Source organism: Gammaproteobacteria bacterium, assembly GCA_029862005.1.
Taxonomy (GTDB): domain Bacteria; phylum Pseudomonadota; class Gammaproteobacteria.
The window spans coordinates 1-115,343 of the sequence record JAOTYD010000004.1 but is presented as its reverse complement, the minus strand read 5'-3'; the positions used below and the strand labels follow the sequence as shown (position 1 = coordinate 115,343).

General features: G+C 53.6%; 113 protein-coding genes, 1 other RNA gene and 1 riboswitch (1 of these 115 running past the window's edge). Of the genes, 53 read left to right on the top strand and 61 right to left on the bottom strand.

The window, feature by feature from the left end:
- The 7 genes from OES20_04510 to gshB all read right to left on the bottom strand — a co-directional run.
- Positions 1 to 718 carry the 5' portion of an aspartate carbamoyltransferase catalytic subunit gene (locus OES20_04510; protein ID MDH3633949.1) on the bottom strand. It extends 260 nt beyond the left edge of the window, so 718 of the gene's 978 nt are visible here — the first part of the coding sequence; the start codon lies at positions 716 to 718; its stop codon lies beyond the left edge, outside the window.
- Positions 708 to 1,217 (bottom strand): bifunctional pyr operon transcriptional regulator/uracil phosphoribosyltransferase PyrR, encoded by a 510-nt coding sequence (gene pyrR / locus OES20_04505; protein ID MDH3633948.1) that lies wholly within the window; start codon positions 1,215 to 1,217, stop codon positions 708 to 710. The genes OES20_04510 and pyrR overlap by 11 nt, the downstream gene beginning before the upstream one ends.
- A 77-nt stretch (positions 1,218 to 1,294) precedes the next feature.
- Positions 1,295 to 1,708 carry a Holliday junction resolvase RuvX gene (gene ruvX, locus OES20_04500; protein ID MDH3633947.1) on the bottom strand — a complete coding sequence of 138 codons (414 nt, stop codon included), beginning with the start codon at positions 1,706 to 1,708 and terminating at the stop codon, positions 1,295 to 1,297.
- The gene (locus OES20_04495) at positions 1,701 to 2,267 is read right to left on the bottom strand and encodes a YqgE/AlgH family protein (GenBank protein ID MDH3633946.1); all 567 of its coding nucleotides are present in this window, start codon (positions 2,265 to 2,267) and stop codon (positions 1,701 to 1,703) included. Before OES20_04495 ends, ruvX begins: the two co-directional genes overlap by 8 nt.
- Positions 2,268 to 2,276: 9 nt before the next feature.
- Entirely contained in the window at positions 2,277 to 3,167 is an 891-nt protein-coding gene (locus OES20_04490) for a TonB family protein (protein MDH3633945.1), read from the bottom strand.
- Between the two features lie 55 nt (positions 3,168 to 3,222).
- Positions 3,223 to 4,233: an FAD:protein FMN transferase gene (locus OES20_04485; protein MDH3633944.1), complete on the bottom strand. Its 1,011-nt coding sequence runs from the start codon at positions 4,231 to 4,233 to the stop codon at positions 3,223 to 3,225.
- On the bottom strand, positions 4,206 to 5,162 hold the full coding sequence (gshB, locus tag OES20_04480; protein ID MDH3633943.1) for a glutathione synthase: 957 nt from the start codon (positions 5,160 to 5,162) through the stop codon (positions 4,206 to 4,208). The genes OES20_04485 and gshB overlap by 28 nt, the downstream gene beginning before the upstream one ends.
- 370 nt (positions 5,163 to 5,532) lie before the next feature.
- Between gshB and OES20_04475 the strand changes: the two genes are divergently transcribed.
- Genes OES20_04475 through OES20_04450 form a run of 6 tightly spaced genes read left to right on the top strand, consistent with a single transcriptional unit; the run spans position 5,533 to position 15,852 of the window.
- Positions 5,533 to 5,883: a response regulator gene (locus OES20_04475; protein MDH3633942.1), complete on the top strand. Its 351-nt coding sequence runs from the start codon at positions 5,533 to 5,535 to the stop codon at positions 5,881 to 5,883.
- A 36-nt stretch (positions 5,884 to 5,919) separates the two neighbouring features.
- The gene (locus OES20_04470; GenBank protein MDH3633941.1) at positions 5,920 to 6,303 is read left to right on the top strand and encodes a response regulator; all 384 of its coding nucleotides are present in this window, start codon (positions 5,920 to 5,922) and stop codon (positions 6,301 to 6,303) included.
- A 10-nt stretch (positions 6,304 to 6,313) separates the two neighbouring features.
- Complete coding sequence (locus OES20_04465) at positions 6,314 to 6,847, top strand: chemotaxis protein CheW (GenBank protein ID MDH3633940.1); 534 nt, start codon at positions 6,314 to 6,316, stop codon at positions 6,845 to 6,847.
- A 33-nt stretch (positions 6,848 to 6,880) separates the two neighbouring features.
- Positions 6,881 to 9,028, top strand: a complete 2,148-nt coding sequence (locus OES20_04460) for a methyl-accepting chemotaxis protein (GenBank protein ID MDH3633939.1) — start codon at positions 6,881 to 6,883, stop codon at positions 9,026 to 9,028.
- A gap of 8 nt (positions 9,029 to 9,036) precedes the next feature.
- Positions 9,037 to 15,354, top strand: a complete 6,318-nt coding sequence (locus tag OES20_04455; protein ID MDH3633938.1) for an Hpt domain-containing protein — start codon at positions 9,037 to 9,039, stop codon at positions 15,352 to 15,354.
- A gap of 12 nt (positions 15,355 to 15,366) precedes the next feature.
- Complete coding sequence (locus OES20_04450; GenBank protein ID MDH3633937.1) at positions 15,367 to 15,852, top strand: chemotaxis protein CheW; 486 nt, start codon at positions 15,367 to 15,369, stop codon at positions 15,850 to 15,852.
- Between the two features lie 224 nt (positions 15,853 to 16,076).
- Here OES20_04450 and OES20_04445 read toward each other — a convergent pair whose 3' ends face one another.
- From OES20_04445 to metK, 3 genes are all read right to left on the bottom strand, one after another.
- Positions 16,077 to 16,808 (bottom strand): 16S rRNA (uracil(1498)-N(3))-methyltransferase, encoded by a 732-nt coding sequence (locus OES20_04445; GenBank protein MDH3633936.1) that lies wholly within the window; start codon positions 16,806 to 16,808, stop codon positions 16,077 to 16,079.
- Positions 16,809 to 16,822: 14 nt separating this feature from the next.
- The gene (ahcY, locus tag OES20_04440) at positions 16,823 to 18,241 is read right to left on the bottom strand and encodes an adenosylhomocysteinase (GenBank protein ID MDH3633935.1); all 1,419 of its coding nucleotides are present in this window, start codon (positions 18,239 to 18,241) and stop codon (positions 16,823 to 16,825) included.
- Between the two features lie 16 nt (positions 18,242 to 18,257).
- Positions 18,258 to 18,330: riboswitch (S-adenosyl-L-homocysteine riboswitch) on the bottom strand.
- 81 nt (positions 18,331 to 18,411) lie between these two features.
- On the bottom strand, positions 18,412 to 19,578 hold the full coding sequence (metK, locus tag OES20_04435) for a methionine adenosyltransferase (protein ID MDH3633934.1): 1,167 nt from the start codon (positions 19,576 to 19,578) through the stop codon (positions 18,412 to 18,414).
- Between the two features lie 280 nt (positions 19,579 to 19,858).
- On the opposite strand from metK, the gene tkt reads away from it, so the two are divergent.
- Genes tkt through pyk form a run of 4 tightly spaced genes read left to right on the top strand, consistent with a single transcriptional unit; the run spans position 19,859 to position 25,572 of the window.
- On the top strand, positions 19,859 to 21,859 hold the full coding sequence (gene tkt / locus OES20_04430; protein MDH3633933.1) for a transketolase: 2,001 nt from the start codon (positions 19,859 to 19,861) through the stop codon (positions 21,857 to 21,859).
- A 30-nt stretch (positions 21,860 to 21,889) separates the two neighbouring features.
- Positions 21,890 to 22,885: a type I glyceraldehyde-3-phosphate dehydrogenase gene (gap, locus tag OES20_04425; protein ID MDH3633932.1), complete on the top strand. Its 996-nt coding sequence runs from the start codon at positions 21,890 to 21,892 to the stop codon at positions 22,883 to 22,885.
- Between the two features lie 52 nt (positions 22,886 to 22,937).
- Positions 22,938 to 24,137: a phosphoglycerate kinase gene (locus tag OES20_04420; GenBank protein MDH3633931.1), complete on the top strand. Its 1,200-nt coding sequence runs from the start codon at positions 22,938 to 22,940 to the stop codon at positions 24,135 to 24,137.
- Positions 24,118 to 25,572: a pyruvate kinase gene (gene pyk / locus OES20_04415; protein MDH3633930.1), complete on the top strand. Its 1,455-nt coding sequence runs from the start codon at positions 24,118 to 24,120 to the stop codon at positions 25,570 to 25,572. Before OES20_04420 ends, pyk begins: the two co-directional genes overlap by 20 nt.
- Here pyk and rarD read toward each other — a convergent pair.
- The 3 genes from rarD to bioD are packed head-to-tail and all read right to left on the bottom strand — an operon-like array spanning position 25,569 to position 27,673.
- Complete coding sequence (rarD, locus tag OES20_04410) at positions 25,569 to 26,453, bottom strand: EamA family transporter RarD (GenBank protein ID MDH3633929.1); 885 nt, start codon at positions 26,451 to 26,453, stop codon at positions 25,569 to 25,571. The genes pyk and rarD overlap by 4 nt on opposite strands.
- A 7-nt stretch (positions 26,454 to 26,460) precedes the next feature.
- Positions 26,461 to 27,012 (bottom strand): hypothetical protein, encoded by a 552-nt coding sequence (locus OES20_04405; GenBank protein MDH3633928.1) that lies wholly within the window; start codon positions 27,010 to 27,012, stop codon positions 26,461 to 26,463.
- A 4-nt stretch (positions 27,013 to 27,016) separates the two neighbouring features.
- Complete coding sequence (gene bioD, locus OES20_04400) at positions 27,017 to 27,673, bottom strand: dethiobiotin synthase (GenBank protein MDH3633927.1); 657 nt, start codon at positions 27,671 to 27,673, stop codon at positions 27,017 to 27,019.
- Positions 27,674 to 27,774: 101 nt separating this feature from the next.
- Here bioD and rapA point away from each other — a divergent pair, with 101 nt between their 5' ends.
- On the top strand, positions 27,775 to 30,444 hold the full coding sequence (gene rapA, locus OES20_04395) for an RNA polymerase-associated protein RapA (protein MDH3633926.1): 2,670 nt from the start codon (positions 27,775 to 27,777) through the stop codon (positions 30,442 to 30,444).
- A gap of 254 nt (positions 30,445 to 30,698) precedes the next feature.
- The gene (locus OES20_04390; protein MDH3633925.1) at positions 30,699 to 31,913 is read left to right on the top strand and encodes a hypothetical protein; all 1,215 of its coding nucleotides are present in this window, start codon (positions 30,699 to 30,701) and stop codon (positions 31,911 to 31,913) included.
- A gap of 239 nt (positions 31,914 to 32,152) precedes the next feature.
- Here the strand turns inward: OES20_04390 and OES20_04385 are convergent, their stop codons facing one another.
- The 6 genes from OES20_04385 to OES20_04360 all read right to left on the bottom strand — a co-directional run bounded on the left by OES20_04385 (position 32,153) and on the right by OES20_04360 (position 38,525).
- Positions 32,153 to 32,404, bottom strand: a complete 252-nt coding sequence (locus tag OES20_04385; GenBank protein ID MDH3633924.1) for a hypothetical protein — start codon at positions 32,402 to 32,404, stop codon at positions 32,153 to 32,155.
- A complete protein-coding gene (locus tag OES20_04380; protein MDH3633923.1) occupies positions 32,391 to 34,106 on the bottom strand; it encodes a Na/Pi cotransporter family protein in 1,716 nt (571 codons plus the stop codon). The genes OES20_04385 and OES20_04380 overlap by 14 nt, the downstream gene beginning before the upstream one ends.
- Positions 34,107 to 34,732: 626 nt before the next feature.
- Positions 34,733 to 35,593 (bottom strand): phytanoyl-CoA dioxygenase family protein, encoded by an 861-nt coding sequence (locus OES20_04375; protein ID MDH3633922.1) that lies wholly within the window; start codon positions 35,591 to 35,593, stop codon positions 34,733 to 34,735.
- Positions 35,594 to 35,943: 350 nt separating this feature from the next.
- On the bottom strand, positions 35,944 to 36,816 hold the full coding sequence (locus OES20_04370) for a hypothetical protein (GenBank protein ID MDH3633921.1): 873 nt from the start codon (positions 36,814 to 36,816) through the stop codon (positions 35,944 to 35,946).
- Between the two features lie 11 nt (positions 36,817 to 36,827).
- Positions 36,828 to 37,058: a DUF350 domain-containing protein gene (locus OES20_04365; protein ID MDH3633920.1), complete on the bottom strand. Its 231-nt coding sequence runs from the start codon at positions 37,056 to 37,058 to the stop codon at positions 36,828 to 36,830.
- A gap of 294 nt (positions 37,059 to 37,352) precedes the next feature.
- Positions 37,353 to 38,525, bottom strand: coding sequence for a winged helix DNA-binding domain-containing protein (locus OES20_04360; GenBank protein ID MDH3633919.1), 1,173 nt, complete (start codon positions 38,523 to 38,525; stop codon positions 37,353 to 37,355).
- A 77-nt stretch (positions 38,526 to 38,602) separates the two neighbouring features.
- Here OES20_04360 and OES20_04355 point away from each other — a divergent pair, with 77 nt between their 5' ends.
- Entirely contained in the window at positions 38,603 to 39,805 is a 1,203-nt protein-coding gene (locus OES20_04355) for an MFS transporter (protein MDH3633918.1), read from the top strand.
- An 84-nt stretch (positions 39,806 to 39,889) separates the two neighbouring features.
- Positions 39,890 to 40,141, top strand: coding sequence for a hypothetical protein (locus OES20_04350; protein ID MDH3633917.1), 252 nt, complete (start codon positions 39,890 to 39,892; stop codon positions 40,139 to 40,141).
- 352 nt (positions 40,142 to 40,493) lie between these two features.
- On the opposite strand, the gene OES20_04345 is transcribed toward OES20_04350, so the two are convergent.
- Positions 40,494 to 41,330, bottom strand: a complete 837-nt coding sequence (locus OES20_04345; protein MDH3633916.1) for an NYN domain-containing protein — start codon at positions 41,328 to 41,330, stop codon at positions 40,494 to 40,496.
- Positions 41,331 to 41,616: 286 nt separating this feature from the next.
- Here OES20_04345 and OES20_04340 point away from each other — a divergent pair, with 286 nt between their 5' ends.
- Positions 41,617 to 42,795, top strand: a complete 1,179-nt coding sequence (locus tag OES20_04340) for a fatty acid desaturase (GenBank protein MDH3633915.1) — start codon at positions 41,617 to 41,619, stop codon at positions 42,793 to 42,795.
- Between the two features lie 26 nt (positions 42,796 to 42,821).
- On the opposite strand, the gene OES20_04335 is transcribed toward OES20_04340, so the two are convergent.
- From OES20_04335 to OES20_04325, 3 genes are all read right to left on the bottom strand, one after another.
- Positions 42,822 to 43,817, bottom strand: coding sequence for a zinc-dependent alcohol dehydrogenase family protein (locus OES20_04335; GenBank protein ID MDH3633914.1), 996 nt, complete (start codon positions 43,815 to 43,817; stop codon positions 42,822 to 42,824).
- A complete protein-coding gene (locus OES20_04330; GenBank protein MDH3633913.1) occupies positions 43,814 to 44,425 on the bottom strand; it encodes a DUF502 domain-containing protein in 612 nt (203 codons plus the stop codon). Before OES20_04330 ends, OES20_04335 begins: the two co-directional genes overlap by 4 nt.
- Before the next feature lie 173 nt (positions 44,426 to 44,598).
- Positions 44,599 to 45,483 carry a phosphoribosylaminoimidazolesuccinocarboxamide synthase gene (locus OES20_04325; GenBank protein ID MDH3633912.1) on the bottom strand — a complete coding sequence of 295 codons (885 nt, stop codon included), beginning with the start codon at positions 45,481 to 45,483 and terminating at the stop codon, positions 44,599 to 44,601.
- 130 nt (positions 45,484 to 45,613) lie between these two features.
- On the opposite strand from OES20_04325, the gene purE reads away from it, so the two are divergent.
- Both purE and OES20_04315 read left to right on the top strand, forming a co-directional pair.
- The gene (gene purE / locus OES20_04320; protein ID MDH3633911.1) at positions 45,614 to 46,108 is read left to right on the top strand and encodes a 5-(carboxyamino)imidazole ribonucleotide mutase; all 495 of its coding nucleotides are present in this window, start codon (positions 45,614 to 45,616) and stop codon (positions 46,106 to 46,108) included.
- Positions 46,109 to 47,236 carry a 5-(carboxyamino)imidazole ribonucleotide synthase gene (locus OES20_04315; protein MDH3633910.1) on the top strand — a complete coding sequence of 376 codons (1,128 nt, stop codon included), beginning with the start codon at positions 46,109 to 46,111 and terminating at the stop codon, positions 47,234 to 47,236.
- Between the two features lie 77 nt (positions 47,237 to 47,313).
- Here the strand turns inward: OES20_04315 and OES20_04310 are convergent, their stop codons facing one another.
- Complete coding sequence (locus tag OES20_04310; GenBank protein MDH3633909.1) at positions 47,314 to 47,895, bottom strand: class I SAM-dependent methyltransferase; 582 nt, start codon at positions 47,893 to 47,895, stop codon at positions 47,314 to 47,316.
- A gap of 118 nt (positions 47,896 to 48,013) precedes the next feature.
- On the opposite strand from OES20_04310, the gene OES20_04305 reads away from it, so the two are divergent.
- Entirely contained in the window at positions 48,014 to 48,319 is a 306-nt protein-coding gene (locus OES20_04305) for a cytochrome c (protein MDH3633908.1), read from the top strand.
- Between the two features lie 46 nt (positions 48,320 to 48,365).
- Here the strand turns inward: OES20_04305 and OES20_04300 are convergent, their stop codons facing one another.
- The 4 genes from OES20_04300 to OES20_04285 all read right to left on the bottom strand — a co-directional run bounded on the left by OES20_04300 (position 48,366) and on the right by OES20_04285 (position 53,379).
- Entirely contained in the window at positions 48,366 to 49,298 is a 933-nt protein-coding gene (locus tag OES20_04300; protein ID MDH3633907.1) for a DMT family transporter, read from the bottom strand.
- Positions 49,299 to 49,426: 128 nt separating this feature from the next.
- Entirely contained in the window at positions 49,427 to 49,996 is a 570-nt protein-coding gene (locus OES20_04295; protein MDH3633906.1) for a gamma-glutamylcyclotransferase, read from the bottom strand.
- Positions 49,997 to 50,035: 39 nt separating this feature from the next.
- Positions 50,036 to 52,471: an SAM-dependent methyltransferase gene (locus OES20_04290; protein MDH3633905.1), complete on the bottom strand. Its 2,436-nt coding sequence runs from the start codon at positions 52,469 to 52,471 to the stop codon at positions 50,036 to 50,038.
- A 272-nt stretch (positions 52,472 to 52,743) separates the two neighbouring features.
- Complete coding sequence (locus tag OES20_04285) at positions 52,744 to 53,379, bottom strand: protein-L-isoaspartate(D-aspartate) O-methyltransferase (GenBank protein ID MDH3633904.1); 636 nt, start codon at positions 53,377 to 53,379, stop codon at positions 52,744 to 52,746.
- A 178-nt stretch (positions 53,380 to 53,557) separates the two neighbouring features.
- On the opposite strand from OES20_04285, the gene OES20_04280 reads away from it, so the two are divergent.
- Entirely contained in the window at positions 53,558 to 54,307 is a 750-nt protein-coding gene (locus OES20_04280) for a Mut7-C ubiquitin/RNAse domain-containing protein (protein ID MDH3633903.1), read from the top strand.
- On the opposite strand, the gene OES20_04275 is transcribed toward OES20_04280, so the two are convergent.
- On the bottom strand, positions 54,279 to 54,476 hold the full coding sequence (locus OES20_04275) for a hypothetical protein (GenBank protein MDH3633902.1): 198 nt from the start codon (positions 54,474 to 54,476) through the stop codon (positions 54,279 to 54,281). The genes OES20_04280 and OES20_04275 overlap by 29 nt on opposite strands.
- A 150-nt stretch (positions 54,477 to 54,626) precedes the next feature.
- Here OES20_04275 and rpe point away from each other — a divergent pair, with 150 nt between their 5' ends.
- From rpe to trpC, 5 genes are all read left to right on the top strand, one after another.
- Positions 54,627 to 55,322, top strand: a complete 696-nt coding sequence (rpe, locus tag OES20_04270) for a ribulose-phosphate 3-epimerase (protein MDH3633901.1) — start codon at positions 54,627 to 54,629, stop codon at positions 55,320 to 55,322.
- A gap of 186 nt (positions 55,323 to 55,508) precedes the next feature.
- A complete protein-coding gene (trpE, locus tag OES20_04265; GenBank protein ID MDH3633900.1) occupies positions 55,509 to 57,023 on the top strand; it encodes an anthranilate synthase component I in 1,515 nt (504 codons plus the stop codon).
- Complete coding sequence (locus OES20_04260) at positions 57,020 to 57,610, top strand: aminodeoxychorismate/anthranilate synthase component II (protein MDH3633899.1); 591 nt, start codon at positions 57,020 to 57,022, stop codon at positions 57,608 to 57,610. The genes trpE and OES20_04260 overlap by 4 nt, the downstream gene beginning before the upstream one ends.
- Before the next feature lie 12 nt (positions 57,611 to 57,622).
- Positions 57,623 to 58,636 carry an anthranilate phosphoribosyltransferase gene (gene trpD / locus OES20_04255; GenBank protein MDH3633898.1) on the top strand — a complete coding sequence of 338 codons (1,014 nt, stop codon included), beginning with the start codon at positions 57,623 to 57,625 and terminating at the stop codon, positions 58,634 to 58,636.
- On the top strand, positions 58,636 to 59,436 hold the full coding sequence (gene trpC / locus OES20_04250) for an indole-3-glycerol phosphate synthase TrpC (protein ID MDH3633897.1): 801 nt from the start codon (positions 58,636 to 58,638) through the stop codon (positions 59,434 to 59,436). Before trpD ends, trpC begins: the two co-directional genes overlap by 1 nt.
- Before the next feature lie 73 nt (positions 59,437 to 59,509).
- On the opposite strand, the gene crp is transcribed toward trpC, so the two are convergent.
- Positions 59,510 to 60,157 carry a cAMP-activated global transcriptional regulator CRP gene (crp, locus tag OES20_04245; protein ID MDH3633896.1) on the bottom strand — a complete coding sequence of 216 codons (648 nt, stop codon included), beginning with the start codon at positions 60,155 to 60,157 and terminating at the stop codon, positions 59,510 to 59,512.
- Between the two features lie 76 nt (positions 60,158 to 60,233).
- Here crp and OES20_04240 point away from each other — a divergent pair, with 76 nt between their 5' ends.
- Positions 60,234 to 60,653, top strand: a complete 420-nt coding sequence (locus OES20_04240) for an OsmC family protein (GenBank protein MDH3633895.1) — start codon at positions 60,234 to 60,236, stop codon at positions 60,651 to 60,653.
- Positions 60,654 to 60,902: 249 nt separating this feature from the next.
- Here the strand turns inward: OES20_04240 and coq7 are convergent, their stop codons facing one another.
- A complete protein-coding gene (gene coq7 / locus OES20_04235) occupies positions 60,903 to 61,541 on the bottom strand; it encodes a 2-polyprenyl-3-methyl-6-methoxy-1,4-benzoquinone monooxygenase (protein MDH3633894.1) in 639 nt (212 codons plus the stop codon).
- Positions 61,542 to 61,737: 196 nt separating this feature from the next.
- On the opposite strand from coq7, the gene rplM reads away from it, so the two are divergent.
- Entirely contained in the window at positions 61,738 to 62,166 is a 429-nt protein-coding gene (gene rplM / locus OES20_04230; GenBank protein ID MDH3633893.1) for a 50S ribosomal protein L13, read from the top strand.
- An 11-nt stretch (positions 62,167 to 62,177) separates the two neighbouring features.
- Positions 62,178 to 62,570: a 30S ribosomal protein S9 gene (gene rpsI, locus OES20_04225; protein MDH3633892.1), complete on the top strand. Its 393-nt coding sequence runs from the start codon at positions 62,178 to 62,180 to the stop codon at positions 62,568 to 62,570.
- Between the two features lie 42 nt (positions 62,571 to 62,612).
- Here rpsI and rpiA read toward each other — a convergent pair whose 3' ends face one another.
- On the bottom strand, positions 62,613 to 63,275 hold the full coding sequence (gene rpiA, locus OES20_04220) for a ribose-5-phosphate isomerase RpiA (protein MDH3633891.1): 663 nt from the start codon (positions 63,273 to 63,275) through the stop codon (positions 62,613 to 62,615).
- A gap of 109 nt (positions 63,276 to 63,384) precedes the next feature.
- Here rpiA and ilvA point away from each other — a divergent pair, with 109 nt between their 5' ends.
- The gene (gene ilvA / locus OES20_04215; GenBank protein ID MDH3633890.1) at positions 63,385 to 64,908 is read left to right on the top strand and encodes a threonine ammonia-lyase, biosynthetic; all 1,524 of its coding nucleotides are present in this window, start codon (positions 63,385 to 63,387) and stop codon (positions 64,906 to 64,908) included.
- A gap of 74 nt (positions 64,909 to 64,982) precedes the next feature.
- Here the strand turns inward: ilvA and ssrS are convergent.
- The 3 genes from ssrS to OES20_04200 form a co-directional block, all read right to left on the bottom strand.
- Positions 64,983 to 65,164: non-coding RNA, 6S RNA (gene ssrS / locus OES20_04210), on the bottom strand.
- Between the two features lie 57 nt (positions 65,165 to 65,221).
- Positions 65,222 to 65,533 (bottom strand): cell division protein ZapA, encoded by a 312-nt coding sequence (locus OES20_04205; protein MDH3633889.1) that lies wholly within the window; start codon positions 65,531 to 65,533, stop codon positions 65,222 to 65,224.
- The gene (locus tag OES20_04200) at positions 65,530 to 65,760 is read right to left on the bottom strand and encodes a TIGR02449 family protein (protein MDH3633888.1); all 231 of its coding nucleotides are present in this window, start codon (positions 65,758 to 65,760) and stop codon (positions 65,530 to 65,532) included. The genes OES20_04205 and OES20_04200 overlap by 4 nt, the downstream gene beginning before the upstream one ends.
- A 107-nt stretch (positions 65,761 to 65,867) precedes the next feature.
- Here OES20_04200 and OES20_04195 point away from each other — a divergent pair, with 107 nt between their 5' ends.
- The 7 genes from OES20_04195 (at position 65,868) to OES20_04165 (ending at position 72,196) form a co-directional block, all read left to right on the top strand.
- On the top strand, positions 65,868 to 66,410 hold the full coding sequence (locus tag OES20_04195) for a YecA family protein (GenBank protein MDH3633887.1): 543 nt from the start codon (positions 65,868 to 65,870) through the stop codon (positions 66,408 to 66,410).
- A gap of 62 nt (positions 66,411 to 66,472) precedes the next feature.
- On the top strand, positions 66,473 to 67,777 hold the full coding sequence (gene pepP, locus OES20_04190) for a Xaa-Pro aminopeptidase (protein ID MDH3633886.1): 1,305 nt from the start codon (positions 66,473 to 66,475) through the stop codon (positions 67,775 to 67,777).
- Positions 67,778 to 68,983: an FAD-dependent oxidoreductase gene (locus tag OES20_04185; protein MDH3633885.1), complete on the top strand. Its 1,206-nt coding sequence runs from the start codon at positions 67,778 to 67,780 to the stop codon at positions 68,981 to 68,983.
- Entirely contained in the window at positions 68,980 to 70,164 is a 1,185-nt protein-coding gene (locus tag OES20_04180) for an FAD-dependent oxidoreductase (protein MDH3633884.1), read from the top strand. Before OES20_04185 ends, OES20_04180 begins: the two co-directional genes overlap by 4 nt.
- Positions 70,165 to 70,265: 101 nt before the next feature.
- On the top strand, positions 70,266 to 71,360 hold the full coding sequence (gene gcvT / locus OES20_04175) for a glycine cleavage system aminomethyltransferase GcvT (GenBank protein ID MDH3633883.1): 1,095 nt from the start codon (positions 70,266 to 70,268) through the stop codon (positions 71,358 to 71,360).
- 6 nt (positions 71,361 to 71,366) lie between these two features.
- Positions 71,367 to 71,756, top strand: a complete 390-nt coding sequence (gene gcvH, locus OES20_04170; protein MDH3633882.1) for a glycine cleavage system protein GcvH — start codon at positions 71,367 to 71,369, stop codon at positions 71,754 to 71,756.
- A 77-nt stretch (positions 71,757 to 71,833) separates the two neighbouring features.
- Positions 71,834 to 72,196 carry a diacylglycerol kinase gene (locus OES20_04165; GenBank protein ID MDH3633881.1) on the top strand — a complete coding sequence of 121 codons (363 nt, stop codon included), beginning with the start codon at positions 71,834 to 71,836 and terminating at the stop codon, positions 72,194 to 72,196.
- On the opposite strand, the gene OES20_04160 is transcribed toward OES20_04165, so the two are convergent.
- The gene (locus OES20_04160; GenBank protein MDH3633880.1) at positions 72,185 to 74,227 is read right to left on the bottom strand and encodes a thioredoxin domain-containing protein; all 2,043 of its coding nucleotides are present in this window, start codon (positions 74,225 to 74,227) and stop codon (positions 72,185 to 72,187) included. The two genes, OES20_04165 and OES20_04160, sit on opposite strands and share 12 nt — an antisense overlap.
- 82 nt (positions 74,228 to 74,309) lie before the next feature.
- Between OES20_04160 and lgt (OES20_04155) the strand changes: the two genes are divergently transcribed.
- From lgt (OES20_04155) to OES20_04130, 6 genes are all read left to right on the top strand, one after another.
- Positions 74,310 to 75,152 (top strand): prolipoprotein diacylglyceryl transferase, encoded by an 843-nt coding sequence (gene lgt, locus OES20_04155; GenBank protein ID MDH3633879.1) that lies wholly within the window; start codon positions 74,310 to 74,312, stop codon positions 75,150 to 75,152.
- On the top strand, positions 75,136 to 75,930 hold the full coding sequence (locus OES20_04150) for a thymidylate synthase (GenBank protein MDH3633878.1): 795 nt from the start codon (positions 75,136 to 75,138) through the stop codon (positions 75,928 to 75,930). The genes lgt (OES20_04155) and OES20_04150 overlap by 17 nt, the downstream gene beginning before the upstream one ends.
- 35 nt (positions 75,931 to 75,965) lie before the next feature.
- Positions 75,966 to 76,349, top strand: coding sequence for a Co2+/Mg2+ efflux protein ApaG (gene apaG / locus OES20_04145; GenBank protein ID MDH3633877.1), 384 nt, complete (start codon positions 75,966 to 75,968; stop codon positions 76,347 to 76,349).
- Positions 76,350 to 76,356: 7 nt separating this feature from the next.
- On the top strand, positions 76,357 to 77,205 hold the full coding sequence (locus tag OES20_04140) for a symmetrical bis(5'-nucleosyl)-tetraphosphatase (GenBank protein MDH3633876.1): 849 nt from the start codon (positions 76,357 to 76,359) through the stop codon (positions 77,203 to 77,205).
- A 274-nt stretch (positions 77,206 to 77,479) separates the two neighbouring features.
- Positions 77,480 to 78,106, top strand: coding sequence for a GAF domain-containing protein (locus OES20_04135; protein MDH3633875.1), 627 nt, complete (start codon positions 77,480 to 77,482; stop codon positions 78,104 to 78,106).
- A complete protein-coding gene (locus tag OES20_04130) occupies positions 78,103 to 79,113 on the top strand; it encodes a FecR domain-containing protein (GenBank protein ID MDH3633874.1) in 1,011 nt (336 codons plus the stop codon). Before OES20_04135 ends, OES20_04130 begins: the two co-directional genes overlap by 4 nt.
- Before the next feature lie 79 nt (positions 79,114 to 79,192).
- On the opposite strand, the gene OES20_04125 is transcribed toward OES20_04130, so the two are convergent.
- The 7 genes from OES20_04125 to OES20_04095 form a co-directional block, all read right to left on the bottom strand.
- Complete coding sequence (locus OES20_04125) at positions 79,193 to 79,510, bottom strand: FHA domain-containing protein (protein ID MDH3633873.1); 318 nt, start codon at positions 79,508 to 79,510, stop codon at positions 79,193 to 79,195.
- A 49-nt stretch (positions 79,511 to 79,559) separates the two neighbouring features.
- Positions 79,560 to 80,051, bottom strand: a complete 492-nt coding sequence (gene folA / locus OES20_04120) for a type 3 dihydrofolate reductase (GenBank protein MDH3633872.1) — start codon at positions 80,049 to 80,051, stop codon at positions 79,560 to 79,562.
- On the bottom strand, positions 80,048 to 80,821 hold the full coding sequence (gene rsmA / locus OES20_04115; protein MDH3633871.1) for a 16S rRNA (adenine(1518)-N(6)/adenine(1519)-N(6))-dimethyltransferase RsmA: 774 nt from the start codon (positions 80,819 to 80,821) through the stop codon (positions 80,048 to 80,050). The genes folA and rsmA overlap by 4 nt, the downstream gene beginning before the upstream one ends.
- Complete coding sequence (gene pdxA / locus OES20_04110; GenBank protein ID MDH3633870.1) at positions 80,805 to 81,797, bottom strand: 4-hydroxythreonine-4-phosphate dehydrogenase PdxA; 993 nt, start codon at positions 81,795 to 81,797, stop codon at positions 80,805 to 80,807. Before pdxA ends, rsmA begins: the two co-directional genes overlap by 17 nt.
- Positions 81,790 to 83,079, bottom strand: coding sequence for a peptidylprolyl isomerase (locus OES20_04105; protein MDH3633869.1), 1,290 nt, complete (start codon positions 83,077 to 83,079; stop codon positions 81,790 to 81,792). Before OES20_04105 ends, pdxA begins: the two co-directional genes overlap by 8 nt.
- Positions 83,080 to 83,095: 16 nt before the next feature.
- Positions 83,096 to 85,279: an LPS-assembly protein LptD gene (locus tag OES20_04100; GenBank protein MDH3633868.1), complete on the bottom strand. Its 2,184-nt coding sequence runs from the start codon at positions 85,277 to 85,279 to the stop codon at positions 83,096 to 83,098.
- A 129-nt stretch (positions 85,280 to 85,408) separates the two neighbouring features.
- Entirely contained in the window at positions 85,409 to 86,377 is a 969-nt protein-coding gene (locus OES20_04095) for a DUF3179 domain-containing protein (GenBank protein MDH3633867.1), read from the bottom strand.
- Between the two features lie 162 nt (positions 86,378 to 86,539).
- On the opposite strand from OES20_04095, the gene OES20_04090 reads away from it, so the two are divergent.
- On the top strand, positions 86,540 to 87,655 hold the full coding sequence (locus OES20_04090) for an S-(hydroxymethyl)glutathione dehydrogenase/class III alcohol dehydrogenase (GenBank protein ID MDH3633866.1): 1,116 nt from the start codon (positions 86,540 to 86,542) through the stop codon (positions 87,653 to 87,655).
- A gap of 12 nt (positions 87,656 to 87,667) precedes the next feature.
- Positions 87,668 to 88,504 (top strand): S-formylglutathione hydrolase, encoded by an 837-nt coding sequence (fghA, locus tag OES20_04085; GenBank protein MDH3633865.1) that lies wholly within the window; start codon positions 87,668 to 87,670, stop codon positions 88,502 to 88,504.
- Between the two features lie 133 nt (positions 88,505 to 88,637).
- Here fghA and OES20_04080 read toward each other — a convergent pair whose 3' ends face one another.
- The gene (locus OES20_04080; GenBank protein MDH3633864.1) at positions 88,638 to 89,525 is read right to left on the bottom strand and encodes a DMT family transporter; all 888 of its coding nucleotides are present in this window, start codon (positions 89,523 to 89,525) and stop codon (positions 88,638 to 88,640) included.
- Between the two features lie 225 nt (positions 89,526 to 89,750).
- Between OES20_04080 and nthA the strand changes: the two genes are divergently transcribed.
- Genes nthA through OES20_04065 form a run of 3 tightly spaced genes read left to right on the top strand, consistent with a single transcriptional unit; the run spans position 89,751 to position 91,434 of the window.
- Positions 89,751 to 90,401 carry a nitrile hydratase subunit alpha gene (gene nthA / locus OES20_04075; protein ID MDH3633863.1) on the top strand — a complete coding sequence of 217 codons (651 nt, stop codon included), beginning with the start codon at positions 89,751 to 89,753 and terminating at the stop codon, positions 90,399 to 90,401.
- A complete protein-coding gene (gene nthB, locus OES20_04070) occupies positions 90,401 to 91,066 on the top strand; it encodes a nitrile hydratase subunit beta (GenBank protein ID MDH3633862.1) in 666 nt (221 codons plus the stop codon). Before nthA ends, nthB begins: the two co-directional genes overlap by 1 nt.
- Positions 91,067 to 91,068: 2 nt before the next feature.
- A complete protein-coding gene (locus tag OES20_04065; protein MDH3633861.1) occupies positions 91,069 to 91,434 on the top strand; it encodes a nitrile hydratase accessory protein in 366 nt (121 codons plus the stop codon).
- Here the strand turns inward: OES20_04065 and OES20_04060 are convergent.
- Entirely contained in the window at positions 91,431 to 92,075 is a 645-nt protein-coding gene (locus OES20_04060) for a HupE/UreJ family protein (GenBank protein ID MDH3633860.1), read from the bottom strand. The two genes, OES20_04065 and OES20_04060, sit on opposite strands and share 4 nt — an antisense overlap.
- Before the next feature lie 42 nt (positions 92,076 to 92,117).
- On the bottom strand, positions 92,118 to 93,749 hold the full coding sequence (locus OES20_04055; protein ID MDH3633859.1) for a hypothetical protein: 1,632 nt from the start codon (positions 93,747 to 93,749) through the stop codon (positions 92,118 to 92,120).
- Between the two features lie 119 nt (positions 93,750 to 93,868).
- Between OES20_04055 and lgt (OES20_04050) the strand changes: the two genes are divergently transcribed.
- Positions 93,869 to 94,852, top strand: coding sequence for a prolipoprotein diacylglyceryl transferase (lgt, locus tag OES20_04050; protein MDH3633858.1), 984 nt, complete (start codon positions 93,869 to 93,871; stop codon positions 94,850 to 94,852).
- A 53-nt stretch (positions 94,853 to 94,905) separates the two neighbouring features.
- Here the strand turns inward: lgt (OES20_04050) and OES20_04045 are convergent, their stop codons facing one another.
- Complete coding sequence (locus OES20_04045) at positions 94,906 to 95,424, bottom strand: hypothetical protein (GenBank protein ID MDH3633857.1); 519 nt, start codon at positions 95,422 to 95,424, stop codon at positions 94,906 to 94,908.
- Positions 95,425 to 95,506: 82 nt separating this feature from the next.
- On the opposite strand from OES20_04045, the gene OES20_04040 reads away from it, so the two are divergent.
- Positions 95,507 to 96,481: a YafY family transcriptional regulator gene (locus OES20_04040; GenBank protein ID MDH3633856.1), complete on the top strand. Its 975-nt coding sequence runs from the start codon at positions 95,507 to 95,509 to the stop codon at positions 96,479 to 96,481.
- A 5-nt stretch (positions 96,482 to 96,486) separates the two neighbouring features.
- Here OES20_04040 and panC read toward each other — a convergent pair whose 3' ends face one another.
- The 5 genes from panC to pcnB are packed head-to-tail and all read right to left on the bottom strand — an operon-like array spanning position 96,487 to position 100,600.
- Entirely contained in the window at positions 96,487 to 97,338 is an 852-nt protein-coding gene (panC, locus tag OES20_04035; protein MDH3633855.1) for a pantoate--beta-alanine ligase, read from the bottom strand.
- A 9-nt stretch (positions 97,339 to 97,347) separates the two neighbouring features.
- Positions 97,348 to 98,166 (bottom strand): 3-methyl-2-oxobutanoate hydroxymethyltransferase, encoded by an 819-nt coding sequence (gene panB, locus OES20_04030; GenBank protein MDH3633854.1) that lies wholly within the window; start codon positions 98,164 to 98,166, stop codon positions 97,348 to 97,350.
- A gap of 14 nt (positions 98,167 to 98,180) precedes the next feature.
- Positions 98,181 to 98,828 carry a deoxynucleoside kinase gene (locus tag OES20_04025; GenBank protein ID MDH3633853.1) on the bottom strand — a complete coding sequence of 216 codons (648 nt, stop codon included), beginning with the start codon at positions 98,826 to 98,828 and terminating at the stop codon, positions 98,181 to 98,183.
- Positions 98,821 to 99,324, bottom strand: coding sequence for a 2-amino-4-hydroxy-6-hydroxymethyldihydropteridine diphosphokinase (folK, locus tag OES20_04020; GenBank protein ID MDH3633852.1), 504 nt, complete (start codon positions 99,322 to 99,324; stop codon positions 98,821 to 98,823). The genes OES20_04025 and folK overlap by 8 nt, the downstream gene beginning before the upstream one ends.
- The gene (gene pcnB, locus OES20_04015; protein MDH3633851.1) at positions 99,314 to 100,600 is read right to left on the bottom strand and encodes a polynucleotide adenylyltransferase PcnB; all 1,287 of its coding nucleotides are present in this window, start codon (positions 100,598 to 100,600) and stop codon (positions 99,314 to 99,316) included. Before pcnB ends, folK begins: the two co-directional genes overlap by 11 nt.
- A gap of 68 nt (positions 100,601 to 100,668) precedes the next feature.
- On the opposite strand from pcnB, the gene OES20_04010 reads away from it, so the two are divergent.
- The gene (locus tag OES20_04010) at positions 100,669 to 101,142 is read left to right on the top strand and encodes a YbaK/EbsC family protein (protein ID MDH3633850.1); all 474 of its coding nucleotides are present in this window, start codon (positions 100,669 to 100,671) and stop codon (positions 101,140 to 101,142) included.
- A 2-nt stretch (positions 101,143 to 101,144) separates the two neighbouring features.
- Here OES20_04010 and OES20_04005 read toward each other — a convergent pair whose 3' ends face one another.
- Complete coding sequence (locus OES20_04005) at positions 101,145 to 103,004, bottom strand: ATP-binding cassette domain-containing protein (GenBank protein ID MDH3633849.1); 1,860 nt, start codon at positions 103,002 to 103,004, stop codon at positions 101,145 to 101,147.
- 72 nt (positions 103,005 to 103,076) lie between these two features.
- Between OES20_04005 and OES20_04000 the strand changes: the two genes are divergently transcribed.
- Complete coding sequence (locus tag OES20_04000) at positions 103,077 to 103,724, top strand: SOS response-associated peptidase (protein MDH3633848.1); 648 nt, start codon at positions 103,077 to 103,079, stop codon at positions 103,722 to 103,724.
- A 195-nt stretch (positions 103,725 to 103,919) separates the two neighbouring features.
- Here the strand turns inward: OES20_04000 and OES20_03995 are convergent, their stop codons facing one another.
- Positions 103,920 to 104,216, bottom strand: a complete 297-nt coding sequence (locus tag OES20_03995; protein ID MDH3633847.1) for a virulence factor — start codon at positions 104,214 to 104,216, stop codon at positions 103,920 to 103,922.
- Between the two features lie 126 nt (positions 104,217 to 104,342).
- On the opposite strand from OES20_03995, the gene OES20_03990 reads away from it, so the two are divergent.
- On the top strand, positions 104,343 to 105,353 hold the full coding sequence (locus tag OES20_03990) for an NAD(P)-dependent oxidoreductase (protein ID MDH3633846.1): 1,011 nt from the start codon (positions 104,343 to 104,345) through the stop codon (positions 105,351 to 105,353).
- A 375-nt stretch (positions 105,354 to 105,728) separates the two neighbouring features.
- Here the strand turns inward: OES20_03990 and OES20_03985 are convergent, their stop codons facing one another.
- On the bottom strand, positions 105,729 to 107,396 hold the full coding sequence (locus tag OES20_03985; GenBank protein MDH3633845.1) for a tetratricopeptide repeat protein: 1,668 nt from the start codon (positions 107,394 to 107,396) through the stop codon (positions 105,729 to 105,731).
- Positions 107,397 to 107,629: 233 nt separating this feature from the next.
- Here OES20_03985 and OES20_03980 point away from each other — a divergent pair, with 233 nt between their 5' ends.
- Complete coding sequence (locus OES20_03980; GenBank protein ID MDH3633844.1) at positions 107,630 to 108,697, top strand: alcohol dehydrogenase family protein; 1,068 nt, start codon at positions 107,630 to 107,632, stop codon at positions 108,695 to 108,697.
- A 369-nt stretch (positions 108,698 to 109,066) separates the two neighbouring features.
- On the opposite strand, the gene OES20_03975 is transcribed toward OES20_03980, so the two are convergent.
- Together OES20_03975 and OES20_03970 are read right to left on the bottom strand one after the other, a co-directional pair.
- Entirely contained in the window at positions 109,067 to 109,915 is an 849-nt protein-coding gene (locus OES20_03975) for an AEC family transporter (protein MDH3633843.1), read from the bottom strand.
- 6 nt (positions 109,916 to 109,921) lie between these two features.
- Positions 109,922 to 110,152, bottom strand: a complete 231-nt coding sequence (locus tag OES20_03970) for a hypothetical protein (GenBank protein ID MDH3633842.1) — start codon at positions 110,150 to 110,152, stop codon at positions 109,922 to 109,924.
- A 569-nt stretch (positions 110,153 to 110,721) separates the two neighbouring features.
- On the opposite strand from OES20_03970, the gene OES20_03965 reads away from it, so the two are divergent.
- Positions 110,722 to 111,621: a hypothetical protein gene (locus OES20_03965; protein MDH3633841.1), complete on the top strand. Its 900-nt coding sequence runs from the start codon at positions 110,722 to 110,724 to the stop codon at positions 111,619 to 111,621.
- On the opposite strand, the gene OES20_03960 is transcribed toward OES20_03965, so the two are convergent.
- The 4 genes from OES20_03960 to OES20_03945 form a co-directional block, all read right to left on the bottom strand.
- On the bottom strand, positions 111,618 to 112,469 hold the full coding sequence (locus OES20_03960) for an ABC transporter permease (protein MDH3633840.1): 852 nt from the start codon (positions 112,467 to 112,469) through the stop codon (positions 111,618 to 111,620). The genes OES20_03965 and OES20_03960 overlap by 4 nt on opposite strands.
- A 3-nt stretch (positions 112,470 to 112,472) precedes the next feature.
- Positions 112,473 to 113,744: an ABC transporter permease gene (locus OES20_03955; GenBank protein MDH3633839.1), complete on the bottom strand. Its 1,272-nt coding sequence runs from the start codon at positions 113,742 to 113,744 to the stop codon at positions 112,473 to 112,475.
- A 99-nt stretch (positions 113,745 to 113,843) separates the two neighbouring features.
- Positions 113,844 to 114,857, bottom strand: coding sequence for an ABC transporter substrate-binding protein (locus OES20_03950; GenBank protein ID MDH3633838.1), 1,014 nt, complete (start codon positions 114,855 to 114,857; stop codon positions 113,844 to 113,846).
- Positions 114,858 to 115,010: 153 nt separating this feature from the next.
- Positions 115,011 to 115,343: TOBE domain-containing protein (locus OES20_03945; protein MDH3633837.1), on the bottom strand; the 333-nt coding region annotated here is incomplete at its 5' end.

Genomic DNA, 115,343 nt, shown 5'->3' with positions numbered 1-115,343 from the left:
GTTCCTTCTGCAGGCGCAGCATGATGATGACATCGACCCCGTCGAGACCCTGTTCAAGATCCTCGTAAACCGAAACTCCGAGGGACTCGGTATCCATCGGCAGGAGAGTACGGGGAGCAATGACGCGTACTTCGGCGGTATTGAGCAGGTTTAGCGCGTGTATCTGCGAGCGTGCCACGCGTGAATGCAAAATGTCGCCGACGATCGCGATACGCAAGTTGCTGAAATCCTGCTTGTGGTGACGAATCGTATACATGTCGAGCATCGCCTGGGTTGGATGCTCATGCTGCCCGTCACCCGCATTGAGAACCGATACGCCTGGACGCACATGTTGCGCAATAAAATGGGCGCTGCCGCTGTCCTGGTGACGAATAACAAACATGTCGATCTGCATGGCCTCCAGGTTTTGCAGTGTATCGAGCAGTGACTCACCCTTGACCGTTGCCGAGGTGTCGAGGTTGAGGCTCAGAATGTCCGCCGACAGGCGTTGGGCAGCGAGTTCGAAGGTCGATCGCGTACGTGTGCTCGCCTCGAAAAACAGGTTGGCGACTGTTTTTCCGCGCAGTATTGGAACTTTCTTGATGTTGCGGTCGGTAACCGAGGTAAATGAATCGGCGGTATCCAGTATCTCGTTCAGTATGGTCTGGTTCAAACCCTCGATGCTGAGAAAATGTTGGAGCTTGCCATTGTCGTCGAACTGGATATTGTTACTTGGCATGGTTCTCCAGGGTTTTTATGACCAGCCTGAGGGGTTCCGGTCCCTCGAGCTTAATATGACTGCCGGAATCGAGCTTGATGGTATCGCCTACCACGTCCGCCTGTATGGGTATTTCACGTTCGCCACGATCGATCAGGATCGCGAGTACGATTCGCCTGGGGCGTCCATAGTCGAACAATTCGTTCATGGCAGCACGCACGGTGCGACCCGATTGCAGAACATCGTCAACGAGGATGATCGTCCTGTCGTCGATGTTGGTGGGCAGGCTCGACGGCCGTACGGTTGGATGCAGTCCGGTGCGGGTAAAATCATCGCGGTAGAAGGAAATATTAAGTCGGCCGAACTCGGCTTCCGGGGCAATGCGTCTCTGCAGGTGCTCGGCGATCCAGGCTCCGCCTGTTTCGATGCCGACAATGACGGGTTGGGACTGGGAAGTGAAATAGGGAGTGAGTGCCTGGGCCAGCTTTTCGATCAGCGATTCAACTGAAGGTAGGGACACGCGAGCTCCGCTTGACTAATTGCGGTGGCTTTATAGCATAAATCCATTGTGAAAACAGTAATATCCGGGTGACAATCTCAGTCCTCGGAATAGTTTTGCAGCCAGGACTCGGTAATCAACGCCGCGGCCAGGCTGTCGATTTCCGGTTTGGTCTTGTTGCTCTGATTCTCGATTGCTATCTGGTAAGCCTCGCGGGTCGTCAGTCTTTCGTCAACCATCGCGGTATCAATTCCGAAACGACCCTCAAGCTGACGACCGAAACGTTTTGCGCTGGCAGTCATCTCCTGATCCTGTCCAACCATGCTGAGCGGCAGTCCGACGACCAGTTTTTGAGGTTGCCAGTCTTCCAGGAGTCGTTTGATGCTTTTCCAGTCGTTGTTTTTTACCGCTTTGAGCGGTCGGGCCTGCCGGGTCAGGGTCTGTCCTATGGCGACACCGATCCAGTCAGTGCCAAAATCAAATCCCATGACCGTCTTTAACTGATCAGGCATTCCCGCTCACGGGCGAGAGCATATTGATATCGAAGCCCAGTGTGTCGAAAGCGACCTGCCATTTATCTTCTGGCTTTTCGTGGAACAGGAGGTCAGGATTGCAGGTGGATGTCAGCCATGAATTTTGTTGCAGCTCCGATTCGAGCTGACCCGAGGCCCAGCCCGAAAATCCAAGAATTACCAGGTAATCCTGCGGGCCCTTTCCATTGGCGATTGCCTGGAGTATGTCTAATGAGCTGGTTAGATTGATACCGGACGAGACTTCGATGCTGTTCTGCCATCGACCCTCGCTGGAATGCAGCACGAAACCCTGCTCGAGCTGCACCGGGCCACCGATAAAAACAGGCTGGTTTTTAATGACGTCATCCTCGCAACTGATATCCAGTTGCTGGAAGATATCGTCCAGAACCTGTGAGGTTTCATGGTTGACCACCAGCCCCATGCTGCCATTTTCATTGTGCTCGCACATGTAAATGAGACTGGAGGCAAAAATCGGGTCCTTGATCGCGGGTGTAGCGATCAGGCATTTATCCACAAGACTGGCAGGTTGCTGTGACATGTCCAGGCTCTAGCTTACTCCGCTTTTGGTTCTAAATCGATTGCTTTTGAAGTCCCAGGTCCGAATGATAACGATCTGGTCCGCGCGTTCCCGCAGTGCGTCGGAAAACGGGGCGAAGGGTTGTGCCATGCGCAGGATTTGCCTGGCGGCTTCATCCAGCAAGGTGGTGCCGGACGAATTCGTGATTTGCATGTCGAGAACTTCGCCTGCTGCATTGATTCGGACACTCATTCGTAAACGACCATCAAGGTTTTTGAGTCTGGCTTCGTGCGGATAGTTCAAATTTCCGGTGTGTTCGATCTTTTTTACCCAGGAATTCAGGTAGCTCGCTTCAGCCGCCTTACGCGTACTTGCGGTCAGCGTTACGATCTTGGGTCGTTTGGCGTAATCGATCGCCATCTGCCTGATTTCGGCCTGCAGGCGGGCTATCCTGGTTTGACGCTGTTCGGTTTCACTGGTTTCCTGGTTGTCTGTATCCTGGGCGTGTTGTTGTTTTTGACGGTTTGCGCGGTTATCGGATTCTAACTGGGTCAGGTAATAAAGCTTGCTGATTGCCAGCTGTTGCTTGCGCAGTTCGGCACGATCCTGGTCAGACAGGCCTTTCTGATCCACCGGCGTCGGGGACGAAACTGGCGCTCCGGGACGAGCCTTGTCCTCGGCACTGCCGCCGCCTGCCTGGTCTTCCTGGGCCAGGAAATCGGGATTTTCAACCATCTCGATGGTTTTGGAATTTGCCAGGATGACATCAAGGCTGGGTAAGGGTTCCACGTTGCTGCGATCCGAATGCTTGAAACCCACGCCGAGCACCACGATGGCATGCAGCGTGAGGGCTAGAAAGAGAGTGAAGCCGAGGCGATCACTAGCAGAGATCCGGGGTCGGATTGCTTGAGCTTGTGCCATATTGGAAGTCTATTGTGCCAAGATTAGGTCGCTATCACCAGTAAATCGTTCTGTACTAGTTGATAATAGTGGCTGGCCACGAAACCGCAATTTTGATTTTGTTGGCAAGAGACCGGCTTAGCATGATTTCTCTTGCTTCGCTGATCACGATGAAGTCTTCGATACGTAGTGATGACGCCAGTTCCCGGGAGCCGTCGATCATTAATGCAGTTGCGGCGACATCGGCACGAACCGGGTCGTCGCTGAGAACCGTTGCCGAACTTCGTCCACTAGAAGGTTCGCCACTGCGCGGGTCGATGATGTGATGCGCACGAAATTCACCTTGCCGGTAGCGTCGTTCGTAATTCCCCGAGGTAAACAGGTTTTTCCTGCCCTCGATTTCCAGGCTTGCAACAACGCCTGGAGCGAACGGATTCTGAATGCCGACTCGCCAGGGACGACCAAACCGGTTCCCCGCGAGCGCCATATCACCGCCGGCGTTTACGATATAGTTGTCAATTCCATTTTCGTCGAGGTAGGCACGGATTAATCCCAGCGCATAGCCCTTGGCGATTCCGCCCAGGTCGATGCGCAGGTGCGGATTATTGCTGATGGCTGAATTGCCGACGAATGTTAAATCGTCCATACCAGGGATATCGCGCTTGATCTCGGCAACCTTGCCCAGGTCGGCTGCGCTGCCGTGAAATCCATATGCGGCTATGAGCTTGCCGAGTGCGGGATTAAACAGGCCACCGGTAGCATCGTAATAGTACCGGCTCAATTCTATTAACGGGGCCAGGCTCGCGGGCACATCGGCCCTCGAATTCTGCTCCAGCGCTGTATTGAAGCGCGTAAGCTCACTCTCTTCCCAGGCGTGCCATTGCTGGTGCTGTTGGTGGAGTCGTCGCTCGATCTCGCTGAGCAAATGCTCGGCATGGTTCAGATCGTCGGTGATCATCGTGATTTTGATGATGGTACCGAACTCGAGTAAATGCTGTTCAACCAGATGCTGTCGGGGTTCGCAGCCGCTAAGGTTGAAGACGAGTAAAAACAGGCAGCTTAGACTGAAAAGCGTTGCTCGATGCACTCTAAGAGTTCTGCGCTGATGTTAATATCGAAATCGCGGTCCAGCTCGCGGATGCAGGTTGGGCTGGTAACGTTGATTTCGGTAATATAATCACCGATGACATCGATCCCTACAAACAGCAGGCCGCGCCTGCGCAACTCGTCACCGATCTGTTCACATAGCCATTGATCACGCTCGGTCAGGGGCTGTCCGCGGGTGCTGGCTCCGGCCGCGATATTTCCGCGATGCTCACCTGCAGCCGGCAGGCGTGCCAGCGCGTAGGGTATGGCTACGCCATCGACCAGCAAAATGCGCTTGTCACCGTCCCGGATTTCGGGAATATAAAGCTGCACCATGGTTTGCGATCGACCATGCTTTGACACGGCCTCGATGATTGCGTTGGTATTTGGATCACCGGCCTGCACCCGGAATATTGACTGGCCACCCATGCCATCCAGCGGTTTGATAATAATATCCCGGTGTTGCTCGATAAAGCCCTTGAGAATCTCCGGATTACGACTGACCAGGGTATCAACGCAGCATTGGGGAAAGACACGGGTAAACAGTTTTTCGTTACAGTCGCGCAGGCTAGCAGGCTTGTTCACTACCAGCACACCGTTTTCCTCCGCCTGTTCGAGGATATAGGTTCCATAAATATACTCCAGATCGAAGGGGGGATCCTTGCGCATCAAGATAACGTCGAGCTCATCCAGTCGGCAGCGACCGGCCTCGCCGTAATCAAACCAGTGCTGGTTGTCATCGTAAAGCGTGAGTGTCTGGTAGAGCCCCCGGGCAATACCGTTGTCCATGAATATATCGCCGAGTTCAAAGTAGAATATCTGCCAGCCGCGCGCCTGTGCCTCAAGCAATATAGCGAAGCTTGAGTCCTTCCAGGGTTTGATGGATTCAATCGGGTCCATCACGATTCCAAGCTTGTGAACTTTAGGCATGGGAGAGAATGTTTATGTTTGACGATTCGGATGCGGCCTGGGGAATTCTACTGAACTAATCCGCCCGGGCACATTAATATATCGCGTTTTCGCAAGGCGGATCCGTGCTAATGCCGCTTGTTAAAACCTCATTATTGAACTATTTTTGAGGGTAATGGAATTTTAAAAAATAGCCAGTGAATATCTGCCCAAAATCGTAGAAATTACATCATATAGTCTAATTAAATCACTGGTTTAACATATAAATATCCATATAATCTAGTCCTGATAATGTGGGGAAACTCCACTTATAATCCCTGGGGGTTACGTGAACACCGAGTCTCAGACAGCAGATGGAGCACAGGAATCGGTCAACCTTAATGTAAAAGTGATGGTGATCGACGATAGCAAAACCATCCGACGCAGTGCTGAAACCCTGTTGAAAAAAGTGGGCTGCGAGGTCGTTACCGCGATCGATGGCTTCGAGGCATTGGCCAAGATAACCGAGCACAGGCCAGACATTATATTCGTTGACATTATGATGCCGCGACTGGATGGCTACCAGACCTGCGCGCTGATAAAAAATAATCAAACCTTTAAGGCAACCCCGGTCATCATGCTGTCCAGCAAGGACAGTATTTTTGATCGTGCACGCGGGCGCATAGTCGGCTCAGAAAAATACTTAACCAAACCCTTTTCCAAGGAAGATCTGATCAATGCGATAACGACGCATGTCGGCTAAACGGAAACGGTCAACGGAGCTTGAGGTAAGTTTAGAATGACGCATGTTTTAATAATTGATGATTCCCCGACGGAGGTTCACGTTTTCAAAAGCATGCTTCTGAATAATGATATTGAAGTGTCGGTTGCCAAAAATGGGGAAGAGGGTATCGAGAAAGCAATTGAGATCAAGCCCGATTGCATATTAATGGACGTGGTCATGCCGGGTAAGAATGGTTTTCAAGCAACCCGTGATCTAAGCCGTAATCCTGCAACTTCGACAATTCCGGTGATCATCATAACCACCAAGGACCAGGAAACCGACAAGATATGGGGCATGCGCCAGGGTGCGAAGGATTACATCGTCAAGCCGGCGGAGGAACGGGACTTGATCGAACGTATTAACAAGGTTCTGGGTTTCGATCGCAGCTACGAAGACTGACCGAAACCCGATGCCCATTTCATCACCATTCGAATTACTGAAAGAACTTGATTCGCGTTGTCGCAAAAACTCCGCTGGTTTGCCCGTGGCCAAGACGGTTGTCGACGACTGGATAGGCATCGGGTTCCTGATACGAGATACCCCCCTGCTGGCAAAGATGGATGACGTCAGTGAAATCTTGCCCCCGCCGGAAACGATCCGCGTACCCGGGGTAACACACTGGGTCAAGGGCCTGGCAAACGTTCGTGGTAACCTGATGCCGGTACTCGATATGAACGAGTTTCTTTATGGTGAATCCACCAAGATTCGCAAGGAAAGCAGGATCCTGGTGATCAATAAGTCGGGCGTGGTTGCGGGATTGCTGGTGGACGAAGTTTTTGGACTGCGACGATTCAAACCGGAGGAACACAAGCAGGAAGTCATGCAGGACGCTGGTACGATTGGCGCCTACCTGTCGGGAATATTTGTGGATCAGGTACGTCGCTGGAACGTGTTCAGTGTCAAGAAACTAACCCGGGCTGAACATTTTCTGCGCGTTGTTTAGCACGTTTATTGAGGTTTCGAGGAAGCATTAGCAGTGTTCAATAAAATTAAACATTTTTTCCCCGGCGGTAAATCGGGTCCTGTCTCGACTGTTGTGCGTCAGGGGAGCACTTTCAATAAAAAAGCGGTTGCCGTAGGTGCCTTGCTGATTATCTCGGTGCTGGCGATGGTCGCAATGTTCAGTATTGAAAGCAGCCAGGCGCGCAAGAATAAACTCTACACCACTATCGCCTCGGAGCAACAGGTTATATCCCAGCAAATTGCGGTTAATGCACTGGAAGCAGCCGCGGGTCAGCAGCAGGCATTCGATCGGTTGGGAGAGAACCAGAATCGCTACCTCAATACGCTTGATAAATTCAACAATGGAGATTTAACGCAGGCATTGCCGCCATTACCCGAGGAGTTTTCGGTTGAATTCTCGAATTTGAAGTCGCTCTGGAATGATTATGACAAGCACATCGCTACCGTGGTAGCAGCCAAATCGTCGATTGCGACGGTAAGTGATTATGTCACGCAAATCAATGAATCCCTACCGGAGCTTATGTCGCTGTCCGACCGGGTCGTGGATGAACTGGTCAAGTCAGGTGCGCCGCGCAGGAATATTGCAGTCGCCGCACGCCAGGTTATCTTGGTGCGTAGCATCGAACACAGTCTCAACCAGATACTCAACGACGGGGAAGTGGTAATGGCGGCAGCGGATCGCTTCTCTGCGGACGCAACCCAGATAGAAGCCCAGTTGCTGGCGATGCTTGAAGGCGATGCCTCGCAGGGCATCAACAAGTTCACCGGGCCAACCGTGATCGGTAACCTGTTGCAGTTTGCCGATCTTTACTCGGTGGTCAGAAAGAATGTGCGCGAGATACTCGAAAATTCAGCACAGATTTTCAAGGTACACGAAGCGGCGTTGAAAATCGATGAATTGAGTCCGTTGCTGCTAGCCGCCTCGGGCGAGCTAAACCAGGTTCTCGAACGCAGCGGCGAAGCCGGGAGAATCTATATTCTGTTCGGCTATGTCCTGGGCTTAATTGCAGTTCTATTATTATTGTTACTGATCGTGATTATCGCGCGTGGATCGCAGGCCAGCCTGACGGAATCCCGGGAGCAGAATGAAAAAAACCAGCGCGCAATTCTGCGACTACTTGATGAAATGACTAACCTTGCCGATGGTGACCTGTCGACGCATACAACGGTAACCGAAGACATTACCGGCGCCATCGCAGACTCGGTAAATTACTCCATAGATGCGCTGCGCGACCTGGTCGGTACCATCAACAATACCGCAAACCAGGTACGGACCGCGGTGCGTAATACCCAGAATATGACGGGTGAACTTGCCGAGGCGAGTGAAGCCCAGGCACAACAGATAACCACGGCCAGTAACGCGATTACCGAAATTTCAAGGTCGATGTCGCAGGTGTCTGAGCGTGCATCTGATTCGGCCGAGGTGGCGCGCAAGTCTGTCAGTATTGCGCACAAGGGCAGCGAGACGGTGCGGCAAACTATCGACGGTATGGAGACCATTCGTGAGCAGATACAGGAAACCTCCAAGCGTATCAAGCGACTGGGTGAGTCGTCACAGGAAATCGGTGACATCGTAAACCTGATCACCGAGATATCCGATCAGACGAACATTCTTGCTCTAAATGCCGCGATCCAGGCGTCGATGGCGGGTGAGGCGGGTCGCGGATTTGCGGTTGTGGCGGACGAAGTGCAGAGACTTGCGGAACGCACCGGCGATGCCACCAAGCAAATCGAGGCCCTGGTGAAAACGATACAGGCGGATACCAACGAGGCCACGGTTTCCATGGAACAAAGTACGGCTAACGTTGTAAAAGGCGCCAGCCTGACCGAGAACGCGGGCGGCGCGCTGGACCGGATAGAGCAAGTATCGATGAACCTGGCACAGCGAATCCTGGAGATATCCGATTCAACGCGTGACCAGGCCCAGGAGAGCGTGAAAATTGCCGAAACCATGGACGTGATACAGGAAATAACCGCCAAGACCTCGGAAGGCGCAAATAAGGCTTCAGGCTCGATTGGCGAACTCTCGGCCATGGTCAAGGAAATGCAGACTTCGGTTGCCGGCTTCAAGCTCCCCGGCGTCGACTCGCTCGAAAGTACCATTGTGCACGATTCCGATGATTTAGCCGCATTGGGATTACAGCCTGAGCCCGACGAATAGGCGATTCGATGGATTCGGCGGAAAATTCGATTAAACACAGTGCGCTTGGATGGGTTAAAAAATCCATCGATGACAACCTGTCTGACATCAAGACTGATCTAAAGCTTTATATCGAAGAAGATGACAGTACCTTGATGTCGCGCATCAAGGAAAGGTTAGACGTTATCCAGGGCGTACTGGTGATGATCGAGCAATATGGCGCCGCAATGCTGACCGAGGAAATGGTTTCGCTGGCAGATTTCATTATCGACAACAAGCAGCAAAAGGGCGAACAGGCCCTCGAGATAATGCTGCGGGCGGTTCTGCAGCTACCCGATTACCTCGAACATATTCAGTCAGGACATCGCGACATACCAATCGCAATATTGCCGATTTTAAACGATATACGCGCGGTCAGAGACCAGGATTTATTTTCCGAGAAACTGCTGTTTTTACCCGATCTTTCCATGCATCAGGAAGAGGCCGAAGTTGAATCAATCGATGACGACAGCAACCAGGCATCCAAACTGCTGGTGAAGAAGTTACGTCCGGCCTATCAACTGGCGCTGTTGAATATCATCAAGGACCAGTCGGTCGAGGAGGGCCTGAAGCGTCTGGAAAAGATTTGTGAAACCCTGGAAGAGCGTTCTTTTTCGGAGCAGATTGCCCGTATCTGGTGGATAGTGGGAGCGCTCATCGAATCTGTTTCGCGCCAGCAGCTTGAGCTCGGAGTATCGATAAAGAATTTGCTGGGTAAGGTCGATGCCCTGTTCAGGGTAATCCTGATCATCGGTGAGCGCGGTTTACTGCAGCGCCAGCCGATCGAGCTGATCAAGAATTTTTTATTTTATGTTGCTCAGCCTGAGTGCGATGGACCAAAGGCGAAAGCGATAAAGACTGCCTATCGGCTTGAGCAGTTTCTACCATCTGAATCTGTGCGCAGCGAGGTTTTGAGTAACATCGCGGGCCCCAACCAGGCGCTGTTGAAAACAGTTGCAGAGGCGGTCAAAGCCGATATCGAGGTAGTAAAGTCGACACTCGAAGTGTATGTCAACGGGGACTTGTCGAAAGTTGAGGCGCTAAAAGATCTACCCCAGGAAATGCATGTCATTTCCGACACGCTGGCGATGGTTGGACTGGGTTCGCAACGAAAACTGATCGAAGCACAAATTGATGTCGTCAAGGATATCCTGGCCGGAAACCAGGTCGCCGATGAAGAACGGCTGCTGTCGATGGCCGCAGAACTTCTGCAGGTTGAGCAGGCCCTCGAGCAAATGCAAAAACGCCAGCCGGTTGGTGCGGAGCAACCCAGGTCAGAAGCCGATGCTTCGAGAGACTACGAGCTTGATAGCGTATTAACGGCGGTTGTCACCGCGACACTTGACGACATCCAGAAAACCAAGAATGCGATTCTAGATTTTATCAAGGATCCCAGCCGTAGCGAAAACATTGATCTGTGTGTAGCCCTGATGGAAGAGTCTCACGGAGCACTGGCGTTATTGAACCAGCAGCGTGCGGTAGCGGTAATTGATGGATTGCTGACTTATCTCAAGGGTTACGACATTGTCGAATTCATGGAGGCCAGTCGGCTCGATGCCCTGTCGCAGGTCGTGGTTAGCCTCGAGTACTATCTCGAAGCACTGGGTGAACACCGTAGTGATGCTGCCAATATTCTCGACTTTGCCGATGTGCAACTGCAGGAATTGTTATCCGGGGTTCATATCCGGGCCGAGGGTGAAACAAGCCAGGAACTACTGGTCGTTATAGACGAAGCCACGGACGAGGAGGTTATCGAGGAAATGCCCGTGCCGGTTGCCGATGCTGACGAGACGATCGCAAGTGTTCAAGCTGCGGTTGAATCGGAAACTCCGGTCACGCCGGGTGAGACGATTGAGCCAGGCCCTGATTCAGTTGATACCGGTGATTCTGAGACTGCTGCAGAACCGATCGATGTCGGTGCTGTCCTTGATCAGGCGACAGGCGATTCGACCGTGTTGACGGAGACAGGGATTGAGGCAACCGTGGTGCCGCCCGATGACCGTTTTGAAGTCCAGCCTGTAATTGACGAACTGGATGTGCTTAAGCCGGGTAGTGACCCGGAAATTCTCGAGATTTACCTGGAGGAAGCTGAGGAAGAAGCGCAGAATATCGCGCGCCTGCAACGGGACTGGTTGCTGCATCCGGAAGATGAGAATGCGGTAAAAAACATTCGTCGCGCTTTCCATACGATAAAAGGCAGCGGGCGCCTGGTCGGTGCAATGAAGCTGGGAGAGTTTGCCTGGGATTATGAACAACTGTTGAATCGGATTATCGACAAAACGATTCCTCCCGGCAAACGGTCGATCGAGGCAGTCGGCAAGGCAGCCGGGGCATTGAAGGAAATGGTGCGTGAGCTCAAGACCTCGGAATCGCCCACGGCTGATATCGGCTATTTGAGAGGCCTGGCACGGGCGTTGGCGGAGTTCAAGGCTGAACAGGTGCTGATCGATCACACCCAGACCGACACTGCGATCGAATCGCCCTATGACCGGATCACTGATGGTGATGAAACCGAGTTGCCGGGAATAGATCTGGGTGCAACCACGCAGGTCATTCCACCGGACAGATTGAATGACATGATTCTCGAGCAAATTGAACCCGATACCATGCGAGTAGATCCGACGAATTTCGAGGTCGACGATGAGGAAGTTCGAGACGAGGGCGAAGAGTTTCTGGACTTTGATGAAGATTCTGGTCTCGATGATACGCAGCTGGTGCATAAAAGGACAATCCTGGATGAGATTAACGCTACCAAGGCTGCTGGCGGATCTGAATCATCGGATTCCAGCGAGGATTACCTGCAGGCAACGGATTACGGCAGTCAGATCGACGACCAGACCGGTAGCGAAGCGGACGAGATAAAGGCGCTGGAGCTTGACGACGTCGAGCCCGTTTCCAGGGAAGCCATTAGGATCGAGGCAATCGGCGAAGATTTCCTGGGCAATGATTTTGATGATGAATTAGACGGCCAGGTTGTAGGGGAGAATCGGGTTCCAGGGGAAGCTGCCGCGACGGACGAGGGTATCGATGCGGCAGCTGCCGAATACCACGAAGACGAAAATGATCAGGTAGACAGCGAATCTTTCGCCGTCGAAACAGCGGACGAGGTTCCGGATATACCTGAAGAATCGGTCGATGCGTCGGCCGGGATGGAAGTGATAGACCTGGAGTCGTCCACAGCTGAAGAGCATGCCGGGCATGTACCGGAGACCGAGGAAACGGCCGAGGATGCGTCCGTGGACGGGGCATTGGAGCCAGCGGAATCGAAAGCCGGGGAAGTGGTCGAGGACAGCGCAGGGTCGAAAGAAGAAGTGGCCCAGGGCATCGCGGAGCCAGAAGAAGAACCAGAGCAGCCAGCTTTAGCAGAAATCGAAAACCCGGAAACCCTGGAAGCCGAACAGGAGACCCCCCACGACCCTTTCGTCGAAACGAAAGAGAGCCGAATGCCTGGAGAAGGGGCAGGGACGATCGAGCCCGAAAACCAAGAGGAGCCAGAACCAACCGACCTGTCGTTGGACCCGGAACTTCTGATCATTTACCAACAAGAGGTAGAACAGCACCTCGACACAGTAAGTTTCGCCCTTGATCATGCCGAACAGATCCACGAACTAGTTCCCGGTGAAGAAATATATCGAGCGCTGCACACGATTAACGGTGCCTCGCGTACCGCCGATATACGTACGATCGGCGAACTCGCGGGCTTGATGGAAAAACCCCTGAAATCAGCCATCTCGCAGAAAATGGCGCTCGATGATGAAATTGTGGCCCTCTACCGTGAAGGTCAGCTTGCGCTCTCCCGCATGACCCAGGAATTGGTTACCAGCCGGCAGCTGCCGGATATTTCCGCAGATCTCGCGATAAGCTTCAAGGCACTGGCGGAGGATTTTGAAGAACATACGGTTGAAATACCTGAAGACGAAGCAGAACCAGCCCGTGACTTCATCGATACCTTGACGATGTTGGGCGACGATGTGCACAGGGAACAGGATCACGAGTTACTGAGCATTTTCGTCGACGAAGCGAATGAATTGCTGGAAATGAGTGACAATACCTTGCACCAGTGGTCGCAACAGAAAGCAGATGAGCAGGGAACCCAGGACTACAACGCGGTGATGGAACTGCAGCGTTACCTGCATACACTCAAGGGCGGCGCGCGCATGGCCGAGCTGAAGGAAATCAGTGACCTTTCGCACGAGATGGAATCAATGTTCATCGCGGTTATCGATGGACGGGTCGAGAAGAACGATAATTTGATCGAGCTGTTGAAAGACTGTTTCGATCTGCTGCATCAACAGGTTATCGAAGCCCAGGAAGGACGGGAGACCAGTAAATCCGAACGCCTGGTTGAATTTCTCAGGGAATTGCGTCGTGGTGATGCCGATAACGGATTTGACGAAACGGATGCAGAAGACAACTTCGATATGGACAGTGAGGATATCGATATCGTCAGCGAAAATTTACCCGGAGAACCACTTTCAACGTTGGAACGCCCTTCCCAGGATGTCATCAAGGTTCGCTCGGACCTCCTTGACAACCTGGTAAGCTCAGCGGGTGAGGTCAGTATTTACCGCGCGCGCATGGAACAGCAGATCGCGGGTCTGGGTTCACACCTCGGCGAGCTGGGACAAACCATCACCCGTCTCAAGGGGCAATTGCGTAGTCTCGAGGCCGAAACCGATGCGCAGATTCATTTCAGCCATCGTACCGAGTCTGTGAAAAGGGGTGAATTTGACCCGCTAGAGATGGATCGCTACACGATGATCCAGGAGTTGTCGCGTTCCCTGAGTGAGTCGGTCAATGACCTGTCCAGTCTGCAGGCCATGCTGGGTGAGCAGGTCAGGGATTCCGAGACACTGTTATTACAGCAATCCCGGGTAAACACGGACCTGCAGGATGGCTTGATAAAAAGCCGCATGGTCAAGTTTTCGGGACTGTTGTCAAGGCTGCGGCGATTAGTCAGACAAAGTAGCCAGGAACTGGGCAAGAAGGCCGATCTTCTCATTACGGGTGAACAAAACGAGGTCGACAACAAGGTGCTTGATCGCATGGTTGCACCACTCGAGCATATTATTCGCAATGCCCTGTCGCACGGTATCGAAACCCCGGTAGAACGGGTAAAAAAGGGAAAGCCGGAAACCGGGAAGATTGCCATCGACATTACGCGTGATGGCTCTGATATCGTCATCCGTGTGAGTGATGATGGTGCCGGCGTGGATATCGAAAAGGTGCGCAGTCGAGCAGTTCAGCTGGGATTGCTCGACAGGAAGCACCAGACGTCTGACGCGGATCTGGTTCAGTACATCCTCGAACCGGGTTTCAGTACCGCCGAACACGTGACCCAGCTATCGGGGCGGGGTGTGGGGATGGATGTCGTCGATATTGAAATCAAGCAACTGGGTGGAACCCTGCAGATTGAAACCAATCCACAAGGAACGACGTTTATCGCGCGTCTGCCTTTCACGCTCTCGATTAACCAGGCTATCCTGGTGCGCACCGGTGAGGAGATCTATGCGATTCCGCTGATGAATATCGAAGGAATCACCCGCCTGGAAGCACGCCAGGTGCTGGGCTATTACCGCGAGGAGAAACCCGAACTCGAATATGCGGGACAACAGTTCGCGTTGCACAGCCTGTCAGAACTGGTGGAAGGGGGTGTCCCGTTCAAACCCGCCAGTGAAGCTGAAAAACTACCGATTATTTTTAGTCGCGCAGGAGATGTTCGGGCTGCTTTACACGTCGATGAAATTCTCGGTAACCGTGAAATCGTGGTTAAATCGCTGGGCAAACAACTGAGCCAGGTCAAGGGTCTTGCGGGAGCGAGTATTCTTGCCGACGGCAGCATTGTTCTGATTCTTGATATCAACGGGTTGATAAGACACAGCGTGTCGAACGCTGTCAAAATTGTGTATCAACAGCAAGACGAAAGCGGAACGCAAAAGCGCAACGTGGTCATGGTCGTCGATGATTCGATTACGATGCGCCGGGTTGCCAGTAAACTGCTTGAACGTCACAACTACGAAGTTGTTACCGCCAAGGACGGTGTGGACGCGCTTGCTCAACTACAGGACTTGCGTCCGGATGTGATGTTGCTGGACATAGAAATGCCGCGCATGGATGGATTTGAACTGGCGACGCATATGCAAAACGAGGAAAGCTTTTCCAGGATCCCGATTATCATGATTACCTCGCGTACCGGGGAAAAACATCGCGACCGCGCTTTTGAAATCGGGGTGAATAACTACATGGGCAAGCCATACCAGGAAGAAGAATTGATAGAGAATATTCAAACTGCACTGGGCGCGGGTTAAAGGTTCAGGCCCATGGACGAAAAGAAAAAATCGGTGCGCTGCATGCTGCTGCCCCTGACATCGCTTAATCTGGTAGTTCCGAACTCGGCGGTTGCCGAAATCATTGGCTATTCGACACCGCGCCAGCTTTCCGATACCAGCGACTGGTTTGCCGGGGTCGTGCTATGGCGCGGGGTATACATCCCGGTGGTTACGGTCGAACAAATGTGTGACGTGAGTGCAGCGCAAACAGGACCGCGCGCGAGGATTGCGATTATCTACAATCCGCAGAGAGATCCGGACCTTCCTTATCTTGGAATTCAAATGCAGGATATTCCGCGCGCCTACCTGGCCGAAGCCGATAGTATGGAAGCGGGCAGTGACGAGGGAATGAGCGAATATTTGCTCGCCCGGGTCGATGACGAGCAACTTGGCCGGGTAATCCCGAATCTCGATAAAATCATTGGCGATCTCAAGCTTGAATTCAACCCGGGCCGGCTCGAAGAGCTGGCGACTTAGAACCAGCCCATCAGTATCTGATAGGGTCGATTGACGGGACGTGACTCAAGTTACCCTGAACTATCGGTATCGTTCCTTTTACAGATACCGCCCAGCGGAAACCTCATCCACAAAAGTGTAGCGCGGCAGGGATGCCGCGCTCTAAGCGATTCCATGGATGGACCACCCGGCGCTTGCGCCGTTTGGGAGCGTCTTTTGTGGATGAGGTTTTCCCCTGGGTAAGGTCAGGACAGGTCGCCGAAATTTGACTGGATGATAGCAAGTGCTGCCGTGGCCGCGGTTTCGGTGCGTAACACCCGTGGGCCCAGCCTGGCCGGTACAAAACCGGCAGCCCTGGCGATCTCAATTTCCGCAGGATAAAGCCCACCTTCCGGGCCGAGCAGCATCGATATCGATGAACCTGGAGGTTGCGCTATCGAAGCGAGTGGGTCGCCGTCGAAATCGAGCAGTAATTTCGTGGCTCCGTTCGAGGCTGCGACAGCCTGCTCCAGGTCAACGTAAAATTCGAGCGTTGGAACGACCGCCCGTCCGCTTTGTTCGCAGGCACTGATAGCAACGCGATGCCAGTGCCCAAGCTTTTTTTGGAGATGCACCGGTTTCATCGGAGACTGGGTGCGTTGCGCATTAAACATCGAGATCCTGTTAACCCCGAGCTCGGTGGTTTTCTGGATCATCCAGTCGATGTGATCGCCGCGCGCCAGCCCCTGTATTATTTCGCAATCCAGGTTGGACTCGGTGGTTAAAGGTATTGCCGCGTTGATAATGGCCCTGTGCTGTTTGCCCTCGATTACAAGTGCTGCCTCGTAGTCAACTGCATCCTGCCCGTTAAATAAAAGCAATGCTGCGCCTGATTTCAGGCGCAGCACGTGCTCGAGGTAATGAATTTGAGGCCTGTCGAGGGTTATTTCCTCACCGACGACAAGCTCGGTTTCGATGTAGACGCGGGAAATCCGCATGTACGGGGTGCTGGCTAGTACCGGTAAGTCTCGGGCTTGTAGGGACCTTCGACCTTGACACCGATGTAGTCGGCCTGCTCCTGACTTAGCGTGGTCAACTTCGCGCCGATCTTGTCAAGGTGCAGGCGCGCGACCTCTTCATCCAGGTGCTTCGGCAAGACATAGACTTCGTTCTGGTACTTGCCCGGATTACAGAAGATCTCGATCTGGGCCAGCACCTGGTTGGTGAACGAATTCGACATCACGAAACTCGGATGTCCGGTAGCACAACCCAGGTTGACCAGCCGGCCCTCGGCCAGCAGGATGATGCGTCTGCCGTCGGGGAAGATGATGTGGTCGACCTGCGGCTTGATGTTTTCCCAATCGTAGCTCTTCATTTCGGCAACCTGGATCTCGTTGTCGAAGTGGCCGATATTGCAAACGATCGACTGATCCTTCATCTGCTCCATGTGATCCTTGCGAATGACATTGAAGTTACCCGTTGCGGTGACGAAGATGTCGGCTTCCTTGCAGGCGTCGTCCATGGTAACCACGCGGAAACCTTCCATTGCTGCCTGCAACGCGCAGATCGGATCGATCTCGGTGACCAGTACGGTAGCGCCGAGGCCCTTGAGTGACTGCGCACAACCCTTGCCGACGTCGCCGTAACCCAGAACCACCGCAATCTTGCCGGCGATCATGACATCGGTGGCGCGCTTGATGCCGTCGACCAGCGATTCACGGCAACCGTAGAGGTTGTCGAACTTGGACTTGGTGACCGAATCGTTGACGTTGAAGGCCGGAAACGGCAATTCACCGCGCGCCTGCATCTGGTAAAGACGATGCACGCCGGTGGTGGTTTCCTCGGTAACGCCCCGGATGTTTTGCAGGATGTTCGAGTACCAGTTGGGCGATTCGGCGAGTTTGGCGCGAATCGCCGCGAACGCGATTTCCTCTTCCTCGGTACCAGGATTGTCCAGCACCGAGATGTCTTGCTCGGCCTTGCTGCCGAGGTTGATCAGCATGGTCGCATCGCCACCGTCATCGAGAATCATGTTGGGGGTACCACCGTCATGCCATTCCATGATCTTGTGGGTGTACTGCCAGTAATCCTCGAGCGACTCACCTTTGATGGCGAATACCGGTACACCCGATTCTGCGATGGCCGCCGCCGCATGATCCTGGGTGGAAAAAATATTACAGGAAGCCCAGCGCACTTCGGCACCGAGGGCGACCAGGGTTTCGATCAAAACCGCTGTCTGAATGGTCATATGCAGGGAACCCGCGATACGGGCGCCTTTCAGTGGTTGGTCCTTGCCGTATTTTCCACGCAGCGAAACCAGGCCGGGCATTTCAGTCTCGGCAATAGCGATTTCCTTGCGACCCCAGGCCGCAAGGGCAAGGTCTGCAACTGCGAAATTTTGTTTGATAACGTCTTTGGCGTTAGCACTCATAAATAATCTCCAGATCTATTTATGAGCGCCGTTGGTGTTGACCTGTGGGCGAGCCTGGCAGACGGGCTGTCGCAGCGCTCCTCGCACACAGTCCCCTTTAAGGGGGCGTAATATTGTATCGATATACGTCACACTGTCAATTTTGGATTGGTCTTGATTACTGCTATCGGCTACAGACCCGCGTCGGCTTTCAACGCATCGGCCTTGTCGGTGCGCTCCCAGCTCAGGTCGAGATCTTCGCGACCGAAATGGCCATAGGCCGCGGTTGGCTTGTATATCGGCTTCAGCAGGTCCAGCATCTCGATTAATCCCTTGGGGCGCAGATCGAAATGATCCCGAATCAGCGCGATGATGCGCTCGTCGGCGATAACGCCGGTGCCGAAGGTATCGACGCTGATCGAGGTCGGTTCGGCAACCCCGATCGCATACGAAACCTGTACTTCGCAGCGCTCGGCGATGCCCGCGGCGACGATGTTTTTCGCCACGTATCGCGCCGCGTATGCTGCCGAGCGGTCGACCTTGGAGGGGTCCTTGCCGGAAAAGGCACCGCCACCATGACGCGCCATGCCGCCATAGGTATCGACGATAATCTTGCGCCCGGTCAGACCGGCGTCACCCACGGGTCCGCCGACGACGAAGCGTCCGGTCGGGTTGACGTGGATGTTTTCGTTCTTGCACTGCGCGATCCATGCCTCCGGAAGTATCGGCTTAAGAATGGTATCGATCACGCCCTCGCGCAGGGTTGCCAGGTCGACCGACTCGTTGTGCTGGGTCGACAATACCACGGCCTCGAGACCAACCGGCTTGTGATGCTCGTAACGCAGCGTAACCTGACTCTTGGCGTCGGGCTGCAGCCAGTCCAGTTCGCCCGATTTGAAAACTTCGTGCTGGCGACGCACCAGGCGATGGGCGTAGGTGATGGGTGCCGGCATCAGCACGTCGGTTTCGCTGCAGGCGTAGCCGAACATCAGGCCCTGATCGCCGGCGCCCTGTTCCTTTTCATTGCCCTCGTCGACGCCCATCGCGATATCGCTGGACTGCTTGCCGAGGCCGGTGAGAACGGCACAGGTCTTGCCGTCGAAACCGCATTCCGGGTTGTCGTAACCGATTTCACAAACGGTATCGCGTACCAGCGCTTCCATGTCGACCTCGGCATGGGTGGTGATTTCACCTGCCAGCAGCACCATGCCGGTCTTGACCAGCGTTTCGCAGGCTACCCTGGAGCGTGGATCTTTTTCCAGCAGCGCGTCAAGGACCGCGTCAGAAATCTGATCAGCCATCTTGTCCGGATGTCCGCCGGATACGGATTCGGATGTGAAAATATATGAACCCGACATTCTAATCTCCCAACCCAGGTAACAAAGAGGGGCATTATAGGGAACGCGATGAAAATTAACAGCTTCGCGTAAGTATCGTTATTTATGGTGAATACCGATATAAATTTTATGAGTTGCCGTCAATTTCCATTTAGGGGAGAATATCGCGCCTTGTCGGCGGTGTAGGCGTCGCGGCGAACATGTGTTTTTGACTCGAGGTTTTAGTCAATTATGCATAGGCAAGGAAAAGCCAATAATAATCAAAAAGTTAAATGCACTAAACCGATTTTGAGGGCAACCGATGTCATCACGTAAACTGCTTGCGAATGCAATCCGCGCCTTGAGCATGGATGCTGTGCAGAGGGCCAATTCGGGGCATCCGGGGGCTCCGATGGGGATGGCTGATATCGCCGAAGTCCTCTACAGCGACTTCATGCGGCATAATCCGGCAAACCCCGACTGGAGTAATCGCGACCGCTTCGTGATGTCAAACGGACATGGTTCGATGCTGGCTTACTCGGTGCTTCACCTGAGCGGCTACGATGTCACCATCGAAGACCTCAAGAATTTTCGCCAGCTGCACTCGAAAACGCCCGGACACCCAGAGCACGGCTACGCACCGGGGATTGAGACCACGACCGGACCCCTCGGACAGGGCATCAGCAATGCCGTTGGCATGGCGATAGCGGAGCGTGTGCTTGCGGCCACGTTTAACCGCGACGATTTTAATATCGTTAATCATTTCACCTATGTTTTCCTCGGCGACGGTTGCATGATGGAGGGTATTTCTCATGAAGCCTGTTCACTCGCGGGTACCCTGGGCCTTGGCAAACTGATTGCGTTCTGGGATGACAACGGTATCTCGATCGATGGCAAGGTGGAAGGCTGGTTCCTCGATGATACCCCGAAACGCTTTGAAGCCTATGGTTGGCACGTGGTCGAAGTTGACGGGCACGACCCGGACGAGATCAAGATCGCGATAGAAGCAGCACGGGCAATCACCGCCAAACCGTCTTTAATCTGCTGCAAGACGATTATCGGCTTCGGTGCGCCGAACAAGGCGGGCGGACATGCCGTGCATGGCGCGCCGCTCGGCGAAGACGAGGTTGCACTCGCGCGGGTCGAACTCAGCTGGGAGCACCCACCGTTCGAGGTCCCCGAAGAGGTTTACCAGGGCTGGGACCATCGCAATGCCGGACAGGCCCATGAAGATGCCTGGCAGCAGAAATTTGATGCCTACCGGGAAGAATATCCAGAACTGGCCGCTGAATTCGAACGTCGCGTCAAGCGCGAGTTACCGCCAAACTGGGATGAGGCCACAGCATCATTCATTGCCGAGCTCGATGAAGCGGCGGAGGACAAGGCCACTCGCCAGGCTTCGCTGGCAACGCTTGAAAGTTATTCCGTTTTGCTGCCCGAACTTTTTGGAGGCTCGGCAGACCTGGGTGGTTCCAACGGTACCGAGTGGTCCGGGTACCGGCCAATGCGCGCGGAATTACCGGACGCTAATTACATTAACTACGGTGTACGCGAATTCGGCATGTCGGCAATGGTGAATGGTATTGCGCTGCATGGCGGCCTGATCCCGTTTGGAGCGACATTCCTGGTGTTTTCCGATTATGCACGCAATGCGGTTCGCATGGCCGCCCTGATGAAAATACCGAGTATTTTCGTGTATACCCACGATTCGATCGGTCTCGGCGAAGATGGCCCGACGCACCAGGCAGTGGAGCATATTCCGTCCTTGCGCATGATCCCCAACATGCATCTGTGGCGCCCCTGCGATACGGTCGAAACGGCGGTTAGCTGGAAAGCAGCGATTGAGCGCAGCAATGGACCCAGTTGCCTGGTGTTTTCACGCCAGGGTTTGAAGCACCAGGCGCGCAGCCCGGAACAGATTGAAGCCATTGTACGCGGCGGCTACATTCTGCGTGATTGTGAGGGTACTCCGGACGCGATCATTATCGCCACCGGTTCCGAAGTTGAGCTGGCGGTTGCCGCATACGAGTCTGATGCGCTGGTGGACGAAAATATACGCGTGGTCTCGATGCCCTGTACCGCGGTATTTGACCGGCAACCGCAAGATTACCGTGATTCGGTCCTGCCGCCTGATGTCAGTGCTCGCGTTGTGGTCGAAGCGGCGGTCACCACGGGCTGGTATCGATATATTGGTATGGACGGGGTTGTTATTGGCATCGACACCTTTGGTGAATCGGCGCCGGCCAAGGAATTATTTGCCTACTTCGGTTTTACCGTCGATAAAGTGGTGGAAGCGGTCAGCAACCTGCTGGGCACAGATTAGATTTTTTAAACTACTAAAGGAGATATTCAAATGACAATTCGCCTCGGCATCAATGGTTTTGGTCGAATCGGACGCATGGTTTTTCGCGCAGCTCAGGATTTCGACGATGTGGAAGTCGTCGCTATCAACGACCTGCTCGAACCAGAGTACCTGGCCTACATGCTTAAATTTGATTCGGTACACGGCAGGTTCAAGGGTGATGTCGCGGTCGAAGGTAACACGCTGGTCGTAAACGGTAAAAATATTCGCCTGACGGCAGAGCGTGATCCCGCGGATTTGAAATGGGGCGAAGTCGAGGTAGATATAGTGATCGAGGCGACCGGCTTGTTTCTAACCAAGGAAACCGCCCAGAAACATATCGACGCGGGTGCCCGCAAGGTCATCATGTCGGCGCCGTCGAAAGATGACACCCCGATGTTCGTTTTCGGGGTCAACGATGATAGATATGCCGGTGAAGCAATCATATCGAACGCATCCTGCACCACTAACTGCCTGGCCCCGATTGCCAAAGTTATGAATGATAACTTCGGACTTAAGCGCGGCTTGATGACAACCGTGCACGCGGCGACGGCAACCCAGAAAACCGTCGACGGTCCTTCGATGAAGGACTGGCGCGGGGGGCGCGGTATTCTTGAGAATATTATTCCGTCCTCGACCGGGGCCGCCAAGGCCGTCGGCAAGGTGCTGCCGGAACTCAACGGCAAGCTGACCGGCATGGCATTTCGCGTACCCACCTCCGATGTTTCGGTGGTTGATTTGACGGTTGAACTCGAAAACGGCGCCAGTTACGAAGATATTTGTGCGGCGATGAAGCGTGCGTCCGAAGGCCCGATGAAGGGTGTGCTTGCCTATACCGAGGAAAAGGTAGTGTCGACTGATTTCCAGGGCGAAGCCTGTACGTCGACATTCGATGCGGAAGCCGGTATTCAAATGGATGATACTTTCGTCAAGCTGATTTCCTGGTATGACAATGAGTGGGGTTATTCCTGCAAGGTTGTTGAAATGGCACGTGTCATCGCAGAGTAGAACCGGTTTCCTGATACGCTGAATCCGTCTATACAATTCTGAAGGTGTGCTAATGCCAGTACTGGAAATGACCGGCCTGGATCTGGCCGGTAAACGCGTATTGATTCGACAGGACCTGAATGTTCCGGTCAAGGATGGTGTCGTGACGAGCGACCAGCGGATCAAGGCGTCGCTCCCGGCAATTCAACGCTGCGTCGAGGCGGGTGCGCGTCTGATGATCATGTCCCACCTCGGCCGTCCCGAAGAAGGCAATCCGGAGCCGCAGTTCTCACTGCAACCAGTCGCGAATTACCTCGGCCAGGCACTTGGCAAGGATGTGCGCCTGGTGAGTGACTATCTCGAACGGGCGCCCGAGATGGCCGATGGCGACGTCGTGCTGCTCGAAAACGTGCGTTTCAATCGAGGAGAGAAAGTGAACGACGAAAGTCTTTCACAACGATATGCCGGGTTGTGCGATATTTTTGTTATGGATGCTTTCGGGACAGCGCATCGCGCACAGGCCTCGACCCACGGTGTCGGTCGCTTTGCACCCGTGGCCTGTGCCGGACCTCTACTTTCAGCCGAGCTCGACGCGTTGGCCAGGGCTTTGCATGAGCCGGCGCGGCCGATGGTTGCGATCGTCGGTGGCTCGAAGGTCTCGACTAAACTGACCGTGCTGGATTCGCTTGCGGAAATTGTGGATCAGCTGATCCCCGGTGGCGGAATCGCCAATACCTTTATCGCGGCCGCGGGTTACAATGTCGGCAAATCCCTGTTCGAACCGGTTCTGGTTGCTGAAGCGAAACGCCTGATAGAGCAGGCGCAGGCACGGGGCGGCGAAATTCCGGTCCCCACTGATGTCGTTTGTGGCAAGGAGTTTTCGGAATCGGCAGCTGCGACGGTTAAACCGGTTTCCGCGCTTGAAGACGATGACATGATCTTCGACATTGGCCCGGAGACGTCCGCTCGTTTCGCCGAAATCATGCAACAGGCAGCAACCATTGTCTGGAATGGCCCGGTCGGGGTTTTCGAGTTCGACCAGTTCGGAGAAGGCACCCGGGTGTTGTCACATGCGATTGCGGATTCACCCGCTTTTTCGATCGCGGGCGGCGGCGATACCCTGGCAGCTGTCGACAAGTACGGAATCTCGGATCGGATTTCGTATATTTCTACCGGTGGTGGCGCTTTCCTCGAGTTCCTGGAAGGTAAACAATTGCCGGCTGTGGCCATGCTGGAGCAGAGGTACCAGGAATATGAGAATAGCGCAACGTAGAACCAAGATCGTCGCGACCATGGGTCCGGCGACGGAATCGGAAGAAGCCATCGACAGCCTGATCAAAGCCGGGGTTGACGTTGTACGGCTCAATTTTTCGCATGGTACCGCGGACGAACACAGGGCCCGTGCCGAGAAAATCCGGCGCATCGGCCTCGAGAACGACCGCCATCTCGCCATTCTTGCCGATCTACAGGGACCCAAGATTCGTCTCCGGAAATTCAAACAGGGTTCCGTCGATCTCGCCATCGGCGACAGCTTTTGCCTCGATACCGAGTGCGCGGATGGGGAGGGTGACAGTAACGAGGTTGGGGTAACCTACGGCAAGCTGCCGCAGGATGTCGAAAAGGACGATATCCTGATGCTCGATGACGGTCGTATCGTGTTGAAAGTTGACGCGGTCGAAGGATCGCGAATCAGCTGCACGGTGCAGGTCGGTGGCGAACTTTCCGATAACAAGGGTATCAATCTCAAGGGCGGTGGCCTGACCGCCGAGGTGTTAACCGACAAGGACAAGGCTGACATCAAGACTGCGGCACTGATCGATGCCGATTATGTCGCAGTCTCCTTCCCGAGGAACGCAGCCGACATGAAGCAGGCGCGCATGTTGCTCGAAGCCGAGGGTAGTACGGCGGGCCTCGTGGCAAAGATCGAGCGTGCCGAGGCACTCGAAAACCTGGAAGAGATTATTAGTGTCTCGGAAGCACTAATGATTGCGCGCGGCGATTTGGGAGTCGAAATCGGTGACGCCAATTTACCCGCGGTGCAAAAGGAGATTATTCGCAAGGCGCGTTCTCAGAACTGCGTGACCATTACCGCAACCCAGATGATGGAGTCGATGCGCGAAAACCCAATCCCGACGCGCGCCGAAGTCTTCGATGTCGCCAACGCGGTACTCGACGGAACCGACGCGGTGATGCTGTCGGCGGAAACCGCGACCGGTGCCTACCCGAGCGAGACCGTGCTTGCGATGTCCGATATTTGTCTTAATGCAGAGCGGCAAAGCAGCGCGATCAAATCCCGGCATCGCCTCGACGACATCTTCGAAAAAGTCGACGAAGCTATCGCGATGGCTGCCATGTATACCGCCAATCATCTTGAAGTGCGTGCCATTGCAACCCTGACTGAATCCGGGTCGACATCATTGTGGATGTCTCGTATCAGCTCGGCGATACCGATTTATGCACTGTCGCGCCATGAATCGACCAATCGCAAGGTCAACCTTTATCGTGGCGTGTTCCCGGTCTATTTCCCGACCATACATACCAATCACGCCGAGGCTAACCAGGAAGCGGTCGAATTGATGAGAAGGCGCGGCGCGGTCGAAGAGGGTGATCTCGTGATTATCACCAAGGGCGACCTGATGGGAACCGGGGGTGGTACCAACGCGATGAAGATTGTCGAAGTTGGCAACATGCCGGATTTCGTTGCCTAGACCCTGGCGCCGGGCGTGGCCCTGCGCGTGAGCAGGTCATAGCTGAAAATAGCCAGCCCGATCCAGATCCCGAAAAATCCAAGTAACTTGTTGTAATTGAAAGCCTCTCCGAGCACAACCACGCCCGATAAGAATTGTAATGACGGGGTGACGTAGAACAGTATCCCGACCGTCGTCATCGGCAACATGCGCGTCCCGGCGGTAAAGAATGCGAGCGGGATCACGGTCACCGGCCCGCCGAGAACCAGCAGCAGATTGGTATCTAGCGTAGTATTCAAGAATATTGCTTCTCCCTGGTAATGAAGCCATGCGATCAGCGCCAGCGTAAACGGCAGTAGCAGCAGTATCTCGACCAGCAGCCCGGGTACGGCATTGGTCTTCATCTGTTTACGCATCAATCCGTAGGCGGCAAAGGTCAACCCGACCGCGAGTCCTGTCCAGGGGATCGTGGCGGTGGTGAATACATAGTAGGCGACGCCCGTCGCGGCAAACATGATTGCGACGATATTAAGACGGGTCAGCCTTTCTTTGAACATGACGACTCCGGCAACGACGTTTAACAGCGGTGTCAGGAAATAGCCCATGCTGGCCTCAACCACGCGCTGGTTGGCAACGGCCCAGATATAGATGCCCCAGTTCAGGCAAATGACCAGGCTGGAGAGTGCCAGCCATCTGAGTTCATGCCAGGATAACAACGCGTTCTTAACCTGCGATCGGCGTCGATCGTTCAGCCATACCAGCAGTAAAAGAACCGGCAGCGACCATAACATGCGGTGCAGTAGCACTTCGATCGCGGGGACATGGGCCAACAAGGCCCAGTAGAGGGGGAACAATCCCCAGCCGACGTAGCCGCTAAGTATGACAGCATAGCCCCGGTTCATGCGGCTTCTAGCTGCGCCTTAAATCTCGTGCCAATACCAGGATCAGGCCGATGACCTGCAGGAAGATCGCGATACTGAACAGGCGCGAGTTGTTACGGACCAGCGGCATTTTGGATTCCTGCAATTCCAGGGTTTCGAAGTAAGTGTCGTTGATGGATTCGATGGTTGATTTTTGTGCCGCCTTGCTGAGGTCGAGCAGCAAATCGAGGTCGCTACCGGTGTCCCGGTTCATACGAGCGCTAAATTCCTTCAATCCATGATTCTCGAGCAGCTCCTGCAGGTAATCCCGGTAAATGGAATCGATTACGGTGGTCTTATCGGGCTGCTTCGCGAGTAACAGTATGAAGAATTCCTTCTTGCGTTCGATCTCGGTTTTTGTCTGCCAGAGGCTGTCAATCAAGACCTCCTTGCTCTGGATTTCCCGATCGATGTCATTAATGGTGTCATTGTTGAGCCCAATGAAGTAATGGGTGATCACCGCGGAAAGTATGTTGAAAATAATTCCCGTTAATACGAACACCCAGGGAGCGAGAAAACGATCGAGACGAGACCTGGCCATGAAGTCAGCTGAACAACTTCGGCAACGGGGCATCATGCCCGCAACAAAACAGGGGCAGGTCGCAATATGACTTCAGATCGGATTCGTTGTCCATGTCGGTGTCGATCTCCGGGTTAACCTGGTTCAATACCATGGCGGCGACGCGCAGCTGCCTGCTTTGTACCGCGTGCAGCGTCATCAGGCCCTGGTTTACCGCACCGATACGGTTGTTGACAACGATGATAACCGGTAGTTGGAGTGCGCTCGCGAGGTCTGCGTTCAAACCATTCTCGGCCAGCGGCGAGTAAAATCCTCCGGCGCCTTCGACGATCAGTCGATGTTCGACGTGGTCGCGGCTGCAGGCGTCAACCAGAGACTCGAGGTAAACTTGCTGCTGTTCAAGACGCGCAGCCCGGTGTGGCGCAAGCGCCGCGCGATAGCGGTAGGGCGTAATCCGCTCGATAGTTTCGCGATGATCATTGGCCGCCTGCAGCGCTGCCGCGTCCCGGGTGAGCAGGTCTCCCGTCGCCGAAACCGCGCATCCTGATTCTATCGGTTTGCGGGTTTCGATGCCGATACTCAGCTGGCGCAGCTGTCTGACGATTTCGCAGGCGATATAGGTTTTACCGACATCGGTATCGGATCCTGTGATGAAGTAACCGCTGTCATCAAGCGCAATCATGATCGCATTTTGTGCAACTTGATCGTCAACTGCAAGCAATGATGGTGGTCGGTACGGACCACCTGTTATAATCGCGCGCGATTTATCGGAACGTGGTTGAGATGCAGGAATTTGTGGTAGGTCAGCGCTGGATCAGTGCGGCTGAACTTCAGCTTGGTCTTGGTATGGTGATCGAAATCGAGCACCGTACGGTCATTATCGTATTCCCGGCGACGGGTGAAACCCGTATATATGCACGCGCCGATGCACCGCTCACGCGGGTGCGTTTCCGCGAGGGTGACTGGGTTGAGAAACAGGATGGCCTCATTCTGAAGGTAATCGAGTTGACCGAAGTCAACGGTTTGATTGTCTACCACTGCGAAGACGAGCACGGCAACCTGGTTCAACTTCCCGAAGGCAGGTTGAGTAATTTTCTACAACTCAATCAGCCCGGAGAAAGATTGCTGAATGCGCAGATTGATCGCAACAAGTGGTTTAGTCTGCGCAGTAAAACCCGCGAAATCGCCAATCGCCTGCAGCAGTCGGCCGTATTCGGCCTGGCCGGCAGCCGCACCAGCCTGATTGCCCACCAGCTCTATATTGCGCATGAAGTGTCTCGCCGCTATGCGCCACGGGTTTTGCTTGCCGATGAAGTGGGTCTCGGTAAAACCATCGAAGCCGGATTGATACTGCACCAGCAGTTGTTGCTCGAGCGAGCGCGGCGGGTATTGATCGTCGTGCCGGAATCGCTGGTACACCAGTGGCTGGTCGAAATGTTGCGCCGCTTTAACCTGATGTTCAGCATCTTCGATGAAGCGCGGCTGGACGATCCCGAGCACGAGGAATTCGAAGGTGACGACACCGAAAATCCTTTTCACGGTGAACAGCTGGTGCTTTGCAGCCTGGAGTACCTGATCAACCACCCCGAACAGGCGGCGCACGCTCATGCCGGTGAGTGGGACCTGCTGGTGGTGGATGAAGCACACCATCTTTTATGGTCGCCCGAAGCACCCAGCTCCGAGTATCAACTGGTCGAGAATCTTGCCGAAAATACTGCGGGATTATTGCTGCTCACGGCAACCCCGGAACAGCTGGGTAAGGAAAGTCATTTTGCGCGTTTGCGCCTGCTCGATCCGGACCGGTTCAACGATCTGGATCGATTTCTGAGCGAAGAAAAAGGGTATCTGCGGCTGGCCGAGGAGGCCCAGGCTTTGCTCGACGACCCGGAACAGGCGGAGACATTAAGCGATTTGCTCGACCAGCACGGCACCGGGCGGGTTTTATTCCGCAATACCCGCCACGTGGTCAAGGGATTCCCGGCACGCGAGGTGTACCCGGTGGCGCTCGCGGGCGGTGAAGGTGATCCCTACCGGGATTGGCTGGGGGAGTTTTTACGAGAATACAGGGCCAATAAAGTACTGGTGATAACCGCGGCGGCGGTCACCGCTCAGCAGCTGGTTGCCGATTTGAAACAGTATTATGGCGTGCGCGCGGCGCTCTTTCACGAGGAACTGACGCTACTGGAGCGAGATCGTGCCGCGGCCTGGTTTTCGGACCATGAAGACGGGGCGCAGGTATTGATTTGCTCCGAAATCGGCAGTGAAGGCCGCAACTTTCAGTTCGCCCATCACCTGGTGCTTTATGATTTACCCCGCAATCCCGATTTGCTGGAGCAGCGAATCGGGCGCCTAGACCGAATTGGACAGAACGCGGTCATCAACATCCACGTACCCTTCGTCAAGGGAAGTGCGCGGCAGATCCTGTTTCGCTGGTACCACGAAAGCCTGGGCGCGTTTTCAAATACCTGCCCGGCCGGACATCAGGTTTACCTGAAAACCCGGAACGAGTTGGAACGCTACCTGGATAATCCACAGTTGCCCGTTGACGCTTTTATCGATCAGACGCGTGAACTGCATCAAGCGCTCGATCAGGAGCTGCAGCAGGGCCGTGATCGTTTGCTGGAGATCAATTCCTGCAGGCCCCTGGTTGCCGAATCGCTGATCGAAGAAGCGATGCAACGTGAACTGGACTTCGATCTGTTCAATTACATGGAACGTATTTACGATTGTTACGGGGTGAACAGCGAGATTCGCGGACAGGACCGATGGGTCATAACTCCCGGAGATAATATGCTGACCCAGATGCCGGGACTGCCGGAAGACGGTATGACCGTGACCTACGATCGTAGCGCGGCACTCGCCAACGAAGACCTGCATTACCTGACCTGGGAGCATCCGTTCGTGCGCAATTCGATGGATATGATCCTGAGCAGCGAATTCGGTAATACTGCGCTAATCGCCCTGAATTACGCCGGGGTTAAAGCCGGCACGGTGCTAGCCGAATGTCATTTCCTGATGGAGTTCAGTGATGATTCGGGCCGCCACAACGAGCGCTACTTTCCCAATTCAAGCATCCGGGTCGTGATTGACGAATCCGGGGAAGACCATTCCGAAAGCCTGGAACTGGAATTGAGTTTGCAACAGTCACAGCGCGTTGACAAGGATACCGCAATCAAGATTGTCAAAGCCCGGCAAACCGAGTTAGCGCGTATGCTGGAGATGGCGGAATTGATCGCCGATACCCGTGTACCCGGGTTAATTGCACAGGCCCGATCCGGTGGGCGCGAATTACTCGGGCACGAGGTTGCGCGCCTGGAAGCCTTGCAAAAGGTGAATCCCGGGGTGCGTAACGACGAGATCGAATTCTTTCAGAGTCAGCTCGATCACTTTGAAGTCGCGCTTGAGCATGCTCGTCTGAGGCTCGACGCGGTACGGGTGATCGTGTCGATTTAGATTATTGGCTATCTCGGCGCGGTTGTTCCCGTGGTCGGGATTGGTGTTTTGTATAAAATATTGGTTCGTGAAATCTGGCAAAAGTAATCCAGAAGCAGACGCGAACGGGAAAACTTACCTGCAACTGTTGATCGGCATCAAGAATTTACGTCGATAACCTGGCTTACATCAAATTTATGTTTGTAGTTGTCCTGCCATTAGAGGTAACTTAGGCGCTACAAGGATAAAAATGAAATTACGTAAAAAAATTTCTCATGCGTAGTAGCACGGTTGCCATATTTCTGGCCTGTCTTTCAATGGGATTTTCCAGCCTGGCAAGCGCTGCTGTTTGTGATGTCGATACAGACGGTGACGTGGATCGCCGGGACCTGCGGTTGATCGTCAGCGCACGTAATAAACCGGCTAGCGGACCGGACGATCCCCGCGATGCTGACGCAGATGGCACCATCACGGTGCCCGATGCACGTATCTGTGTGCGGCAGTGTAACTTGCCGGGCTGCAAAATAATCGATCCTGCTCCCCCTCAACCAACCGAAGATGCCCGCCAAGCTGATACTACTCCGGCCCAGAAAGCAGCCACAGATATCAGTAAACCAGCCAAGCCAACTTCTGACCAGACAGGTACCGGTATTCAGGGAAAGACAAAAGTGAGCGGCACTGAATGGAAAGTGAAGCGGGGCGATACACTATATGCGATCGCTCGCGCAGTTTACCCGGGGGATGCCAGTAAACAGGCACGGTTAAGGCAGGATATCATCAAGCTGAATCCCTCCGTATTCGCCAATGGAGCGAATAATATGGCCGTCGGTGTTGTACTTAAACTGCCCGATTATGTAGCACCCAAAGCCGCGCCACCCAAAGCCGCGCCACCCAAAGTAGTTATAAAGCCGGAGCCCGCAACGTCGCGCGAAGTTGCGCCCGTTCCGAAGAAGGAGCCGGAGGAGGAGCCGGAGGGGGAAAGCCAGGTGAAGAAAGAACCATTCGCTTTTTCCCTGTTTGGCGAGGATGGCAATTTTGTATTAAGTCTTGGTTACTCTTTCGGTGGAGACAAGCTGGAATATGAAGATGGTTCGTACGACCCTGCGGGCGCTGGCGGCCATTTGCGCCTGGGTTATGAGCCAATCTATCAACAGGCTGGCGGCTATCGTGCAGCGCTCGGTCTTCAATACGGTCGGACGAGCGACGGCGTAACTTTACGAGACACCTATTTGCAATTGGCGTATCAATATCGGGCGAATCCGTTTCTTTACGGTATCGGTGTTGTTTTCCATCAGGGCGCAAAGATCGAAGATGATTCCACGATCAAATACGATGCGGCAAATGGCCTGGTTGTGTATCTGGAGAATATTGGCGACGGTGATCTGGTTGGTTGGGGGCTTAGTTACACCTCTCTGGATATTGAAGAGGAAGATAGCGGTGAATCATTTGATGCATCACGAGCCGAACTTTATTACAGCTGGAAATTTTAGTTTCCCATTTAGGTGACACTCAAAACTTAAAGTTCAGCTTCCGCTACCGACCCAATGCGGACACCCATAAAAGCCATCTTAATCGAGATGGCTTTTATATTTATCTCATTTGTTGATTATTAGTTGCGTTTTCTGCGTCGAGAAAACCCGAGCCCCAAAACCCCGAGACCGAACAGTGCAATTATTGATGACTCTGATTTCGCCTGATGCCCAGAGAAAAACGGGTTGGTTATTGCTGGCTAGATAGCCCGGTCCTGCTTCTTTGCTTTCCTGATAAGCTTGGAGATGATTTTCAGTTCCTGGCTCAAATCATGATACCGGGTGCTAGTTTCATTGTTTTTACTTTCTTCTACAATCTCAACCTCAAGATCGGATTTCTTTTTTTCCAGCTTTTTAATTATTTTTAATAACTTTTCATGTTTTTTCTTCTTCTTCTTTTTCGATAAATCAAAAAAATCTTCCAGCTTATTTACGATGTCATTCGTATCCATATTCATCCCCAAGTTCTTTGATTTCCTGGTCTTTCACCCATAATGTAATAGCAGAACTAAGAAGTTTTTTGCTGATACTATGGGCAAAACCAATATCATTTATCAGGGAAGATGCCGTATTTGGATCTATTTTATTTTCTCTGATCAATGAATCCACTTCGTGATTCAGTTTGATTTCGTTTTCGTTTACAATATCCCGTTGAACCTCGATCTCCGTCAGGATGTCTTCTTCGTCACCCGTAAACTCTCTTACATGTTGTATCTTGCGTAAAACAGCGATCAATTGCGCGCGCAACTTATCATACTCTTCGATTGTGACAGTATTGTGACCTTTTGAATAAAAATTCAGGTTTCTTTGTAGTTCCCTTACATCTTTTACCATTTCAATTATATTTCTGGCGGTTAATTTCAACTCGTATATTTCGTTATTGCCCTCCTGGTCCATATAGTTTTGTGAAATCGACGCATACTGGATGATCTCTCCATACAGGCTCTTGAGCTCCTGCTGATATACCTTGTCAACATCAATTTTTATCGGTGCATTGGAATGCTCGACGACTTCATCGATATCGGCATCGGAAAAAATCTCGGTACGATGCAGATTCATTGCATGGACAATAGCCTCCAGTGACTTGTCATAAAGGTGAATGGTTTCTTTCCGCAGTGCGGCCAACGCGGTAGCCGGGATTTCCATCACTTCACTGGTTAAATATTTTGCCCGACCACGGCCCCTGGCTTCTTCACGAAACAGGGTTTCCAGGTAGCGGACCAGATATACGACAAATGGTGCAACAATCAGCACTCCGGCCACATTGAAAATGGTATGGAAGAGTGCCAGCCGCATGGCGTCGTCATTACTCGAGATCAATAAAAGCGGGGCCAGAAAATCAACCAGATCTTTTAACTGGTAGATAAATATCACCGCAAACAGGCCGGTAATAATATTGAAGATAAAATGCGCCACTGCGAGGCGCTTACCATTTTTATTAGATGCCAGGGCTCCGAGTGCTGCGGTTACCGTGGTACCGATGTTCGCACCTATCGCCAGGGAGAGTGCATTGATATAGTCGATCTGGCCGGTAGCGAGCGCAGTAATAATGATCGCCATGGTTGCACTGCTAGACTGGATAACAATTGTGGCGATAGCACCGAAAAGAATATAAACAAACACACCCAGGTAACCGGCCATTGCATACTCTGCCAGGTCCAGTCCCTGCTTGAGGGTTTCAAAACCCTCTTTCATGTATGCGATTCCCAGGAAAATAAAACCCAGTCCAATCAAAACGCTGCCTAAGCCCTTGTAGGTAATATGTTTGGAAAATTGCATGATCACGCCAAAAATGAGCATGGGTAAGGCATAGTGGGCGATTTTAATTTTCAGGCCGAAAGCGGAGACTAGCCAGGCCGTGGCAGTGGTGCCGATATTAGAACCGAAAACAACACCTACCGCCTGTGTCAGGCCTATGAGTTCAGCAGAGAGAAAGGAAATAATGATGACCGAAACCAATGAAGAGCTCTGGACGACGGCTGTCGCCAAAAATCCGGTACCGATAGCCTTCAGTGTCGTACTGGTAAATTTCTCCAGAATATTTTCCAGAGCTCCGCCACTGAATAGCTTAAAGCCGTCTTCCATGTAGTGCATGCCGATCAAAAATATAGCAATACCGGCAATAATCGTTTTGGCATCGTCATTCGAAACCACGAACCAGGCAAAAGCCAGGAACAGTAAAGGCGGGATTATTCTTTTTAGCATTTATAGAAAATCACTATTCTGGTAATTGTCAGCAGTGAATAACGATGTTCGATTCGATGTTAGCATCTGCGTTAATATCAAGGAAGCGTCTTGCCGTGAAACAGTTGCAGGATAGGAAAAATAAATACCATGTCTGGCACCTAGGTACCGAAATCGTAGCATGCGTCGAATCGCGCTCGTTGTTGATGCAATGTCGGTGTATCGGGACCGATAGTTGAAGGTATGTTTCCGCAAAGACCTCTTGAGAGAGCATGCAAGTAGAGAGTTCTACGGATTTCCCATGAACCGGCCCGAGCTGTTCAGACATTTTAACCATTTAATCTTTCAACTCATAAGCCCCGCCACGGTGCGGGGGATTTTGTTCAGGCTGGGAGTTCGAAACTGGCCGAAGAATGAAGCTAAGCAGACGCGTTTCAGTGTCAGCTCTGGAGAAAAAGCAGTATCAGCGCGAGTGGTGAATCCGACTGCATGAACTTGTTATGTGGCATATTACCTTTTCTAGTGTGGCTGATTTTTAAGCCACGAACTTAACGGTAATGTATCTACTACCATTTGATTTTGACCAATTCGAAAGATCATGTTCGCGACCAAACCCGCGGGTATAGGTCTGTTCCCGGTCGGTCACCCGGCTTGAGTCCATGTTCTGTCATGATGGCGCTGTGATCTGGATCCATCCCACAGTCCCTGAACTTGATGCGTACGTCATCGCCTAGCCACTTCGTGGTAAACACGCGCAAGTCGGTGTCTTTGTGAAGTCTGCCCGACCCGCCATGTATAATCCGGCTGTTGAAAGCCACACAGTCGCCAGGTTGCATATCCCAGTTTACGACACCGAAACTTTCGGGATCAGCATCAATGTCTGGGAGCGCAGTTTCAGCGATACCCGAGAAATCGACCTGGTCAACCGTCGTTTTGCCATCCGGATTTAGATCTCCGAAGTTGTACTGGTAAAACACGGAGTCGAGTCGGTGAGAGCCGGGCACGTAAGCCAATGCGTTTTCCCGTTTGACCGGAACCAGTGGCATCCAAAGCGTGCAGGTGTCATACCCCTCAACAGACCAATAAGGCTCGTCCTGATGCCAGGGCGTAGCAAACTGGCTGCCTGGGGAGCGTACAAATACCGCATCAAAATAAAAGTTGATATGTGTCGACTTCATCAACTCACCGGCAATTCGGGCGGCGGGCGAATTAAAAATAAACTGCCGGTATTCGTCGATACCCTGCCATGCCTGGCTATCCCAAAACATAGTACGTCCCTCGGCGTCCCGGTCCCACACGCGCGAGCGGTCTGTCGGATATTCGCAATTGGCGTTCAGCCCCTTATCCAGCAGATCAATCCATTCCAGGTCAAACAACCCTCGAAGCAGAACAACTCCGTCACGTTGATAGGTTGTAATCTGTTCTGATGTTATAGGGCGAAGTACGTCACTATTCATACATGTTATATTTTAAATGTGAAAGTTTTAAATACAAGAAGTAAGCCTTGTTTGGACATAAGTGTAAGCGGGAAACCAAGTGAGTGATTACCTTGGCGTGGAAAATATCGTCTACGGAAATAAAAATGGCTGCTTAGTTACTACTGTTTTAAACCGGAATCAGTCTATTCAGCAGAGTTGGAGAAAGATATGAATACCTCTCTCTCAGTCCGTCACAAAAGCCAACGTCTGATTATGGCCGATCACCGAAGCTTAGGAGATGCTCCCCAGCGTCTCCTTTAGGGAAGACAAACTCGTGCAGACTAATAACGGGATTTCGAAATCGAGACGAGGTAAGGTCCCGGGTGTGCCTAGTCGAGATAGTTGAAACGGCTGCGTTTTTCCCAGGCGATTTCAGCGTAGCGTGGAGTGTATTTGGTACCGGTATTCACCCAGAAGTACCGGTCGTTAAACATATACTCGGGCACGTAGTCCGTATGCAGGCTCGCCAGAGGATAAGGTTTGTTTCGACCGAGACCGGATTTTTTCGTGGCCTCAAGAAGGTACTCCCGACCGTCTTTTAACAGTGACACCCACGCATGTCCTTCGCCATTCCAGGTACCGACTACGACGCGAGCATCCTCCCCCATCGCAATCAGCCAGTCCGCCAGAATCAATGCGTGATCTTCACAGTCACCGCGCGAATATAGATACGCCTGTCGACTGGACTGCCAGACATCCTGCCTGCCAAAATAATGGATGGAATCAAGCTGGTAACTTTTACGCTGGGATAATACCAGTAGTGGGATCATCACGTTGTCCACGGGGAAAGGCTCGTAGCCTTCGAGATAGACATTGGCAAGCTTTTGTTTGCCGTCCACGCCCGAAGCAGACATCGTGTATATCAGCTGCTTGTTGTCGTGGAAATACCAGTAAGTAATCGGGTAGTCATACTGATCACTGTCTCTTAACAGCTTGTTCATTTCCGAATCACCCCGGCTTATCGACAGGGGTAAAATATCAATGCTGTAGCGCCCGGTCTCCAGTGAAAGGTCCTGTTGCGCCAGCGCAGTTGCCGAATCCTCGATTTTTAGATCAAGTTCGGACCGGACAGGTGTCTCTATGTTCCAGGCAGGGATCGCTTCCTGCAACTGCTCATGAATCAATCCCAGCACCACCAGAAACAGAAGCAGGGCAAAGGGAAAATAGGGATGCAGAAATAAAGGATCCTTATTCTTAAACACTTCACTCGTCCCTAGCCGCGAAATCCGAATGCAATGATGATGGCGACAAAGATGAGAATAGTTGAGGCAAATATCGCCACGGCTAAATTGCCCTTCTTTAATTCTCCTTCAAAATCGATATTTTTCAGGAGCCGCTTATCGATCCAGAGCAGGCTATATACACCAACGATCAGCGCGACAATCGTGTAACACAAATTGATCAGTAAATTGATCATTGATGCTGAAAAGAATTCTGTTCCCATAGTAGTTCCGCGTTGTTGAGTTAGTTCGTTTACGGATTAACGCCCGTGAGGGCCCGGCTTGCTGTAACAGTTACTCTTAACCTGCAAGCTTAGTATGAAATTTCGGATTGAGTTTGAGAATTGGCGATTTTTATAAGCCCGGTTGACGTTAGTGCCGAATACTCTGACGCGTGCGCTTGATGGTATTCGAACAAAAGAGTCACCAGATTATCAAAGCCGGTTATCGGTAAGTCGGCTCGTCGTTGAGACTATATTTTCGTTTCGGAAATATCCCGCGGAGTCCGCCAGACTTTGTCACAGGCATACTTCTGAGTGGCTCAGATAATCACTCGAAGCGTCAGGCTGAATATGAATCTGGTCACAATGATTAAATGTCGCAAATGATTGCAGGGCCTGGCCAAGCAGGGCAGTGAAGTCTTTTTCGACCCGGTGTTCGATATGTAAGGACCTTACCTCGAGTTTATTAGCAGCGCGATGTGCCTTGCAATCGACCCGGCCCACCAGTCGGTCGCGATACATAATCGGTAGACAGAAATAACCGAACTGTCTCAGGGGCTTCGGCACGTAGCATTCAATCTGGTAATCGAAGGTGAACAGGTCGCGGCTGCGTCGGCGTTGAATAACCGTATTATCGAAAGGCGATAATATGCGTACCTGAGCGAGACAACGCGGGGCACGGGAATCCAGCAGTTCCGGATCGATGTAAACGGTGCTGCTGTTGAGGGTTACGCTGGTCAGTGAACCGTCCTCGATACGCTGCATTAACTGCCGTTTGACAGCCTCGCGTAGTTTCTGCCCCTTGCGTAGATAAGTCATTGAAACCAGACTCGCAAATCCATGTGCTCGTAGCGTGGTGTCGACCAGGTAGTCGGCATATTCATCCAGGTCGGGCATGTGCGTATCCACCCAGTCGGGAAGAACGCGCTCCGGCAGGTCGTAGACTTTTTGAAAACCCTCGCGCGCGCTGATCATGAGCTCGCCCTGCATGAATAGTTGCTCCAGCGCCTGCTTGGCGGGTTTCCAGTCCCACCATCCCGTGTTACTCCGCGGTACGTCTTCAAAATCACGCGCCCGCAACGGGCCTTCCGATGTAATACGTGCCAGGATCTCGTGCTTCAGTTTTTGATCGCTGTCTTTAAACCAGCCTCGTTCGCCGTTCATTTGAGCCATGCGCGGTAGGGCGAAACGATAATCGGTCATTGGTAGCCATGCCGCCGCATGAAACCAGTACTCAAATACCTTGCGTTCGCGCACCAGTTGATCGAGGAACCTGGGACTGTAGTTACCGACCCGGGACCACAGGACGTGGTGATGGGCACGTTCGACAACCGAAATCGTGTCGATTTGCACGTAACCCAGTTGTTCGATAGCGCGCAGCGTGGCCTGTTTGCCGCGGCCGAATGCATCGGCTCTCAACAGGCCCTGCTGGTTGAGTGCGATACGTCTGAGTTTTGGTACTAGCGACATGGCCTGGCTTAATAAGCTTTGTACTGGGGATCATTTTTTATCACAATGCGGGGCTCGTCAATTACCACGGGTCTTTTATGCAGCGCAGTCAGGTCAAATTTCTCTATCTCAACCTGGGACATTTCCTGGACCACCTTTTCATGCTGGTTTTTGCATCGGTCGCCGCACTGCGTCTTACCGACGAATGGGGTATGAGTTATGCGGCCCTGATTCCCTACGCGACGCCTGGTTTTATCGCTTTCGGTGTATGCGCCTTGCTGGCCGGGTGGATCGCCGACAAGTGGAGCCGGGAGGGGATGATCGTAATTTTCTTTATTGGCATCGGCATCAGCTCGATACTGGCCGGGATGGCTGATACCCCGCTGCAGATTGCGCTGGGCCTGACCTTGATTGGAATATTCGCGGCTATCTATCACCCGGTCGGACTCGCCATGGTGGTGCATGGGCGCGCGCGAACGGGGATTCCAATTGCCGTGAACGGCGTGTTCGGCAATCTCGGCGTCGCCAGCGCTGCACTATTGACGGGGTTACTGATCGACAGTGCGGGCTGGCGCAGCGCCTTTTATGTGCCGGGAATTGTTTCGATACTGCTCGGCATCTCGTACTGGGTTTTTATCGTTAACGACAACCAGGGAGCGGCGGATCGTACCGAAACCAGTGGCTCCAATAACAAGATGGAGGCCCAGGTAATCCCGCGCCGGATCCTGATAAAAGTATTTGCCATTATTTTTTTCACCACGGCAGTCGGCGGCTTGATCTTTCAGAGTACTACCTTCGCATTGCCCAGGATATTTGCCGAGCGCCTGGGCGAGCTGGCCGGCACCGCTACCCTGGTGGGCTGGTATGCTTTCCTGGTATTTTCTCTCGCCGCGCTCGCTCAACTCATCATTGGCTATCTGGTCGATCATCACTCGCTGCGTCTCGTTTTTTCAGCGGTGGCGCTGTTACAGGCAATCTTCTTCTACCTGATGGCGCATCTCGAGGGAATGACTGCGCTGCTCGTGTCGATCGCCTTCATGTTTGTGGTGTTTGGCCAGATTCCGATCAACGATGTACTGGTCGGCCGAATGGCGCGCAGCGAATGGCGCAGCCGTGCCTATGCGCTGCGCTACGTGGTTACTTTTTCAGTAATGGCTTCAGCGGTTCCATTGATCGGCTGGATTCACGCAAACGGAGGATTTTCCAGGTTGTTCAACCTGCTAGCAATAACCGCATTGATGATCTTCAGCGCGGTACTGTTGCTGCCGAGGGTTAATCATTCCTTCGGGCGGCAGGTTTAAAGTGGTCTCTAAAAATGGAACGGGCGTTGTCGAGTTGAAGCTCAGGCCCTGCTATTTCGCCGGCACGATGTCCTGACCTGATCCATGCCGAGACTCGAGTCACTCTTCATTGCCTTCGTTATCCTGATACTTTGCTACCTGATCGCAAATGGATTATTCACGCGCTCGGTCTGGGTCAAGGGCAATCGCAAAGGCCTGGTGAGTTTTCGTGAGTGGGCGCACAAGCGCAATCGCGACGATGAGCCGCGCACCTACTGGTTTGCGATGATTTTCTACGGAGTCGCACTGCTTTGCCTGATCTGGCTTCTTGTGTCCAGCATCGGTGCCGGGCCCTGAACACCGTCCGCGTTTTTAGCGGTACCAGTGATGTCGATTTATCGATGACCCCACGCTTACGGGCTTTTTAAAATATCACCAGCATCAGAACGGCAAATAAACCAAGAACGAACAGTCCTTCGCCAATTCGCATTTCAAAGTGACGCTCCGGTAATGTTGATCTCGCAGTCGGCTGCGCTTTGTGATTCTGTTGCATTTTTGTCTCTCCTCGAGCACAACTATAACAACCACAAACCCACTGCGGCATCCCCCATTTAAGGTAAGCTTCAGGATTAATTTGGTTTAGCTCAACCGGAACAAGCTGCAATTTACCCGGGCGAGGGTTGGTATACCAGCAGCAGCTGCGGTGAAATTAGTCTTCGTCAATTTTCTGAATCAGGTAACCACCGGAACGTTCATCCAGCGACAGGCGAATCAGTCCGCGTCTCTCGGCCTCTTCCAGCAAGTCGCTGAAAGAGCGAACGCCATAGTAACGTTCGTTGAAGCCCGGACGCCGCCGTTTCAGGGCCTGCTTAACCATCGAACCCCATAACTTGTCCCGATCATCGCGTTCCGCGTAAAGCGCTTCCGCAGTCTCCATGACGAGGCTGATGGCATCATCGATTTTTTCCTCTTCGGGTTTTGCTGCTTCAGCCGCGGTGCCGCTGCTTTTCTTGCCCGCTGCTTTCTTCTTGGTCGGTGGCTTGCGCTTGCGTTGACGGCTCGACTCCTCGTCCCGGGCCAGGTCGTCATAAAAAATGAACTCGTCACAATTGCTCATCAGCAAGTCCGAGGTCGAACTTTTCACCCCGACTCCGATCACGGTTTTATTATTCTCCCTGAGCTTGCTGACCAGTGGTGAGAAATCGGAGTCTCCACTGACGATAACGAAGGTGTCTAGATGCTCCTTGGTGTAGCAGAGGTCGAGCGCATCGACCACCATGCGAATGTCGGCCGAATTTTTACCCGACTGGCGGGTGTGCGGAATCTCGATCAGCTCAAAGGCCGCGTCGTGCATTACCGACTTGAATTGCTTATATCGCTCCCAGTCGCAGTACGCCTTCTTGACAACTACGCTCCCCTTTACCAGCAGGCGCTCGAGTACCAGATTGATATTGAACTTTTCTATCCTCGCATCCCTGACGCCCAGCGCTACATTTTCAAAATCGCAAAAAATGGCGAGATTCTGATCTTCACTGACAGACGACATGTTTTATTGCTCCTGGTTCATAGGCTGGTTTCTGAATCGAACTATTGCCCGGCTGCGGGCAACGCTGACGGTCAGGATAAACCCTTGCGACTGGAAATAGAATCTGTTTCCAAAAAACCTGTATCTCGAGGAACTTTTTGAGCTAGAATATATCTTATTATTTTAACCGCCGAAGAGCGGCTTTTTTATCCAGCTTTCCCTGTCATCATTAGAGTTCCATTCGGGTTTCTCCTGTGCGCACCCTTGCTGAAGAGGGAAATATGTCCGCAATGCGGAGAGGTAACCCGTGTCATTTGAAGGTTTTTTAGTTTTACCAACCTGGGCCTACGTAGTTATTGCGTTAGTCCTGACCCACATCACCATCGCCAGCGTAACCATATTCCTGCATCGGCACCAGGCGCACAACGCGCTGGATCTCAAGCCGGTGGTCAGTCATTTCTTCCGTTTCTGGCTGTGGCTTACCACCGGAACCGTTACCCGCGAATGGGTCGCGATTCACCGCAAGCATCATGCTACCTGCGAGACTGCAGACGACCCACACAGTCCTCGTTACAAGGGGATTACGACCGTGTTGTTTGGTGGGCTCGTATTGTATCGGCGTGAAGCCCGTAACCAGGAAACGCTTGCAAAATTTGGCCAGGGCACACCAGACGACTGGCTCGAGCGCCATCTTTACGCGGCGTATCCCAGTCTGGGGATTGCCCTGATGGGATTAATCGATGTGCTTCTGTTTGGACTACCCGGACTGGTTATCTTTGGTGTGCAGATGATCTGGATTCCGTTCTGGGCAGCCGGTGTCATCAACGGCCTGGGTCATTACCTGGGTTACCGCAACTTTGAAACACCGGATGCATCGACGAACATCCTGCCCTGGGGAATCCTGGTCGGTGGCGAAGAACTGCATAACAACCACCACGCCTACATGGCATCGGCGCGTATGTCGAATAAATGGTGGGAGATCGATATCGGCTGGGCCTATATCCGGTTGCTGGCCATGTGCAAGTTGGCGAAGGTGAAACGCCTGGCCCCGCGCGCGATTAGTAAAATCGGCAAGCGCCTGGTCGATCGCGATACTGCGCAAGCAGTTGTTAGCCAGCGTTTTTTTATTCTGAAACGATATGGCCAGATGGTGGTGAGGCCGGCGTTGCGCGAGGCCAAACGTAATACCGATCGCATGGGTCGTCGACTCATCAGGCGGGCGCGTCGGCTAATGACGCGAGAGGGAATTCCTTCCGACCCGCGCTCGGTGCAAACCATCGACCGCGTATTGCTGCAGGACGAGACCCTGGCGACAATTTATCGCTTCAGGCAGCAGTTGAAGGAAGTTTGGACCCGGGGCTCAAAAGAGGAACCGGGTCGCGTCGAGCGCCTTCGTGCCTGGTGTGCGGCCTGTGAACAAAGCGGGATAGAAGCGTTGGAAGATTTCGCGGCTTATCTGCGCGGATACCAGTTGGTGAACACCTAGGTCGAGCTCACTGCGCAGTTTCGCCGCTAATGATCCCGGGGGCGGAGCACGGCGGCACCGGTGAGATTACCGCTGCGCAGGGCCTGCAGGGCTTGGTTAGCCTGTTCGAGTTTGAACTCCTCGATGTGGGTTTGAACCGGGACCTTCGGTGCCAGTGCGAGAAAATCGATTGCATCCTGGCGCGTCAGGTTGGCGACCGAGCGCAGCACGCGCTCGCCCCACAGGATATCGTAGGGGAAACTCGGAATATCCGACATGTGAATACCGCCGCAAACGACAATGCCACCCTTGCGTACTACGCGCAGTGCGGCCGGCACCAGTGAGCCGACCGGGGCAAAGATGATTGCTGCATCGAGCACGCATGGCGGCGCGATGTCGGAATCACCCACCCAGACCGCGCCCATGTCGATCGCAAATTCTTGTGCCGCTTCGTCCCCGGGACTGGTAAAGGCATAAACCTCACGTTTCTGGTAACGCGCTACCTGCGCGACGATATGGGCGGCTGCACCGAAACCGTAGATGCCGAGCCGCATCGAATCATCACCGGCCATCACCAGCGAACGATAACCGATCAGGCCCGCGCACAGCAGTGGCGCCGCCTCGGCATCACCGTATTCATCGGGCAAAGTAAAGCAAAACTGCGCGTCGGCGACGGTCATGTCGGCGTATCCGCCATCGATCTGGTATCCGGTGAAACCGGGCTCGTCGCAGAGGTTTTCATGTCCGGTTTTGCAGTAGCCACAGCATCCGCAGCTGTGCCCCAGCCAGGGAATACCGATGCGATCGCCAATCTTGAAATCTGCGACGCCTGCACCGAGAGCGCTCACGGTTCCGACGATTTCATGTCCGGGGATAATCGGCAGTTTGGGTTCGGTCAATTCGCCATCGACGACATGCAGATCGGTGCGACACACACCGCAGGCCGAAACCGTGACCTGCAGTTGGCCCGGGCCGGGCTCGGGATCGGGTCGCTGCACGAGTTTTAGTGGTACCCCGGGCTGTTCGAGAATCATTGCCTTCATGCGCTTTTTATCCGGGATTTTGGATCATCACTTTGGCTGGTAATCCCCGCGGTCAAAGCAAACCGCATGGCCTCTTCCATGTTCATCTGACAGGGCCTGACGTCGGCCTTTGGAATCAACAAGGTGAACCCGCCAATCATGTAACTCATCGGAATGTAGACCAGCACACTATCGGGTTTACGGAACGATTCGGGCAAACGATGCGGGTCTTCCTGGGTGATAAAACCAATCACCTCCATGTTATTGAAATTGACAATGACAACCCGGTCAAAATTCTCTTTTTTCGGAGAAAAGAAATCGAAGAGGTCGCGGATCGCACGATAAACGGTTTTAATGATCGGCAAGTGGTAAAGGATCTCTTCACTAAAAGCAAACAATTGCCTTACCAGCACCGCTTTCATCAGCAGCCCGACCATGAATACGAGCACCAGGCCCACGATGGTGCCGAGTCCAGGAAAATAAATAATTTCGGGTAAGGCCCAGCGCAATGCGGTGCCCATTACCTGTTCGGATGAAACCACCAGCCAGTACAGCAGGTAGACCGTCAGCACGATCGGAAGTACGGTGATTATCCCGGTAATTATGGTGGTGCCGATTGATTTGAACATGATCTGAATCCTGTGGTCCTGATAGCTGGATTCTAACAGCTTTTAGCAGATACCCGCTTGCGTGGGCATGGCAGGTTTGCGGGCGTCATGCCTGGCCAGATCGATGCGTCGGATCGCCGGGATCTTGTAACGGTGACGCAATCCAGCAGGCGCGGGATTGAGGTTCAGATCGTCTATCCCAGCAGAATGTCACGCACCTGCTGGTACTTTTGCTGGGTCTTGGCGATGATGTCAGCCGGAATCGGCGGCGCCGGCGGAGTCTTGTCCCAGTCCAGGGTTTCGAGGTAATCGCGTACGAACTGCTTGTCAAAACTCGGCGGACTGGCACCGACGCGATACTCGTCGGCAGGCCAGTAGCGCGATGAATCGGGGGTCAATATTTCATCGATCAGCACCAGTTCGTCGTTGGCATCGACGCCGAATTCGAACTTGGTGTCGGCGATAATGATGCCGCGTTCACGCGCATAGTCCGCGGCCAGCTGGTAGAGCTGAATGCTTTTGTCCCTGATCTGGTTGGCCTTGTCGGCGCCAATCCTGGCAATGACATCGTCGAAACTGACGTTGATATCATGATCTCCGACCTCGGCCTTGGTCGAGGGTGTGAAAATCGGCTCGGGTAACCGGGCCGCCTGTTGCAGTCCCGGCGGCAGTTTGATGCCGCAGATTTCGCCAGTTGCCTGGTAATCCTTCCAGCCGGAGCCGATGACATACCCGCGCACAATCGCTTCTACCGGTAGGGTTTTGAGGCGTTTGACAATGATCGAACGATCCCTTAGAAGCTGATAATCGTCCGTGCTGACGTGATCGCGCAAGTCGAGATCGGTCAAATGATTCGCTACCAGGTGCGACGTTTTGGCAAACCAGAAGTTCGACACCTCGGTCAGCAGTTCACCCTTGTGCGGAATCGGTTCGGCAAAGACGACATCGAATGCGGAAAGGCGGTCGGTTGTCACGATTAACATATGTGTATCGTCGATAGCATAGATATCACGCACCTTGCCGCGCGCGAGCAGTTCGAGATTGTCAATATGGGTCTCAAAGATTGTGTTACTGGTCATTGCCACGTCCGGGATTTATCCGCCGCGAATCATATCATGGGCTTTTGCGGGAATAGTTAATTCAGGATTAAGTTTTTAAGCCGTTTCGCGTTATAATCGCCCGCTTTTTTGGGATAACCCGGAGCAAGCCATGTCGAATCCTATTGTGGCAGTCGTTATGGGCAGCACCAGCGATTGGCCCGTCATGCAGCACGCGACCGAATACCTCGAAAAATTCGGTATCGAATACCAGGCGCGGGTTGTGTCCGCGCATCGCACCCCGGACCTGTTGGCCGAATTCGCGCAGACTGCCGCCGCCAGTGGTATTCACTGCATCATCGCTGGCGCAGGCGGGGCGGCTCACCTGCCGGGCATGCTCGCCGCCAACACCGTGGTGCCAGTGCTCGGTGTCCCGGTGCCGACCGATTATCTGCAGGGGCAGGATTCGCTGTACTCAATCGTACAAATGCCCAAGGGCGTGCCCGTGGCCACCTTTGCAATTGGCAAAGCAGGTGCGATTAATGCCGCACTGTTCGCGGTCTCGATGCTGGCACAGCACGATTCGACCCTCGCGCAAAAACTGGCGGATTTCCGTGCCAGCCAGCACGATTCAGTGCTTGCCATGACGCTACCACCAACCGCATAAATGGCGATCCTTCCGCCCAGCACACTCGGAATGCTCGGTGGCGGGCAACTGGGACGCATGTTCGTTATCGCGGCCCGCACCATGGGTTATGAAGTGATCGTCCTCGATCCTGACCCGAACAGTCCGGCCGGAGGTGTCGCCAGCCAGCATCTTTCCAGGGTTTACGATGATACCAGTGCGCTCGATTACCTGGCGCAGCATTGTGCGGTGGTGACTACCGAGTTCGAAAATATTCCGGCGCTCACTTTGGCTTATCTGGCAAAATTGGTAACCGTGCATCCTTCCGCCAACGTTTTGCATATCGCGCAGCATCGCAAACTGGAGAAGCAATTCTTTCGTGAGCAGGGTCTCGACACGGTGGATTTTATTGCGCTTGAAAACGAGGCCGACCTGGAGCTCGCGCGCGATTTCACCTTCCCGGCAATCCTTAAAACCGCAACCCTCGGCTACGACGGCAAGGGGCAGGTGAATTGCGAGCAGTTTGATAACCTGGAGCCTGCGTTCGAACAGGTCGGTCGTAAACATTGCGTGCTGGAACAGCGCATTGATCTTGCCTGTGAAGTTTCGGTGGTGCTTGGACGCTCGACGGCCGGTGACGTAACCTGCTTTCCGATTGCTGAAAACAGCCACGCCAACGGAATTCTGGACGTGACGATGGTACCGGCATCGATTTCGTCCACGCTGGCCGATAAGGTCATCGATGCAGCGACCCGGATAGCGAATGGACTCGATTATTGCGGGGTGCTCGCGGTCGAGTTCTTTATCTCGACAGATGATCGCGTGCTGGTCAATGAAATGGCGCCACGCCCGCACAATTCGGGGCACTACACCCTCGACGCCTGCGCGACCTCGCAGTTCGAACAACAGCTGCGCATGGTCTGCGGATTGCCTGCCGGCTCCTGCAAACTGCATGGCCCGGTAGCCATGTGGAATCTGCTTGGTGATATCTGGCCCGAGGGCGGGGCGCCCGAATGGAGCTCTATTTTAGAGTTTGAGCTGGCGAAACTGCATCTTTACGGTAAAGCCGAGGCCAGGCCAGGACGCAAGATGGGACATATTAATTGCCTTGGCGAGACGCTCGCCGATGCGCAAAAACTGCTGAAAAAAGTTCGTAAAACCCTGTCCTGATAGTCAAGCCTCGGAATAACAAGTTAAGGATAAGCGGCGCAAGCGGGTATGACGAGAATTCTCGCGCGGGAACGAGACTACTGTTTGATACCGCGCGCGACGGTGTAGGTTTTACCCTGCTTGATTTTTTCGTAATGGCCGAAGACCTCGTTGAAACCACGTTTGAAAAACTGGCGTAAACCCGTGATCGTGACGATGTAAAAGGACCCCCCGGGTTTCAGGTATTCAAGCGCGTCAAACAGGTAGATGTAAAGCATCTCCTTGCCGACCTTGGCAGGGATGTTCGACACGATGACATCGAATTGTTGTGCGGGGAGCTGGTTAAAACCGTTACTCAAAATGCAACTTGCGTTGTCGATGCCATTGTGTCGTCGATTTCTTTCAGCGTACTCGACCGCGACGAAATCCTTGTCGACCAGCAAGCTGTGTCCGCCAGGTGTCATCTTTGCCATACACAATCCCAGCACTCCGTAGCCGCAGCCCAGGTCGAGGCAATCGTCGTTGGTCGAGAGCTCAAGAAAGTCAAGTAACATGCGTGAACCATCATCGACCTGGCGTGGGGAAAACAATCCCCAGGTCGTGTAAAACTCGAGTCCACGGTGCTCGATCAACAGGTCCTGGCGGATTTTTTGATTGTACTGATTCAGTTCATTAAGCACGGATTCAGCCCCGGTTGCTATGCTTTACATCGACATTTGGCTTTGTAACAATGGCGCGGTTTTTAGGGCGCCATTATCCAATGGCGATTAAAAGATTACTACCTGGGAGCCCGGTTTAATGAAATTTGTTTTAGCGTTCTGCTTTTCAATGGCAATACTCTTTGCCGGTGCGGTACATGCAGATGCGGCTGCCGGGCAGTCAACTTATGCCGCCAAGGGCTGTATTGGCTGCCACGGTTCGGGTGGGGTTAGCGTCGTCAGCACCAATCCGTCACTTAAGGGCAAAGATGCTGCTTTTATCCGCAAGACTCTTACCGAATTCCGCAGCGGGGTCCGTAAAAATCCCATCATGAACGCAATGGCAGCCGGCTTGAAAGACGAGGATATCAACAATATCGCCGATTATATTAATAGCCTGAAATAAACGGGTTTAAACGCAGTTTATTCAGAGCCGGCAATTGCCGACTTTTTTATGGGGATTTGCGGGGTAGCACCATCTGGGTCGAAAGATTACGGGTTGCGCGGGCTGGCGTCAGCAGGATCGCCATTGTAATCAGCAGGCAGGCAAGCCATTGTGCGGTGCCGATTATCTCGCCCAGTGTATACCAGCCGATAAGGAACATCGTGGGCAACTCAACACTTCCGGCGACTGAAGAACGGGCGGCACCGATCATTGGCGCGAAGCTGGTATAAACCAGCTGCGGCAGTAATGCCGTACCCAGTGCAAGTCCCGCAATCAACTGCCATTCGCCGGCATTTTGTGGCAGCACGGTGTTCGATGCCGACAGGAGCAGCAATGGCAACAGGCTGATCGAGGCGCCGACCGAGAAGCATGCCACCCGTACAATCGGGCTGATCGAGGTGAGCTTGTGTATCAACACGTTAATTGCGAAACCGAAGCTGATGGGTGCAGACAGCGAGATCAGCATGGCGGGGAGATGACGGGGGTCGACCGCGGCAGGTGAACTGGCAATCAACGCGGCCATGATGACCATCAATGCCCCGGTTATGCCTCTTTTCGAAGGTGTGTCGCGAAACCAGATCCAGCCGATCAGTAATGTGAACACCGGGTAGGTCATGTACAGGACACCGACGGTCGAGACCGGTACGGTTTTCAATGCGCTGACAAAACCAATCCAGCCGAGCCCCACGGATACGCCCGAAATAACTCCCCAGATAGCCGTTTTCATTTGGGCTACGGGTAGTCGCAGCAGCAACGGAAATAAAACCAGTGCCGAGAGCCCGTAGCGATAAAATGCGATGGCGTAGGCCGCCATACCGGAGTCGGTCAGGGATTTGGCAAAATACGGAATCGTTCCAAAACAGAAGCAGGCCAGGACCACGAGGCAGGTCGGCAGCAAGGTGCCGCGCTCGAGGGTAGCGCCGTGGGTGTATCCGGTCATGGATGGTTCAGGTTGCCTCGCCGGGATGAATGTTTTAAGGATATTCGGTAACTACCACCGGAATCCAAGTATTTTTTCCGATTGGCAGCTTGATGAAATCCGATCGCTCGCGAACCATCGAGCCAGTGTCACCGTTTTAGTATCTCCAGGATATGGGCTTCGATATCGAACACGTGCTGATCGTGCTGGCCCAGTTCGCGCAACGCGTGGGCAAGATCGAGCAGGTAATCGCTGTTGGTACCGCTGGGGCCCTGGGCGCGACAGATATGACGTGCGATTTCATATTCGCTGGCTTCACCGAGGTAGGCATCGTTATCGGGGGTTGCGATATAAATCAGCCCGGTGGCATGCGAGCCGTCGTCAAATGTCATCTCGGTGGCGAAGCGCAGGTAACCATTTTTCTCACGTTCGTCGAGCTGTTCAAATACCGGTGCCTCGACCCGGTAGGCAACGCCGCCGCAGATCGCGCCTGCCTCTTCGATCAGGGTCACCACGCGCCCGGGATTGGCTTCGGTTCCCCGGTGATCATGCGATCCCTGCCAGAAGCGTCGACTCCAGCCGCGAATGCTTGCAGGCCTCGATTCGAGATGGGGGAAATCAACCAGGTAGATCAGCGAACCATAACCAAACAACCAGACCTGGGCATCGTCATCCAACGGGTGACGGCGCTGATTTTCGATAACCGTATTCTTGCTCATATCAGTAATTTAGCGTGCGCCAATTTCCACCATAACAGGCTAGCCCTGGCCACGCTTTGCGATAGGATAACTGAATAGTGCGACGGCATAACAGGTTAAGGCAACCAGGATCACCAGGTTGAAACCAAAGTGTATTGCAAGCAGCGAGGCGAGTATCGCGCTGACTACCGAGGCGCAACCATTGATGCCCCAGGCCCAGGGGGTCAGTATTGCCGGGCCGGTACCGATTGCCGATAGCCCGAGGGGAAATGGCATACCCATGCCAAATCCCAGCGGAGTGATCAGGGCAATGCTGACCAGGATTCGTGTGGACAACGACCAGGCACCGGCTAGCTGCATCAATGGCTCCAGCAGCATCAGGTAAGCACCGCCAAAGGTAATGATGATCAGTACCGCGTAGCCAGTAACGCGCCGCGCGCGAAGGGTTCCCGCATATCCCTGCGCAAAGGCGCTACCCATTCCTGCCGCAATCAAAAAGGACGCCAGTACCACCGCGGCAGCGTAAAGGGGGTGGTGCAACAACAAAATGAATTTCTGCAGGAATGCGATCTCGATTAACAGGAAACCCAGCCCGAGTGCTGTAAAATAAGTCAGCACCCGGTAATTGCTGAATCTGAGAACAGCTGATGATTTATCCTGCTTTGCAAACAACATCGGTACCAGTATCAACACCAGGCTAAGCACCAGGCAAACCGGCAGGGTAACCAGCAGCGTAAGGTACCCTGTTTCGAGTAAAGCGCTACCGCCCTGGTGGCGCAGTTTGAGCAACTCCGCGAGCGAGCGCCACTTGACGAAATGATGATGGAAGGGTTGATCGTCGCTGGCTGGCTCGAGCTTGAACTTGTAGTCCTGTAAAAATTGATCACGATCTGCCCCCAGTAATGCCTGTACGCCGTCAAAAAAATAGGCGGACTCGAGTCGATTGAAGCGATTAGCCTCGGTTGCGGGCATCCCTGGGTAATAGGCCAGGTCAAATGCGCGCGTTTTGCAAAAGGACTTGATCCGGTCAATATCATTGCTGTTGATCACCCCGTTCTTGATCAAGAGTGTGCTCGTTTGTAAGCCCCGGATCAAAGCCAGGCGCTGTCGGGCATTGGTCGCATTCGATTGTTCAAGTGCCTCGATCGCGGTGGCAAATAATTTCAGGCTGTCTCGCGGGGGTAACTTGATCCAGCGCGTAAGCGCGATAAATCCATTGGTCTCGAGTCGCGACAGGGCTTGTCGCAGGGCTTCGACCGTGTAAACAAAGTTTTCGTTGAGACCATGCACCCCACCGGCTGCGCTGCTAAATGAATCGAGCAAGGGCACCTGGATCAAATCGTAAACCCTGGCATCGCGCTGCAGAAAGCCGCGTGCTTCCGCGATGTGTACGCTGACGCGTTCCTGATCGTATAGCCCGCCACTGAATTCGGCAAAACGGTGGCGCACGAGGTCGACCACCTGCGGATTTATTTCGACAGCACCAATATGTTGGGCATCATGATAAATCGCCTGCAGTACCTCGGCGCCGCCGCCGGCTCCCAGAACCAGCACGCTGCGGACGCGTGCCAGGTGATAAGGCAGTGCGGAGGTCATATCGTCGAGGTAAACCAGGTCCTCGCGCACCCCGCGGTAACGTGTAATGGCAGTCATTGCGTCAGCGTCAGTGAACAGTCCCAGTTGTGCTGGCGGTTCGCTGCGCGCGTTAAGACTGAGCCCCGGTGCATGGCGTAAGGGTATCGACTTGCTCTCGACCACGGTAAGCCTGCCCAGCGGGCTGAAGCGTTCCTCGATAATACGGGTTCCCTGTATTCGCAGAGTCTGGCTTAGTTCCTTATATGGAGAAACCCGGGGTTCAATCCAGGGACCTGGCAGCAGATACAGGACGATTACCGCGACGGCGAAACCGACCAGTGCCGGCGCGGGTTTGCCCCCACATTCGATCCAAAGCGTTGCCGCAGCAGCAAAACCGAGTACTGAAATAACGACAAGGGCATGCGCTGCCGGCATCAGGTAAAGCAGCCCGATGATTCCCAGTGCGCCGATTCCTGCGCCAAGCAGATCGGCCGCGTAGATTCTCGCCAGGTGCTGGCGGTACCCGATTAAGGCCAGGCCGATCAGGTTAGCTGCAAAAATAAATGGTATGGTCAACAGCAAAATTACCAGTGCCAGTCGTAACCAGTGGTCGTTATCCCAGATGAGCTCTTCGGGATTGAATGAAAGCAGTTGTGCGAGCGCGAAACCCAGTAACGAGCTGACCGCAAACAGGCAGGCCTGGCTTACGGCAAAGCCACGAAAGTGGCGAACCAGCCGCTTACCCGTGAATACCAGCAGGCTGCCGCTGACACCGAATCCGAGCAGCGCGACACTGACGACCATGTAGGCGAAATGATGCCACTGGATTTGCGAAAACAGCGCCATCAGCAGAACCTCGTAGCCGAGCACCGCGGCGGAAATCAGCGCGATCGAGAACCGTGGTTGTTGGCTCGCACTCACCCCGGATGGTACTCCTTCATTGAGATATCTTGGGATGCAGAGCGCCCCAGAAAGGCCAATACCGCGTTGCAGTCCTTGTAAAGGGCATGCCATTCCCTGCGGACTGCGCCTTGCCTTGGCCTTTCTGGGGCGCTCCCTCCGGGCCAGCCAGGAAGCAGTCAGCTGCGTTGTTGTGCTCCCTTGAATTAGCAACGGCTAGTCCTGCAGTCGCACGCCTAGCGGCTAACTGCTTCCTGACTGGTCGAATCCTAAGATATCTCATTGAAGGAGTACTAGTGTCCACCGGTCAGTGGTACAAATCGAACTGGCAGTACCTGGCGCGTCAGCACTTCATCCTCGTTGACGCGGGTAATCAGAATCAGTTCCTGGGTTGAAAAACGGCTCCCCACCGGAATGATCATCTTGCCGCCAACCGCGAGTTGTTTTACCAGTGGCGGTGGAATGTGGTTCGCAGCGGCGGTGACGATGATAGCGTCGAATGGTGCGTACTCGGGCCAGCCGTAGTAACCATCACCAATGCGCACCTCGACGGCATCGTAGCCGAGGCGCTGCAGGCGTGTTTTTGCCTGCTGTCCGAGTGGCTCGATGATTTCGATGCTCCAGACCCTGGCATCGAGCGCGGCCAGTATGGCTGCCTGGTAGCCGGAGCCAGTACCGATTTCCAGCACCCTGTGTTGCGGCTTAAGTTCCAGCAGATCGGTCATGATGGCGACAATGTAGGGTTGTGAAATGGTCTGGCCATGCCCGATCGGCAGCGGACGATTATGGTAGGCCTGGTCAAGGCGGTCGCTCGGTACGAATTCATGTCGTGGTACCCTTGCCATCGCTTCCAGTACCCGGCTATCCAGGTTCGAGCGCTTCAGGTACGCACTGGTATCGCGAACGTCTCGCTCGATCAGGGCTATCATTTTGGCGCGACTCGCCTCAAATGAATCCCTGGCCCGCACTTGCTCAACATGAACGAGTATCGTAGCAACGATTAGCATTAGCCCGAATATTACGGAGACCGCTTTAAGATATGAGATAATTCCAGACATTGTTGTGATGATCGCCTGCGCCTCGATGAACGGGACTGAAATTATAAGCTTGAAACCATATCTCGCCAATTTTCGCTTTTACGAGGAACTCAATGAATTCCTGCCACCGGAGCAGCGCAAGCAAACCATCGAATACCGTTTTTGTGGCCAGCCCGCGATAAAGGATCCGATCGAGGTTCTCGGGGTACCCCACGGCGAGGTCGATTTGATCGTGGTTAATGATGAATCGGTTGGCTTTGACTACAAGCTAAGAAATACTGACAGGGTGGCCGTTTACCCGGTGTTCGAAAGCCTCGATATTACGCCCTTGCAGCGACTAAGGCCAAAACCGCTGCGTAAAACAGCTTTCATCGTCGACGTCAACCTCGGTAAGCTGGCGCGGCGTTTACGCATGATAGGACTCGATACGGCCTACGGAAATCGACTCGTCGATGACGAAATCGTTGACATCGCGGTGCGTGAAAAGCGTATCGTTCTGACACGCGATCGGCGGTTGCTGTTTCGCCGTGCGATTACCCATGGCTACTGGGTGCGCTCGGATGATCCTGACACCCAGCTCAGGGAAGTCATGCAACGACTCGATCTCTATAAACAGGTCAGGCCGTTACGACTTTGCCTGGATTGCAATGGAAAAATCGAACCTGTCGCCCGCGAGCAGGTATGGTCTGATCTCGAGCCGCTTACCCGTCGTTACTACCAGGAGTTTTATCGCTGCAGTCGTTGCCACAAGGTTTACTGGGAGGGCTCGCACGTGGCGCATATGAATGACGCTATCCGTCAGCTGGTCGTTCCTGAGTAGGGTCGGTTACCCGGTTCAAGTCCCGTTCGCATAGCGCGATACTGGCGCGCAACTGCTGTGCGCGTTGCTCCAGTTCACGCGTTCGATTGCGCTCGAGGCTGTCAGTGATGCGCCGCAATTCGTGGCGCAGGGCCGCGAGCTCCTGTTTTAGCTGTTGTTCGGCGGACATATCGATGAAACTTTAGCTTCGCAATTGCGACAGTTTAACAGCGTAGAGGCGGCAGATCTCATTTGGGCTAGGCACTGTTATCCATTTTGATCGGCTGAAATCGAGATTGAATTGGTGTAAATTGCCTGCCACTTGCAACCAGGAAATAACATGCCCGATTACCAGATAGCACCGTCCATCCTGTCGGCCGATTTTGCGCGGCTCGGCGAAGAAGTCGATAACGTTCTCGCCTCCGGCGCGGACATCGTCCATTTCGATGTCATGGACAATCACTATGTGCCAAACCTGACAATCGGTCCGCTGGTTTGCGAGGCCCTGCGTAAACACGGTGTCGAGGCACCAATCGATGTGCACCTGATGGTCAAGCCGGTGGACCGAATCATCCCTGACTTCGCCAGCGCAGGCGCCAGTTACATCACCTTTCACCCCGAGGCGTCCGAACATATCGATCGCAGTCTGTCGCTGATCAGGGATAGCGGTTGCAAGGCCGGCCTGGTATTTAATCCGGCGACCCCGTTAGGTTACCTGGACCACGTGCTCGATAAAATCGATATGATACTGCTGATGTCGGTCAATCCGGGTTTCGGCGGACAAAGTTTCATTCCGGCGACGCTTGACAAGTTGCGTGCTGCGCGTCGCAGGGTCGATGACTCCGGATTCAATATCCGCCTTGAAATCGATGGTGGCGTCAAGGTGGACAATGTAGCCGAGATCGCTGCTGCGGGTGCCGATACCTTCGTTTCCGGTTCCGGAATTTTCGGCTGTGCCGATCCCGATGATCCAAACCGTTATGACGGTATCCTTAAGCAGTTTCGCAGCCAGCTGGAGCGCGTCGGTTCGATCTGAAAACACCGGAAATAGTCATAGCCATGTCCGAAAGGCTATGTTAGATTCTGCCGTCTGACTGAAAAGTTAATCCGGATGACTCAACAACGTTTGCAGAAAAATGAAGGTACACAGGGCTGGCGATGGTGATCGCAAGCTATTGTTGTCTGTTACCTTTTTTCTGTTCATTCGTTTTAAGAGTCACCCATGAATCTCAAGCAATTCAATCAAATCAAGCGTGATTACAATCGTGTTCCGCTGGTACGCGAAGTCTTCGCCGACCTTGATACCCCGTTAAGCACTTACCTGAAACTGGCAGACAAGCCTTACACCTATTTATTCGAATCGGTGCAGGGTGGCGAGAAGTGGGGTCGCTACTCGATCATTGGTATGGCCTGCAATACGCGCATCAAGGTATTTTCCAAACGGGTGCTACTCGAGGTCGACGGTGAAATTGTCAGTGACGAAGAAACTGACGATCCACTGCGCTTTATCGAGAACTACCTGCATTCCTTCAAGGTTGCCGAGGCAGATTGCCTGCCCAAGTTTCATGGCGGCCTGGTCGGTTACTTCGGTTACGATACGATTCGCTACATTGAGCCCAAACTCGCGCACTGCCCCAATCCCGATCGACACCAGACTCCCGATATCCTGTTGATGCTGAGCGACAAGCTGGTGGTGTTCGATAATCTTTCATCGCGCATGTTTCTGATCGTGCATGTCGAGCCCACATCAGAAAAGGCGTGGCACCAGGGGCAACTTCAACTCGATGAGCTTGAAACCAGACTGGGCTCGATTCAGCTCGATACCAGCACCGATTCGCGGCCGCAAACGGTGCGGGAACAGGACTTTACGTCCGAGTTTACCCAGCAGGGCTTTGAAGATGCAGTGGAAAAGGCGCGCCAGTACATTATTGACGGCGATGCGATGCAGATCGTTTTATCGCAACGACTCTCGATACCTTACCGGTCCGCACCCATAGATTTGTATCGCGCACTGCGCGGCCTCAACCCGTCGCCTTACCTGTATTACCTGAATCTGGATGACCATCACGTGGTCGGATCTTCTCCCGAAATTCTGGTGCGCCTTGAAGACGAGGCGGTCACGGTACGTCCGATCGCCGGAACCCGGCCACGGGGCAGGACCGCGGAGCACGATCTGGAACTGGAGCGAGAATTACTCAATGACCCCAAGGAGCTGGCCGAGCACCTGATGCTAATCGATCTCGGGCGTAACGATGCCGGCAGGGTAAGTCAGGTGGGTAGCGTGCACCTGACCGAGCAGATGATCGTGGAACGTTATTCCCATGTTATGCATATCGTTTCCAACGTCGAGGGCCGGATCAGACCGGAATTGACGGCTTTCGACGTGTTACGTGCAACTTTCCCTGCGGGTACCGTTTCGGGGGCACCGAAAATCCGGGCCATGGAAATAATCGATGAACTGGAGCCGGTAAAACGGGGCATTTATTCAGGTGCGGTAGGCTATATTTCCTGGAGCGGTAACATGGATACCGCGATCGCGATTCGTACCGCGGTGATAAAAGATGAAACACTCTATATTCAGGCGGGTGCCGGAATCGTTTATGATTCAGTTCCGGCAAACGAATGGGCCGAAACCATGAACAAGGGGCGCGCCATTTTTCGTGCCGTGGCACTGGCCGAAGCAGGATTGCCGTCGCGTGATCCCTGTGACGGAGAAGCTGGCGGAGAAGAATCATGAAAGTCCTGATGATCGACAACTATGATTCGTTTACCTATAACCTGGTGCAGTATCTCGGTGAACTTGATGCCGATGTCGAAGTGGTGCGCAACGATCAGGTCGGCGTCGATGCCATTCTGAATTCGGGCTGCAGTCATATCATGATATCGCCCGGTCCGTGTACCCCGAACGAAGCCGGGATATCGATGGCCGCGATCGAGTCGCTGGCCGGGAAAAAACCGATTCTCGGTGTGTGTCTCGGTCATCAGAGTATCGGGCAGGTTTACGGGGGAAAAATCGTACATGCTCGACAAATCATGCACGGCAAGACATCGCGGATATTCCATACCGGCGCCGGAGTTTTTGGAGGTCTCGAAAACCCATTTATAGCAACGCGTTACCATTCGTTGGTGATTGACAAGGACAGTGTTCCGGATTGTCTCGAAGTCACGGCGTGGACCGAAAACGCGGACGGTAGTCTCGATGAAATCATGGGCCTGCGTCACCGTAAACTTGTAATCGAGGGCGTACAATTCCATCCGGAATCGATTCTGACCGAGCACGGTCACGCCCTGTTGCGAAATTTTCTTCAACAAGGCATCCATTAGGCAGGAGGAATAATGGAGATACAGGCGGCTATTAAGGCGGTGATCGCGCGCCAGGACTTGAGCAGCGATGAAATGAATTCGATCATGCAGCAAATCATGACCGGAGAATGCACGGCCTCCCAGATAGGCGGGTTCCTGGTGGGTCTGCACATGAAGGGTGAAACCGTCGACGAAATTTCTGCCGCCGCCCGTGTGATGCGAGATCTGTCGACGCGGGTCGAGGTAAGCAGCGATCGTCTTGTCGATACCGCGGGTACCGGTGGTGATTCTTCGGGCAGCTTTAATATCTCGACTGCGAGCGCCATCGTGGCGGCGGCAGCCGGTGCAAAAGTCGCCAAGCATGGTAATCGCTCCATGACCAGTAATTCAGGCAGTGCCGATGTGCTCGAGGCCGCGGGCGTAAAACTGGATATTTCGCCCGCACAGGTGGCTGGATGTATCGAGCAGGTTGGTGTCGGATTCATGTTCGCCCCTGCGCATCACGGTGCAATGAAACACGCGATCGGTCCGCGTAAGGAAATGGCGGTCAGGACCATATTCAACGTACTTGGTCCCCTGACCAACCCGGCGGGCGCACCCAACCAGATAATCGGCGTATTCGATGATGCGCTGGTAGAACTGATGGCAAACGTGTTAAAGCAGCTCAAAAGCCGTCATGTCATGGTTGTGCATGCCGAGGATGGACTGGACGAAATCAGCATTTCGGCGCCGACCCATGTCGCTGAACTTAAAGATGGCAAAGTTACCAGTTACACGATTACGCCATCCGATTTCGGGATGGCATTGGCGTCACTGGATGAGCTGCGAGTGAATTCTCCGGAGCAGAGCCTGGCCATGATCCGCTCGGTGCTGGCGGATAATCCGGGTCCCGCACATGATATTGTCTGTCTCAACGCCGGTGCCGCAATTTATGTATCGGGTTGTGCTGACACCCTGGCAGCCGGGGTTGAGGCCGCCAGGCAGGCAATCAGCAGTGGCAAGGCCGCCGAGGTGCTGCAAAACCTGGTGGTCCGATCGAACGCCTGATGAACGCTTCACGACCGGATATTCTTAATCGAATTCTGGCGCGCAAACAGCAGGAGATTGCGTCACGCCGGCAAACCACGTCTTTGGATGCCTTGCAGCAGCGGGCTCGCGAGGCATCGGCTCCCCGCGGATTTACCGCGGCGTTAAAGCAGCGTGTCGAGCGGGGCGAGTCGGCCGTAATCGCGGAAATAAAGAAAGCCTCGCCCAGCAAGGGCGTGATCCGCGAAAACTTCGACGCCGACGAGATTGCCCGGTCCTATGAAGCGGGTGGTGCCTGCTGCCTGTCGGTGCTGACCGATCAGGATTTTTTCCAGGGGCACGAGGATTTCCTGGTGGCCGCGCGTACCGCCTGCCAGCTGCCGGTTATTCGCAAGGATTTCATTGTCGATCCCTACCAGGTGGTCGAATCGCGGGCGATCGGCGCCGACTGCATCCTGTTAATCGTCGCCGCGCTCGATGATGCAGCCCTCGCAAGTCTGCATCGACAGGCACGCTCGCTGGGCATGGACGTACTGGTTGAGGTCCATGATCGTGACGAGCTCGAGCGTGCACTCGAACTCGAACTGGAACTGGTGGGGATTAACAATCGCGATTTACGTACCTTTGATACCAGCCTGGAGACCACGATTAACCTGCTTGACGAGGTCCCCACCGGTTGCCTGGTGGTTACCGAGAGCGGGATTCATGGACGCGACGACGTTGCCTTGATGCACCGGCACGATGTCCATGCTTTTCTGGTGGGTGAAGCCTTTATGCGGGCACCGGACCCGGGACAGGGCCTGCGCGAACTTTTTTACTAGCTGGAAAGCCAGTTTCGACAGCGATATCGATTAGGCCGGGAACGGGCTGCGGATGAATTCCGCCGGAACAGTTTTATCGGGTGCCGAAGACGACAATGGTCTTGCCGTGCGCCGAAATCAGACCGTCTTCCTCGAGTGTTTTCATGACCCGACCCGCCATTTCGCGTGAACAACCGACAATCTTGGCGATTTCCTGACGCGTAATCTTGATTTGCATGCCATCCGGATGGGTAATTGCATCGGGCTCGCGTGCCAGGTCAAGCAGGGTACGCGCGACGCGACCGGTAACGTCCATGAAGGCAAGATTGCTAACCTTGCGACTGGTATTGCGCAATCGGCTGGCCAGTTGCGAGGACAGTTGAAACAGGATTTCGGGCGTGTCCTTGGCCAGCTGCATGAACTGGTTGTAATGAATTTCGGCGACTTCACAGGCGGTGCGGGTGATGACCCAGGCACTGCGCCTGGTGTCCTCTATGAATAAACCCATTTCACCGAAAAAATCCCCCGGATTCAGGTAGGCGAGTACGATCTCGTTACAGTCCTCGTCCTCGATGACTACGCTCACGGAACCCTCGATGATATAGTACAGCGTCTCGGATTCGTCTCCCGCATGGATTATCGTGCTTCGCGCCGCGTACTTCTTGGTGTGGCAATGATGCAGGAAATTGTCCAGGGCGGCATTTTGCCGGGGTATTACTTTTGTGATCGGGTTAACTGACATGATTATAATTATCTGGTCCGCGTATGAGCGTAAAGATAGCACAAAAAGAGCAATTCGACAGCAATAGGAATTAACTATGAAGTGCAGAATCAAGTGGCTGGATCACATGTCTTTTGTGGGTGAATCGGGTAGCGGTCACTCGGTGGTGATGGACGGCGCGCCTGATGCCGGCGGGCGCAATCTCGGTGTGCGACCCATGGAAATGCTGTTGCTGGGTCTCGGGGGCTGTACCGCGTTTGACGTAGTTTCAATTTTACAAAAATCGCGCCAGCAACTGGACGACTGCGAGGTCGAAATCGAAGCCGAGCGCGCCGACACCATTCCCAAGGTGTTCACCAAAATCCATCTCCATTTTATCGTCGCCGGTCGTGACCTCGACCCAACTAAAGTTGCAAAGGCAGTGGATTTATCCGCCGACAAGTACTGTTCAGCCTCGCGCATGCTCGAAAAGGTCGCCACGATCACCCACGACTTCGAAGTCGTCAACCTCGACTAGCTTTACCACTAAGCGGCGCGACCCACGTCCACGCCTCGATAGTTGTAGGCCACCTCGGGAGAAAGTCTGCAAAAGTGTACCGAGGCATGGATGCCGCGATCCGACGTCTCGGGGTCCAAGCGATTCCATGGATGGACCTACCGGCGCTGGCGCCGGTAGGGAGCGCCTTTTGCAGACTTTCTCCCGAGGTGGCCCAGGAAGTTGCTATTGCATAGCTGGATGCAGCCTGGGTATCGCAATGATTGGGTTTTAGATGCGGTAGGCGGTGACGGTCATGACTTTGGCGACCAGGGTCATCGCGGCTTTGACCGGTTGCGGCAATTCAGCGGCGCCGGCCTCGGCCGCGTTCTCTGCGTGGCGCAGCTCGTCGTCGCGCATCGCCGCGACGATCGAGCGACTGCGCTGGTCTTGTTCAGGGAGCTGCTCCAGGTGCCGGTCGAGGTGCGAGCAGACCTGGTATTCGGTTTCCTTGACGAAGCCGAGGCTCCACTTGTCACCCGCTGCACCCGCGAGTGCGCCGATCGTGAATGAACCCCAGTACCAGACCCCGTCGAGCAGGCTACGACGCTCACCGAGTTCCGACAGGCGTCGCTGGCACCAGTTGAGATGTTCGTTTTCTTCCTCGGCAGCCTGTTTCATCGCTTTACTGAGCGCCTGTTTGCGGGCGCTGAATGCCTGGCCACGATAAAGCCCCTGGGCGGCAACTTCCCCGGCATTATTAACCCGCATCAAGCCGGCAACATGCGCCTTTTCCCCGGGGGATAGCTCAGCTTGCTCCGCATCATCGGCTGGATAAACACGTTTGGCCGCGCCGGGCTGCAGGTGACTGGTGCTCAGGCCGTGTTGCAGTTCGTCCAGCAGGCGATCGGTAAAGCTTAAATTGCGCATGTCGAGTCCAGGATACCGAGTTAAAGATCGGTCGAAAGAGCACATATTATCAGCGAAATCAGGATATTAATCCAAGACGCCAAATATCCCATGAAATCAACGGTGTTACATCTTGTCAAGCGGGGTTTAATTGGTTAGTATTCGCGCCCTTTGTGAAAGAAGACAACGGCGTAACGGCAACTTATCAGGATTGAATATGAAAACCTTCAGCGCAAAACCCGATTCGGTAAAACGCGATTGGTACGTAATCGATGCCAGCGACAAGGTATTGGGTCGGCTGTCGACTGAAATCGCGCGTCGTTTGCGTGGCAAACATAAGCCAGAATACACACCTCATGTCGATACCGGCGATTATATTATCGTCATCAATGCGGAAAAGGTACGGGTTACCGGCAACAAGGAAACCGACAAGATGTACCACCATCACACCGGCTATATCGGCAGTTTGAAATCGACTAACCTGGCGAAGTTACGCAAGGAGCACCCGGAAAGAATCATCCAGCATTCGGTCAAGGGCATGTTACCCAAGAACGCCCTGGGCCGGGCAATGTACAAGAAGCTGAAGGTATACGCGGGTGACGTGCATCATCATGCCGCGCAGCAACCCCAGCCTCTCGAAATATAACAGGTCAAATTATGGCAGTAGAACAATACTACGGTACCGGTCGTCGCAAGAGTTCATCGGCACGGGTTTACCTGAAGTCAGGTAAAGGCGCGATCACGATTAATAACAGAACCATCGACGAGTACTTTGGCCGCGAAACCTCGCGCATGGTGGTACGTCAGCCGTTGCAAAGTGTTGATTTGGTGGATAAATTCGATATCAACGTCAATGTATCGGGTGGCGGCCCCAGTGGCCAGGCTGGCGCGATTCGCCTCGGAATTACACGTGCATTGCTGCAATATGACGAAACTTTTCGCGAAACGCTGCGCAAGGAAGGTTTTGTGACGCGTGATGCACGCGAAGTCGAACGCAAGAAGGTTGGTTTGCGTAAAGCCCGCCGCGGCGTTCAGTTTTCCAAGCGTTAAACAACAGACCGCATACCGAAAAGCCCGCGTATGCGGGCTTTTTTATATCTGTATGGATCTGATCCCGTCCTCGGATCCGAGAATGAGGACGTCGGCCGGACGATGCGCGAACAGACCGACGCAAACCACACCGGTGATCTGGTTGATCCGGATTTCCATGTCGATAGGGTCGCTGATCTGCAGTCCATGGACATCGAGAATCTGGTTGCCATTATCGGTGATAAATCCCTCCCGCAATCGTGGCTCGCCGCCAAGTGCCTGCAGCGCTCCGGAGACCAGTCCGCGTGCCATTGGGATGACTTCCACCGGCAGCGGAAACGCGCCCAACCTGTCTACCAGCTTACTGTCGTCGGCGATGCAGACAAACACCGCGCTGGCTGCTGCAACAATTTTCTCACGCGTCAAGGCCCCTCCACCGCCCTTGATCAGGTGCAGCTGATGATTGGACTCATCGGCACCGTCGACATAAAGGTCGAGCCCGCCGACCTCGTTTAAATCGACAACCGCGATTCCATGATCTCGCAAACGCTCGCTGGAAGCATCGGAACTGGAAACCGCGGCGGCGATCTTGCCGCTCATTTTTTCGGCCAGCAAGTCGATAAAATAATTAACAGTCGAGCCAGTACCGACGCCGATCGTCGAACCGGGCTTGACGTAATCGATCGCGGCCTCTGCGGCATTACGTTTTTTATCATCGGGCGTCATGGATTTACCTGTTGCTTCGCGCGCAATCAATTATGATAATCACTTCCAGTCCACGCAAGTCATTGCGCGGTTTAGACAATAAATAGCAGATATAAACAATAAACGGGCTATGCGAAAGGAAAAATTTCTAGAAAAAGTGCTGACCGCGAGGGTATACGACGTTGCCCGCGAAACGCCGCTGGATTTTATGCCGCGAATTTCGAAGCGCTACGACAGCCAGGTATTTATCAAGCGCGAAGATTTGCAGCCCGTGTTCTCATTCAAATGTCGTGGTGCCTTCAACAAGATTTACCAGGAACTGCAGGCAAACCCCGGATTAAAGGGCGTTATTACCGCGTCGGCCGGTAACCATGCGCAGGGTGTGGCTTTAGCCGCCAGGAAGCTTCATCTGAAGGCAACCATCGTGATGCCCACCACGACCCCTGATATCAAGGTTACCGCGGTCAGGTCCTACGGCGCAAAAGCGGTGCTCTACGGTGAGAATTTTGATGCTGCCAAGGATTACTCGTTAAAACTCGCGAAGAAGGAACGACTGGCGTTTATTCATCCGTTCGATGATTTTGACGTCATGGCAGGTCAGGGCACCATCGCGCATGAAATTATCCGCCAGCATCCCGACAAGATAGATGCAATTTTCGTTGCGGTCGGTGGGGGCGGCCTGATTGGAGGGATTGCCGGATTCATCAAGGCAGTAAAGCCGGAAACCCGAATAATTGGCGTGGAACCCGACGATGCCGCCTGTTTTTACGAAGCGCGCAAAGCGGGCCGGCGCGTCAGTTTGAAGGAAGTCGGGATTTTCGCCGACGGTGTCGCGGTGAAGCAGGTCGGCAAGAACAACTGGTCAATAATCAGGGACCTGGTTGATGACGTGATCCTGGTTTCGACGGACCAGATTTGCGCGGCGATCAAGGACACTTACGAGGACACGCGCGCAATTTGTGAACCTGCGGGTGCATTATCGCTCGCCGGACTCAAAAAATACGTCGAAATCCACGGCATCAAGCAGCAAACGCTGGTAGCGATTAACTGCGGTGCGAACATGAACTTCGATCGCCTGCGACACGTGTCGGAACGCGCCGAACTCGGTGAAGATAGAGAGGCCTTGCTTGCGGTTGAAATCCCGGAACGTCCGGGCAGTTTCAAGAGGCTATGTCAGTTAATCGGTCATCGCTCGATTACCGAGTTCAACTACCGCTACGCGGACGACAAGACGGCGCGGGTTTTTGCAGGGATCCAGCTTACCCACGGAATTGCAGAGAAGAACAAGCTTATTGAAAAACTGGCTGCGAAGGGTTACAAGGTTGTCGACATGACCGGTAACGAGGTCGCCAAGCTGCATACCCGCTACATGATCGGTGGGCATCCTGGCAGCAGTGTCACCTCCGAACTGCTCTACCGTTTCCAGTTTCCGGAAAAACCGGGCGCCTTATTAGATTTTTTAATGAAAGTGGGTAATCGTTGGAATATCAGCCTGTTTCACTATCGCAATCACGGTTCAAATTTTGGCCGTATCCTGATGGGATTTCAGGTCGGTAAGGATGACAAACGGGCCTTTAATGCGTTTTTGAAGAGCCTCAAGATACCCTACTGGAACGAAACCGAAAACGAAGCTTACCAGTTATTTCTGAAGTAGAGGCTGGCGTTGAGGGTGTCCGGGAGCGGAGCCCTGGCAGTCAAAAAACCGGGAAAGTGAGCGCTGGTATAAGGATACCAACCACGGTGTCGTCGCAAATCTATCAACCTTGAACCGAAGGTTCAGGTGGGGATATTGGTAACCCATTAGGCTTCCTGACTCGTCAGGCATGCACATCAGTGTTACACGGAAGTCCCCGAGATTGATAAATAGGCTCAAGGATTATGATGGATGCTAACGATCACCGTAGTCAGTATCGAGATAACTATGGCTCTATTTCAGCGAAAAGTACAATTTAAAATACTAATAGGAACTAAATCTCTAATTGCCGCGCCTGTTCAAGCACGCGGGAGATCTTGTTTTCCAGGTCTTTCAGACGGGGTGGCAGGTCCTGGCCCAGTTCCTTGTCTACATTGCTGGTCCTTAGCAGGTCGTTAGCCATGTTTAACGCGGTGATGACCGCGATTCGTTCGGAGCCCATGATATTACCGCTGTCACGGATTTCGCGCATTTTATTATCGAGAAACTTGGCGGACTCAAGCAGTGCCGATTGTTCGCCCGGTGGGCAGGCGACCTTGTAATCCTTGTCCAGGATGGAAATGTTTATCGGTTGCACGTCTGTCATGAGCCTAGCTCGAGCGATCGCAGGCGGGAAATCATCGCCTCGACCCGGCTGCGGGCCATCTCGGTTTTTTCGATCAACTGAGAGCGTTCGGTCGCCAGCTTGTCTTTTTGCTGTCGCAAGCTGGTATTTTCGTTCTTCAGTAGTCCGACGGTATCGATAAGCTCGTCGATACGCTGTTCGAGCTGGCGCAGGTCATCTTCGGTATACTTGTCTTTATCTGAGTCCATAGTGCAATCATCGGGCCTTATGTGGCGCAGGTCAACATGCAGATGTTTTTGCAGCTGATTTCGGATGCTAGAATACAAAAATTATACGAATCTGTAGGTTTTCTACAATGCTCGATTTCGATCTGGTGCAATCCGCGCTGGAACGCCTGGGCGCAACGACTGATGCGGCTGAATCACACGGTACCCTCTGCGCCCTGTTGATTGACAATGCACCCTGTGCGACCTGGCTTGGGCATACACTGGATGACCTGCCCGAGCGAGGGAATGTATTGGCAACCGAGCAGCTTGGCCTGCTCGAGCAACTTTACGAGCAAACCTGGGCCCAGTTAAACGACCAGGAATTACACTTTGAGCTGCTGTTGCCGGATGACGCAGACGATTTCAGTCTACGCCTGCTGGGTCTGTCGGCATGGTGTCAGGGCTTTCTTTACGGAATTGGTGTCTTCAAGTCCGGTGTCGAAGGTACGCTCGACGACGAATCGCGCGAGTGTTTGTCAGATTTACTTGAAATTAGTAAGCTCAGCCACGAAGAAGAGACCAGCGAAGAGGCCGAGCTTCAGTATACCGAAATTGTCGAGCATGTGCGCATCGCGACATTGATGTTGAACGAGTCGCTAAATCCGCTCAAGTCTTCGACAACTATGCATTAACTTAATCATTGTCATCCCCACGCAAGCGGGGAAGACAGGCGGACTTAATTTACGAGCACCTGATGAAACCAACCGAGTTTAAACGCCGTCGCAGCCAGCTCATGAAGATGATGGGTAAGAATACGATCGCGATTCTATCTTCAGCTTCTGAAATCATCCGCAATCGCGATGCCCATTTTCCGTTCCGGCAGGATAGCGATTTCCTTTACCTGACCGGGTTTAATGAACCCGATGCGGTGATGGTCCTGATGCCGGGCCGCAAGCATGGTGAGTACATCCTGTTTTGTCGAGAAAAGGACCCGGAACAGGAAACCTGGAACGGACGCCGCGCGGGCCAGGAAGGCGCTATCGAATTCCATGGCGCTGATGATTCGTTTCCGATCGACGATATCGATGATATTCTGCCGGGCCTGCTCGAGGGAACCGACAGCATCTATAACGTCATGGGTCGTTACCCCGATTTCGACAAGCGCCTGATCGGCTGGGTAAACCACATCAAGGAGCAGTCGCGCGCGGGACTGCATGTGCCTTCCGAGTTTGTCTCTCTCGATTACATACTGCACGACATGCGGCTCTACAAGAGTCGTGAAGAATTGCGTTTGCTGCGCAAGGCGGCTGCAATCAACGTACGTGCACACAAGCGCGCGATGAAGCTGTGTGCGCCGGGCAAGTACGAATATCATGTTGCGGCCGAGTTTGATCACGAGTATCGCAGCAATAACGCCAATCATGCCTATTCGGCGATTGTCGGTGGCGGGGCCAATGGCTGTATCCTGCACTACACCGATAATTCAGACGAGTTAAACGATGGTGATTTGTTGTTGATCGACGCAGGCTGCGAAGTGGAAGGTTATGCATCCGATATCACCCGCACGTTTCCGGTTAACGGAAAATATACCCGGACCCAGCGCGAGGTTTACGATATTGTGCTTGCCGCCCACCAGGCGGCGGTCAGGAAAGTTAAACCGGGTAATCACTGGAACGATCCACATAACGCCGCGGTGCGCGTTATTACGCGAGGACTGGTTGAGCTGAAGCTGCTCAAGGGCAACGTCAACAAGCTCATCAAGGAACGGGCCTACCGGAAATTCTACATGCACCGCACCGGTCACTGGCTTGGGCTCGATGTCCACGATGTCGGTGACTACAAGGTCGGGGATCAATGGCGACTGCTGGAACCGGGCATGGTCATGACGATAGAACCAGGCATTTACATCCCGGCACGCAGTAAAGGCGTGCATCGTAAATGGTGGGATATCGGAATTCGAATCGAGGACGACGTGCTGGTCACGCGTCAGGGATATGAAATCCTGACCGATGCCTTGCCGCGTAAGCCGGTCGAGATCGAAGCCCTGATGGCAAGCTGAATGCGTGATATCGCGATAATCGGTGGTGGCCTGGTCGGTCTGTGTGCTGCACTGGTGCTACAACATCCGGGACGGCGCGTATCCATCATCGAAGCGGGTAACCTCGAACAATCGCGGGCTGACGGATTGAATGCACGTTCGATCGCACTCGCTGCCAGCAGCGTGCAGGTTTTCAGGGCGCTCGGCATCTGGTCGCAAATCGAAGCACAGGCAGCCCCGATCCGGCATATTCATGTGTCGTCACTCGGTCGCTGGGGTGTCACCAGGCTACGGGCTGAAGACTATCAGCTCGACGCTCTGGGGTATGTCATTGAAAACCAGGCGCTCGGCCGTTGCCTGCTCGACGCGATTAAAGATCAGGATAATATAAAACTCGAACAAAACGCCGAGTTCGAATCGATCGGCCAGGGCGCCGAGGTGACCATCGGCTATCGTAAAAATAAACGTAAACAGGTGCTGAAGGCCAGGCTTGCGCTGATTGCTGACGGTGCGCATTCGCCCGCCCGCTCGGCGCTCGGCATCGGGCATGAAAGCCACGATTACGGGCAGGCTGCCGTGATCTGCAACGTCGAGTTCGGAAAACCGAAAATGGACACAGCCTATGAGCGTTTCACACCACAGGGACCACTGGCAATGCTGCCGCTGGGTGGCAAGCGTTACGCCTGCGTATGGACGCTTGCGCTGGACCGGGCGAGCGTGGTTTGTAATCATGATGACACTGAATTCAGCGCAGTCCTGCAGGACCGTTTCGGATTTCGACTGGGATTGATCGAGCGTGTCGGCGAACGCTTCTCGATCCCGATTCAGCGCACCCGCGCCGAGGCGTTGAATGCAGGTCGTTGCCTGTTAATCGGCAATGCTGCGAATGCCTTGCACCCGGTTGCAGGGCAAAGTTTTAACCTGTCGTTACGAGATATCGCATGCCTCCACGAGTTGCTTTATGACCGGCCCCTGGCAGATCTTGACAACGAACTCAGTCAACTGGTAACTGACTATGGAATGCTGCGGGCCGACGAGCACCGTCGAATCATCCGTTACGGCGATGGCCTGGTCACAATGTTTTCGAACGAGTTACCACTGCTGGATGTAGTGCGCGCTGCGGGTCTCGGCCTGCTGGATCTGGTACCACCGCTGAAAACCCAGGCCGCATTAACCGGTATGGGCATGACCTTCGGTGGCAATCGCCTGCTGCGAGGGCACTTGTGAGTTCCGGCTCTTACGATATTGTTATCGTCGGCGCCGGAATGGTCGGTGCCTGCGCGGCGCTTGCATTGGCAGGTAGAGGATACCGGGTTGCGATTGTCGAGGCAGCGCGGCCGATTGAAAGCCATGAGGTAACCGATGATCAATATGATTTGCGCGTGTCCGCGATTAGTCCGCGTTCACGCGGCATCCTGGAACAGCTAGGAATCTGGCAGCAGCTCGATGACAAGCGGATTTGCTACTACGAGCAAATGTATATCTGGCACCAGCACGGCGAGGCCAGTGTTGCTTTTGATGCAGTCGACCTGGCGCGTGACAATCTCGGCGCAATCGTTGAAAATCGGCAGCTTCAACACACGTTCTACCGAGCCTGCGAGCGTGAGACCCGGATCGAATGGTTCATGCCGGACAGCGTTGAGGCGGTGCTTGAGAATGATGCACAGGGCGTTGAGCTGCGCCTGGGCTCCGGGCGTTGCCTCACGGCCGGCTTGTTGCTGGCCGCCGACGGTCGCAACTCGCCGACGCGCAACCTCGCCGGTATCATCGCGCGGTCCGGACAATACCGGCAAACCGCATTTGTCGCCAACGTCGATACGGAATATTCGCATCGCTTTACCGCCTGGCAGCGTTTCCTGAGTACCGGCCCGTTGGCGTTTTTGCCGCTGGCGAACGGTCAGTGCGCGGTGGTCTGGTCCTGCGACGATGATCTTGCCAGCCAGCTCCTGGCCTTCAATGATGATGAATTTTGTGATGCACTGGGCGAGGCATTCGAGTTCAAGCTTGGTCGGGTGAAAGCCAGCAGCTCCCGCCTGAGTTTTCCGCTTGGCTGGCATCACTGCGAGCACTGGCTGAAAGGCCGGGTACTGCTGATCGGTGACGCCGCTCATAGTGTGCATCCGCTCGCCGGCCAGGGGGTAAACCTCGGTTTCAGCGATGTCGAGACCCTGACGCAGTTGATCGGCGAGCGTAGCGAAAACATTCCACAAAAAAAACTGCGTCGTTACGAACGTCAGCGTAAAAGCGAAACCTGGCTCGCGGGTACCAGCTTCGGTGCGCTTAAATGGGTTTACGGACTGGACCAGAAAGGGCTTACTGCCGTTCGTGACCTGGGCATGCGCATTGTCGATGAAACGCCATGGTTCAAGCGCGCGATTATGGAAAAAGCGATTCAGAACATCACCTGAGCAGGCCGGTGGTGTAGATAACGCTTTAATTAGAACCGGACAGGCTCTATTCTCTATGCCCAACGCTTGACGTGGCGACCGATCTGGGAGGTAATTCATCGATGGGAAATAAAACACCACTTTACCAGTGCCACCTCGATGCTGGCGCTAAAATCGTCGATTTTGCGGGCTGGGACATGCCCATCAATTACGGTTCACAAATCTCGGAACATGAAGCAGTGCGTCACGATGCCGGGATGTTCGATGTCTCGCATATGACCGTCGTCGATATCAGCGGGGCAGATGCCAAAGCCTACTTGCTACATCTGCTCGCGAATGATGTTGCCAGGCTAACGCTGACGGGCAAGGCGCTCTACAGCTGTATGCTTAACGAACAGGGCGGTGTGATCGATGACCTGATTGTTTATTACCTGCGGGACAATTTTTACCGCGTGGTGATTAATTCGGCCACGCGCGAAAAAGACCTCGCCTGGCTCGAGTTGCAGGGGCAATCCTATACCGATCTCAACATAAAATTCCGCGAAGATGTGGCGATGCTGGCGGTTCAGGGACCCAGCGCGAGAGATAAGGCCACGCAACTGTTTGCTGAATATCAGCAGACGCCGCTGCAGCAATTGGCGCGTTTCCAGGGCGTGGAATTCGACGACTGTTTCGTCGCACGTACCGGCTATACCGGGGAAGACGGCTTCGAAATCCTGATGTTGAGTGAACAGATTGCCGATCTCTGGAATCGCCTGCTGGAGGCCGGCATTGCACCTTGCGGGCTTGGCGCACGCGATACCCTGCGTCTCGAGGCGGGTATGAATTTATACGGAACCGACATGGATGAAAATACCAGCCCGCTGGTGTCTGGGTTGAGCTGGACCGTGGCGATGTCCGAGCCGCGCGATTTTATCGGCAGGCAGGCGCTCGAGGCGGAACTGTCGGCGGGAGTTCAGCAAAGCTTCGTCGGTCTGTTACTATTGGACAAGGGCGTTTTGCGTAATCATTTAAAGGTGTTGACCGCGCAAGGTGAGGGCGAGATTACTTCGGGTAGTTATTCGCCCACGTTGCAGCAATCCATCGCAATGGCGAGGGTGCCTGTCGGCGCAAGCGGGCAGGTGGAAGTCGAAGTTCGCAACCGGTTACTGAAAGCTGAGATTGTTAAACTTCCCTTTGTGCGCGAGGGGAAATCAATGTTAACTAATGGGGGGTAATTATAAATGAGTGAAGTACCAGTTGAATTGAAGTTTTTATCTTCGCATGAATGGGTGCTGGTGGAAGACAATGTCGCGACTATAGGCGTGTCAGATCATGCCCAGGAGCTGTTGGGCGATCTTGTCTATGTTGAATTACCCGAGCAGGGCAGCTCGATCGCGGCGGGCGACTCGGTCGGCGTCATCGAATCGGTCAAGGCTGCCTCCGACATATATGCGCCGATATCCGGAGAAGTCATCGAAGTTAACGATGTGCTTGAGGGGGCACCGGAGAAAATCAATAACGATCCTTACGGGGACGGCTGGATGTACAAGGTAGCAATGGAAGACCCGGAAGAAGTCGAATCTTTACTCGATGCAGAAGCCTACACGGATGTCATAGCTGAAGAAGAATAGCCGTCAGGATTTTGCCATGAACATTGCTGCGCGATATCCTCTGTGCCGGCATCAAATCCTCTGGTTTAGGCGACCACATGGCCGATAGCGGTAACAAGGGACTCACGCGAATTATAAAAGCGACAGGTTACTCGTGGCAGGGGATGTGTGCCGCGTATCGTCACGAGGCAGCGTTTCGCCAGGAAATCTGGCTCTGTATCGTTATGATTCCGCTCGGGCTTTTTCTCGGTGATAGCGGTATTGAGAAGGCGTTGCTGGTATCAAGCGTATTGCTGCTGCCGTTGGTTGAAATCCTTAATTCCGCGGTCGAAGCAGTTGTCGATCGTTTCGGTGACGAGCAGCATGAACTCTCTGGACGCGCCAAGGATATGGGCTCCGCCGCGGTGGCGCTGGCAATAATTTTAATGGCTGTCGTCTGGTTGCTGGTTTTATTTGTCTAGTGAATGCAGCAATGTGTCAAGCTCATGCAGGGGTTGACGACAAACAAAGCCTTCACAAATCCAAGCACTAACCGCACGGTCGCTGGTTTTTTGTGTGATCTCCGCGGGTAAATCCTGCGCATCGTTCGGAATGAAATATGCGGATTGATCGGGTTTCAATCGCGGTAATATCTCGTCACGCCACTGTGCCAACGGCGTGGGCTCACCGCGCAGGATAATCTGGAAGGGTGGACTGTTAAGCGCCTCGAGTAACGCGATAAAACCGGCAGCGTGGAAAGGCGTCTGGTTCACATTGTCAGCCACTGATTGCAATGCTCTTTCCGCGCTTTGGGTATAGGCCTGTCGCCCGATTAGCAGGCCCAGTCGATGCAGGGCAAGTGCGGCGACAGCGTTACCACTGGGCATCGCCTCGTCCTGCCAGGACTTGGGACGCTGGATGAGTTTTTCATGATCGGCTGCGGTAAAGAAAAAGCCCCCGTGGTCAGGATCGGCGAATCGATCGAGCAGTTGATCGGCAAGCTTAACCGCGAAAGCCAGATCTTCGTCGTTCCACTGGTACTGCAGGCAGTCAAGGATCGCCTGTAGCAGATGGGCGTAATCATCAAGATAGGCGGGTAATTGTTTACCGGCGGTTATGCTGAGCGCAAGTAAGCGGTCTTCCCGCCAGCAATCATTCTTCAGCGCCTGCAGGCAGCGCTGCGCGATGTCGAAATAGTCCTGGCGCATGAAAATCCGAGCTGCGCTAGCGAGCCCGCGTATCACCAATGCGTTCCAACCGGTCAATATCTTGTCATCGAGTCCGGGGCGGATGCGGGTTGCGCGTTGCGCGAGCAAGAGCTGTCGTGCCCGCTCCTGTTGGGATCGGAATTCCTTTGCTTCGAGTCTGAACTCGTCGAGCAACTCCGGTTCGCCGAAGTAGGCGTGCAGATGCCATTTGCCTTCGAAATTTGCGGCCTGGTCGAGCCCGTACTGATGAGCGAATACCGGGTAGAATTGGCTGTCTATTAACTGCTGTGCCTGTTCGGGCGTCCACAGGTAGAATTTGCCTTCGACGCCTTCGGAATCAGCGTCCAGAGCAGCATAAAATGCGCCCGAGTCGGTAACCATTTCGCGCTCAAGCCAGTTCACGATGCCGTCGACGGCATCTGCAAACAGGTGATCCCCGGTTAATCGCCAGGCTTTCGCAAATACCTCCAATAGCTGACCGTTGTCATACAGCATCTTTTCGAAATGCGGGATCATCCATTTATCATCTACCGAGTAACGAAAGAAGCCACCCCCGACGTGATCCCGGATTCCACCGCGCGCGATTTGCTGCAGGCTGAAGTCGATTGCGCCGTAGACAGGATCAGCAGATGATTTTTGAAACGCCCGACCCAGTGCCTGCAGCAAAATGGCGGGCTGGGGAAATTTCGGTGCCTGACCAAAACCGCCAAACTGGGGATCATGGACCTTGATCAGCTGGGTATCGAAAGTATCCAGCGCGCTGATCTTTGCGTCGTGCAGGTTCTGGTTTTCACGCATTTCGATATCAATCAGGGCCTGCTGGATCGCTTCACCCTGTTGCCTGATCTTGTCGGGCTCCTGCTGATATATAGCTGCTATGCGCTCAAGTAAATCGCTAAACGCAATCATGCCGTATTTCGGTTGGCTCGGGAAATAGGTGCCACCGAAGAATGGCACGCAATCCTGCGGTGATAAAAACATGGTTAGTGGCCAGCCGCCGGGGCGCTGTGCGATTAAATGATGCGCGGTCTGATAGATTCGGTCGATATCCGGTCGCTCCTCCCGATCTATCTTGATGTTGATGAAATGCTGGTTCATCAGCGCTGCCGTGGCCTCGTCTTCGAACGATTCGTGCGCCATGACATGACACCAGTGACAGGCCGAGTAACCGATCGACAGCAGTATGGGTTTATTCTGTTCGCGGGCCAGGTCCAGGGCCTGCTGCGACCAGGGCAACCAATTCACCGGATTATCTGCATGTTGGCGCAAGTAGGGACTTGATTCGCCAGCGAGGGCATTCGACATGTTTGTGCCATCCGTATTGTTTCCGTGCGATAATAACACCCTGATCAGGCATACTCATGAGTTTGAATCAGAAATTTCCGCAATGATTGCTTTTCCGTCGATCGATCCCGTCGCGATTTCCCTGGGCCCCGTCAAGATTCACTGGTACGGGCTCATGTACCTGCTCGCATTTGGCAGCGCCTGGTGGCTCGGCAAGTATCGAGCCCGCCAGGATAATTCGTTGGTCAAGCCTGACCAAATCGATGACCTGATATTCTATGGCGCGCTGGGAGCAGTGTTGGGCGGGCGCATAGGTTCGGTAATTTTCTACAACTTCGACAGTTTCATACAAAACCCGCTGTATCTATTCAAGATCTGGGAAGGCGGCATGTCTTTTCATGGGGGGTTTCTCGGCGTGCTGGTTGCGATGGAGATATACCGACGTAAGTTGGGATGCCGGTTCTGGGAGTTAACCGACTTTATTGCACCGCTGGTGCCGCTGGGACTCGCAGCCGGCCGGTTTGGAAATTTTATCAATGCCGAACTCTGGGGTGCACCCGGCAATGTACCCTGGGCGATGAAACTGTCCTGCGAGCAATTTCCGCCCGACCGCTATGTCGATTTCGCAGGACCCTTATGTTTCAGTGCGCGCCATCCCACGCAGCTTTATGAGATGTTGCTCGAAGGAATCCTGTTGTTTGCGGCACTGTGGCTATTGTCGATAAGACCGCGCCCGGTGATGGTGATTTCAGGTTATTTCCTTTTGTTATATGGCCTTGCTCGCACCAGCGTTGAATTCATTCGCTTGCCGGATGCTCACATCGGTTACCTGTTTAATACCGACTGGCTCACCAGGGGCATTGTATTATCGATTCCAATGATTATAGTTGGCTTAATTCTGCTGACACTCGCAAAAAGGCAAGGCAACCATGCGTCAATATCTTGAACTGATGCAGCACGTGCTCGAAAACGGTAGCGATAAAACGGATCGCACCGGCACCGGTACCCGCTCGGTATTTGGTTACCAGATGCGCTTCGACCTGGGCCAGGGATTCCCGCTGATTACCACCAAGAAGCTTCACCTGCACTCGATCATCCATGAATTATTATGGTTTTTGCAGGGTGATACGAATATTCGCTATCTCGCGCAGAACAAGGTTCGGATCTGGGACGAATGGGCCGATGAAAATGGCGACCTGGGCCCGGTTTACGGCGCGCAATGGCGTTCCTGGAGGTCTGCGGATGGTCGTGCAATCGATCAGATTCAACAGCTGGTCGACAATATTAAAACGAGTCCGGACTCGCGCCGTCTGATTGTCAGTGCCTGGAACGTGGGGGAAATCGAGAATATGGCGTTGCCGCCCTGCCATGCCTTTTTCCAGTTTTATGTTGCCGACGGGCGCCTCTCCTGCCAGCTCTACCAGCGCAGCGCCGATGTTTTTCTGGGGGTACCGTTCAATATTGCGTCCTATGCGCTATTGTTAATGATGGTAGCTCAGGTAACCGATCTGGAAGTGGGAGATTTTGTGCATACGCTCGGCGATGCGCACCTTTATACCAACCACTTCGCACAGGCAGGCTTGCAGCTTCAGCGCAAGCCCTTCGCTTTGCCCCGGATGAAGCTGAACCCAGAAGTGAAGGACCTGTTTGCGTTTCGTTTCGAGGATTTCGAACTTGAGAACTACCAGTGCCACGAGCATATAAAAGCAGCTGTCGCGGTATAAACCAGCGGCATATGATAAACGGGATACCAGATTAGATGAACCAGCCAGATACACACAAAATCAAGGTTGACGTAAAAACCCAGTATATCGAGGATCAGTCGAATCCTGAGCAGAACCACTATGTTTTTGCCTACACGATTACGATACAGAACGAGGGTCAGCAAGCCGCCCAACTTCTAACCCGTCACTGGGTCATAACCGATTCCAATCAGAAGGTACAGGAGGTACGGGGCGATGGCGTAGTTGGTGAGCAACCCTTGCTGAAGCCCGGTGAGCAATTTGTCTACACCTCGGGGACCATGCTGGAAACCGCGGTTGGCACCATGAGAGGCAGCTACCAGATGCTGGCCGATGATGGCTCGCATTTCGATGCCCCCATCGACGAGTTTGTGCTGTCCACTCCCCGGGTATTGCATTAATTAGCCGGTGGCTATATACGCGATAGGTGATGTACAGGGCTGCTATAGCGAGCTCTGCCGACTTCTCGAGAAAATCGATTTCGATGAGTCCAAGGATACGCTCTGGTTTTGTGGCGATCTCGTGAATCGCGGTCCGGAATCATTGCAGACCTTGCGTTTCGTAAAATCCCTGGGCGACAGCGCACTCACCGTACTTGGCAATCACGACTTGCATTTGCTCGCGCTACATCACGGAACCAGGAAAGTTCGTGTCTCGAGGGATTTGCAAAAGATACTCAACAGCCCCGATCGGGATGAACTGCTCGACTGGTTACAGTCGCAACCTTTACTGCACTATGACAAAAAGCATGAGACCGTGGTGGTGCATGCCGGGATTCATCCTGCCTGGGGGCTCAGCAAGGCCAGGAAACTCGCCCGGGAGGTCGAGACGACGCTGCGTGGTGACCAGGCAGCCTGGTTTTTCAGAAAGATGTACGGCAACAAGCCGGTTGAGTGGTCGGAAGATCTCGAGGGTGGCAAGCGTTTGCGCTTTATTACGAATGTTTTTACGCGCATGCGATATTTCAACCATTTGCAGCAGCTCGACTTTACCGTCAACCGTAGTCTGCGTCGATATCTCCGCTCTGGACTGACGCCCTGGTTTCAAATGAAAGCCACGCTCCGGGACGATGTACGGGTTTTGTTCGGACACTGGTCAACGCTCCCGGTGGGATGTTATGGGCGCTATTTTGCGCTGGACGGGGGCTGTGTCTGGGGCGGGCACCTGGTGGCACTGCGGGTCGACGATCATGCCGAAGACTGGTTTTTCGTAGATTCATACATTAAAAGGCCGATAAAATTGGCAAAAAGTAGTTAATTGTCGCTAAAATCGTCGAAATAGGCCCTTTTTGGCGCATCTATACAGTGGCTTCGAAAGTGTTTGGCCGAAAAATCGCAAATTCAATCCCGGGTAATTAGTCACCCCCCTTTAATCCGGCTCTAACCCAGCCCTGGCGACGTAAACGTAATAATTACGGTTTTCATGGCGTTAATTAGTTCACTTTTTAGATACCAGTTAACGTTTTAAAGCGACGTTTGTCGGTATCTTTAATCGGTTTTGCCTAATTTTACCTATACTTGACCTTGTAACCATGGGCATAAACCGTCGCGATATCCTGGAGATGCTGAGACGTGAGAACGAGTTACTAAAGGCTCGTATTCAGAAGCTCGATACACGCATCGTCAAGCACCAGCAAGCGTTTCGCGCACTTGATCGCATGGATGAAACAATGCGTGCAATGCGGTCAGGTTTTGACCTCAGGAGGTTGATCAATGACTTGCTTGTACTTGCATTACATGCCTGTGATTCGGAAAACGGCTCGCTTATTCTGGTTGACGACGAGACCAATGAACTGGTGTTCGCGGAAGTCATTGGCGATGCCAGGCCGCAGTTGCTCAATCTTCGTATCAGCATCGAAACCGGTGTTGCTGGTTACGTGGTAAGGACGCACGAGGCAATGCTGGTGACCGACGTACACGGTTCATCGAAATGGTCTGCGGAAATCGACCAGGTCATCGGTTTTAATACCAACGCGCTCATGTGTGCGCCATTGTATAGCAGCGAGAAAACTTACGGGGCTATCGAGGTAGTCAACAACATGTCCAGTGACCAGTTTGACGAAAACGATCTTGCAATTTTACGGGTTACCGCCCGTTTTGTAAGCCAGGCGCTGCAACAGGCTGAAGATTTTACTTTGATGGAGGGTGACGAATCTTGAACAGGCATATTCTATACACCCTGTTGTTGACACTGTTACCGTATGCATTTTTTCAACCGGTGGTAAATGCGGCTGGCATAGAACTGGTTCCATCGTCCCGGGTAATTCTGAAGATCTCGGACGAAATGACGATCGACGATATCATTCGTCGAATATATCCCAATGAAAAGGATTTATGGCCACAGATCAAGGCCAGGCTGATTGAAACAAATCCCAACTCGTTCGTGCAGTATTCCGAGCGGTTGATTCCCGGCATGCGGTTGAAGCTGGTGGACATCAAACGAATCGCAGAGCAGGAGGAGCTTGAACCCAAAATCAAGGTTGGCTATGTCGCACAACTGGATGGGCAGGCAACCGCCAGGGATATCAATGGCAAGGTTAAGCAACTTGAAACCAACACCCAGATTTTCGAAGGTGACCGTCTCGAAACAGCGATGGATTCCAGCCTTCAGCTGTTAATGGACGACGGTGCCGAGGTACACCTGAAGGCGGACTCGGTACTGAAAATCAGCAAGTACACGATTACGGCCGGTTACGGCAAGGACAGCAGCAGCATTATGGATTTGATCCGTGGCGGTCTGCGCAAGATAACCGGCGCTATCGGTGCCAGTGCGTCTGCCAATTACCAGGTCCAGACGGGTTTTGCGACGATTGGCATACGCGGCACCGATTACGTAGTCAAGCTATGTAAACAGGATGACTGCACCCGGACCGCCAGTCGCAATGACACGGACGCAAAGTTGCACGCGGTGGTAATCGACGGGGCGATTACGCTGACTGGCGATGACGAGACCCGGGTCTTGATGGCGACGGGAGAGTATGCAACGTCAACGACGGAGAGCCTGGTGCTAGAGGAGAAAGCGCCGCTACCCGTTGGTCTGCTGGACAGCGGTGAGGCACAGATCTACAATCAAAAGATCCTGCAACAAGAGTCACAGGAAGATCAGTCATCAAGCTCTACCTGGATTTGGGTGATGGGCCTGCTATTGCTGGCCGTGGGACTATAGCCGGGCATGACCCCGGGTAAAATGGCTATCGCCTGGCTGACTTGCCGCCGGCGATAACTTCTGGGCGGAATTACGAGGTTTAAGAGTCGTCGTAATGCGCGGCAAAGGCGCCCGCAATTTCCAGCAAACTTTGAACCGTATATTGACGATTACCCAGCACGATCGGCTGATGCGCCTGCACATAGCCCTCGTGAAAAGGTACCAGCCTGTTATTTTTTATCAGATAAGTGCCATTCGTCGAATCGAGGTCGCGAAGATACACCTCACCATTCGTGATCCTTATTTCAGCGTGTTGTTTGCTAACGGTAGGGTCATTGATGTAAATATGGCCCTCTCTACCGATAATATAACTTCGGCTTTCGATCAGGCTTAAATCCTGTATCGGATCCTTATCCATTTAGGTTGTCCCTCCTACATCCGGGCGCAACAGTCTACCCCAATTTAAGTCAAATTTCCCGCACATATTTAATAAAGGAATACGCGTAAAGATTACTGTGATCTGCTTCAAAGTCTTCCCGATGCTCTTCTTTCCAATCGCTCAAATCAAACTCCGGGAACCAGGTATCGCCGTTGAAAGACTGGTGGATTCGAGTGATATAGAGTTTTGTCGCCCGCTCGATGGTTTGCTGGTACAGGCTTGCGCCCCCGATCAGCATGACCTCGTCATCGTCATGGGCCAGTGACATTGCAGCCTCGATACTGTCGGCGATCTCACAACCCGGGGCATTAAAATCTGCATTTCGTGTAATAACAATATTGCGTCGCCCGGGGAGTGGTTTACCGATTGATTCAAAAGTCTTGCGCCCCATGACAACAGGTTTCCCCATTGTGGTGCGCTTGAAATATGCGAGATCGGCTGGCAGGTGCCAGGGCAAGCTGTTGTTACGGCCGATCAGGTGGTTCTCGTCCATCGCGACGATCAGGGAAAGAATCTTCATGGTGTGCAGGCTCTACTGAGTTTGGCAAAATCGGAAAGTGCAAGATTCTCGGCCCGCAACCCCGGATCGATGCCACAAGCTATAATGGTTTCACGATCCAGTGTCATTTTCAGTGAATTTGAAATGGTTTTCCTGCGCTGGCCAAAAGCCGACTGCACGATTCCTGAGAAAGTCGCGTAGTCGCCAACATCATGTCGCGGGTGGCTGAGGGGTAGCAGGCGAATCAGGGCCGAATTCACTTTCGGGGGTGGCTTGAAGCAGCCTGGCGCAACATCTAGCAGGTGCTGGCAATCACATTGGTACTGCAACATTACTGAAAGACGGCCGTAGTTCGAGTCACCGGGACTGGCAACGATTCGCGACGCAACTTCCTTTTGCACCATAAAATGCATGTCTCGAATGGCATTGGCCGACTCGAGTAGATGAAACATCAGCGGGGTAGATATGTTGTAGGGTAGATTGCCCACCAGGCGCAAACCAGCTTCGTGCGGGATCGTTAACAGGTCGAATTCAAGGATATCCTCGTTAATGATTTCGAGCTTGCCGAAAGCTGACGCCTGTTTCTCTAACAGGGGCACCAGGTCGCGATCGAGTTCGATCGCAATCAGGGTTTTACAACGCTGCAACAATGGGTAAGTGAGCGCGCCGCGCCCGGGACCTATCTCTACTATGGTTTCGCCCGGCTGCGGGTCGATCGCATGCAGAATGGATTCGATGACGTTCTGATCATGCAGAAAATGTTGTCCGAAGCGTTTACGCGCCCGGGGCATGCTGCTGCTTGCAATGTGCTTGTAAAATTGCCGAATCAATTGCGGCAATGAGGCTGTCGGGTTTTGCCTCGGTTGTACCAGCTAGATCGAGCGCGGTCCCGTGGTCAACCGAGGTTCGTATAATCGGCAATCCCAGTGTGGTGTTAACGGCGTTATGGAAGCCAATATGCTTCAGAACCGGTAGACCCTGGTCATGATACATTGCCACGATCGCATCTGCATCGATCAGCATATGAGGAGTAAACAGTGTATCAGCGGGGAAGGGTCCGCTCAGGTTTATCCCTTCCGACTTTAGCCTTTCCAGTGCAGGGATAATAATTTCGATTTCCTCGCGCCCGAGGAACCCGTTTTCTCCGGCATGGGGATTGAGGCCCGCTACCTTGATGTGCGGTTGCTGAATACCGAAGCGATGCTGTAAATCATGATCGAGAATTTCGATAACCTGCCTGATCGCGGCCTCGTCGATTGCATCGGCGACCTGGCGCAACGGCAAATGTGTTGTCACCAGGGCTACTTTCAGGTCTTCGGCAACCAGCAGCATCACCGGTCTCGGTGAACTGCAGATCTCGGCGAGATACTCGGTATGTCCGGAAAAGGGGATTCCGGCGCGGTTAATGATTTCCTTTTGAACCGGCGCCGTTACCATGGCGTCAAATCGATTGTCGAGGCATGCCTTGCTGGCCGTGTCCAGGAGATGCAGCACGTAAGCTACGTTGGCGGTATCAAGTCGTCCTGGTTGGCAGGGTTGCGCCAGGGGTTGATCAATAACCGCGATCGCGTCAGCGGGAAAAGTACCGGTATCATAATCGACAAACTTGATTTTTGATCCCAGTGCGGCAGCCCGCATTTGCATCATTTCGGAATCACCGATAACCACCAGTTGCGCGTCAAAATTCGCGGGGTCAATTTTTGCAATGATATCCGGGCCGATTCCCGCAGGTTCGCCAGAACTGATTATAATCCGCGTCTCATGCATCGGGTTTCTTGGGATAGACGATATAGGCTTCATCCTTTAAGCGACGTTTCCAGAGATCAAATACTTCGCGCTGTTTCTGTTCGAGTAACTGCGTATATATCTTACGACGTTTGTTTTGTGCAGTTTCATCAACCTCGCGGCGGCCGGTAACTTCGATCAGGTGCCAGCCAAATTGACTGCGGGTCGGTTGACTGATTTCACCCTCTTTGAGTTGTTTGGTTACCGCTTCATATTCCCTGACCGTGGCACCCGGGTCCATCCACCCGATATCGCCTCCATTGGCACCCGAGCCGTAATCAACCGAGTAGAGTTTGGCGAGTCTTGCAAAATCTTCCCCGGCCAGGATCCTGTCGCGGAACTCGAGCAGGCGATTACGTGCCTCATCCTCTGAAACCAGTTCATTGGGCTTGATTAAAATGTGTCGACTGCGTGTCTGCTGGGTTATGGTTTGCTCAAGGTTGCGCCGTTCGTTGAGATGAACTATGTGAAATCCGCTGGCGCTTCGAATCGGCCCCGCGTGGCCGCCGGGCTCCATCGCCAGCACCTGGATTGTAAACAGGCTTGGAATTTCGGCCTTCCTACGCCAGCCCAGGTCGCCCCCTTGCAGGGCAGTGTCCCCGGAAGAGTAAGTATTAGCGAGATGATCGAACCGGGCTCCACGATCGAGTTCCGACAGGATATCCTGGGCGATTTTCTGCGCATCGATAACTTCCTCCGGGGAGGCCGCATCAGGCAACGCGATAAGAATATGGGATATTCGATACTCGTAACTAGCACCTTCTTCCCCGCTCAGTTTCATGAAATCGTCGACTTCGGCATCACTGATCGTTGCATTGCGCTGGCTGTATTGGCGTCTCAATGTCGACAGGGTCAGTTCTCGGCGAACGGTTTCGCGATACTTGTCATAATCCAGTCCATCCGCGATAACCGCGTCCCGAAAGTCGGACAGGCTCATATTGTTCTGGCGTGCTACGCGTTGCATTGCCTGGTTGAGCTGGCCGTCGGTGATCTTGATCCCGCGACGACTGGCTTCCTGTAACAACAGCGAGTCGTTGATCAGGGCTTCGAGAACCTGTCGCTCCAGCACGTCGGACCTGGGGAGGCTTCGATTGGCTCGCTCGAAGTCGTCTTTTACCAGGTCGATCCGGTCCCTCAGCTCACGCTCGGTAATAACGCTTTCATCGACGATGGCGACAATCGAATCCAGGGATACCTGTGCTGCTGTGGCGGTTTGCATAAGCAACAAGATGCCGATGGCCAGTATCATGCGAAAAATGTTCATTTCTTACCTACCTTCATCAGAAGCCCGGGCGATAACCGGGAATCGCTTCAGTTAGCTGCAGGTCAATATCCCGGCCCACCTGGCTCAAACCTTTGAGCGTGAGCTCGAAGTAAATACTGTTATCCGGTTCTGCAAAATCCTCGTCTACATCCGCGGTCTGGCCGGCGAGTATTTTAAGGCCCCAGCAGCAGGATTCATAGTTTATCCCTAACAATTTCTCTACCGGCCGGTCAAATAGCATTGATTGATGATATTTAGCCACCAGGGTCCAGCGTTCATTAACTGGATAGACTATCGAGACCAGGGATTGTTCGAGTTCTTCGTTATCAAAGTAGTAACCAAAATTTGCGACCAGCCCATCGTGACTATAGTTAATCGACAAGTCTCTCTCGGTAAGCTCGCTCTGGTCCTGGTCATAAACCGTACGCGCCGAAACTTTAATCCTGGGATTGGGCCAGATATCCAGTTCACCGATCGCATCGGACTTGGTATCCTCGTCGCGACTGCCATCAAGACTGACGCGGCGATCCTCGGAGTAGAAAATCTGCCCGATGCGCGCATGCAACAGTTCGACGCCGCTGTCAGTGTCGTAAATATGGCTCGCCAGACCAAAGGTTACCTGGGTGGTGTCCCCGATTCGATCCGCGCCAGTGAAGCGGTTGTTTTTAAAAAGGTTGCTATAGGTGCTGCTGCTTAAAGAAGTATCGAAATCAGGAATATCGTTCTGGTCTTCGAAAGGGGTATGGACAACATAGAACCTCGGTTCGAGCGTTTGCAGCCACTGGTTCGAAGAGCCTGCAAGCCGCTCAAAAACCAGACCCGTGTCAATGCTCAAGGTCGGTATGGCACGGTATATCGCGTCATCACCAGGATTATCGTCGAGTTGATAATCGGTGAACGCGAGCTGTAACTCGGGCTTAAAGAAATACCAGCTTTGTGAGGAGTCCCAGATAAGTGAAGTGACGATATGGCTACGGGTACCGATAACGTTTTCATCTCGATCGAAGCGCGTGATTTCGATATCGATGGGCGTTTGCAGGTCCTCGATCCAAAGTTCAGGTTGCGCGCTAAGGGTGAGGCTCGGCAAGCGACGATAAGGGCGACTCACGATCGCGGTAGTTTCGTCGATCGTCTGGTAATCCTGCCACAGTAATTTGGTGTTCCAGACCTCGCCGGCGCGCGCGAAGCTAACGTGGCGTTCCAGGTGCAGGACGTCTTTGTACTCGGGCGCGATACTCGCGAAATCATCGAAAAAGTCTTTATCTGAAACCTCGGCCAGCAGTAACTCTGCGTTGACGTCATAACCAAATTTCGATTGATGTTGCCATTTTTGGAACCAGCGTGACCTGTCGAGTTCTTCATCATCGAGATAGGACAAATCCAGCTCCCCCCAATTGGATTCAAACAGGTAACGGTTTTCCGTATTGAGCTGCAACCCGAGTTTTCCCCACGAGGCAGGGGTAATGGTCATGTCGTAATTCGGCGCGATATTCCAGTAAATGGGAACGACAAGGTTGGTACCATTGGTTTCGTCGTAGCCGATTGTTGGAGCGAGAATGCCCGACATACGGCGATCGTCAATTGGGAACTGGAAGTATGGCAAATACAGAAAGGGAACCTCTTGAAAATAGATCAAGGTGTGTGTCGCACTGCCGCGACCGCTTTCGTCGTCGATCTCCAATTCAGTCGCGCGCAGGTGCCAGTCGCGGTCATTTGGGTCACAGGAAGTGTAGGTAAGTTTGGTGAATCGGCTGCGATAGCGGTCTAGCTTCTCTATTTTGTGAGCTTCTCCGCGCGCGTGGCGACCCGTTAACTCGAATTCCGGCTGGGCAAACGTAGCGCGATCATTCTGATTATCGATTTGAACACTTGAGCTTCGCAGGCGATAGTTTGGGTCTGCAAATTCCACTTCTCCAGTGGCGCTGATTTGCTCGGTTGCCTTGTTGAACAGCATTTCATTTGCGCTTATTTTCTGTTGTGCGCGGGTGATGCTGACATCGCCCGTGAGCCGGATCAAATCGCTGTCTTCGCCGACGACACTTTGCGCCTCAATCAGGGTTTCATCGGATGATGTGGTTTCGGCAGGTAGATAACTGAACGACGGAATATGACAAAGATCCCAGTCTTCTGCCGATAAGCCGGGCCGGGTGAAAAGCGCGGGTAGCAAACCTGCGATAAGTAGGTAATGTGGGCGCAGCAAGTTGAACCAGAAAATAATTACATTCTGTCACATTATCCGGTCCCGGTTAATCCCAGCTTAACAAATTTGCGGGAATCGACTGACAGGTCTCACCGAGGTGGCTATCTTCTAAAGAAGATAATTTTGGTTTTACGAGCCTGCGGCCTTGAAGATCTCGGTATCGGGATGAAACGCGAACCAGGCGAACCAGAAGCCCTGGATACTTGCGATCGCCTGGCCATCGGCATTGGTGACAGTGATACTGCGATTTGCCGTATCCCAGTCGAAGTTGAAGCGCTTGCCATTGACGGTATCGCTGAACTGGGATTTACCCTGCTTGTCGAGTTCAACGAATGGATAGGCCTTGTAGACCCCGTCGACACCGAGTCCAACCACGATTTCCTTGGGATGGTAGTAATCCGGTGCCTCGTTGTTGACTGCAAAGTAAGTGTACCTGGACTCCTCGTAGCCGGCGTAGGGATCGCGCTGATAATCACGGGAGAATCCGGTGTCGTCGGACAGCACCATCGTCTCCGGATGCTGTTCGAGCCAGTCTCGCCAGGTCGTGTGGCTGATGGGTATGGCGGTGAGCGATTTGCCAACCCGTTTACCCGATACGGATTTTCCCAGTATCTGGGACCACAGCGATTCGGTATCGCGGTCGTATAACAGGACGTCACTGTTGTAGAGTAATCCTGAAACCCCGAAATCGGTTGGTTGGCCGTCGATGGTTGCATCGAACGCAACCGCGGTTCCACATAGCGGACAGTAAGTGATCGCGAATCGTTGACCATCAATTTCATCGTTGACAATTTCGTGCCAGTTCAGAATGGCGATCGGGTAAGCACGTGACTGGTTTTTCAGGGTAATTCCGACAACCCGGTCGGTGGGTTCAAGGTATTCCGCATCCAGCGCCGCGATCAGCTTCGGATCGGATAATGCAGGGATGCCATCGCGTGGCGGTCCACCGTGCAAGATCTCGTCTCGTGGCAACGTGGCATTTGACAAATCAAAACCGTTCGAGGGACCGGCGGAAATGGCAAACTTATACACCACGACTCCCAGTAATATTCCGACGAGTGCCAGTATCCTGGTCTTCTTTGACGGCATTAAGCGCATGTCAGTCTCCTGGTCTTGGCCGATAGATATTCGAGTCGGAATTACGCGAATAATTCAGTTATTTTACCCGTCATGGTCGAAATTGCAGTATCTTGACTAGCCCGGGCATTCTAAATTAGGCTGCGATTGGTATATAACCTTAATAAAACCTGAGGAGCAACCATGAAATCGAGAGCCGCGGTCGCGTGGGAACCGAAAAAACCACTTGAATTAGAAGAAGTTGAAGTCGAAGGCCCGCGCGAGGGCGAAGTCCTGCTCAAGGTGCACGCGAGCGGTGTCTGTCATACTGACGCGTTCACACTCTCGGGTGAGGATCCGGAAGGCGCATTTCCGGCAATTCTGGGCCATGAGGGTGGCTGCGAGGTCATGGAGTGCGGTCCCGGAGTTAAGAATTTGAAAGCAGGCGATCATGTTATCCCGCTTTACATTCCCGAATGCGGTGAGCCGGGTTGCACCTACTGCAGCTCGGATAAAACCAACCTGTGCCAGTCGATTGCCGGCACCGTATGGACCGGTTTCATGCCAGACGGTACCCGCCGTTTTTCACAAAATGGCAAAGACCTTTACCACTACATGGGGTGTTCAACTTTTTCCGAGTATACCGTGGTGCCCGAAATAGCACTCGCCAGGATCAACAAGGCAGCACCGCTCGACAAGGCCTGCCTGCTGGGTTGTGGCGTCACGACCGGCATCGGTGCGGTACTGAATACGGCAAAGGTGCAACCCGGCTCGTCGGTAGCGGTGTTTGGTCTCGGTACGGTCGGCCTGTCGGCGGTACAGGGTGCAATGATGGCAAAGGCCGAGCGCATCATTGCGGTTGATATCAATCCTGAAAAATGGGAAATGGCAAAGTCGCTCGGCGCTACTGATTTTATCAATCCAAAAGAGGTGGATGGTTCTTTACCCGAGTACATCCAGGAAATAACCGGTGGCGGCGTCGATTATTCCTTCGAGTGTATCGGTAACGTCAACGTCATGCGCGATGCGCTCGAATGCACGCATATGGGCTGGGGGACTTCAACCATTATTGGCGTTGCCGGTGCCGGCGAAGAAATCAGGACGCGGCCCTTTAACCTGGTTGTCGGACGGCGCTGGATTGGAACTGCATTCGGCGGTGTCAAGGGACGCACCGAGTTGCCGGGTATGGTCGATCAGTACATGGACGGCACCATCGAGCTCGACAGCCTGGTGACCCATACCATGCCATTGGAGGAAATCAATACCGCTTTCGATCTGATGCATGAAGGTAAAAGCATTAAATCCGTAATCCTGTTTTGATGCTCGCTCGACATGAAAGAAATTGAAAGTATTAAGGAGAGCGGCGGTTACCTGAACCGCTATACCCACTCATCGAGCAGCTGCCAGTGCGAGATGATATTCTCGGTTTACCTGCCGCCGAAATCGCGGGACGAAAAAGTACCGGCGCTTTACTGGCTTTCGGGACTAACCTGCACCGATGACAATGCACGCACCAAGGGAGGATTCCAGCGTTTTGCCGCACAACACGGCATTGCTATCGTGTTCCCCGACACCAGTCCGCGCGGCGATGATGTTGCCGACGAACCCGAACGCTACGATCTTGGGCAGGGCGCCGGTTTTTATGTCAACGCAACGCAAGGCCCCTGGTCGCCGCACTACCAGATGTATGCTTATGTGACGCATGAATTACCGGCCCTGATCGAAGCCAATTTGCCATTGATACCCGGTGTCAAGTCAGTCACCGGGCATTCCATGGGTGGACACGGTGCCCTGATATGCGCACTAAAAAACCCGGCCGAGTTTCGCTCGGTGTCAGCCTTTGCACCGATCGCAAATCCGGTTTACTGCGGCTGGGGAAAGGGTTGTTTCGGGGCTTACCTGGGCGACGATACCTCGGCCTGGGAAAATTACGACGCAACCTGCCTGGTGCAAAGTGGAGCGCGGGTTAGCGATATCCTGATTGACCAGGGGGATGCCGATGAATTCCTGCACGAGGGGCAGCTGTTACCCGATAATTTCCAGGCAGCTTGCGACGCCGTGGGACAGCCGGTAAATATACGTATGCAGCCCGGCTATGATCACAGCTATCACTTTATCGCCAGCTTCATCGAAGAACATTTCGACTACCACGCAAAGTTCCTGAAGTAACCATCGTCCCGTATACTGGGCGCTCGTTTCACGCGCAATTGTTTGGACTGGATTCGGACTTTCGCCGTAATGACGCAGATACCTGTCATCCCGCGGCTCGACCCGATGCGTCGGTCCGGTGGGATCCAGGTCATCAACTGCCTCGACGCGTAATTGCGATGCCGAGCATAATCAACGACAGTGAAATCACGGTTTGTAGATTGATTGTGTCGGCAAAATACAGCCCACTCCAGATAACGCCAAACAGGGGCACCAGGTAGCCTACCAATGACATGAAGACGGCACCGTTGGCACGAATGATGAAAAAGCGCACCGTGAATGCGAGTGCAGTCGCGATGACGCCCAGGTAGACCAGTGCGATAACAGATGAACTGGCGACTTCAGCGGGTAATGGATCTTCTAGCAGAAATGCCAGCGGTACCAGGTAAAGGCTGGCACCGGTCATGGTTACGGCCGAGGTTGAAATCATCGGTAGATGCGTCAGGCGTCGAGCAATTACCGCCGAAGTCGCGTAACTGCAGCCTGCTGTCATGACTGCGATCTGTCCCCACAGGTTTCCCGCGCCCGATTCGATCAGGTCCCAGAACACCAGTACCAGAACCCCGACGAAACCTACGGCAACACCCATCACGCGGGATATATTGATGCGTTCGTCCTGGCTGGTGAAATGCGACAGTAGCAGGGACACAAAAGTGCCCATCGCTACCAGGATGGCGGACTCGGCACTGCTGATAAATTGCTGCCCCCAGCTGATCAAAAAGAATGGCACCGCGCTGTTGAGGAATCCAACCACAAAAATAAGACGCCAGATGTGCAATCCACGCGGAAACTGCTGGCCGATTACAGCTGCGATAACCAGTAACACGAGGGCGCCCAGCGAAACGCGCCAGGCCGCAATGCTGACCGGCTCAAAATCATTCAGCGCAATCGACACGAACAGGAATGCACCACCCCAGATTGCCCCGACGAACAGGAGTTTCGAGACATCGAAAGGTGTAGGGCGACGTATGGTTGTCAGCACGAACCGGATCTGGAGGTGAAAAATAGCTGGCGAGTGTAACCGAGCCATTCTCCCGGGGACAGTGGTGATGCTGTTTAATCCAACCGAGTCGAATGCATGTCAGCACTACCGGCTCGATTCAACGGCATCGCGATTCCGTTTGCATCGATTGATGCGATCGCAAGAGACCACCGGCAGATGAACCTGGTACTCAAAATTCACTCCGAGATACAGTAAACTGTCGTAATGACAGATTTTGATGCCAGCAAAGTAGCGGAAATCCACCAGCACCTGCATAGTCATCTGCCTTCCGAATCGGCGCTGCGCGTCAAGGCGCTGGAGACGCTGCTGGTGGACAAGGGCCTGGTCAATCCGCAAACCATCGACGCCTGGGTCGAAGCCTATACCGAGGAAATCGGTCCCAGGCGCGGCGCCCGGGTTGTGGCAAAAGCCTGGTGCGACCCGGAATACAAGGCCCGGCTGCTGCGCGATGCGCCCGCCGCGATCGATGAGCTTGGATTTCTCGGTAAAGCGACCGCGCATTTGAAAGTGGTTGAAAATACCGATGAGGTTCACAACCTGGTGGTGTGCACGCTGTGCTCCTGTTATCCATTCTCGATACTGGGCATCGCGCCCCCGTGGTACAAGGTGGCGGCTTATCGCTCCCGGGCGGTGCGGGATCCGCGCGGAGTGCTGCTAGAGTTTGGTGTCGATATCGACGTCGATGTCGAGATTCACGTCTGGGACAGCACCGCGGAGCTGCGCTACCTGGTATTACCGCAGCGCCCCCCGGGTACCGAGGATATGAGCGAGGATGAACTGGCTGCGCTGGTATCGCGCAATTCGATGATTGGCACTGACCGGGAATTGGGTGTAAAGATCGAGGGTGGCAGCTAATGGATGGCATTCATGATCTGGGCGGTAAGCAGGGCTATGGCCCAATCGATGTCGATGATGATGAAAGACCTTTTCACGAAGACTGGGAAGGTCGAGAGTGGGGAATTGCACAATGTGCGCGAACCCCGGGTATTACCATTGACTGGTGGCGGCATTGCCGTGAACTGATTATGCCCGACGACTACCTCGGCCGGCCGTATTTCGATTCCTGGGCGCAGACCGATTTCTCGACTTATATCGAGGCGGGATGGATTTCGCTGGAGGAAATAAATGCTGGCAAATCAATCACCAAAGAATCTGATTACAGCGAGCCGGCAGCGGCGATGACGCTACAGCAGGTACTGCAGGAAGATCATGCCCATGCCGTTCGCTTCGATGACGAAATCGAAACTCCGCCTTTGTTTGCCGTCGGGCAGCAGGTGATGACTTCCCGCCATGGAAACAGCGGTCACACCCGCTTGCCACAGTATGCGAGGGACCGGCGGGGAACGGTGCACGCTTACCACGGTGCGCACGTGTTTCCGGACCTGTCAGCGCAAGGCGAGGAAATTCACCAGCACTGCTATAGCGTCATGTTCGAGGCGTCGGAGCTCTGGCCGGAAGCGAAGTGGAGCCAGGATAAAGTCTTCCTCGATCTCTGGGAAAATTATCTGGTCGAGGCCTGACGATGGGTGATTCGAAATCGACATTACTGAAACCTCTCGCCAGCGTCGACGGGCAACCGGCGTTCGATGAACCGTGGCAGGCTGAAGCCCTGGCGATTGCCGATACCCTGGTGCAATACGGGATGTTCAGTGCAAGCGCCTGGTCTGACGCCCTTGGGGCGGCTTTAACGCAGGCTCAATCCGGCGCCGCTACCGATGACCAGTCAACCTACTATCAGTGTGTTTTGATCGCGCTCGAGCGGCTGGTGGCAGAGCATAGTGAAATCGATCAGCAGGCAATGTCGGGTAAACGCGAAGACTGGGAACAGGCCTACCTGTCGACCCCTCACGGGCAACCGGTAAAACTCAAAACTGACCCACGGGCCTAACTCGAAATAACGCGTATTAACGAATCCTCGAAATGTTCCAGCGTCAGGTAGAGGCCGATCCCGGCCACCATGGCGCCTGCCAGGCGCGGCTGCAGTGCTCGTGGGTGCGAGACCTTCCATAGCATCATGCAAAACAGGCCCGTGGCAACCGCAACTGCAAGCTGGGTGAGACCGAGACCCAGCAGGTAGCCCGTTAACACCTGGAGGCCAAATCCCGCTTCCTGGGTCGCAAGTGATTCCCCGAAAGCAGCGCCGTGAAATAGCCCGAAACCGGCAAAGGCGATCAGAACCGTCGATAGACCAAATCGATGTCCGCTCAGCAACATTGAGCCGAGCACCAGCAGCGATAATGCTATCATCAATTCCGTCGCCGGCACCGGGGCCCATAGCGCGGTCACCACGCAACCGACGAGCATGGTAAGGATGTAGGCCAGCGGGGCGAGCAATCGTCGGCCTGTAAGTATCGCTGCGATCCCGACCAGCATGACAAAGAATAAATGGTCAAATCCGAGTAGGGGATGTCCGACACCGGACAGAAATCCATCTGTGAAGGATTCCATCGGCATGCCGGCAAGCGGGTGGTGGGCCAGCGCTTGTGTGGCAAGCAGCAACAGGCTCCCCGTGACGATCATTTTTTGCATTGAAGTTCCTCCCCGGCTCAATTATTGCAAATTTTAGGCCGTTTATTGTTGGGTGCGCAGCGGCGAGTGCTGAACCAACAGCACCGTCAGCAACGGAGCAATGACGCCGATCGATGCCACGACGATCAGGAGCCACCCGAGTTCGCTATAGTCGGCCGTGGTCTGAATCGCATCAGTCACGCGGTCGCGAACCTCGCGCGTGATGGTATAAATTTCGTTCATGTACCGGGTTCCAAGGCTTGCCGCCGAAAGCGCCAGGTTGGTGAATGATGCCATGACCGCGAAAAATGTGGCTTTCAGGTGTGCGGGTGCGTTCTTGGCAATCCAGGCCAGCATCGGGATCATGGCTATCTGGCCGAGCGGTGATTCGATTGCAGTATCGATAATGGCGATAAAGCGAGCATCGACCACACCTCCGGTTCGTGCAGCGGTCCATTCGTGTACGCCATAGTAAAGTCCGATATTCGGAAGCGACAGGATGCCCGCGGCGATGGTCAGCAGGACGACAACATAGGCGATCGAACGCTTTGCCATCATTGGGCGCAACACTACCATTCCGACCAGCGTGAGCATGGACGCGATCAGCGACAGTACCGAGAAAAATTGCTGGTCAAAATCGAGTACATCGATTTCAAACCATCCGGCTCCTGGGCCGGGAAGAGGGACCGCGCGAAATACGAAAATAATCACCGCGGTGCCGATCAGCATGTTGCGCTGCTCGGGTTTGAGTTCAAGCAGCAATCGATACATCAGGAACAGGACGATTGTCATCGAACCGATGAATATTATCTCCTGTGCGAACGGGATTTCGCTGACGCCCATGCTGACTGTGAACACGGCAAAAACCAGGCTGCCGCCGAGAATCCACCAGTTGGGCCGGGTCTCACCGGCAGGGGCGAACAGTAATTTATCGATGCTGGTATGGTCGTGGCCTTGTGCTTCCAACTGTCGTGCGCGCTGGCGCAACAGTATCCTGCCGAGGATAACACCCATAATCGATATGATGGGAATGATCAAAGCCAGTAGGTAGATATCCGCGTAGATCTCGACCTTCATTTCTTCTGACATGTTCTCCACGCCCTCGAACATCGTGATGTTCAATGCGGCGACCGCAATCAGACCGCCGATGATCGCGACCCGGCCGAGGGTCTGCATCGTGGTGTGCATGGTCTTGATATCGCTTTCCGGGTAAGCGTTACCGTCTTCGTCTATCGTCGGCACGGCTTCCACCGTCATCGCGTCCGCGACCACGTCCTGCACCACGTAACCGGTCGGCGCCAGGATGGTTGCAATGACGAACCAGGCTTCGACTTTGATGAACTCGGCCATCGTCGCCGTATGCGCGATGATGCCATACATGATTAAAATACTGAGCGCAATCAGGCTGGCGCCGATGTAAACCAGCAAGGCCTTGCGTCGCCAGATCAGGTCAACCAGGTGACCGATTGGCATTTTTAAAGTCCATGGAATACCCGCCCAGAACGCCAGTCCGGCGAGAAAGGCCGCGGACAGGTCGAGATACTCCTTGATGAAAAATGTCCCGACGATCGAGGTCAGGCCCGAAACGCCAGCCGCCAGGTATACCATCAATGGGGGCAGGTAAGACCAGCGGAACTGCCGCCCAAGATCAAGAAAGGTGTTGTCGAACCAGCGCCAAACCGGATTATCGGTCATAAATTCCACGCGTTGAATGAAGCCGAAACCTATTATCACATGCTAAAAATCCGACGCAAATCAACTAAACAGGCTGAAACCGGCTTAAAGTTAAGCAAAATAGGGTACAGGTTGAATCAATGTCAGGTCCCTTCATTCACGATATCGACCCGATATTTGCCGAGGTTGGAGGATTTTACCTCTGGTGGTACGGCGCCAGTTACAGTCTTGGATTCCTGGTCGGTTTTATCTGGCTGCGCGCCAATCGAACAGTCCTCGCGTTTGACATGGATGATGTCTTCAGGCTGATCATATATATTGCCTTCGGCGTGCTGCTTGGCGGCCGTGCGGTCGAAGTCATTTTTTACGAATGGGCTTATTACGGTTCGCATCTTGCGCACATACCCGCAATCTGGCTGGGCGGGATGTCGACCCACGGTATCCTGCTCGGCGCAACCATCGCCGTGATTTTATTCTGCAAACTGCATCGTCGAAATTTTCTCGAGGTTGCCGATGTGCTGGCGATTGCGGCGGCATTCATCATGGCGTTTGGTCGCATCGGAAACTTCATCGATGGACAAATCGTAGGCAGCCTCACCGACATGCCATGGGGAGTCAAGTTTCCCGATCTAAACGGCTTTCGACATCCGGTGGTACTCTATGACGGGCTAAAAAACCTGCTGCTGGTGCCCTTGTTGCTGCTCATCAAAAAAACGAATCCTCCGCGCGGGGTATTGGTCGGTCACTTTATTTTATGGTATGGCTTTCTGCGTATTTTTATCGATTTCTTTCGCGAGTATCGCTCCAGTTTGTACGGTCTTCCGCCGGGACAGGAATTCAATATCCTGATGACCATAATAGGAATCGGACTGTTAGTCTGGTGTTACCGCCGGGAAAAAGAGCCGTCACAAGCGAACGCACCTCATGTCGATCGGCGGGCGCCGGGTGCTGAATCCATGAGTGGGCTTTTGATAAAAAAGCTGATGTTCGTCGTACTGTTAATACTGCCGACCATAATTCCAAGCGACTGGACCCAGGATGTACCGGCACGATACGGCGATCGTCACCCTGGAATGGCCCATTCGAAGATCTATCCGGAAATACCCGCAGGTTCGACAGACTAGCGGCAGGATCTGGTCTGAGGTTGGCGAGCTGTCTACCGCAAATCCAGGCGTTGTCAGATCGAACAGGGCAGGCGCATCTGCGGACATTGAATCGGGCGCTGCGCCTGCTTCCACCACAGCGGGTTGCTGGCCTGGGCGATGATTTCGTTATGATCGCGGTATTCCTGCTGCTGGATAAAACCCCAGGCCTTGGCTTTGGGCGCGTGGATAAACAGGCTCCAGCACTCGGAATTCTCGGGGATATTGACGCGATGAAAAACTTCACCCGAGATTAAATTGAAACATCCAGCATGCAGCCAGCGGCTCTGCAAGGCATTGCCTGCTTTCGCGTCGAGCATGCGTGTCTCCTCGTAGCCACCACTCAGGACAAGTGAGATCGCGCGTTTCCAGGGGTGATTATGTAGCCCCCGGCCTGGATCACTGGCAACGAAGCGATGCAGATATACCTGGTATCCCAGCGGCAGTCGCAGCAAGTGGTAGCGCTCGAGGTAGGGTTGGTCGTCGGGTCCGTTTATGACGCGGCAACGACAATAGGCCGACAGTCGATACAGTAAAAATTTTAACCAGGGCATTTCGTTTTCCTTTTTCCGATCGTGGTATTATCCAGAAGCATGTGGCTCATAAGGTGAGCCAGCAAGAAAAAGGGTATTATCTATGGACCGAACCGAACGTTTTCACCTGATTGACCAGATGTTGTGCAACCAGCGCGTGGTCACTCGCAGCCAGTTTCTCGATGCGCTCGAGGTATCGCCCGCAACTTTCAAACGTGACCTCGAGTACCTGCGCGACCGGCTTGCGGCACCCATCGTCTGGGATCGCGAGCGACGCGGCTATTGCTATGAACAGGGTGACGGAGATGCCCAGTTTCAACTGCCCGGTTTATGGTTCAATACCAGCGAGATCCAGGCATTGCTGACCATGGATGCATTGCTCGAAAACCTGCAGCCCGGGGTGTTGTCAAATCACATCGAGCCCTTGCGCTCACGTATTCGCATGCTGCTCGATGACGGTGATCACAGTGTCGACGAAATCTCGCACCGTATCCGCATTATCCCGCTGGCCGCGAAAGCGTATCGCAGCGAGAATTTCCAGGTTCTGTGCCAGGCGTTGCTGTCGAGAAAATGCGTCGATATGACCTACTATAGCCGGCCTGCTGACAGCAGCAGCGAGCGACGTGTGTCACCGCAACGACTGATCTACTATCGTGACAACTGGTATCTCGATGCCTGGTGTCATTTACGGAGCGGTTTACGCAGTTTTTCGATCGATGCCATCCAGGTGCTGCAGATTACCGGCGAGCCGTCAATCGAGGTCGACGAGACTGAGCTCAACCGCGAACTGGAGAGTGGTTACGGCATTTTCTCCGGTGCCAGAACCCGCGAGGCAGTGCTGCGCTTCAGCCCGCAGTTGGCGCGCTGGGTCTCACGTGAAACCTGGCACCCGGACCAGCAGAGCGAATTCGATGGTGAAGGGTATTATATTTTGCGCCTGCCCTATAGCCAGGATACCGAACTGGTGATGGATATTTTAAAACACGGGGCCGAGGTCGAGGTGCTGGCACCGCCCGAATTGAAGGCGCGGGTAAAACAGCGCATCGTTGCGATGCAGGCGCTCTACGCCGAAGCCTGAGACGGCTACCAGAGCGAGAGTTCGATATTGTCGAGCAGACGCGTTTGACCCAGAGCCGCGGTCACGAGGATTACCAGGTCCCGATCCTCCGGCGTTGCCGGTAGCAGGGTTTCGGCGTTACAGATGGTAAAGTAATCGATTTTGAAACCGGCCTTGTCGAGAATGGAAATCGCCGTCTCCTGCAGTTTTACGAAATCGCGTTCACCCGCGTCGATCTGCTGCGCGGTCTGCTGCAGGGTCTTGAAAATCAGCGCGGCTTTTTCAATTTGCGCCTCGTCCAGGTACTGGTTGCGCGAGCTGGTCGCAAGCCCCGAGGCCTCGCGCGTGGTTTCCTGACCGATAATCTGCACGTCAATGTTGAAATCATCGACCATCTTGCTGATAACGCGGTATTGCTGGAAATCTTTCTTGCCGAACACCGACACATCGGGCTTGACAATGTTGAACAGCTTCAGCACCACGGTCGCAACCCCGGTAAAATGCCCCGGCCGGTGCGCACCCTCGTAGTGATCGGTCAGGTCGGTAACCTGGACCTGGCTGATCTTGTCGAGCCCGTCGGGGTAGAGTTCCGACGCGGTTGGCAGGTAAACCAGGTCGCAACCGATCGCCTTGAGCAATTCAAGGTCCTGGTCGAGGCTTCGCGGATAGTGGTCCCAGTCCTCGTTTGGTCCGAATTGCATCGGGTTGACGAAAATGCTGCAGATGCTGCGATCGCAGAGTGACTGGCCTTTTTCGATCAGGGACATGTGCCCGGCATGCAGGTTGCCCATGGTCGGAATGAAAGCGATCGACTGGTCGTGATCTTTCCAGTGCTGTACATATTGCTGCAATTCGGTGACGCTGGTGGCCTGGTACATGCGCGTATCTCAGGTGAAGCTGTGGGACTCGTCCGGGAACTTGCCGTTTTTGACCTCGCCGACATAACACGCGATCGCCTCCTGGATGCTGGACTGATCCTGCATGAAATTCTTGGAGAAGCGGGGCTTTTTACCCGCGGTTACGTTGAGCACATCCTGCAGTACCAGGATTTGTCCATCGACATCGGTGCCAGCGCCGATCCCGATCACCGGGATTTCGAGCGTAGCAGTAATTTCGGCTGCAAGGGTGGCAGGAACGCATTCGAGCAGCAGGATATCGGCACCTGCGCCCTGCAGATCGACCGCGGTGGCAAGCATTTGTGCCGCCGCACCCTCGGCCTTGCCCTGCACGCGATAACCACCCATCTTGTGCACCATTTGCGGCTGCAGCCCGAGGTGTGCACAGGTGGCGATCCCGAAGTGGGCCAGGTTTTCGACGATCGGGAGTTGCGATTCCCAGCCCTCGAGCTTGACCACCTGGGCCTCGGTTTGCTTGATCAATTCGCTGGCGTGATCGAGCGCCTGTTGCGGCGAGTTGAGCGAGCCGAACGGCATGTCGAGCATCAGCATCGCGTTCTGTAACCCGGCGGCGACCGCCTTGCCGTGATACTTGATATCATCCAGCGTTACCGGAATGGTCGTCTCGTGGCCCTGGATCACCATCCCCAGTGAATCCCCCACCAGCACGACCTCGACTCCACATTCCTCGAGCAGGCGCGCAAAACTGTAGTCATAAGCGGTCAGGCAGGCAAACTTCTCACCTTGTTGTTTGAGCTGTTTCAGGTGCGGTATCGTGATCCTGTCTTCGAGTGGTTTAGGGGTATACATGATGCCCGGGCTCGCTAGAGGGCGAATGATGACTGATTGAAATAGTGACGTCCAGAATGGATATTACTAATTTTTTCGAGTATTGCCGCGTAGTCATCGGGATTATTGATCAGATCTGTAGACTCGGTATTAACGGTGAGTAGTGCACTGTCATCGTAGTCATAAAAAAAGCGGGTGTAGGATTCTGACAGGCGCATCAGATAGTCATCGCGAATCTGCTGTTCGTAATCGATTCCGCGTCGCGCGATGCGTTGGCGCAGCGTCTCCACGGGTGCCTGCAGGTAAATCACCAGGTCGGGCTTTGGTGCATCAAGCGTCAGGTGCGTATAGATTTTCTGGTAAAGCGCAAGCTCGTCGCTACTGAGCGTCATCTGCGCAAACAGTCTGTCCTTGTCGACCATGAAATCGGCAATGTAGGATCCATGAAACATGTCGGCCTGGCGGAAATCCTGTACCTGTTGTGCGCGCTGTAACAGGAAATGTAGCTGTGCCGATAACGCATATTGACGGGGATTGTGATAAAAGTTGGCGAGGAACGGGTTCTCCTCGGGTTTCTCCAGCAGTAACTCGCTTTCAAATTCATCGGCCAGCTTGCTGGCAAGACTGGTCTTGCCAACCCCGATCGGGCCCTCGACCACAATGTAGCGAAACCGTTCAGTCACGCGAATTTACCAGCTTTTCGAGCGAGATTGCAGGGGCATTATCGATAAGATAACTCAAACTACCGTATCCCGGAATAAATCGGTCGCCATCGATCTCAAACATCGGTTCGAGGACGAATAATCGCTGCGCAAACTGTGGATGCGGAATAACCAGGTGACTGTCGTCGATACTGCGATCGCCGAACAGGATTATATCCAGGTCGAGGGTGCGCGGCGCCCAGCGTTCTTCCTGCTCGCGGCGGCGATAATAGGCGTATTCAATGGCCTGCATTTCGAGCAGTAATTCGATCGGCTCGAGGCTGGTATCGAGCAGCACAACGGCGTTGATATAGTCATCCTGCGGAATATCGCCGATCGCTTCGCTGCGATACAGCGACGAACTCGCGCGCAGACTGCAATGGCTGATATTACCCAGCGCGATCATGGCCTGCTCAACGATGGTCGATGAATCGCCGATGTTGCTCCCCAACCCAATGAAAACTTCTTCAGCCGGCATTGCGTCTTTGCCGTCTTCGTGGTTGCTGTGTTTTTTTTCGTGACGGCTCGGCGACAACCTCGTGTTTGCTTTGGAAATCAGTCCACCAGTGACTGAGCCGATGCGGGAACAATCCGACCATCGCCTGTATGCACATGAAATCATAGGCCGCACGAAACACCGGATAGGCCAGCAGGCGCATTGGTTGTTTGCCCTGGGTGCGATGAAAACGCGGCTGCGAAGTCCAGATATCGCGCGCCATCTGGCTAAAGCGTCGCGGTATCGAAACGTGGCGCACCTGGCGTTTCATAACGGTTTCGCCGACCTGGGCCAGTGCGCCTATCATTTTCTGTCGGTCCGGCTGCATCCGGATTGCCTGTTGCTGTACTACCGGCCATAGCAGGATCGCGAAAATAAAACCGGGTGATACCGATTGACCGGTGTTAACACGGTTATCGGTATTAACCAGCGCCTGGTCGATAAAGTCGAGCATCGATTCGCTGGGTTCTTCCTGCAACCACTCGTCCAGGGCGGGCACCAGGTATTTTAGCAGTCGGTACTCGCGCAGCAGCTCAAACACACGCACAGCCTTACCCGAGTGAAACAGCTTGATCACTTCATCGAACATCCGTGCCGGTGGAATGACCGCGAGCAGGTGGCCGTATTCGTAAATTTCACTCGCAGCTGATTCTTCAATCGAAAAATCGAGCTTGGCCGCAAATCTCACCGCGCGCAGCATGCGCACCGGATCTTCCTGGTAACGCGTTGCCGCGTCACCGATCAGGCGCAATTGCCGGTCTTCGATATCCTGTAATCCACCGACGTAATCGAGCACCGAGTAATCATGGATATCGTAGTAGAGGGCATTGACGGTAAAGTCCCGACGCAGCGCATCTTCCTCGATATCGCCGAAGGTATTATCACGTAAAATGCGCCCGTGACGATCGAGTTCAGTTTTGGGTGAATCCTCGTCATGGGCTCGAAACGTTGCGACTTCGATGATGTCTCTGCCGAAGCGGATGTGGACCAGTCGGAAACGACGCCCGATGATGCGGCTATTTTTAAACAGTGCACGCACTTCCTCCGGCGTGGCATCGGTGGCCACGTCAAAATCCTTGGGCTGCATCTTGAGCAGCAGGTCGCGTACACCCCCGCCCACCAGGCAGGCTCTATGGCCTGACTTGGACAACCGATAAAGCACCTTGAGTGCGGAATCGGATATCGATTTTCTTGAAATAGCGTGCTGGTTCCGGGATATAACGACTAACTTGTCTGAACTCGCCTCTCTGTGCTTCACTCGGTTTTTCGATCCTGTAGAATGTCGGCATCATAGCATTTCAGATCGCGAAAGTAGCGTTAGTTTCGGTGAAACCCGCCAACCTCAAAGTGAAGAACTGTCTCGAACGGGCAGGATACGAATGCGAGATCAGGATTTTGTCGGACGCGGTGCGAACCGCACAACTGGCCGCCGATGCGCTCGGTTGCGAGGTTGGTCAGATTGCGAATTCATTGATCTTCAGGGACCAGGCCAATAACGAAGCAGTGCTGATTATGTGCGCCGGCGATCGTTGCGTCGACCTGCAAAAAGTGAGACTTGAAACCGGAATCGAGCTCGGCAAGGCCGACGCGGAATTTGTGCGGCAACAGACCGGATTTGCGATCGGCGGAGTGCCGCCAGTGGGCCATGCCAAATCGCTGCGTACCCTGCTCGATGATTCGCTGTGGCGTCACGCCGTAATCTGGGTAGCCGCCGGTACCCCGGAATCGGTATTTCGCATGAACCCGCAACAGTTGCAGCAGATTACCCAAGGCGCCTGGCTCGACATTGCCCAGGATTGAAGCTATCCCGCTTCGAGTTCTTCCCAGCGATGGTACAGATCCTGCAGCTCGGACTCGAGCTGCTGTAACCGCTGCTGTTCGTCGCGAATGACTTTGGCGTCCTGTTGGTAATAATCCGGTGTACTGGCTTTCAGCTGCAGGATCTCGATCCGGGCTTCCAGTTTTTCAATCTTGCCGGGCAGGGCGCGTAACTCATTTTGATCGGGTTGGCGCCTGGGCGCTGTTGTTACCGGATTTTGTGCGACCGATGATTTCGAGGTGACGGTTTTGTCCTGCGGACGCTGGCGCAACCAGTCCTCGTAACCACCGACATATTCCCTGACCAGGCCGGGACCTTCGAATACCAGCGTGCTGGTGACCGTGTTGTCGATAAAGACGCGGTCGTGGCTGACCAGCAACAGCGTGCCGCTGTAGTCGATGATGAGTGCCTCGAGTAATTCCAGGGTTTCGATATCTAGATCATTGGTCGGTTCATCCATGACCAGCAGGTTGAAGGGGCGCGTAAACAGGCGCGCCAGCAGCAGCCGATTGCGTTCTCCACCCGACAGCGCCTTAACCGGCATGTGGATTGATTTCTCGTTGAACAGGAAGTCCTTCAGGTAACCGACCACGTGCCGTGACTGTCCGTTGATCGTGACCTGGTCGCCCGCCGCGCCGAGATTGTCGCGTACCGATATCTCTGGATCGAGTGTTTCACGATGTTGATCGAAATAGGCAATCTCGAGCCGGGTGCCGGTTCTGATCCAGCCCGTCTGCGGCTTCAGCTGACCAAGCAACAGCTGAATCAGCGTCGATTTTCCGCAACCGTTTGGACCCAGGATTCCGATTTTTTCACCGCGCAGTATCTTGCAGCTGAAATTGCTGACGATCGGTTTGTCCTCCCAGCTGAAGCCGAGGTTTTCAGCTTCGATAACGATCTTGCCCGAGGTCTCTGCCTGTTGCGTGATTAACGTCGCGCTTGCGCTGCGTTCGCGCCGCATTGCCCGTTCCCTGCGCATCTTCTCCAGGGCACGCACACGACCCTCGTTGCGCGTACGCCGTGCCTTGATGCCCTGCCTGATCCAGTTTTCTTCCTGCGCCAGTTTTTTGTCAAACAGCGCGTTATGTCGAGCCTCGGTTTCCAGTTGCGCGGCCCGCGCCTCCAGGTACCTCTCGTAGTCGCCGGGCCAGCTAGTCAACTGTCCGCGGTCAAGATCGATGATGCGGGTTGCGAGTCGCTGCAGGAAGCTGCGATCGTGGGTGATAAATACCAGTGTACCGTTGAATCCCAGCAACAGGTTTTCGAGCCACAGAATCGAATCGATATCGAGATGATTGGTAGGCTCGTCGAGTAACAGTAAATCCGGTTCCGCTACCAGCGCCTGGCCGAGCAGGACCCGTCGCTTCATACCGCCGGAAAGTCCGTCGAAAAGCTGGTCGGCCGGCAGCGACAGACGCGAAATCGTGCTCGAAATCCGGGTTTCAAGATTCCAGGCGTCGTGTGCTTCGATTTGATCCTGGTAGGACTGCATGCGATCGAGAGCGCCAGGATTCGTCGTCGATTCAAGCGCCGCGTGATGCCATTTGGTGATGATCCCGGCGAGTTCACCGATGCCCAGGGCGATACAGTCGTAAACGCTGCCATCGAATTTCTTGGGAACATCCTGCTGAAGGGCTGCAACGCGCATCTCGGCAGCGTGAGTGATTTCGCCCTCGTCTGCCTTTATATTACCCGCGATAATTTTCAACAGGGTCGATTTACCGCTACCGTTGCGTCCGACCAGGCACACCCGTTCACCCGCTTCGAGCGTCAGGTTGACGTTATCAAGCAACGGTTGGTCACCAAAGCTGTGGTGAAGATTCCTGGCCTGTAGCAGTGGCATCTGTCTAGCGCGAGTGAAACTGCGTTATTATGCGGTATTCACGTCGATTTGAAAGTTGATTCGGGGGTCGTAATGTGTGGACGGTTTTTTCTGGATGCCCAGGCTGGCGATATTATAGAGCATTACAATGTGCCCCCACCCGACCTTTTCACGGCGCGTTATAACATCGCACCGACAACCGCGGTGCTGGCACTCAGCGACTCAAAATTCAGCCTCTATCGCTGGGGACTGATTCCCTCCTGGTCGAAGGATGTTACGATGGGGAACCGAATGTTTAATGCGCGCGCCGAAACCGTCGCCGAGAAACCTTCATTCCGCAACGCCTATAAACGTCGCCGTTGCCTGGTGCCGGCCAACGGATTCTACGAATGGCGGCTCGAAAACGGACATAAGCAACCCTACTGCTGCCATATCGATCATCAACTTTTTTCAATGGCCGGTATCTGGGAACACTGGCAGGATGCCGAGGGCAATGAAATTCAATCCTGCGCGGTGCTGACGACCGAGGCCAGGGGTACAATGCAGGAATTACATCAACGCATGCCGGTTTATATCGCGCCGCAGGATTATACGGCCTGGCTTGACTGTAGCTCGGATCAAACCGACGCCGCTGACCAACTGTTACTTGAAACTGCTCCCGATTACCAGTATTACGCCGTCAGTAGCGCCGTCAGCAATTCGCGTAACGAGGGCCCTGATTTGATCAAGCCGTTGGAATGACAGTTAGTTATGTCATCCCGCGGTTTAACCGCGGGATCCAGGAGGAGGCGCATTGCGTGCGGGATAGCTGGACTGGATTCCGGCTTGCGCCGGAATGACATACTTCATAAGGCCATCCTGATACTGGTCACAGCGCGCGGAATACTTTTTTGCCTGTCAAAAAAGTTTTCCGCTCGCCCCTGCAGCATCATCGATTCAGCTGTTGTTGCCCCCGTTACTGATCAATGCCTCGAGACGTGCGTCATCGTAGTCATGTTCGAGCTTTTTGGCAGCATCATCGACCGCGGCCTGCAAATCCTTGCCGCAATTGACAACCTCGCGCCGCCACTGCTCGAGGTAAGCATCCGTTCCTGCCATCCTGGCACGCATTGCGGCCTTGTCGATGGCTTCGGCAAAGCGCTCAGTGAGCACGATCTTGGCCGTGTCGCGGCGTTCCTTGGCGATAACCTGGGCCGGGATGTCGCGCCAGTATACGGTTGTGAGTTTAGCCATCAGTCAAGTCTCGAGTAGTGATATAGGGTTGCAAGGCAGCGCGAGTATAAAGATGCGCGGGATCCAAATCCAGCATCAAGTTGATCGATCGGGCATGAACAAAAATATTGTTTACCCGGGCGGGAAATGAAGCGTAGAATTCGGCGCAGTTTTGATTCGGTCTCGGGGTGGATTCAAATGCTTAAAGTGGGTTTTATCGGTCTTGGAAATGTGGGTGGCAAGCTTGCCGGCAGCCTGCTGCGAAACGGTGTCAACCTGACAGTCAGGGATCTGGATGCAGGGATCGCACAGCCGTTTCTCGATGGCGGCGCCGCATGGGCTGATAGTCCGCGAGAGATGGCGCAAAACGTCGACGTCCTGATAACCTGCCTGCCGAGTCCGGCCGCCAGCGCAATGGTCATGGAAGCCGAAGACGGCGCGCTGGCGGGCCTGGGTCCAGGCAAGGTCTGGGCGGAGATGAGCACAACCGACAAGGATGAAGTGCTGCGTCTGGGTGAAAAGGTCAGGGCGGTAGGTGCCGAACCGGTCGATTGCCCGGTTTCCGGCGGTTGTCACCGTGCGGCAACCGGTAACATCGCCATCTTTGCCGGTTGTGAGCGCGCGACTTTCGAAACCATGTTGCCGCTGTTGACCACGATGGGACGGCGCATCCTGCACACCGGGGAACTCGGTTCAGCCTCGGTGCTGAAAGTCGTCACCAATTATCTCGCGACCGCGAACTTGTTAAGCCTGTGCGAGGCGCTGGTTACTTCCAAGGTCGCCGGTATGGATATGAACACGACCTACGAGGCAATCAGAATCTCATCCGGCAACTCCTTCGTGCACGAAACCGAAAGCCAGGTCATATTAAACGGTAGTCGCGATATCAGCTTTACCATGGACCTGGTCTGCAAGGACATCGGGCTGTTCAACGATGTTGCGAAACGGGGTGGGCTCGAACTCGAGTTGGCGCCGCTGATGGAGCAGATATTTCAGCAGGGTCAGGAACGTTACGGGCCGCGCGAGTTATCTCCCAATATCATCAAGCGTCTGGAGGAAAAAGCGCAGGTCGAGATTCTCGCCCCCGGCTTCCCGCCGGAAATGGTCGACGACGAACCCGAGGAATCGGGCCACGAAGTCCAGGTAAGAGGCCGTTAGCTTTAATCTCACTCACACTGATCTGGCTATTTTCGATACGCTAGGCCTCTTCGAAGCAGGGGATCGTGCAGGGGCGGGTGAAAAACATTTTTGACGAGCAAAAATGTATTTCACCCACTGTGACCACCGAGGCAGCATTGAGAGGGTCAGGAATGCCGGTCAAGTTCACGTAAATAGTTTGTCATACTCATCGACTCGGCTGTTTTTAGTTCTGGTGATAGCCCGTACTAACTTAAAGTTTTGAGAAGGTGGCGACTGGTTTTCCCGATTCTTTTAACGCCATCTAGATAGTTCCAGCGCGCGGAATACATTTTTGCCCGTCAAAAATGTTTTCCGCGAGCCCTGGCAGTATCTTTTTGCGTAAGGACCGGAAGGTTAGCTGGCTTTCATGCCGCGACAGCAGCAGGAAGACTTGATCTCGATATCGGATTGTCGCATCGCTTCATCGAGGCGCGGTTTGATCGCCTCAGCCTCGTCAAGCCGTCCGAGTCGGGTCAGGCATTCATGATAACCGTGCAGACCCCAGATATTGCCGGGATGCTGGGCGCAGCGCGGTAGACGATTGTAGATGCCGAGGTCATCCTGGTAATGGATAAGGGCTTCATCGACACGACCTTGCTCGAGTAACAGCGCACCGAGCGCATGACGCGGTGGGTGCATCCAGGGCCAGGGCTCCGAGTACTCGAGGTTATCGCAAAGTACGGTTGCCTCACGCAGGTAACGAAACCCGAGCTCGTGATTACCGGCGTGATACTCGACTTCACCATTCATCATGGCCTGCGCAACCGCAAGAATGTCGCGACTCGGATTATTTGCCATGATGTGCCATTCGGGCACCTGTCGATAGCGTTTGTAAAATTCCTGCTGGTAGGTACGTGCCGAATCGAGATCACCGAGGGCCGCATGCGCGATTGCCTTGGCGTACACCAGCAGAATCGTCGTAATCGGCACTGCGTCGGGCTTATAGGGCATGTCTTCATCACAGATCTGTTGCCAGCGCCCGAAACGCACCAGTACGTGGGCGCGCCCGGCATAGTAGCCGTCGAGGGTCGAGGCCAGGTACCACTTGTCGCCGAGTCGCCTCTTGTCGCGTACCAGGTCGCAGATTTCATCGGCGCTTTGCAAGGCTTCGTCAAACTGACCGAGAAACATCGACGCCCAGATGTTGAAGTCGTGATTGTGCACGATCGAGATCATGTAAAACTCGTCACGACCGCGCAGTTTGACATATTCGCGATCGACCTTGATCGCGCGGCGATTGGCATCGGCGGCATTCTGCCAATGCCCACAGAGGCTGTCGATGTGGCTCGCCATGTGAACCAGGTGCCCGGCCTCGGGGCATAGATTGCGCAATTGATCGGCACAGGGTAATGCTTTCTCGGGCGTGGGCGACATTTCGTAAACGTGGATGTAAAAATGCAGGATGCCTGGATGGGGTTCGAGATTTTCCCGTGCCACAATTCCCAGGCCATGCTCGAGAATTGCGATTGCCTCTTCGGTACAGGCATCTTGCGCCGGGACGCCATGATGTAAATCCCACAGCTTCCACGGCGTCAGGTTCATGACCGCTTCCGCGCACAGGCAAATGACATCGAGATCTTCGGCAAATTCATCGTAAACACGCCGCATTGCATCGGCGTAGTCCTGCGCCCAGTTATCCAGTGCCGCCTGGTCTTTTGCCTCTGCGGCCGGATGTTTCGCGCATAGTGCGTTGATCAGTGCCTGCTCAACCGGGCTGGCATTTTGCTTTAATGCTGCTGCCCTGGACGCGTATTCGTGGCAGTAGGCGATCGCCTCGTCACGTTCCTGGAATCCGAACCATGCCCAGGGCTTGTTATAAAAAGGACCGGCCGCGTAAGCGATGCCCCAGTAGCCCATCGCGCACTTTGGATCGAGCTCGATAACTTTGTCAAAACAGCGCACGGCTTCCTCCTGGTTGAAGCCATAACACCAGATCAAACCACGCGTAAACCAGGTTTGTGCCGCTTCGACGGAAGTGGTTATTGGTCGCTGGTAATTGCCGAGATTGAAATAGTCGTGCATATAATTATTTTAATAAATCCCCAACGATTATAGTGATTTGTTGGCTAAACAGTACAGGATTTGTATCACAGAATCCTGTTTTAAACCGGTAGGAATACAGGGAGTCATTCGACAAATTTGGTTGCGACGATTATGCTGCCGGTCATCGATACAGGGAAAAGAAAATGCCCGATCTCAGTTATTTAACCCGTAGCAAACCCAATCGGTTCGATCTTAATCCCGGCCAGGAAAGCATGAAAGCGGTAGTAACAACCGGCAATGGAGACTATGACAAGCTCGACTATCGCGACGTGCCGATCCCCAGGCTTGAATCCGGCGAACTATTACTAAAGGTGCTCGCCGCGGGGATTAATAACACCGAGATCAATACGCGCCTGGGCTGGTATTCGTCGTCGGTAACCAGCGGCACCGAGCAGTTCGCCGATAACGATCGAGATCCCGGCGAACTCGCCGATGGTGGCTGGAACCGGGCCACGCCGTTCCCGTTCATCCAGGGAACCGATTGCTGTGGTGAGGTGGTAGCGCGGGCCGAGGATGTCGACGCCTCGTGGACAGGTCAGCGCGTGCTGGTGCGTGCCTGCATGCGTGTCGACGGATTCGATTCGCTCGACAATATCTGGATGGCCTCGGATTTTGACGGCGCCTTCGCGCAGTACGTTAAAGTACCGGCGAGCGAAGTATTCAGTGTAGATTGTGACTGGAGCGATGTAGAACTGGCGACCATTCCCTGCGCCTACGGCACGGCAGAGAACATGGTTCATCGAGCCGGCGTTGGCGCGAGTGACCATGTGCTGGTGCCCGGGGCCTCGGGTGGCGTCGGTTCGGCCGTGGTGCAGCTGGCAAAACGCAGGGGTGCACGGGTAACCGCGATCGTCGGAAAGTCTAAAATTGACTCGGTTGCGCACCTTAATATCGATCGCATCGTCGAACGCGGCACTGATCTGATCGCAGAACTGGGAGAGTCCAGTGTTGATGTGGTGATCGATAATGTTGCCGGTGCCGGATTTACCCCCCTGCTCAAACTGCTCAGCCGGGGCGGGCGTTACGCATCATCTGGTGCCATCGCCGGGCCGATGGTGAACATGGATATGCGAGATTTCTATCTCAAGGATTTAAGGTTGATCGGCTGTACCGCCTGGGATGAACCGGTGTTTCCGAACCTGGTCGGCTATATCGAGCGTGGTGAAATCATTCCGCTGGTCGCAAAAATTTTCCCGCTAGAAGATATCGCAATCGCGCAACAGGAATTCCTCAAGAAACAGCATTTTGGTAACTTTGTCCTGATCCCCCCACAATCTTGAGGACTTACCACGCTCCAGAAAACTGTCATCCCGCGGCTCGATCGCGGTAGCCGTTAGATTTTATTAGCTTGCAGGTAATCGAGTACTGGAACCCGCGGTCAAGCCGCGGGATGACAGGGCTCTGTTGAGGTCCAGCTGTGGTATGACAGGTTTTCCTGACTCCTTTTAGGTAACTATGCTGGTCACCGTGGGCGGAATACTTTTTTGCTCGTCAAAAAAGTTTTCCGCCCACCTTATTGTTACATCGATAAAATTAGCAACAAAGCCAGGCTCGAAGTGATGACGTCCTCTAGGGCTGTTCGGCGATATAGATAAATAACGGCAGCGTAAAGAAAGCGACGATGACCTGGAAGGTCACGATACTCGACATCAGCTCTGCATTGCCCCCATTTTGCGCGCCATGACATAAGCCGACGCCGCGGTCGGGACCGCGCCGGCGATGATCGCAACTGTACGCGCAAGCCCGTCGAGCCCGACCAGCCACGACATTGCGATGACGATCGCGGGCATGCCGATCAGGCGGGTCAGGACACCGATCGTGAGCAGCATTTTGTGCTGTGCCGCCTGGCCCAGGTTCATACCCGCACCAACCGCGAGCAATGCCAGTCCGAGACCACCGGCACCGATGATGTCGATCGCGTCGAACAGTATGTCAGGCATGCCCAGCCAGTTGAACAACAAGCCCACGATACAGGCGATAATCAACGGGTTGGTCGCTATTTTTTTGCCTATCACCACCACTTGCGGCCGGGTCTCGCTGTGTCCGTAAATCGATAACACGACGACCGAAATGACATTCAGTAGCGGCACCATGACAGCGAGCGCCAGCGCCGCCAGGGTTACTCCGGCATCACCGTAAAGAGGGCCGATGACGGCGATTGCGACGAAACCATGGAATCGGGTCGCACCCTGAAATATGCTGCTGAAACTCGGCCCGCTTTGCGGAAAACGCCGCCACACCAGCACCTGTGTCAGGATCAGCAATACCGACATGCCAATAATGGCAACGATGATTACGATCATGAAATCGATTACCGGCACGCTGCCAAGATCGGCGCGGCTGAGCGTGCGTATGATTAGAAACGGAAACAGCAGGTAGAAACAGATATGCTCGATCGCCGACCATACCGACTCGTCGACAATCCGGGTTTTGAACAACAGGTAACCGGTGGCGATGATCAGGAAGATTGGCGCGATGGCATTGAGGGTTGTGATCAAGGACGGTTACGCCTTTTCCTGCAGTTCATCTTCATAGCTACAGGGTATGCTACGTGGCTGCAACGATGCTTCCGAAACGACCGATTCAAAGGTCGATACTTCTTTGCTGTGCACATCGTAACGTCCGACGCGAATCAGGATACCGTCCGCCTCGAGCCCCAGCACGATGGCGGCGAATTTTATCGGGGTGCCGTTTTTATCGATGTACAGGTAGTACACCCTGTCACCCGTATTCATATCGATACGGCTAACATTTTTTCAAATACAAGATGTAGGCTTTTCGGTAGGATCTGAGGTCTCATGACGGTAGCGACAAAAAGTATCGATCCGAATAGTACCCGGGGTTTACAAGGTTGTCATTGTTGTTAGAGCGAGCTAATCCAGGCTGTGTAACGCTCATCCACGGATCCGCCATAGTCGGCCCACCATTCGGGATCGGCAACAATTGTGCGAGGCATAACTTCTGGGCAGATCGGTATGTGTTCGAAAACGTCTTTACCGTTATGAATCCATGGTTCTCCGTCGCGGATAATGTCAATTGCAGATGCCCGCATCGGACCGTAATTGATGTACCTGGTCAGAGCTGCTTGCTGCGCCGGTGATGATGCATGAACCAGGAACTCCCTGGCCTCATCTTTATTTGGTACGCCTGTGAGTAATACCGGCCATTCTTCTTCGAGTACCTGGCCGTCCCAGACGGTAATGTATGGCTCCCATTCACTTCAAATCGCTGTAGTATAAACGACTGGAACCCGGACTGGTGATTATATGGTCGGACCATCTACGTCCTGAATTTGTGGGCTTTAGTGAAAACTTATTTATTAGATTACATAAAGAAACATTGGCAGGGTAGGGTCTCGTTAACCCAGGCCTTTTGGGTTAATTTTGTGCTGTTGTTTTTATTACTTGGCCTGCTGGAGCGATTACTATTCCCACCCTTTATCGTCGATGAAATTGCCGTCACGATCGCTGTAATCGTTTACTTTATCGTCGTAAAGTTGGTCATTTATCCCTGGCAGGTGGTTGGCGTTTTACGCTCCTGTGCTACGCGTATCAGATTGAACACCGGCCGGATGCGGGCGCTTGCAGCACAATTTGCCGTGGCCGTGAGTTTGGCGGTAATTTTGATTTCGACATTAGAGACCTATCAGTCTCTGCAAATTTATAAACAAAAGCTGGCGCTCGAACGAATCAAGCCACCAATCCCTGAATACTCACTGGATTTGATCAAACAAGATACCCTCATTCACTTGCGCGGCCCGCTCGAAATCGGCATCACGAATAATGTCTCGGATTTAATTGACCGGCATCCACGAGTCACGGGGATAATTCTCGATAGTGAGGGTGGTCAGATATACGAAGGTAGGGGGTTAGCAAGATTAATCAGGGAAAACAAGTTGCAAACTTTTTCTCTGGAACAATGCCTGTCGTCTTGCACCACAGCGTTTGTTGCCGGCACTACCCGCTCACTGGGAACGAACGCGAGACTGGGATTTCATCAGTACAAGACCTACAGCCTTATTCCCTCGATCAATGTTGACAACGAACAAGCCAAAGACATGGCGATATTTGTAAATCAGGGAGTAGCACCGGAGTTTATCGACAAAATATTTATGCACCCCCCGGAGAGTATGTGGTGGCCTGAAATCGATGAGTTAATAGCCGCCGGTGTTGTTCACCAGACAGGATTTTCTGTTGCCGATTAGTGGGGCGTAATGCCGCGTAGGCGTTCAGTTCGCCGGCGCATCAGTTCCAAAAATACCAATAATGCGACTGATATCATAATCAATATGGTAGCAACTGCCATAATGGTGGGGCTTATCTGCTCCCTGATTCCCGAAAACATTTGCCAGGGTATGGTTCTCTGGTTGTAACTGCCAACGAATAACACCACCACGACTTCATCGAAAGAGGTAATAAACGCAAACAGCGCCCCGGAAATGACGCCGGGTATGATCAGCGGCACGGTGACATGGAAGAAAGTATGGGTGGGGTTAGATCCCAGGCTGGCAGCTGCCCGAGTCAGACTGTGATCGAAACCGGTGAGCGTGGCGGTAACTGTAATCACCACAAACGGAGTTGCCAGGGCCGCGTGTGCCAATATGACACCGACATGCGTACCCTGCAATCCGATTCTCGAATAGAAGAAAAACATCCCCGCGGCGGAAATGATCAGCGGCACCACCATAGGCGAAATCAGTAGCCCCATTATCGTGGTTTTAAACGGGAAATCGGGCCGACTCAGTCCCAGTGCGGCCAGGGTGCCCAGGAAAGTTGATATGATCGTTGAAAAGAAAGCGATGATGAAACTGTTTCTAACGGCACCTTGCCAGTTACGGCTATTTAAAAATTCCTCGTACCACTTGGTGGTAAATGCTTCTGGCTGGAGCTGGAGCATTTCCGAAGTAAAAGAGAAAAATGGCTGCGCGTTGAACGATAGCGGCAAAATAATCAGTATCGGAAATATCAGGAATAAGAATATTAATACGCAGATGGTTAAAAAGCAGTAGTGCCAGATGCGTTCGCCTAGTGTGGCGTGAATCGGTAAGGCCATCGTCTACCCCAGTTTCATATTATTGATGCCGACAACTTTGTCGTACAGAATATACAAGGCCAATACCAGCAGCAGCAGTATGGTTCCAAGCGCGGCGGCCAGGCCCCAGTTCAGAGATGTTGAAATATGATAGGCGATAAAGTTGCTGATCAAGGTGCCCTTGGTACCGCCAACCAGCGCCGGAGTGATGTAATAACCAATGGCTAATATAAAAACCAGGATACCGCCCGCTCCGATACCTGGGATGGTATTGGGCAGGTAAATGCGCCAAAACGCTGTAAACGGGGTTGCCCCCATCGATCGTGCCGCTCGCACCCAACTTGGCGGAATGGTTTTCATCACGCTGAATAGCGGCAAAACCATGAACGGCAGCAGGATATGGGTCATCGCGATAACGGTGCCGGTTTCGTTATGAATCATCGCCAGCCGATTATCGTCACCCAGTATTCCGATACCAACCAGGATATCGTTTAACACGCCTTCTTTTTGTAACAGCGCTATCCAGGACGAGGTTCTGACCAGAAGTGAGGTCCAAAATGGCAGTAACACCAGGATAATTAACATATTACTGGTCTTGGTTTTTACGGTCGATAACAGGTAGGCGATCGGGTAACCCAAAATTATGGTAAGAAAGGTTATCGTGAAACTTAGCCTGATAGTTCGCCAAAATAAGGCTATATAGACTTTTTGGTCCTCGGCTTTCATCGCAATCGAGCCATCGCTATTCTTTTGGGCATCGAATGCAGCGAGGTAGTAGGAACTGGAGTATTTACCACTTTCCCGTTTGATCAGCCTCCAGGTTTCGATGTCGCCCCAATCCTTGTCGATGGCAATCATTGCTGCTTTTGCAGATTCCCAGCTTTCCAGTTTTTTGATCTTGCGCGCGGTTTTTCTAAACAGGCCGGACATGCCCGACTGTTCATAGTTCAGGCGCCTGCCCAGGCGGCTAATGGTTTTTTCCTTGGCACCAACTTTGAAATCTTCTATCAGCGCCTGAAACGTTGCCTCATCGGGTAACTCAGTGGAATCGAGGTCCCAGTTCCTTATTTCTACGACGACATTTGGAAATTGTTCGCCAGCAATAGAGTTGTCAACGCTGCGAATGAGCATATCGAAAATAGGAATAAGGAAGGTAATCAGGACGAAGAGAAAGAGTGGCGCCACCAGCAGCAATGCTGTTTTTTTGCGTTGCCAAAGCGCCTTCTTCAGGCTTTCCTTCAACGGAACGCCATCGGCGGTCGTAATCAATTCATTTTCAGCTTCAGCAGTAGCCATTTTATGTTGTTCCGTTTCGTTAGTTTAATCCGGGGCCCTCATCGGAACCCCGGATTAATTTTTACTAGAGTCTCTCTAACAGCCTCTATCTAACAGCCTTTATTTAGCCAGCCATGCTTCAAAACGTTCGGCCAAATCGTCCTTGTTATCCGCCCACCATTCGAAATCATAGAAAATGGCTCCTTTCATATTCTCGGGTGCCGTTGGCATATGCGGGGCCATATCTATGCCGAGGTCTGCATGTTTACCAACCATCGGTGCGGAAGAGGCGCGCAGGGGGCCATAGGAAATATACTTCGCCTGGTCTGCAAGCCGTTGAGTGTCGGTTGCAAAACGCAGGTATTTCATGACTTCATCCTTATTAGGCGCACCTTTGGGAACCACCCAGCCGTCTAACTGAATTGCTTGTGCATCCCAGAGCATCTTAATCGGCTGCTTGTTGACCTCGATTGCCTCGAACAACCGGCCGTTATACGCGGAACCAAACGCCACCTCTCCATCGGCGAGTAACTGCATCGGCTGGGAACCCTTGGTCCACCAGACAACGTGGTCCTTGATGGTGTCCAGTTTTGCGAAGGCTCTGGCGACTCCTTCCTCGGTATCCAGCACTTTATAAACATCTTCAGGCGCGACGCCGTCGGCAATCAGGGCCCATTCCAGATTCGGATCGGGACGTTTCTCGAGGGAACGCTTGCCGGGGAATTTTTTCAGATCGAAGACATCCGCCATTTTGGTGGGCGCGACATCAAAAATATCGGAACGATAGCCAAGTGTGGTCGAATAGGCGATCTGCGGAATAAAGCAGTCTGATACTAGTGCCTTGCCGAAATCTACACTGGCCGGGGTTCCATCGGGTGCCGGAGCGAGATCCTTGTCGAAATCAATTTCTTCGACCAGGCCTTCGTCGCATAACGTTATTGCATTTGGCGCTTCAGCGTCGAGTAAGTCCCAGGTAACATTGCCTGCTTCCACTTGTGCCCTAAGTTTTGAGGCTCCTTCCGAAGCGGAATCGTCGTTAACTATGGTAATGCCCGGATTCAATTTCATGTAAGGCTCGTGATAAGCACGCTGCTGGCTTTTAGTGTAGGCACCACCCCAGGAAACCACGACCATCGTAGTATCCGCGTGGGCGATTGAGACCACTCCAGCTGCTACTGTTGCCAGCAGGGTCTTTGTTAAAATCTTGTTCATCAAAAATGCTCCTCTTTGCTTGTATCTAGTTATAAATAAACGAAAAATTTGTCGAATGACCTATTACCCCGGAAACTAATCCGATGGGTCCAGTGCTCGACAGTCTTCCGCAGTCCAGCCGATATTAGCCGTGCCACCTTCTTCAAGTTGCGCGTGATTGGCTGAATTTGGAATCTTTACAATAAAATCGTCATGCCCCAATACCGTGAAACGGGTACGGATGTGGTCCCCGAGGTAAATCAATTCTTCGGCAACGCCGTTGAAAATATTGGGTAATGAGCCCGGTTCCGGATTAACCGTGACGCGCTCGGGCCTGAGTGATAATGTACTTCTATCACCCACTCCACCAACGTTAACTTTCTTGGCAATGACGGTACCGGCGTTGTTGTCGATCTCAACCTTGACCGT

Coding starts and splice junctions, on each gene's coding strand:
- ruvX (MDH3633947.1), bottom strand. CDS start 1,708: ATGCCTGATCAGTTAAAGACGGTCATGGGATTTGATTTTGGCACTGAC.
- OES20_04495 (MDH3633946.1), bottom strand. CDS start 2,267: ATGTCACAGCAACCTGCCAGTCTTGTGGATAAATGCCTGATCGCTACA.
- OES20_04490 (MDH3633945.1), bottom strand. CDS start 3,167: ATGGCACAAGCTCAAGCAATCCGACCCCGGATCTCTGCTAGTGATCGC.
- gshB (MDH3633943.1), bottom strand. CDS start 5,162: ATGCCTAAAGTTCACAAGCTTGGAATCGTGATGGACCCGATTGAATCC.
- OES20_04475 (MDH3633942.1), top strand. CDS start 5,533: ATGGTGATCGACGATAGCAAAACCATCCGACGCAGTGCTGAAACCCTG.
- OES20_04470 (MDH3633941.1), top strand. CDS start 5,920: ATGACGCATGTTTTAATAATTGATGATTCCCCGACGGAGGTTCACGTT.
- OES20_04465 (MDH3633940.1), top strand. CDS start 6,314: ATGCCCATTTCATCACCATTCGAATTACTGAAAGAACTTGATTCGCGT.
- OES20_04455 (MDH3633938.1), top strand. CDS start 9,037: ATGGATTCGGCGGAAAATTCGATTAAACACAGTGCGCTTGGATGGGTT.
- OES20_04450 (MDH3633937.1), top strand. CDS start 15,367: ATGGACGAAAAGAAAAAATCGGTGCGCTGCATGCTGCTGCCCCTGACA.
- OES20_04445 (MDH3633936.1), bottom strand. CDS start 16,808: ATGCGGATTTCCCGCGTCTACATCGAAACCGAGCTTGTCGTCGGTGAG.
- ahcY (MDH3633935.1), bottom strand. CDS start 18,241: ATGAGTGCTAACGCCAAAGACGTTATCAAACAAAATTTCGCAGTTGCA.
- metK (MDH3633934.1), bottom strand. CDS start 19,578: ATGTCGGGTTCATATATTTTCACATCCGAATCCGTATCCGGCGGACAT.
- tkt (MDH3633933.1), top strand. CDS start 19,859: ATGTCATCACGTAAACTGCTTGCGAATGCAATCCGCGCCTTGAGCATG.
- gap (MDH3633932.1), top strand. CDS start 21,890: ATGACAATTCGCCTCGGCATCAATGGTTTTGGTCGAATCGGACGCATG.
- OES20_04420 (MDH3633931.1), top strand. CDS start 22,938: ATGCCAGTACTGGAAATGACCGGCCTGGATCTGGCCGGTAAACGCGTA.
- pyk (MDH3633930.1), top strand. CDS start 24,118: ATGAGAATAGCGCAACGTAGAACCAAGATCGTCGCGACCATGGGTCCG.
- rarD (MDH3633929.1), bottom strand. CDS start 26,453: ATGAACCGGGGCTATGCTGTCATACTTAGCGGCTACGTCGGCTGGGGA.
- OES20_04405 (MDH3633928.1), bottom strand. CDS start 27,012: ATGGCCAGGTCTCGTCTCGATCGTTTTCTCGCTCCCTGGGTGTTCGTA.
- bioD (MDH3633927.1), bottom strand. CDS start 27,673: ATGATTGCGCTTGATGACAGCGGTTACTTCATCACAGGATCCGATACC.
- rapA (MDH3633926.1), top strand. CDS start 27,775: ATGCAGGAATTTGTGGTAGGTCAGCGCTGGATCAGTGCGGCTGAACTT.
- OES20_04390 (MDH3633925.1), top strand. CDS start 30,699: ATGCGTAGTAGCACGGTTGCCATATTTCTGGCCTGTCTTTCAATGGGA.
- OES20_04385 (MDH3633924.1), bottom strand. CDS start 32,404: ATGGATACGAATGACATCGTAAATAAGCTGGAAGATTTTTTTGATTTA.
- OES20_04375 (MDH3633922.1), bottom strand. CDS start 35,593: ATGAATAGTGACGTACTTCGCCCTATAACATCAGAACAGATTACAACC.
- OES20_04365 (MDH3633920.1), bottom strand. CDS start 37,058: ATGGGAACAGAATTCTTTTCAGCATCAATGATCAATTTACTGATCAAT.
- OES20_04360 (MDH3633919.1), bottom strand. CDS start 38,525: ATGTCGCTAGTACCAAAACTCAGACGTATCGCACTCAACCAGCAGGGC.
- OES20_04355 (MDH3633918.1), top strand. CDS start 38,603: ATGCAGCGCAGTCAGGTCAAATTTCTCTATCTCAACCTGGGACATTTC.
- OES20_04350 (MDH3633917.1), top strand. CDS start 39,890: ATGCCGAGACTCGAGTCACTCTTCATTGCCTTCGTTATCCTGATACTT.
- OES20_04345 (MDH3633916.1), bottom strand. CDS start 41,330: ATGTCGTCTGTCAGTGAAGATCAGAATCTCGCCATTTTTTGCGATTTT.
- OES20_04335 (MDH3633914.1), bottom strand. CDS start 43,817: ATGAAGGCAATGATTCTCGAACAGCCCGGGGTACCACTAAAACTCGTG.
- OES20_04330 (MDH3633913.1), bottom strand. CDS start 44,425: ATGTTCAAATCAATCGGCACCACCATAATTACCGGGATAATCACCGTA.
- OES20_04325 (MDH3633912.1), bottom strand. CDS start 45,483: ATGACCAGTAACACAATCTTTGAGACCCATATTGACAATCTCGAACTG.
- purE (MDH3633911.1), top strand. CDS start 45,614: ATGTCGAATCCTATTGTGGCAGTCGTTATGGGCAGCACCAGCGATTGG.
- OES20_04315 (MDH3633910.1), top strand. CDS start 46,109: ATGGCGATCCTTCCGCCCAGCACACTCGGAATGCTCGGTGGCGGGCAA.
- OES20_04305 (MDH3633908.1), top strand. CDS start 48,014: ATGAAATTTGTTTTAGCGTTCTGCTTTTCAATGGCAATACTCTTTGCC.
- OES20_04300 (MDH3633907.1), bottom strand. CDS start 49,298: ATGACCGGATACACCCACGGCGCTACCCTCGAGCGCGGCACCTTGCTG.
- OES20_04295 (MDH3633906.1), bottom strand. CDS start 49,996: ATGAGCAAGAATACGGTTATCGAAAATCAGCGCCGTCACCCGTTGGAT.
- OES20_04285 (MDH3633904.1), bottom strand. CDS start 53,379: ATGATAGCCCTGATCGAGCGAGACGTTCGCGATACCAGTGCGTACCTG.
- OES20_04275 (MDH3633902.1), bottom strand. CDS start 54,476: ATGTCCGCCGAACAACAGCTAAAACAGGAGCTCGCGGCCCTGCGCCAC.
- rpe (MDH3633901.1), top strand. CDS start 54,627: ATGCCCGATTACCAGATAGCACCGTCCATCCTGTCGGCCGATTTTGCG.
- trpE (MDH3633900.1), top strand. CDS start 55,509: ATGAATCTCAAGCAATTCAATCAAATCAAGCGTGATTACAATCGTGTT.
- OES20_04260 (MDH3633899.1), top strand. CDS start 57,020: ATGAAAGTCCTGATGATCGACAACTATGATTCGTTTACCTATAACCTG.
- trpD (MDH3633898.1), top strand. CDS start 57,623: ATGGAGATACAGGCGGCTATTAAGGCGGTGATCGCGCGCCAGGACTTG.
- trpC (MDH3633897.1), top strand. CDS start 58,636: ATGAACGCTTCACGACCGGATATTCTTAATCGAATTCTGGCGCGCAAA.
- crp (MDH3633896.1), bottom strand. CDS start 60,157: ATGTCAGTTAACCCGATCACAAAAGTAATACCCCGGCAAAATGCCGCC.
- OES20_04240 (MDH3633895.1), top strand. CDS start 60,234: ATGAAGTGCAGAATCAAGTGGCTGGATCACATGTCTTTTGTGGGTGAA.
- coq7 (MDH3633894.1), bottom strand. CDS start 61,541: ATGCGCAATTTAAGCTTTACCGATCGCCTGCTGGACGAACTGCAACAC.
- rplM (MDH3633893.1), top strand. CDS start 61,738: ATGAAAACCTTCAGCGCAAAACCCGATTCGGTAAAACGCGATTGGTAC.
- rpsI (MDH3633892.1), top strand. CDS start 62,178: ATGGCAGTAGAACAATACTACGGTACCGGTCGTCGCAAGAGTTCATCG.
- rpiA (MDH3633891.1), bottom strand. CDS start 63,275: ATGACGCCCGATGATAAAAAACGTAATGCCGCAGAGGCCGCGATCGAT.
- ilvA (MDH3633890.1), top strand. CDS start 63,385: ATGCGAAAGGAAAAATTTCTAGAAAAAGTGCTGACCGCGAGGGTATAC.
- OES20_04205 (MDH3633889.1), bottom strand. CDS start 65,533: ATGACAGACGTGCAACCGATAAACATTTCCATCCTGGACAAGGATTAC.
- OES20_04200 (MDH3633888.1), bottom strand. CDS start 65,760: ATGGACTCAGATAAAGACAAGTATACCGAAGATGACCTGCGCCAGCTC.
- OES20_04195 (MDH3633887.1), top strand. CDS start 65,868: ATGCTCGATTTCGATCTGGTGCAATCCGCGCTGGAACGCCTGGGCGCA.
- pepP (MDH3633886.1), top strand. CDS start 66,473: ATGAAACCAACCGAGTTTAAACGCCGTCGCAGCCAGCTCATGAAGATG.
- OES20_04185 (MDH3633885.1), top strand. CDS start 67,778: ATGCGTGATATCGCGATAATCGGTGGTGGCCTGGTCGGTCTGTGTGCT.
- gcvT (MDH3633883.1), top strand. CDS start 70,266: ATGGGAAATAAAACACCACTTTACCAGTGCCACCTCGATGCTGGCGCT.
- gcvH (MDH3633882.1), top strand. CDS start 71,367: ATGAGTGAAGTACCAGTTGAATTGAAGTTTTTATCTTCGCATGAATGG.
- OES20_04165 (MDH3633881.1), top strand. CDS start 71,834: ATGGCCGATAGCGGTAACAAGGGACTCACGCGAATTATAAAAGCGACA.
- OES20_04160 (MDH3633880.1), bottom strand. CDS start 74,227: ATGTCGAATGCCCTCGCTGGCGAATCAAGTCCCTACTTGCGCCAACAT.
- lgt (MDH3633879.1), top strand. CDS start 74,310: ATGATTGCTTTTCCGTCGATCGATCCCGTCGCGATTTCCCTGGGCCCC.
- OES20_04150 (MDH3633878.1), top strand. CDS start 75,136: ATGCGTCAATATCTTGAACTGATGCAGCACGTGCTCGAAAACGGTAGC.
- apaG (MDH3633877.1), top strand. CDS start 75,966: ATGAACCAGCCAGATACACACAAAATCAAGGTTGACGTAAAAACCCAG.
- OES20_04135 (MDH3633875.1), top strand. CDS start 77,480: ATGGGCATAAACCGTCGCGATATCCTGGAGATGCTGAGACGTGAGAAC.
- OES20_04125 (MDH3633873.1), bottom strand. CDS start 79,510: ATGGATAAGGATCCGATACAGGATTTAAGCCTGATCGAAAGCCGAAGT.
- folA (MDH3633872.1), bottom strand. CDS start 80,051: ATGAAGATTCTTTCCCTGATCGTCGCGATGGACGAGAACCACCTGATC.
- rsmA (MDH3633871.1), bottom strand. CDS start 80,821: ATGCCCCGGGCGCGTAAACGCTTCGGACAACATTTTCTGCATGATCAG.
- pdxA (MDH3633870.1), bottom strand. CDS start 81,797: ATGCATGAGACGCGGATTATAATCAGTTCTGGCGAACCTGCGGGAATC.
- OES20_04105 (MDH3633869.1), bottom strand. CDS start 83,079: ATGAACATTTTTCGCATGATACTGGCCATCGGCATCTTGTTGCTTATG.
- OES20_04095 (MDH3633867.1), bottom strand. CDS start 86,377: ATGCGCTTAATGCCGTCAAAGAAGACCAGGATACTGGCACTCGTCGGA.
- OES20_04090 (MDH3633866.1), top strand. CDS start 86,540: ATGAAATCGAGAGCCGCGGTCGCGTGGGAACCGAAAAAACCACTTGAA.
- fghA (MDH3633865.1), top strand. CDS start 87,668: ATGAAAGAAATTGAAAGTATTAAGGAGAGCGGCGGTTACCTGAACCGC.
- nthA (MDH3633863.1), top strand. CDS start 89,751: ATGACAGATTTTGATGCCAGCAAAGTAGCGGAAATCCACCAGCACCTG.
- nthB (MDH3633862.1), top strand. CDS start 90,401: ATGGATGGCATTCATGATCTGGGCGGTAAGCAGGGCTATGGCCCAATC.
- OES20_04065 (MDH3633861.1), top strand. CDS start 91,069: ATGGGTGATTCGAAATCGACATTACTGAAACCTCTCGCCAGCGTCGAC.
- OES20_04060 (MDH3633860.1), bottom strand. CDS start 92,075: ATGCAAAAAATGATCGTCACGGGGAGCCTGTTGCTGCTTGCCACACAA.
- OES20_04055 (MDH3633859.1), bottom strand. CDS start 93,749: ATGACCGATAATCCGGTTTGGCGCTGGTTCGACAACACCTTTCTTGAT.
- lgt (MDH3633858.1), top strand. CDS start 93,869: ATGTCAGGTCCCTTCATTCACGATATCGACCCGATATTTGCCGAGGTT.
- OES20_04045 (MDH3633857.1), bottom strand. CDS start 95,424: ATGCCCTGGTTAAAATTTTTACTGTATCGACTGTCGGCCTATTGTCGT.
- OES20_04040 (MDH3633856.1), top strand. CDS start 95,507: ATGGACCGAACCGAACGTTTTCACCTGATTGACCAGATGTTGTGCAAC.
- panC (MDH3633855.1), bottom strand. CDS start 97,338: ATGTACCAGGCCACCAGCGTCACCGAATTGCAGCAATATGTACAGCAC.
- panB (MDH3633854.1), bottom strand. CDS start 98,166: ATGTATACCCCTAAACCACTCGAAGACAGGATCACGATACCGCACCTG.
- folK (MDH3633852.1), bottom strand. CDS start 99,324: ATGCCGGCTGAAGAAGTTTTCATTGGGTTGGGGAGCAACATCGGCGAT.
- OES20_04005 (MDH3633849.1), bottom strand. CDS start 103,004: ATGCCACTGCTACAGGCCAGGAATCTTCACCACAGCTTTGGTGACCAA.
- OES20_04000 (MDH3633848.1), top strand. CDS start 103,077: ATGTGTGGACGGTTTTTTCTGGATGCCCAGGCTGGCGATATTATAGAG.
- OES20_03995 (MDH3633847.1), bottom strand. CDS start 104,216: ATGGCTAAACTCACAACCGTATACTGGCGCGACATCCCGGCCCAGGTT.
- OES20_03990 (MDH3633846.1), top strand. CDS start 104,343: ATGAAGCGTAGAATTCGGCGCAGTTTTGATTCGGTCTCGGGGTGGATT.
- OES20_03985 (MDH3633845.1), bottom strand. CDS start 107,396: ATGCACGACTATTTCAATCTCGGCAATTACCAGCGACCAATAACCACT.
- OES20_03980 (MDH3633844.1), top strand. CDS start 107,630: ATGAAAGCGGTAGTAACAACCGGCAATGGAGACTATGACAAGCTCGAC.
- OES20_03970 (MDH3633842.1), bottom strand. CDS start 110,152: ATGAATACGGGTGACAGGGTGTACTACCTGTACATCGATAAAAACGGC.
- OES20_03960 (MDH3633840.1), bottom strand. CDS start 112,469: ATGGCCTTACCGATTCACGCCACACTAGGCGAACGCATCTGGCACTAC.
- OES20_03955 (MDH3633839.1), bottom strand. CDS start 113,744: ATGGCTACTGCTGAAGCTGAAAATGAATTGATTACGACCGCCGATGGC.
- OES20_03950 (MDH3633838.1), bottom strand. CDS start 114,857: ATGGTCGTGGTTTCCTGGGGTGGTGCCTACACTAAAAGCCAGCAGCGT.